This window comes from Planotetraspora kaengkrachanensis (assembly GCF_016862895.1).
GTDB classification, from domain to species: Bacteria; Actinomycetota; Actinomycetes; order Streptosporangiales; family Streptosporangiaceae; genus Planotetraspora; species Planotetraspora kaengkrachanensis.
In genome coordinates this window covers 1-115,343 of sequence record NZ_BONV01000024.1, presented here as the reverse complement: position 1 = coordinate 115,343, position 115,343 = coordinate 1, and the positions used below count along the sequence as shown (strand labels likewise).

At 70.2% G+C, this 115,343-nt stretch carries 99 protein-coding genes and 1 pseudogene (1 of these 100 running past the window's edge); 43 read left to right on the top strand and 57 right to left on the bottom strand.

Annotated features, from left to right (window positions below; genetic code table 11):
* On the top strand, positions 1 to 132 hold the 3' end of the coding sequence (locus Pka01_RS23815; RefSeq protein ID WP_239115243.1) for an NADH-quinone oxidoreductase subunit NuoF family protein. Its footprint begins 1,332 nt before the window's first position; the window shows 132 of its 1,464 coding nt (coding positions 1,333-1,464); its start codon lies off the left edge, out of view; it ends in the stop codon at positions 130 to 132.
* Positions 133 to 498: 366 nt separating this feature from the next.
* On the opposite strand, the gene Pka01_RS23810 is transcribed toward Pka01_RS23815, so the two are convergent.
* From Pka01_RS23810 to Pka01_RS23800, 3 genes are all read right to left on the bottom strand, one after another.
* Positions 499 to 2,454 (bottom strand): acetoacetate--CoA ligase, encoded by a 1,956-nt coding sequence (locus Pka01_RS23810; protein ID WP_203885068.1) that lies wholly within the window; start codon positions 2,452 to 2,454, stop codon positions 499 to 501.
* A gap of 64 nt (positions 2,455 to 2,518) precedes the next feature.
* Positions 2,519 to 3,394 carry a serine hydrolase gene (locus Pka01_RS23805; RefSeq protein ID WP_203885067.1) on the bottom strand — a complete coding sequence of 292 codons (876 nt, stop codon included), beginning with the start codon at positions 3,392 to 3,394 and terminating at the stop codon, positions 2,519 to 2,521.
* A complete protein-coding gene (locus tag Pka01_RS23800) occupies positions 3,391 to 4,338 on the bottom strand; it encodes a LysR family transcriptional regulator (protein WP_203885066.1) in 948 nt (315 codons plus the stop codon). Before Pka01_RS23800 ends, Pka01_RS23805 begins: the two co-directional genes overlap by 4 nt.
* 165 nt (positions 4,339 to 4,503) lie before the next feature.
* Between Pka01_RS23800 and Pka01_RS23795 the strand changes: the two genes are divergently transcribed.
* Complete coding sequence (locus Pka01_RS23795) at positions 4,504 to 6,015, top strand: penicillin-binding transpeptidase domain-containing protein (protein WP_239115242.1); 1,512 nt, start codon at positions 4,504 to 4,506, stop codon at positions 6,013 to 6,015.
* 6 nt (positions 6,016 to 6,021) lie between these two features.
* On the opposite strand, the gene Pka01_RS23790 is transcribed toward Pka01_RS23795, so the two are convergent.
* The 11 genes from Pka01_RS23790 to Pka01_RS23740 all read right to left on the bottom strand — a co-directional run bounded on the left by Pka01_RS23790 (position 6,022) and on the right by Pka01_RS23740 (position 14,743).
* Entirely contained in the window at positions 6,022 to 6,816 is a 795-nt protein-coding gene (locus Pka01_RS23790; protein WP_203885064.1) for an HAD family hydrolase, read from the bottom strand.
* A gap of 95 nt (positions 6,817 to 6,911) precedes the next feature.
* The gene (locus Pka01_RS23785) at positions 6,912 to 7,547 is read right to left on the bottom strand and encodes an HAD family hydrolase (RefSeq protein ID WP_203885063.1); all 636 of its coding nucleotides are present in this window, start codon (positions 7,545 to 7,547) and stop codon (positions 6,912 to 6,914) included.
* Positions 7,548 to 7,598: 51 nt separating this feature from the next.
* On the bottom strand, positions 7,599 to 8,105 hold the full coding sequence (locus tag Pka01_RS23780; RefSeq protein WP_203885142.1) for a DUF6912 family protein: 507 nt from the start codon (positions 8,103 to 8,105) through the stop codon (positions 7,599 to 7,601).
* 23 nt (positions 8,106 to 8,128) lie between these two features.
* Positions 8,129 to 8,794 (bottom strand): HAD family hydrolase, encoded by a 666-nt coding sequence (locus Pka01_RS23775; RefSeq protein ID WP_239115241.1) that lies wholly within the window; start codon positions 8,792 to 8,794, stop codon positions 8,129 to 8,131.
* Between the two features lie 41 nt (positions 8,795 to 8,835).
* Positions 8,836 to 10,140, bottom strand: coding sequence for a beta-N-acetylhexosaminidase (gene nagZ, locus Pka01_RS23770; RefSeq protein WP_203885062.1), 1,305 nt, complete (start codon positions 10,138 to 10,140; stop codon positions 8,836 to 8,838).
* An 87-nt stretch (positions 10,141 to 10,227) separates the two neighbouring features.
* Positions 10,228 to 11,961, bottom strand: coding sequence for a phosphoenolpyruvate--protein phosphotransferase (gene ptsP, locus Pka01_RS23765; RefSeq protein ID WP_203885061.1), 1,734 nt, complete (start codon positions 11,959 to 11,961; stop codon positions 10,228 to 10,230).
* A gap of 5 nt (positions 11,962 to 11,966) precedes the next feature.
* Entirely contained in the window at positions 11,967 to 12,224 is a 258-nt protein-coding gene (locus Pka01_RS23760) for an HPr family phosphocarrier protein (protein WP_203885060.1), read from the bottom strand.
* Positions 12,225 to 12,245: 21 nt separating this feature from the next.
* A complete protein-coding gene (locus Pka01_RS23755; protein ID WP_203885140.1) occupies positions 12,246 to 12,893 on the bottom strand; it encodes an HAD family hydrolase in 648 nt (215 codons plus the stop codon).
* The gene (locus tag Pka01_RS23750; RefSeq protein ID WP_203885059.1) at positions 12,893 to 13,339 is read right to left on the bottom strand and encodes a PTS sugar transporter subunit IIA; all 447 of its coding nucleotides are present in this window, start codon (positions 13,337 to 13,339) and stop codon (positions 12,893 to 12,895) included. The genes Pka01_RS23755 and Pka01_RS23750 overlap by 1 nt, the downstream gene beginning before the upstream one ends.
* Positions 13,340 to 13,458: 119 nt before the next feature.
* On the bottom strand, positions 13,459 to 13,695 hold the full coding sequence (locus Pka01_RS23745) for a PTS sugar transporter subunit IIB (RefSeq protein ID WP_203885058.1): 237 nt from the start codon (positions 13,693 to 13,695) through the stop codon (positions 13,459 to 13,461).
* Between the two features lie 13 nt (positions 13,696 to 13,708).
* On the bottom strand, positions 13,709 to 14,743 hold the full coding sequence (locus tag Pka01_RS23740) for an SIS domain-containing protein (protein WP_203885057.1): 1,035 nt from the start codon (positions 14,741 to 14,743) through the stop codon (positions 13,709 to 13,711).
* A 124-nt stretch (positions 14,744 to 14,867) separates the two neighbouring features.
* Between Pka01_RS23740 and Pka01_RS23735 the strand changes: the two genes are divergently transcribed.
* The 3 genes from Pka01_RS23735 (at position 14,868) to Pka01_RS23725 (ending at position 17,864) form a co-directional block, all read left to right on the top strand.
* Positions 14,868 to 15,635: a GntR family transcriptional regulator gene (locus tag Pka01_RS23735; RefSeq protein ID WP_203885056.1), complete on the top strand. Its 768-nt coding sequence runs from the start codon at positions 14,868 to 14,870 to the stop codon at positions 15,633 to 15,635.
* Positions 15,636 to 15,671: 36 nt separating this feature from the next.
* Complete coding sequence (locus Pka01_RS23730; protein WP_203885055.1) at positions 15,672 to 17,009, top strand: PTS transporter subunit EIIC; 1,338 nt, start codon at positions 15,672 to 15,674, stop codon at positions 17,007 to 17,009.
* Between the two features lie 339 nt (positions 17,010 to 17,348).
* The gene (locus Pka01_RS23725; RefSeq protein WP_203885054.1) at positions 17,349 to 17,864 is read left to right on the top strand and encodes an Rv3235 family protein; all 516 of its coding nucleotides are present in this window, start codon (positions 17,349 to 17,351) and stop codon (positions 17,862 to 17,864) included.
* 81 nt (positions 17,865 to 17,945) lie between these two features.
* Here Pka01_RS23725 and secA read toward each other — a convergent pair whose 3' ends face one another.
* Positions 17,946 to 20,747: a preprotein translocase subunit SecA gene (gene secA / locus Pka01_RS23720; RefSeq protein ID WP_203885053.1), complete on the bottom strand. Its 2,802-nt coding sequence runs from the start codon at positions 20,745 to 20,747 to the stop codon at positions 17,946 to 17,948.
* 213 nt (positions 20,748 to 20,960) lie between these two features.
* On the opposite strand from secA, the gene Pka01_RS23715 reads away from it, so the two are divergent.
* Together Pka01_RS23715 and Pka01_RS23710 are read left to right on the top strand one after the other, a co-directional pair.
* Positions 20,961 to 21,224, top strand: coding sequence for an HGxxPAAW family protein (locus tag Pka01_RS23715; protein ID WP_203885052.1), 264 nt, complete (start codon positions 20,961 to 20,963; stop codon positions 21,222 to 21,224).
* Positions 21,225 to 21,292: 68 nt separating this feature from the next.
* Positions 21,293 to 22,534, top strand: a complete 1,242-nt coding sequence (locus Pka01_RS23710) for a winged helix-turn-helix domain-containing protein (protein WP_239115240.1) — start codon at positions 21,293 to 21,295, stop codon at positions 22,532 to 22,534.
* Here Pka01_RS23710 and Pka01_RS23705 read toward each other — a convergent pair.
* From Pka01_RS23705 to mtrA, 6 genes are all read right to left on the bottom strand, one after another.
* On the bottom strand, positions 22,527 to 23,228 hold the full coding sequence (locus Pka01_RS23705) for a response regulator (RefSeq protein WP_203885051.1): 702 nt from the start codon (positions 23,226 to 23,228) through the stop codon (positions 22,527 to 22,529). The genes Pka01_RS23710 and Pka01_RS23705 overlap by 8 nt on opposite strands.
* Positions 23,229 to 23,356: 128 nt before the next feature.
* Complete coding sequence (hpf, locus tag Pka01_RS23700) at positions 23,357 to 24,016, bottom strand: ribosome hibernation-promoting factor, HPF/YfiA family (protein ID WP_203885050.1); 660 nt, start codon at positions 24,014 to 24,016, stop codon at positions 23,357 to 23,359.
* Positions 24,017 to 24,534: 518 nt separating this feature from the next.
* On the bottom strand, positions 24,535 to 25,305 hold the full coding sequence (locus Pka01_RS23695; RefSeq protein WP_203885049.1) for a ComF family protein: 771 nt from the start codon (positions 25,303 to 25,305) through the stop codon (positions 24,535 to 24,537).
* A 197-nt stretch (positions 25,306 to 25,502) separates the two neighbouring features.
* On the bottom strand, positions 25,503 to 27,323 hold the full coding sequence (locus Pka01_RS23690; RefSeq protein WP_203885048.1) for an LpqB family beta-propeller domain-containing protein: 1,821 nt from the start codon (positions 27,321 to 27,323) through the stop codon (positions 25,503 to 25,505).
* Positions 27,313 to 29,064, bottom strand: coding sequence for an MtrAB system histidine kinase MtrB (gene mtrB / locus Pka01_RS23685; RefSeq protein ID WP_203885047.1), 1,752 nt, complete (start codon positions 29,062 to 29,064; stop codon positions 27,313 to 27,315). Before mtrB ends, Pka01_RS23690 begins: the two co-directional genes overlap by 11 nt.
* Positions 29,065 to 29,080: 16 nt before the next feature.
* Positions 29,081 to 29,758: an MtrAB system response regulator MtrA gene (mtrA, locus tag Pka01_RS23680; RefSeq protein ID WP_203885046.1), complete on the bottom strand. Its 678-nt coding sequence runs from the start codon at positions 29,756 to 29,758 to the stop codon at positions 29,081 to 29,083.
* A 333-nt stretch (positions 29,759 to 30,091) separates the two neighbouring features.
* On the opposite strand from mtrA, the gene Pka01_RS23675 reads away from it, so the two are divergent.
* The 5 genes from Pka01_RS23675 (at position 30,092) to Pka01_RS23655 (ending at position 36,144) form a co-directional block, all read left to right on the top strand.
* A complete protein-coding gene (locus Pka01_RS23675) occupies positions 30,092 to 31,744 on the top strand; it encodes a DUF7847 domain-containing protein (protein ID WP_203885045.1) in 1,653 nt (550 codons plus the stop codon).
* Positions 31,741 to 32,388: a DUF4129 domain-containing protein gene (locus tag Pka01_RS23670; protein ID WP_203885044.1), complete on the top strand. Its 648-nt coding sequence runs from the start codon at positions 31,741 to 31,743 to the stop codon at positions 32,386 to 32,388. The genes Pka01_RS23675 and Pka01_RS23670 overlap by 4 nt, the downstream gene beginning before the upstream one ends.
* Positions 32,385 to 33,587 carry a DUF4350 domain-containing protein gene (locus Pka01_RS23665; RefSeq protein ID WP_203885043.1) on the top strand — a complete coding sequence of 401 codons (1,203 nt, stop codon included), beginning with the start codon at positions 32,385 to 32,387 and terminating at the stop codon, positions 33,585 to 33,587. The genes Pka01_RS23670 and Pka01_RS23665 overlap by 4 nt, the downstream gene beginning before the upstream one ends.
* Positions 33,584 to 34,588, top strand: a complete 1,005-nt coding sequence (locus Pka01_RS23660) for an AAA family ATPase (protein ID WP_203885042.1) — start codon at positions 33,584 to 33,586, stop codon at positions 34,586 to 34,588. Before Pka01_RS23665 ends, Pka01_RS23660 begins: the two co-directional genes overlap by 4 nt.
* A 179-nt stretch (positions 34,589 to 34,767) precedes the next feature.
* Positions 34,768 to 36,144, top strand: a complete 1,377-nt coding sequence (locus tag Pka01_RS23655; protein WP_203885041.1) for a DUF58 domain-containing protein — start codon at positions 34,768 to 34,770, stop codon at positions 36,142 to 36,144.
* 7 nt (positions 36,145 to 36,151) lie between these two features.
* On the opposite strand, the gene Pka01_RS23650 is transcribed toward Pka01_RS23655, so the two are convergent.
* Positions 36,152 to 37,144, bottom strand: a complete 993-nt coding sequence (locus Pka01_RS23650; protein WP_203885040.1) for a stage II sporulation protein M — start codon at positions 37,142 to 37,144, stop codon at positions 36,152 to 36,154.
* A 40-nt stretch (positions 37,145 to 37,184) separates the two neighbouring features.
* Here Pka01_RS23650 and Pka01_RS23645 point away from each other — a divergent pair, with 40 nt between their 5' ends.
* Entirely contained in the window at positions 37,185 to 38,174 is a 990-nt protein-coding gene (locus Pka01_RS23645) for an RDD family protein (RefSeq protein WP_239115239.1), read from the top strand.
* A 156-nt stretch (positions 38,175 to 38,330) separates the two neighbouring features.
* On the opposite strand, the gene Pka01_RS23640 is transcribed toward Pka01_RS23645, so the two are convergent.
* Both Pka01_RS23640 and ahcY read right to left on the bottom strand, forming a co-directional pair.
* On the bottom strand, positions 38,331 to 39,560 hold the full coding sequence (locus tag Pka01_RS23640; protein ID WP_203885138.1) for an adenosylhomocysteinase: 1,230 nt from the start codon (positions 39,558 to 39,560) through the stop codon (positions 38,331 to 38,333).
* Between the two features lie 342 nt (positions 39,561 to 39,902).
* Positions 39,903 to 41,330 (bottom strand): adenosylhomocysteinase, encoded by a 1,428-nt coding sequence (ahcY, locus tag Pka01_RS23635; protein WP_203885039.1) that lies wholly within the window; start codon positions 41,328 to 41,330, stop codon positions 39,903 to 39,905.
* A gap of 171 nt (positions 41,331 to 41,501) precedes the next feature.
* Between ahcY and Pka01_RS23630 the strand changes: the two genes are divergently transcribed.
* The 3 genes from Pka01_RS23630 (at position 41,502) to Pka01_RS23620 (ending at position 43,787) form a co-directional block, all read left to right on the top strand.
* Entirely contained in the window at positions 41,502 to 41,834 is a 333-nt protein-coding gene (locus Pka01_RS23630) for a MerR family transcriptional regulator (protein ID WP_203885038.1), read from the top strand.
* 118 nt (positions 41,835 to 41,952) lie between these two features.
* Complete coding sequence (locus tag Pka01_RS23625; RefSeq protein WP_203885037.1) at positions 41,953 to 43,143, top strand: sensor histidine kinase; 1,191 nt, start codon at positions 41,953 to 41,955, stop codon at positions 43,141 to 43,143.
* Positions 43,140 to 43,787: a response regulator gene (locus tag Pka01_RS23620; protein WP_203885036.1), complete on the top strand. Its 648-nt coding sequence runs from the start codon at positions 43,140 to 43,142 to the stop codon at positions 43,785 to 43,787. The genes Pka01_RS23625 and Pka01_RS23620 overlap by 4 nt, the downstream gene beginning before the upstream one ends.
* A 10-nt stretch (positions 43,788 to 43,797) precedes the next feature.
* Here the strand turns inward: Pka01_RS23620 and Pka01_RS23615 are convergent, their stop codons facing one another.
* From Pka01_RS23615 to Pka01_RS23585, 7 genes are all read right to left on the bottom strand, one after another.
* Positions 43,798 to 44,877, bottom strand: coding sequence for a DUF6114 domain-containing protein (locus tag Pka01_RS23615; RefSeq protein WP_203885035.1), 1,080 nt, complete (start codon positions 44,875 to 44,877; stop codon positions 43,798 to 43,800).
* A 55-nt stretch (positions 44,878 to 44,932) separates the two neighbouring features.
* Positions 44,933 to 45,535, bottom strand: coding sequence for a DUF6230 family protein (locus tag Pka01_RS23610; protein WP_203885034.1), 603 nt, complete (start codon positions 45,533 to 45,535; stop codon positions 44,933 to 44,935).
* Positions 45,536 to 45,704: 169 nt separating this feature from the next.
* Positions 45,705 to 46,643, bottom strand: coding sequence for a cation diffusion facilitator family transporter (locus tag Pka01_RS23605; RefSeq protein WP_203885033.1), 939 nt, complete (start codon positions 46,641 to 46,643; stop codon positions 45,705 to 45,707).
* A 43-nt stretch (positions 46,644 to 46,686) separates the two neighbouring features.
* Positions 46,687 to 47,829, bottom strand: a complete 1,143-nt coding sequence (locus Pka01_RS23600) for an SIS domain-containing protein (protein ID WP_203885032.1) — start codon at positions 47,827 to 47,829, stop codon at positions 46,687 to 46,689.
* Complete coding sequence (locus tag Pka01_RS23595; protein ID WP_203885031.1) at positions 47,826 to 47,999, bottom strand: Trm112 family protein; 174 nt, start codon at positions 47,997 to 47,999, stop codon at positions 47,826 to 47,828. Before Pka01_RS23595 ends, Pka01_RS23600 begins: the two co-directional genes overlap by 4 nt.
* A gap of 6 nt (positions 48,000 to 48,005) precedes the next feature.
* Positions 48,006 to 49,361 carry a phosphomannomutase/phosphoglucomutase gene (locus Pka01_RS23590; protein ID WP_203885030.1) on the bottom strand — a complete coding sequence of 452 codons (1,356 nt, stop codon included), beginning with the start codon at positions 49,359 to 49,361 and terminating at the stop codon, positions 48,006 to 48,008.
* Positions 49,362 to 49,454: 93 nt separating this feature from the next.
* The gene (locus tag Pka01_RS23585) at positions 49,455 to 49,820 is read right to left on the bottom strand and encodes a DUF3499 domain-containing protein (RefSeq protein WP_203885029.1); all 366 of its coding nucleotides are present in this window, start codon (positions 49,818 to 49,820) and stop codon (positions 49,455 to 49,457) included.
* Positions 49,821 to 49,975: 155 nt separating this feature from the next.
* Between Pka01_RS23585 and Pka01_RS23580 the strand changes: the two genes are divergently transcribed.
* The gene (locus Pka01_RS23580; RefSeq protein ID WP_203885137.1) at positions 49,976 to 50,422 is read left to right on the top strand and encodes a metallopeptidase family protein; all 447 of its coding nucleotides are present in this window, start codon (positions 49,976 to 49,978) and stop codon (positions 50,420 to 50,422) included.
* 32 nt (positions 50,423 to 50,454) lie between these two features.
* Here Pka01_RS23580 and Pka01_RS23575 read toward each other — a convergent pair whose 3' ends face one another.
* From Pka01_RS23575 to Pka01_RS23560, 4 genes are all read right to left on the bottom strand, one after another.
* Complete coding sequence (locus Pka01_RS23575; RefSeq protein ID WP_203885028.1) at positions 50,455 to 52,002, bottom strand: DUF5719 family protein; 1,548 nt, start codon at positions 52,000 to 52,002, stop codon at positions 50,455 to 50,457.
* A complete protein-coding gene (locus tag Pka01_RS23570; protein WP_203885027.1) occupies positions 51,999 to 54,848 on the bottom strand; it encodes a glycosyltransferase family 2 protein in 2,850 nt (949 codons plus the stop codon). The genes Pka01_RS23575 and Pka01_RS23570 overlap by 4 nt, the downstream gene beginning before the upstream one ends.
* Positions 54,849 to 55,070: 222 nt before the next feature.
* The gene (locus Pka01_RS23565; protein ID WP_203885026.1) at positions 55,071 to 55,328 is read right to left on the bottom strand and encodes a WhiB family transcriptional regulator; all 258 of its coding nucleotides are present in this window, start codon (positions 55,326 to 55,328) and stop codon (positions 55,071 to 55,073) included.
* Positions 55,329 to 55,519: 191 nt separating this feature from the next.
* On the bottom strand, positions 55,520 to 57,160 hold the full coding sequence (locus Pka01_RS23560) for a mediator complex subunit 15 domain-containing protein (RefSeq protein WP_203885025.1): 1,641 nt from the start codon (positions 57,158 to 57,160) through the stop codon (positions 55,520 to 55,522).
* Between the two features lie 161 nt (positions 57,161 to 57,321).
* On the opposite strand from Pka01_RS23560, the gene cofD reads away from it, so the two are divergent.
* Positions 57,322 to 58,260 carry a 2-phospho-L-lactate transferase gene (gene cofD, locus Pka01_RS23555; protein ID WP_203885024.1) on the top strand — a complete coding sequence of 313 codons (939 nt, stop codon included), beginning with the start codon at positions 57,322 to 57,324 and terminating at the stop codon, positions 58,258 to 58,260.
* A 153-nt stretch (positions 58,261 to 58,413) separates the two neighbouring features.
* Positions 58,414 to 59,694, top strand: coding sequence for a coenzyme F420-0:L-glutamate ligase (locus Pka01_RS23550; protein WP_203885023.1), 1,281 nt, complete (start codon positions 58,414 to 58,416; stop codon positions 59,692 to 59,694).
* A 38-nt stretch (positions 59,695 to 59,732) separates the two neighbouring features.
* On the opposite strand, the gene Pka01_RS23545 is transcribed toward Pka01_RS23550, so the two are convergent.
* The 7 genes from Pka01_RS23545 to Pka01_RS23515 all read right to left on the bottom strand — a co-directional run bounded on the left by Pka01_RS23545 (position 59,733) and on the right by Pka01_RS23515 (position 69,980).
* Entirely contained in the window at positions 59,733 to 61,499 is a 1,767-nt protein-coding gene (locus Pka01_RS23545; RefSeq protein WP_203885022.1) for a substrate-binding domain-containing protein, read from the bottom strand.
* 191 nt (positions 61,500 to 61,690) lie between these two features.
* The gene (locus Pka01_RS23540; RefSeq protein ID WP_239115238.1) at positions 61,691 to 64,330 is read right to left on the bottom strand and encodes a bifunctional FO biosynthesis protein CofGH; all 2,640 of its coding nucleotides are present in this window, start codon (positions 64,328 to 64,330) and stop codon (positions 61,691 to 61,693) included.
* A gap of 332 nt (positions 64,331 to 64,662) precedes the next feature.
* Positions 64,663 to 65,625 carry a DNA-3-methyladenine glycosylase family protein gene (locus tag Pka01_RS23535; protein WP_203885021.1) on the bottom strand — a complete coding sequence of 321 codons (963 nt, stop codon included), beginning with the start codon at positions 65,623 to 65,625 and terminating at the stop codon, positions 64,663 to 64,665.
* 80 nt (positions 65,626 to 65,705) lie between these two features.
* Positions 65,706 to 66,809, bottom strand: a complete 1,104-nt coding sequence (manB, locus tag Pka01_RS23530; protein WP_239115237.1) for a mannose-1-phosphate guanylyltransferase — start codon at positions 66,807 to 66,809, stop codon at positions 65,706 to 65,708.
* A 15-nt stretch (positions 66,810 to 66,824) separates the two neighbouring features.
* Positions 66,825 to 67,952: a glycosyltransferase family 4 protein gene (locus tag Pka01_RS23525; RefSeq protein WP_239115236.1), complete on the bottom strand. Its 1,128-nt coding sequence runs from the start codon at positions 67,950 to 67,952 to the stop codon at positions 66,825 to 66,827.
* Positions 67,953 to 68,193: 241 nt separating this feature from the next.
* Positions 68,194 to 69,123, bottom strand: a complete 930-nt coding sequence (locus Pka01_RS23520; protein WP_203885020.1) for a lysylphosphatidylglycerol synthase transmembrane domain-containing protein — start codon at positions 69,121 to 69,123, stop codon at positions 68,194 to 68,196.
* Positions 69,120 to 69,980: a class I SAM-dependent methyltransferase gene (locus Pka01_RS23515; protein WP_203885019.1), complete on the bottom strand. Its 861-nt coding sequence runs from the start codon at positions 69,978 to 69,980 to the stop codon at positions 69,120 to 69,122. Before Pka01_RS23515 ends, Pka01_RS23520 begins: the two co-directional genes overlap by 4 nt.
* Before the next feature lie 126 nt (positions 69,981 to 70,106).
* Between Pka01_RS23515 and Pka01_RS23510 the strand changes: the two genes are divergently transcribed.
* Positions 70,107 to 71,093: a lysylphosphatidylglycerol synthase transmembrane domain-containing protein gene (locus tag Pka01_RS23510; RefSeq protein ID WP_203885018.1), complete on the top strand. Its 987-nt coding sequence runs from the start codon at positions 70,107 to 70,109 to the stop codon at positions 71,091 to 71,093.
* Here the strand turns inward: Pka01_RS23510 and Pka01_RS23505 are convergent.
* The 3 genes from Pka01_RS23505 to Pka01_RS23495 form a co-directional block, all read right to left on the bottom strand.
* Positions 71,086 to 72,165, bottom strand: a complete 1,080-nt coding sequence (locus tag Pka01_RS23505; protein WP_203885017.1) for a glycosyltransferase family 4 protein — start codon at positions 72,163 to 72,165, stop codon at positions 71,086 to 71,088. The two genes, Pka01_RS23510 and Pka01_RS23505, sit on opposite strands and share 8 nt — an antisense overlap.
* Before the next feature lie 13 nt (positions 72,166 to 72,178).
* A complete protein-coding gene (locus Pka01_RS23500; protein WP_203885016.1) occupies positions 72,179 to 73,078 on the bottom strand; it encodes a glycosyltransferase family 2 protein in 900 nt (299 codons plus the stop codon).
* A gap of 108 nt (positions 73,079 to 73,186) precedes the next feature.
* Positions 73,187 to 75,406, bottom strand: a complete 2,220-nt coding sequence (locus Pka01_RS23495) for a hypothetical protein (RefSeq protein WP_239115234.1) — start codon at positions 75,404 to 75,406, stop codon at positions 73,187 to 73,189.
* Positions 75,407 to 75,497: 91 nt separating this feature from the next.
* Between Pka01_RS23495 and Pka01_RS23490 the strand changes: the two genes are divergently transcribed.
* The 5 genes from Pka01_RS23490 to Pka01_RS23470 all read left to right on the top strand — a co-directional run bounded on the left by Pka01_RS23490 (position 75,498) and on the right by Pka01_RS23470 (position 83,385).
* Positions 75,498 to 76,970, top strand: coding sequence for a phospholipid carrier-dependent glycosyltransferase (locus Pka01_RS23490; RefSeq protein ID WP_203885015.1), 1,473 nt, complete (start codon positions 75,498 to 75,500; stop codon positions 76,968 to 76,970).
* Between the two features lie 261 nt (positions 76,971 to 77,231).
* The gene (locus tag Pka01_RS23485) at positions 77,232 to 79,223 is read left to right on the top strand and encodes an LCP family protein (protein ID WP_239115233.1); all 1,992 of its coding nucleotides are present in this window, start codon (positions 77,232 to 77,234) and stop codon (positions 79,221 to 79,223) included.
* Positions 79,224 to 79,579: 356 nt separating this feature from the next.
* Positions 79,580 to 81,256 (top strand): acyltransferase family protein, encoded by a 1,677-nt coding sequence (locus Pka01_RS23480; protein WP_203885014.1) that lies wholly within the window; start codon positions 79,580 to 79,582, stop codon positions 81,254 to 81,256.
* A 119-nt stretch (positions 81,257 to 81,375) separates the two neighbouring features.
* The gene (locus Pka01_RS23475; protein ID WP_203885013.1) at positions 81,376 to 82,512 is read left to right on the top strand and encodes a glycosyltransferase family 4 protein; all 1,137 of its coding nucleotides are present in this window, start codon (positions 81,376 to 81,378) and stop codon (positions 82,510 to 82,512) included.
* Between the two features lie 102 nt (positions 82,513 to 82,614).
* Positions 82,615 to 83,385, top strand: coding sequence for an acetoacetate decarboxylase family protein (locus Pka01_RS23470; RefSeq protein WP_203885012.1), 771 nt, complete (start codon positions 82,615 to 82,617; stop codon positions 83,383 to 83,385).
* Between the two features lie 53 nt (positions 83,386 to 83,438).
* On the opposite strand, the gene Pka01_RS23465 is transcribed toward Pka01_RS23470, so the two are convergent.
* The 6 genes from Pka01_RS23465 to Pka01_RS41325 form a co-directional block, all read right to left on the bottom strand.
* A complete protein-coding gene (locus Pka01_RS23465; protein WP_203885011.1) occupies positions 83,439 to 84,329 on the bottom strand; it encodes a glycosyltransferase family 2 protein in 891 nt (296 codons plus the stop codon).
* Positions 84,330 to 84,519: 190 nt separating this feature from the next.
* A complete protein-coding gene (locus Pka01_RS23460; protein ID WP_203885010.1) occupies positions 84,520 to 85,278 on the bottom strand; it encodes a CDP-alcohol phosphatidyltransferase family protein in 759 nt (252 codons plus the stop codon).
* The gene (locus tag Pka01_RS23455; protein ID WP_203885131.1) at positions 85,256 to 86,296 is read right to left on the bottom strand and encodes an iron-containing alcohol dehydrogenase family protein; all 1,041 of its coding nucleotides are present in this window, start codon (positions 86,294 to 86,296) and stop codon (positions 85,256 to 85,258) included. Before Pka01_RS23455 ends, Pka01_RS23460 begins: the two co-directional genes overlap by 23 nt.
* Before the next feature lie 83 nt (positions 86,297 to 86,379).
* A complete protein-coding gene (locus Pka01_RS23450; RefSeq protein WP_203885009.1) occupies positions 86,380 to 87,111 on the bottom strand; it encodes a phosphocholine cytidylyltransferase family protein in 732 nt (243 codons plus the stop codon).
* Between the two features lie 133 nt (positions 87,112 to 87,244).
* Positions 87,245 to 87,850 carry a DUF5941 domain-containing protein gene (locus tag Pka01_RS41330; protein WP_275414500.1) on the bottom strand — a complete coding sequence of 202 codons (606 nt, stop codon included), beginning with the start codon at positions 87,848 to 87,850 and terminating at the stop codon, positions 87,245 to 87,247.
* Between the two features lie 28 nt (positions 87,851 to 87,878).
* On the bottom strand, positions 87,879 to 89,471 hold the full coding sequence (locus Pka01_RS41325) for a CDP-alcohol phosphatidyltransferase family protein (RefSeq protein ID WP_275414499.1): 1,593 nt from the start codon (positions 89,469 to 89,471) through the stop codon (positions 87,879 to 87,881).
* A 98-nt stretch (positions 89,472 to 89,569) separates the two neighbouring features.
* Between Pka01_RS41325 and Pka01_RS23435 the strand changes: the two genes are divergently transcribed.
* On the top strand, positions 89,570 to 90,979 hold the full coding sequence (locus Pka01_RS23435; protein ID WP_203885007.1) for a bifunctional cytidylyltransferase/SDR family oxidoreductase: 1,410 nt from the start codon (positions 89,570 to 89,572) through the stop codon (positions 90,977 to 90,979).
* 54 nt (positions 90,980 to 91,033) lie between these two features.
* On the opposite strand, the gene Pka01_RS23430 is transcribed toward Pka01_RS23435, so the two are convergent.
* Positions 91,034 to 92,092 carry a glycosyltransferase family 2 protein gene (locus Pka01_RS23430; RefSeq protein ID WP_203885006.1) on the bottom strand — a complete coding sequence of 353 codons (1,059 nt, stop codon included), beginning with the start codon at positions 92,090 to 92,092 and terminating at the stop codon, positions 91,034 to 91,036.
* A 59-nt stretch (positions 92,093 to 92,151) separates the two neighbouring features.
* Between Pka01_RS23430 and Pka01_RS23425 the strand changes: the two genes are divergently transcribed.
* The 5 genes from Pka01_RS23425 to Pka01_RS23405 all read left to right on the top strand — a co-directional run bounded on the left by Pka01_RS23425 (position 92,152) and on the right by Pka01_RS23405 (position 96,152).
* A complete protein-coding gene (locus tag Pka01_RS23425; RefSeq protein WP_203885005.1) occupies positions 92,152 to 93,678 on the top strand; it encodes an LCP family protein in 1,527 nt (508 codons plus the stop codon).
* Between the two features lie 100 nt (positions 93,679 to 93,778).
* Positions 93,779 to 94,603, top strand: a complete 825-nt coding sequence (locus Pka01_RS23420; RefSeq protein WP_203885004.1) for an ABC transporter ATP-binding protein — start codon at positions 93,779 to 93,781, stop codon at positions 94,601 to 94,603.
* A gap of 5 nt (positions 94,604 to 94,608) precedes the next feature.
* A complete protein-coding gene (locus Pka01_RS23415) occupies positions 94,609 to 95,379 on the top strand; it encodes an ABC transporter permease (protein ID WP_239115255.1) in 771 nt (256 codons plus the stop codon).
* 42 nt (positions 95,380 to 95,421) lie between these two features.
* Positions 95,422 to 95,619, top strand: a complete 198-nt coding sequence (locus Pka01_RS23410) for a helix-turn-helix transcriptional regulator (RefSeq protein ID WP_203885129.1) — start codon at positions 95,422 to 95,424, stop codon at positions 95,617 to 95,619.
* Positions 95,616 to 96,152: a hypothetical protein gene (locus Pka01_RS23405; RefSeq protein ID WP_203885002.1), complete on the top strand. Its 537-nt coding sequence runs from the start codon at positions 95,616 to 95,618 to the stop codon at positions 96,150 to 96,152. The genes Pka01_RS23410 and Pka01_RS23405 overlap by 4 nt, the downstream gene beginning before the upstream one ends.
* Positions 96,153 to 96,239: 87 nt before the next feature.
* Here Pka01_RS23405 and Pka01_RS23400 read toward each other — a convergent pair whose 3' ends face one another.
* Positions 96,240 to 96,761, bottom strand: a complete 522-nt coding sequence (locus tag Pka01_RS23400; protein WP_203885001.1) for a cupin domain-containing protein — start codon at positions 96,759 to 96,761, stop codon at positions 96,240 to 96,242.
* 306 nt (positions 96,762 to 97,067) lie between these two features.
* On the opposite strand from Pka01_RS23400, the gene Pka01_RS23395 reads away from it, so the two are divergent.
* From Pka01_RS23395 to Pka01_RS23380, 4 genes and pseudogenes are all read left to right on the top strand, one after another.
* Positions 97,068 to 97,457 carry a winged helix-turn-helix transcriptional regulator gene (locus Pka01_RS23395; RefSeq protein ID WP_203885000.1) on the top strand — a complete coding sequence of 130 codons (390 nt, stop codon included), beginning with the start codon at positions 97,068 to 97,070 and terminating at the stop codon, positions 97,455 to 97,457.
* Between the two features lie 103 nt (positions 97,458 to 97,560).
* Complete coding sequence (locus Pka01_RS23390) at positions 97,561 to 98,661, top strand: sensor histidine kinase (protein WP_203884999.1); 1,101 nt, start codon at positions 97,561 to 97,563, stop codon at positions 98,659 to 98,661.
* 5 nt (positions 98,662 to 98,666) lie between these two features.
* Complete coding sequence (locus Pka01_RS23385) at positions 98,667 to 99,353, top strand: response regulator (protein WP_203884998.1); 687 nt, start codon at positions 98,667 to 98,669, stop codon at positions 99,351 to 99,353.
* A gap of 36 nt (positions 99,354 to 99,389) precedes the next feature.
* Positions 99,390 to 100,556 (top strand): annotated as a pseudogene (locus Pka01_RS23380) (nitrilase-related carbon-nitrogen hydrolase); the annotation flags it as partial.
* A 29-nt stretch (positions 100,557 to 100,585) separates the two neighbouring features.
* Here the strand turns inward: Pka01_RS23380 and Pka01_RS40875 are convergent.
* Positions 100,586 to 101,923, bottom strand: coding sequence for an MFS transporter (locus Pka01_RS40875; RefSeq protein WP_239115231.1), 1,338 nt, complete (start codon positions 101,921 to 101,923; stop codon positions 100,586 to 100,588).
* 80 nt (positions 101,924 to 102,003) lie between these two features.
* On the opposite strand from Pka01_RS40875, the gene Pka01_RS23375 reads away from it, so the two are divergent.
* The gene (locus tag Pka01_RS23375) at positions 102,004 to 102,810 is read left to right on the top strand and encodes an AraC family transcriptional regulator (RefSeq protein ID WP_203884996.1); all 807 of its coding nucleotides are present in this window, start codon (positions 102,004 to 102,006) and stop codon (positions 102,808 to 102,810) included.
* Here the strand turns inward: Pka01_RS23375 and Pka01_RS23370 are convergent.
* Positions 102,779 to 103,321, bottom strand: coding sequence for a TIGR03086 family metal-binding protein (locus Pka01_RS23370; protein ID WP_203884995.1), 543 nt, complete (start codon positions 103,319 to 103,321; stop codon positions 102,779 to 102,781). The genes Pka01_RS23375 and Pka01_RS23370 overlap by 32 nt on opposite strands.
* On the opposite strand from Pka01_RS23370, the gene Pka01_RS23365 reads away from it, so the two are divergent.
* From Pka01_RS23365 to pdxR, 4 genes are all read left to right on the top strand, one after another.
* A complete protein-coding gene (locus Pka01_RS23365; RefSeq protein WP_203884994.1) occupies positions 103,320 to 104,147 on the top strand; it encodes a helix-turn-helix domain-containing protein in 828 nt (275 codons plus the stop codon). The genes Pka01_RS23370 and Pka01_RS23365 overlap by 2 nt on opposite strands.
* Positions 104,148 to 104,307: 160 nt before the next feature.
* Positions 104,308 to 104,889: a dihydrofolate reductase family protein gene (locus Pka01_RS23360; RefSeq protein WP_203884993.1), complete on the top strand. Its 582-nt coding sequence runs from the start codon at positions 104,308 to 104,310 to the stop codon at positions 104,887 to 104,889.
* Between the two features lie 991 nt (positions 104,890 to 105,880).
* A complete protein-coding gene (locus Pka01_RS23355) occupies positions 105,881 to 107,080 on the top strand; it encodes a PAS domain-containing sensor histidine kinase (RefSeq protein WP_203884992.1) in 1,200 nt (399 codons plus the stop codon).
* 1,008 nt (positions 107,081 to 108,088) lie between these two features.
* On the top strand, positions 108,089 to 109,513 hold the full coding sequence (gene pdxR / locus Pka01_RS23350) for a MocR-like pyridoxine biosynthesis transcription factor PdxR (protein ID WP_203884991.1): 1,425 nt from the start codon (positions 108,089 to 108,091) through the stop codon (positions 109,511 to 109,513).
* 32 nt (positions 109,514 to 109,545) lie between these two features.
* On the opposite strand, the gene Pka01_RS23345 is transcribed toward pdxR, so the two are convergent.
* Positions 109,546 to 109,707 carry a transposase gene (locus Pka01_RS23345; protein ID WP_203884990.1) on the bottom strand — a complete coding sequence of 54 codons (162 nt, stop codon included), beginning with the start codon at positions 109,705 to 109,707 and terminating at the stop codon, positions 109,546 to 109,548.
* A 540-nt stretch (positions 109,708 to 110,247) separates the two neighbouring features.
* Between Pka01_RS23345 and Pka01_RS23335 the strand changes: the two genes are divergently transcribed.
* A complete protein-coding gene (locus tag Pka01_RS23335; protein WP_203884988.1) occupies positions 110,248 to 110,901 on the top strand; it encodes a nitroreductase family protein in 654 nt (217 codons plus the stop codon).
* Positions 110,902 to 111,234: 333 nt separating this feature from the next.
* Positions 111,235 to 111,792: a GNAT family N-acetyltransferase gene (locus Pka01_RS23330; RefSeq protein WP_203884987.1), complete on the top strand. Its 558-nt coding sequence runs from the start codon at positions 111,235 to 111,237 to the stop codon at positions 111,790 to 111,792.
* 500 nt (positions 111,793 to 112,292) lie between these two features.
* Here Pka01_RS23330 and Pka01_RS23325 read toward each other — a convergent pair whose 3' ends face one another.
* A complete protein-coding gene (locus Pka01_RS23325) occupies positions 112,293 to 113,456 on the bottom strand; it encodes an acyl-CoA dehydrogenase family protein (protein ID WP_203884986.1) in 1,164 nt (387 codons plus the stop codon).
* A 231-nt stretch (positions 113,457 to 113,687) separates the two neighbouring features.
* Between Pka01_RS23325 and Pka01_RS23320 the strand changes: the two genes are divergently transcribed.
* Positions 113,688 to 115,001, top strand: coding sequence for a UDP-glucose dehydrogenase family protein (locus tag Pka01_RS23320; RefSeq protein ID WP_203884985.1), 1,314 nt, complete (start codon positions 113,688 to 113,690; stop codon positions 114,999 to 115,001).
* Positions 115,002 to 115,343: the final 342 nt, after the last annotated feature.

Genomic DNA, 115,343 nt, shown 5'->3' with positions numbered 1-115,343 from the left:
GTCAAGCTCGACCAGCACGGCTTCCCCGCCGTCGAGGAGGGCGGCGTCCCCCCATGGCTGCGCGCCGAGGCCCGCAGAGCCGTCGAGATGTGCCCCGCCCTCGCCCTCCGCTTCCCCCCCACCTCCGCGTGATCATGCACAGATTCGCGCCACCCCGCCCGACCTGCGCCCCTCCCCGGCGTGATCATGCACAGGTTCGGAGAATGCCCCTTCCACCTGCGGTCCTTCTGCTCGTGATCATGCACAGATTCGGCGCCACCCCGCCGGACCCGCGCACCTCCCCGGCGTGATCATGCACAGGTTCGGCGCGGCCAACTCCGACCTGTGCTTTTCTGCTGCGTGACCATGCACACTCGGACCTTCTGCATGATCACGGAGAGTGTTCACCCAGCTCGTACGGCAGGCAACCGAATCCGTGCATGATCACGAAATGGGTCGGCGCAGCTCAAGGCTTCCACGCACGAACCTGTGCATGATCACACACAAGGGGTGGGCAGCTCACGGGGTGTGATCACGAACTTCTGCATGATCACCCCCAGGGGTGGTGATGAAGTGGCGGAGGACCTCGGGGTTGGCCATGGCGTCGGGGTTGGCGGCCTGCTCGACGGGCGTGCCGAGGAGGATCTTCCGTACCGGGATCTCCAGCTTCTTGCCGGACAACGTCCTGGGGATGCCGGGGACCTCGTGGATCTCGTCGGGCACGTGCCTCGGGGACAGCTCGCTCCGCAGGGCCGTCCGGAGCCTGCCGACGAGATCGTCGGAGAACGTGCTCCCCTCGGCCAGCGTGACGTACAGCAGGAGCCGGCCCTCCTGGCCGAGTCTGCCGGTGTCGATCACCAGGCTGTCGGCGACCTCGTCGAACCGCTCGACGACGCGGTAGAACTCGCTGGTGCCCATCCGGACCCCGCCGCGGTTGAGGGTCGAGTCGGACCGGCCGTAGATCACGCAACTCCCGTCGGGGTTGAGCTTGATCCAGTCGCCGTGCCGCCAGACGCCCGGGTAGTCGGCGAAGTACGACTCGCGGTACCGGTCGCCCGACGGGTCGTTCCAGAACATGACCGGCATCGACGGCATGGGCTGGGTGACCACGAGCTCGCCCACCTCGCCGATGACGGACGCGCCCGACGGGTCGAACGACTCCACCTTCGCGCCGAGACACCGGCACGGGATCACGCCCGCCCTGACCGGCAACGACGGCACCCCGCCCACGAAACCCGTGCAGACATCCGTGCCACCGGAGAACGAACCGAGCTGGACGTCGGCCTTGACGTCGGAGTAGACCCAGGCGAACCCCTCCGGCGGCAGCGGAGATCCGGTCGAGCCGATCCCCCGCAGCCGCTCCAGGCCCGTGGGCCGCAGCCCCGCCTTCATCGAGGCGACGATGTACGGCGCGCCCGTGCCGAAGTAGGTGATCCCCTCCTCCGCCGCCAGCCGCCACAGGGCGTCCGGCCCGGGATGGGCCGCGCTGCCGTCGTACATGACGACGGTGGCTCCCACGAGGAGGCCGCCGATGAGGTAGTTCCACATCATCCAGCCGGTCGTGGTGTACCAGAAGAACACATCCTCCTCGCCGAGGTTCTGGTGGAAGGAGAGCGACTTCAGGTGTTCGAGCACGATCCCGCCGTGCCCGTGCACGATGGGCTTGGGCAGGCCGGTCGTCCCCGACGAGTACAGCACCCACAGCGGGTGCCCGAACGGGACCCGCTCGAACGTGAGCTCGCCGGCCTCGCCGCGGAGGTCGTCCCAGCTCAGGTCGCCCTCGGGCGCGGGCGACCCGGTGTCGAGGTAGGGGATCCACACGGTCGCGGAGAGGGTGGGCAGCTTGGCCGCGATCTCGCGGACGACGCCCGAGCGGTCGAAGGCCTTGCCGCCGTACCGGTACCCGTCCACCGCGATGAGTACCTTGGGCTCGATCTGGGTGAACCGGTCGATGACGCTCGGCGCACCGAAGTCCGGCGAGCACGAGGACCAGATCGCCCCCAGTGAGGCGGTGGCCAGGAAGGCGATCAGCGCCTCGGGGATGTTGGGGACGTACGCCGCCACCCGGTCGCCGCGCCCCACGCCGAGCCTCACCAGGCCGGCGCGCACCCGGCCGACCTCGTCGCGCAGTCGCCCGCGCGTGTACGTCCGCCTGTTTCCCGCTTCATCGCGAAAAATCACGGCGAGGCGGTCGGCGTCGCCGCGCAACGCGTTGGCGGCGTAATTCACGGTGGATCCGGCGAACCATTGGACGTCCGGCATCGTTCCACTGATGACGGGCCCGTCACCACGCTCCCCCACGACGCCGAAGTAGTCCCACACCGACGTCCAGAAATCAGCCGGACTGTCGACCGACCACTTCCACACGTCCTCGTAGGTCCCGGACCGGCCGAGCCGGTCGGCGAAACGAGTCACCCGAGCATCGCGGACGATCTCCGGCGTGGGTTCCCAGAGCAGAGCGCCTTCCTCAACCATGTGTCCATCCTTGCGAGGCGGACGGCCCATGTCACCGTCCCCGCCCACATAGAAACGGGCCCCCTCATGTGTGCGCCCTCAGATGGTCGATCGCGATGCGGGCGGCGGACCCGATCGCGGCGTCGGCGCGGGGCTGGTTCTGGGCCGTCCCGAGCGAGCGGGTGAAGACGGCCGCCGCGTAGCGGCCGCCGTCGGGATACTCGACGACGCCGATCTCGCTGCGGATCGTGGGCAGCGTTCCGGTCTTGCCGCTGACGGCCACGTCGTCGAAAGGGAACCCGGAGGCCAGCCGGTGCGGCCACACCTGCAGGCCCATCAGCCGCCGTACGGCGGCGCAGGACTCCGGCCGCGCCGCCTCGTCCCGCCACACCATGCCGAGGAGCCGCGTCATCTCACGCGGGGTGCCGCGGTTGGTGCGCCCGGGGACGAGCGCGCCGAGGCGGGCGACCACCGTGGGGTCGGCACACGCCTGGGTGAGCGCCGCCGTGTCGGCCACGCCCGCGTCCGCGAGCATGCCGGCGAACAGTTCGCGGCAGTCGTGCACCACCTGGGTGCCCGGCAGCCCCAACTCGGCGAGCAGGGTGTTGACCGCGTCGCGCCCGACCCTGCCGAGCAGCACGTCGGCGGCCGTGTTGTCGCTCACCGCCATCATCAGGTACGCGATGTCGCGCAGGGACATCGCCGCCTCGTCACTCATGGCGGAAAGCCCGGTGCCGCCCGGAGCCCTGCCGTCCGCGGGCACCCGAACCGGGTCGGACAGGTCGACGACGCCGCGCTCGGCCTGCCGGTACAGCTCGAGCAGCAGCGGAAGCTTGAAGACGGACGCGAGGACCACAGGCTCGTCGGCGCGGATCGCCACCTCGCTTCCCGAGTCGATGTCGGTCACGTGGATCCGACCCGTGACCCCCGCGGAACGGAAGACCTGCTCGATCGCGTTCATGCCAGGAATCCCGTCGCCGGGCGGGGAGCGACCCGGAGCGCGGGGACGGACCCCTCGTCCACGAGCCCGGCGTCCTCGCGGAGCACCCGCAGCGCCACCGCCGCGAACTCCTCGACGTGCGGAGCGGGTTTCCCGCGCCACGCGGTGGACAGCCGCCAGGCCAGCGGCGCCCCCGCGAGCGGTCGCCAGACGGTGCCCGGCGGAGCCGCCGGAGGGCCGAAGGAGACGGCCGTGCCCGAAAGGACGAGCCCGAGGGCGAACTCGGCGGTGCCCGCCGCGATGACGTCGGCGGGGACGAATCCGCTCCGTCTGCAGCAGGCCAGCGTCTCGTCGTACAGGCCGGGCTCGGCCTCGCGAGGGGACAGCACGAGCGCACGTCCGGCCAGGTCCGCGAGGTGGACGGTCGCCCAGGCTGCGAGTTCGTCGCTCTCCGCGAGCAGGACGCCCGGATGCTGGGTCAGGATCGCCCCGAACCCGAGCCCGGCCGCCGCGACCGGATGGCGGACCAGCCCCACGTCGAGTTCGCCCTCCACGAGCGCGGCGACCTGCGCCGCCGTCCCCATCTCCGCGGGCGACAGCCGCACCTCGGGCAGACGTGCCCGGTAGGCGGCGATCAGTGCGGCCAGCATGGTCCCGCCGAGGTCCGGGGGGACGCCGACCCGGACGGCCGTCCCGTCCTCCCCGTCCGATCCCGCCACCAGGTGGCGGAGCCGTTCCGCCCGGGCGACGAGGTCCTGCGCCTCCGGCACCAGGAGCCGCCCCGCCGCCGTCAGCGTCACCCGGCGGCTGGACCGCTCGAAGAGCTTGACTCCCAACTCGTCCTCCAGCCTCTTGATGCGCTGGCTGAGCGGCGGCTGTGCCAGCCCCAGCCGCGCGGCGGCATTGCCGAAGTGCAGCTCTTCAGCGAGGACCAGGAACTGGCTGAGATGCCTGATGAGGTCCATGAACAGCAATGATACGCAAAATGCTATTAATCGGAGAACGATATCGATATTGGACATATTCTGCTGACATCTGCTCCTCTGTTCGAGCACTCGAACACGTGGGGGGAACACATGCGCCGCACATCACAACCGCACAGAGCACGCAGAAGGCGCCGCTGGCCCTTCGTGACCGCTCTCCTGCTCGCCCCGGTCCTGGTCGCGGGCGGGACCATATGGGCGCTGCGGACCAAGGGCTCACCTGAGGAGACGGCGTCCGGCTTCCTGGCCGCGTGGTCGCGGTCGGACTATGCGGCGATGCGCGCGCTCACCGTCGATCCGCCCGCCGACTTCGACGACAGGTACCGCGCGTTCCACGACGACCTGAAGCTCACCGCGCAGCGGTTCCAGGTCTCCCGCGTCTCCGAGGGAACGGCCGGGTTCCACGCCACGCTGACCGGACCCGTCGGGTTCTCCTACGACGGATCCCTCCGGCTGGTGGAACGCGACCGCGAGTGGCGGGTCGCCTGGACGCCGGCCGCGATCCATCCGCTGCTCACCGATGGGCGCCGCTTCACGCTGACCACGCGGCGGGCCGACCCGGCCCCCGTCACCGCGGCCGACGGGACCAGGATCGACACGCCGGACGCGCCCGGTTCGGTCCAGCAGATCGTCGAGGAACTGCGCAAGCAGTACGGCTCACGTCTCGCGGGCGGGCCGTCGTCGCAGATCGACGTCGTCGACACCGCCACCGGCACGACGGTGTCGACCGTCGCCCGCGACGCGAAGCGCCCGGGCGAACCGCTGACCACCACACTCGATCTGAAGGTCCACGCCGCCGGCGCGCACGCGCTCGAGGGCGTCGGCAAGCCGGCCTCTCTCGTCGCGCTGCGGCCCTCGACCGGAGAGATCCTCGCCGTGGTCAACAAGCCCGGCGGATACAACCGGGCGCTTCTCGGGGCGTATCCCCCGGGGTCCACCTTCAAGGTCGTCACCGCGTCCGCGCTCGTGGCGGGTGGCGTGACCGCGGGGCAGACCGTGCGATGCCCCGCCGAGCAGACGATCGGCGGCTTCGCGTTCCACAACGCCGAGCACCACGACTACGGGACGCTGCGCTTCGTCGACGCCTTCGCCCACTCGTGCAACACGACGTTCGGCGCCATGGCGGTCGACCGGCTCGGCCCGAGCCGCCTGAGCAAGGTGGCCGCCGACTTCGGCTTCGGCGCGCGCATCAAGATCGGAGTGCCGGCCGTCGACGCCGCCTTCCCCGCGCCGCGCGACGCGACCGACCTCGCGTCCGCGGCAATCGGCCAGGGCCGGGTGCTGGCGAGCCCGCTCAACATGGCCGCCGTGGCCGGAGCCATCGCCGACGGCACGTGGCGGCAGCCGCGGCTCGTCCCCGCCGCCCTCGTACCCGCCGGAGCGTCCGCTCCTCGCAAACTCGAGCCCGGTGTGGTGACGGCACTGCGACGGCTCATGCCCGCCGTCGTCACCGAGGGCACAGCGAGCGGCGTCGCCTTCCCCTCGGGTACGGCAGGCAAGACGGGCACCGCGGAGTACGGCTCGGGCGCGGAGCCCCCCACGCATTCGTGGTTCATCGGCTATCGGAAGGATCTGGCGTTCGCCGTCATCGTCGAGGGCGGCGGCACCGGCGCGGCCGTCGCCGCGCCCGCGGCGGCGCGCTTCCTCGACGCGTTGTGACCCCGCTCAGCCGGCCTTGCGGTCGGCGGGGCTGGTGAGGCTCGCGACGGCGGCCACGACCTCCGAGGCGTTCGTCAGGTCGGGGAGCACGATGTCGGCGCCGGCCTCGTGCAACTCGGCCGTCATGGAGCGGCCCGAGGCGACGCCGATCACCGCGGCCCCGCCGATCCTGGCGGCCTGGACGTCGCGGGTCGAGTCGCCGATCAGGACGGTGTTCTGCGCGGTGAAGGGCGCGCCGTACTTGGCCTTGGCCCGTCCCTGCGCCACCTGGAGGAGGGTCGCCTTGGGATAGACCTCCTCGCCGTAGCCGCCCACCTCGAAGTCGACCCACTTGTGCAGGCCGAACGCGGTCAGCTTGTGTACGGCGTTGCCCTTGATGGTCCCTGTCAGCACAGACTGGACGGCCCCGCCGAGCCGGGAGACGGCGGCGAGCGCGTCCTTGGCCCCCGGCATCATCCGCCCCTCCTTCGCCACGCGCTTGTGCTTGGCGGCGAAGCTGGTGGCGAGCGCGTCGAGGAACGCGGGCAGGTGCCGGTCCTCGACCACGATGCCGTTGATGGCCAGCGTCTCGAAGATGATCTCGGAGTCCGGACGGCCCATGGCCGGAGCGAGCTTGACCAGCGGCCGGCCGGTCACCATCCGGAACGCGTCCGCGTAGGCCTCGCGGGTGACGATGGTCGCGTCGACGAGAGTGAGATCGACGTTCCAGAGGACGAGACGGTTGATAGCGGCCTCCGTGGGGGATTCGGCATGGCTCGTGCCCAAGGGTACGGCTATCACCCGGTCATGAGGACCTGTCATACCGAGGTTGTAGCCGCCCGGCCCGATCTCACACCCCTGGTCACGCGCGAGATCTCCCAGGGGTGCGAAGGAGGACGGCCGGCGGCCGTCCTCGGTCAGACGACCCTGCCGAGAGCGTCGGCGAGCGAGTCGACGACCGGGAAGCCCAGCGCCTCCAGCTCCGACCGCCTGGTCATGCCGCCGGTGTAGAGGATCGCCTGCGCGCCGACGTGCTGGGCCGCGTGCCCGTCGTCGACGCTGTCCCCGATGACCACCACGTTCTCCGGGTCGAGCTCGAGCGCACGCAGGTGGGCGACCATGTGCTCGGCCTTGGTGCCGCCCGACGCGGAGCGCAGCCCGTCGACCCTGGCGAAGTGCATGTCGATGCCGAACTCGCCGACCTTGAGAACCAGCCGTTCGTGGGCCCACATGGACAGCAGCGACTGCGTCCGGCCGGAGCCCTCCCATTCCCGGAGGCAGGCCTGCGCGTCCTTCGCCAGCTCACAGGCCAGCATGAGCTCGTGGTAGTGCTCGTGGAACGCGACGTCGAGCCGCTCCCACTCGCCCTCGTCGAGCGCGCGGCCGAGCATGCGCTCGTAGGCCACCCAGATCGGCCGGGTGTAGACCTCGCGGAAGGACTCCACGTCGAAGGGGGTCAGCCCGTAGGGGAGGAAGACCTCGTTCGTCGCTCCGACCACCGCGTCTATGTCGTGGAACAGCGTGCCGTTCCAGTCCCAAACTATGTGTCTCATATCGCTCTAGAGCTTAAGGGCGACCTGCGACAAGTCCGTGAACGTGCGTGGTCAACTCAGCAAGTCGGGGATTTCCTGCGTGGCGTACCACATCAGTTCGTGGTCCTCCGCGCCGTCCACGACGAACTGCGCGTCGTCGTCCCCGCGGTCGGCGGCGGGCAGGGCGGCGATGGCCGCCTCCACATCGGCGCCCGCGGACACGTCGTCGACGTGGATCGAGGCGAGTTCCGCCATCGGGACCGACTTCGCCAGGCGCACCCGCGCGCGTTCCTCCAGGTCGGTGCCCATCTTCACGGCGCCGTCCGGAATCTCGGCCGCGACGACGACCCGCCGCGGGGCCGCCTCGACGCCGTCTGCCCGGTCGGCCGCCAGCATGCGCAGCGACGCGCGGGCGGCCTCGGTCAACGCGACGTACTCGAGTTCCTCGGTGTCGCCGGACACGTACCACTCGACGAGCGCCGGGGTGACGGCGTAGCCGGTCAGCGGGGCCGGTCCCAGCTCTCCTGCGGCGACCACGCGGGCCAGCGCCGGGAGCGTGCACGGCAGGTACACGCGCATGTGTTCCTCGACTTCCTCCCGGCTCACGCCCGGAACGGCAGGCTGAAGAGCTGTTCCATCTCGCTGATCGTGGTGCCGGCCTCGCGGTGATGGATGCCGACGATGCCCAGGGTGCGGGCCGCGTCGATGTTGGCCTCGATGTCGTCGATGAACACGCACTGCTGCGGCTCGAGGGAGATCAGCCCGAGCGCGTGGTGGAAGATGCGGGGCTCGGGCTTGCGCATGCCGACCTCGCCGGAGATGACGATGGCGTCGAACAGCTCGTCCCAGCCGTCACGGGGGTAGTCGTTGGCCCACGAGTTCGACAGCAGGCAGGTGGCGAGCCCGGCGGCGCGGGCCCGGCGCAACAGCTCGTTCATCTCCTCGACCGGGCGGAACCCGGCGAACATGCGGGTGAGCAACCCGGCCGCCTCCGGGGGCACGCCGTCCACCGTCAGCAGCTGGGCGGCCAGGGCCCGCTCGAACTCGGCGGCGGAGACCTCTCCGCGCTCAAGCGCGTGGATCGGGTTCTCCCCCTCGCCGCCCGCGGCGTAGGCGTGCATGACGAGGTCGCTCATGACGCCTCGATAGTGCGTGGAGTCGATCCGGTCGGCTTCGAGCCACTGGACGATGGAGTCGCCCAGGCTCGTGGTGAGGACACCGCCCCAGTCGATCAGCACGCCCTTAAGCACGGCACCTCCCGTTGACACGCGTTACAGGATATGCCGGTCGCCACCGGGAGCGAACCCGTTCAGCGCGCGGCCGCCTTGAGCCGCTTGGCGACCCGGAGATGCTCGCCCGACTTCAGCGCGCCGGGATCGGTCGTGATCGGGCCGAAGATACCGCGTGACTTCTTCAGCCGCAGGATGCGCAGGACCGACTCGTCGAGCCGCTGCTCGGTGATGCGCCCCGTCTCGACGGCCTTGAGCAGCGCCTTGTACGCCCCGGGGAAGTCGGGCGGCATCAGCAGCACATCGGCCCCGGCGAGGATCGAGCGCACGGCCACCTCGGCGTCGCCGTACTTCTTCCTGACGCCCGCCATGTCGAGCGCGTCGGTGGTGACCACTCCGTCGAAGCCCAGCTTGTCCCGGAGAAGCCCGGTGAGGATCTTGTGCGAGAGGGTCGCGGGATCCCCGGACGGGTCGAGCTTCGGCATCACGACGTGGGCGGTCATGATCGCGTCGACGCCGCGCTCGATGGCCTCGCGGAACGGCGGCGCGTCCAGCTTCTCCCACTGCGCCAGGGAGTGCTTGATCACGGGAAGCCCGGTGTGGCTGTCGACCGAGGTGTCGCCGTGGCCCGGGAAGTGCTTGGCGACGGTGGCGACGCCCGCGTCGTGGAAGCCGTCGACGGCCGCTCCCACCATGGCCGCCACCTTGCGCGGATCGGACCCGTAGGCGCGCGGCCCGATCACCGGATTGTGCGGGTTGATGTTCACGTCGGCGACCGGGGCGAAGTCGACCGAGATGCCGAGCGCCTTGAGCTCCTCACCGGTCACCCTGGCGGCGTCGCGCGCGTTCGCGGGATCGCCGGTCGAGCCGATCTCGAGGGCTCCCGGCAGCTCGGTGATGAGCGGGGACAGCCGGGACACCACGCCGTTCTCCTGGTCGACCCCGATCATGAGCGGCGTCTCCGACGCCTCGCGGAGCCCTGTGGTGAGTGCGGCGACCTGTTTCGCGGTGGAGACGTTGTCCGCCCAGTTGAACAGGATCACGCCGCCCGGCCGGTACTTCCTGACGACCTCGGCGGGGGTGCCCACGCCGTACCTGGCCTGGTTCTCCTTGCTGGAGGCGTCGGCCCGCTGGCCGTACACGACGGCCACCAGCAGTTGCCCGACCTTGTCCTCGTCCGACATCGCCGCGACCGTCGCCTCGAGGTTCCCCGCCGACGGCGTGGGGCTCGCGGCCGGGGACGGCGGAAGCGAGGCCGAGGGAGCGGCCGGAGGTCCGGAGGGCGCGGCGGCCGGAGACGACGGCGCGGTGGCTCCCAGCCCGGCCGAGCACCCCGTCACCAGGAGAGCCGCCAGACCAACCGCACCAGACCGCAGCTTTAGCATGGCTTTACGTTATCGGCGCCCCGCGCCGGTCGTGCGCGAACGCACATCGGGGACCCCACACGGAGGTCCCCGGCGTGGATCCCCGGCTCACAGGGCCAGGGTCTCGAGCTCCGGAAGCCGCGCCCGTGCGGCGGTCCTGGCCTCGGCGGGCGACGTCGCCGCCCGTGCGGCCGCGGCGGCCTGCCGGCACTGCTCACGCGTGTGCCGCGCCAGGACGGCCCGCACCTGCGCCAGCGCGGGCGCCGCCATGGACAGCGACGTCACCCCCATGCCCACGAGCACACAGGCGAGGACCGGGTCGGCCGCCGCCTCGCCGCAGACCCCGCATCCCTTGCCCGCGGCCGAGGCCGCGGAAGCCGCCGCGCCGATGAGGTCGAGCACCGCGGGATGCCACGGGTCCTGGAGCTCGGCCACCTCGCTGACCTGCCGGTCGGCGGCGAGCGCGTACTGCGTGAGGTCGTTGGTCCCGATCGAGAAGAAGTCGACCCGCTGGATCAGGTCCGCCGCCCTGATCGCCGCCGACGGCACCTCGATCATGATCCCCGCGTTCTCCAGCCCCGCCGTACGGCAGGCCTGGGCGAACCACTCGGCCTCCTCGGCGGTCGCCACCATCGGGGCCATGATCTCCACCGTGGCCGACGTGCCCTCGGCGGCCCGCGCGAGAGCGCCGAGCTGGGCGGTCATCACGTCCGGATACCGGCGGAACAGGCGGATGCCGCGCTCGCCGAGCGCCGGGTTGGGCTCCTCGCCGGGAGGCGGCAGGAACGCCAGCGGCTTGTCCGCGCCGGCGTCGAGAGTTCTGACCACGACGCGCCCTGCGGGAAACGCGTCGAAGACGGCCCTGTACGCCGCCTCCTGCTCCTCGGGCGTGGGCGCGGCGTCGCGGTCAAGGAAGAGGAACTCGGTGCGGTAGAGGCCCACGCCCTCGGCGCCGGCCGCCAGCGCGGCGTCGAGGTCGCGCGGGCCGCCGATGTTGGCGAGCAGGGGTACGGCATGGCCGTCGGCGGTGGCGCCCGGCCCGGTGACCTCCGACAGCGCGGCCAGCCTCGCCTCGTCGGCGTTCCGCGCGGCGGCGACCTCGTCCTCGGCGGGCGAGAGCCGTACACGCCCGGACGCGCCGTCGACGAGCACGGCCGTGCCCTGCGCGACCGCGGTCGCACCGGCGCAGCCGACGACCGCCGGCACGCCCATCGAGCGGGCGAGGATCGCGGTGTGACTCGTCGGCCCGCCCTGCTCGGTCACGAACGCGGCGACGACGTCCTTGGACAGCAGAGCCGTGTCCGCGGGGGCGAGATCCCTGGCGATCAGCACGAACGGCTCGGCGGCGCTGGTGGGGACGCCGGGCAGCGGAAGGCCGGTGAGCAGGGCGATCGCCCGGTCGCGGATGTCGTCGAGGTCGGCGACCCGCTCACCGAGGTAGCCGCCCGCCGCCGACAGCAGCTCCCGGTACTTCCCGAAGGCCTCGAAGACGGCCCGGGGCGCGGCGACGCCCTCGCCGATCAGTTGGCCCACCTCTTCGGCGAGCCCGGGGTCACGGGCCATCATGGCCTGCGCGCCGAGCACCTCCTCGGCCTCGCCGCCAGCCCGTGCGCCTCTCGACTCAAGGTCGGCGGCCACGTCGTCCAGCGCCTGCTCGGCCCGGCTCCGCTCGGCCCGCGCGTCCCCGTCGTGCCGCGATCCAGGGGCGGGCTCGGGGATGTCTCCGACCACGAGGTAGGCGGGGCCGTATCCGGAGCCCGGGCTGACGCCCGTTCCCGTGAGCAGCCGGGGAGTCTGCTCCTGGGAGTCCGGGAGGGGGCGCCCCGTCTCGCGCCGGTCCATGGGGATCAGGAGGCCGCGGCGATCTCGGCGAGGCGGTCGAGCACCTCGTCGGCGCCCTCCCCCTCCGCCGAGATGACGATGGACTCGCCCTGCCTGACGTCCAGCGCCAGGACGGACAGGATGCTTTTCGCACTCACCGGGCTGCCCCCGGCCTTCGCCACGGTCACGTCGAACGGCGCCTTCGCCGCGGTCTGCACGAAAGTCGCAGCGGGACGGGCGTGCAGCCCCACCTCGGACACGACGCTGACCCTACGCTCAGCCACGATCTCCTCCTTCAAGCGAACTTAATAACGCGGTCTAGACCACCTTATTCCTGTCAAGGGCCAATCAATACCCGACAGATCGCTGATTACCAGATCCGCGTGCCCCAGTTCATCGGGACGATGTGTGGTGGCCACTCCCACGCACGCCATGCGTGCCGCCTCCGCGGCGGCGATCCCCGCCAGCGAGTCCTCGAACACGACGCACTCGTCAGGTTTGACGTCGAGCCGGGCGGCGGCCTCCAGGAAGCCGGCGGGGTCCGGCTTGCCCACCACGACGTCCTCGGCGGAGACGATGGTCTGGACCAGGTCGGCGACCCCCACCTGGGTGAGCCTCTCCCGGGCCCACGCGCGGCCCGCCGACGTGACGAGCCCGATCGCCGAGCCGTGGGCGGCCACCCGGCGCACCAGTTCCGCCGCTCCGGGCACGGGAACGATGTCCGGCAGGCCCGGACGGTCGTGGTAGGAGTGCACCTCGTCGAGCAGGGCGCGGACGTCTCCGTCCGGGAAGAACTCGGGGAGCACGTCGGCGCCCCTGCGGCCCATGAACCGCCGCAGCAGCGCCGGGTCGTGTTCCACACCGTGGTTGTCCAGCAACATCGCCCACATGGCGAGGCTGCGGCGCTCGGTGTTGATCAGCGTGCCGTCCAGGTCGAACAGGGCCGCCCGCATCACGACCACGTGAAGAGCTCGTCGCCGGCGTCGACCCTGCCGGAGGCCACATCGGTGATCGACTCGGCCGCGGCGTCCAGCGCGACGACGGGGCAGACGGGTGAGCGCCCGCCCGCCTCGACCACGGCCGGGTCCCAGCTCACGACGGGCTGCCCCGCCTCGACATGGTCGCCCTCCGCGGCGAGCAGGTGGAAGCCCGCGCCCTTGAGCTGCACCGTGTCGATGCCGAGATGGACGAGCACCCCGCGGCCGTCCGCGCCGACCACCACGTAGGCGTGCGGGTGCAGTTTGACGATCGTGCCGGTGATCGGAGCCACCGCCTGGCCAGGTGCCCGTTCGGGATCGATCGCGGTGCCCGGTCCCACCATCGCCTGGGAGAACACCGGGTCGGGGACGGCGGCGAGGCCGACGGCCGAGCCCGACATCGGCGCGAGAACAGTCGTCAACGTGAAGCGCCCTTCCTCCGGCGCGCGACGCTCGGCCCGCCATGAGCCCGATCGCCGCGACGCGGGGCCCGCCCGCGCACGAGCCCGGCGATCAGTCCGGGCTCGCGCGCACGGCGGACTCAGCCGATGATGTCCTCGATGTCGCTGGCGATGGTGTCGGCCTCGGGGCCCACCACGACCTGCACGATGTTGCCCGCTGCCATCACGCCGTGGGCTCCGGCCGCCTTGAGGGCCGCCTGGTCGACCTTGGAGGCGTCGTGCACCTCGGTGCGCAGCCGCGTGATGCACGGCTCGATCTCGATGATGTTGTCGGCGCCACCGAGTCCGGCGACGATCGCCTCGGCGTCTGCGGCCATGGGGGTTCTCCGTTCAGTCGGTCTGGGTGACCTTGTTCAGACCACGGGGTGCGTCCGGGTCGATACCGAGCCTGCGCGCAAGCGCCTCGGTCAGCAACTGTCCCGGAACGATGAGTCCCATCGGGGCCACCCATTCCGGCAGATCGGGGCCGTTCAACGCGGCGGTGGACGCGGAGGCGAGCGCGGTGCCGCCGCCGACGCCGAAGGCCGACGCCCCCGCGCCGGTGACGCGCTCGGCGAGGGCGACCGTGCCCGCGAGCGTCGGTCCCTCGCCCGCCGCCACCAGGATCGCGGGGGTGTCCTCGTCGACGACCGCGATCGGGCCGTGCAGCAGGTCGGCGTAGGACAGGCCCATGGCGTGCAGGTAGCACGCCTCCTTGAGCTTGAGGGCGAGCTCGAGTGCCGTCGAGAAGGCCAGGCCGCGGCCGGACACGACAACCCCGGGCTTGTCGGCAAGCCCGTCGACGAGCGCCTGCAGGTCGCCGGGGTCGGAGATCAGCTTCTCGACCGCGTCGGGCACCCGCCGCAGGTCACCCGGGTCGACGTCGGCGCCGAGGCCCAGGGCGAGCACGGCCAGGGCGGCGAGCTGGGTGGTGTAGGTCTTGGTGGCGGGAACCGCCTTCTCCTCGCCGGCGAGGGTGCACAGTGCCAGATCGGCGACCTGGGCCAGCGGCGAGTCCTCGCCGCCGTTGGTGACGGCGACGGTCTTCGCCCCGCACGCCTTGGCCCACTCCATGGTCTCGACGATCTCCTCGGTGCGTCCCGACTGGGACAGCCCGACGGCGAGCACGCCCTCGAGGTCGAGCTTGCGCCGGTAGGTCGTGGCGATGGAGGGAGCCCCCAGCGCCGACAGCCGCCCCGCCCTGGCCTCGATCAGGTACCGGCCGTACACCGCGGCGTTGTCCGAGGTGCCGCGGGCGACGAACAACGTCTGACGGGTGTCTCGCGCCAGCGCACGGATCTCGTCGGTGCGGGGCAGCAGGGCGTCGATCGTCGCCCGCAGTGCCGCCGGCTGCTCGGCGATCTCGCTGCGCATCTTCGTCGTCATCCGGTGCTCATCCTCGTTGGCGAATGGGGCCGTTATCGATCCGACGCCGGCCCGTTCATTGACACATATTTCCGGCCTATGGTCTAGTCCGGACTAGACCAGTAAGAACCTTAACTTATTTCACATGATCAGAACGAGAGGGGAGGGATCAGTGGCGCAGATCGATCCGGACAGCCCGGTGCCGAAGTACTTCCAGTTGAGGGAGATCGTGCTCGACCTCATCGAAAGCAACGAGCTGCCGATCGGCGCGGCGATCCCCTCGGAACGAGAGCTCTGCCAGCGTTTCGGCCTGTCCCGGATGACGGTACGGCAGGCCGTGGACCACCTGGTGTCGGAGGGACGCCTGCACCGGGTTCCCGGCAAGGGCACGTTCGTCGCACGTCCGAAGATCGAACTCGCACTACAGCTCACGTCCTTCAGCGATGACATGCGGGCACGCGGCATGGAGCCGGGATCCCGCGACCTGGACCGGCGTGTGGTCCGGGCCAGCGCGCATCTGGCACGGGAACTCGGCATCCAGCCGGGAGACCCCGTGCACTTCATCGAGCGGTTGCGCACGGCGGACGGGGAACCGCTGAGCATCGAGCGCGCCCACATCCCGGTCGTGCTCGCACCCGACCTCGATGACTACGACCTGTCCGGCCGATCCCTGTACGCCCTGCTCGAGTCCCGCTACGGGCTCGTGCTGGACGCCGGGGAGCTCACAATCGACGGCGGAATCGCCGATCCGAGTGACGCCGACCTGCTCAAACTGCCCCGCGGGGGGGCCGTGCTGCTCCTGCAGCGCAGGTCCTACTCCGGCGGGGTCTGCGCCGAACTCGGGGTCTCCACCTACCGTGCCGACCGCTACCAGCTCCGGACTCTCCTCGAGATCCCCACCCGACGCTCTTAGCGGTCTCCTCCCGCACCCCCATTCCTGGAGGACACCATGACATCCTCGTCCGCAGACGCAGGTCTGCCCGCCGCTCCAGCGCGCCAGTCCCCCGTGATGGCCGTGCTGTCCCGCATCGGCCGTTCGCTCATGCTCCCGATCGCGACCCTGGCGGCCGCGTCGCTGTTCCTGCGCGCCGGTCAGGGCGACCTGCTCGGCCGTACGGACAACAAGACGCTCGACACGATCGCCGATCTGGTGGGCGGCGCGGGCGGCGCGCTCTTCGACGCGCTGCCGCTGCTGTTCGCCGTCGGCGTGGCCGTCGGCTTCGCCCGCAGGTCCGACGGCTCGACCGCGGTCGCCGCCGTGGTCGGCTACCTCGTCTGGGACCGGGTCACGCACCTGATGTTCTTCGACGTCTCCTCGGCCGACTCCGCGGTCCACGGGAAGGTGGTCCAGAGCGTCGTCGGAGCGGACGGCCAGCCCACCGAGGCGTTGAACCTGGCGTCGGCCAATCCCACGGGAGTGCTGGGCGGCATCCTCATCGGCCTCACGGCGGCCATCCTGTGGCAGAGGTTCTACCGGATCAAGCTGCCGGCCTGGCTGGCCTTCTTCGGCGGCCGCCGGTTCGTGCCGATCATCACCGCGGCCGCCGCGCTCATCCTCGCCGTCATCTTCGGCCTGATCTGGCAGCCGATCGGCCAGGGGCTCAGCAGCTTCGGCGAGTGGCTGGCCGACAACTCCACCGCCGGCGCCGGCATCTACGGCGTGGTCAACCGGGCGCTGATCCCCTTCGGCCTGCACCACTTCGTCAACTCGATCGTCTGGTTCACCGTCCCCGAGTGCACCGTGGGCGCCACCCAGGCCGCGGGCGACCTGAACTGCTACTTCGCCGGCCAGGACGGCGCGGGCGCGTTCATGGCGGGCTTCTTCCCGGTCATGATGTTCGGCCTGCCCGCCGCGGCCCTCGCCATGTGGCGCACCGCCCTCCCCCACCGCCGTGCGGCGGTCGGCTCCATCATGATCTCGGCGGCGCTGATCTCCTTCGTCACCGGCATCACCGAGCCGATCGAGTTCGCGTTCATCTTCGTCGCACCCGTGCTGTTCGTGGTCCATGCCCTGCTCACCGGCATCTCGATGGCGGTGGTCGCGGCGCTCGACGGCCGGCTCGGGTTCGGCTTCTCGGCGGGCGCCATCGACGCCGGGCTGAACTCGACGAAGGACAACACGCACAACTTCCTGCTGATCATGGTGATCGGCGTCATCTACTTCTTCGTCTACTACGGGGTGTTCACCTTCTTGATCAAGAAGCTGAACCTCAAGACCCCCGGCCGCGAGCCGGAGCCCGACGTGGACGCGGGAGAGACCGCGGAGACGGCTCCCAGTCGCGCCTGATCCATCCTCACCGGACCCACGCGTCATCCTCCCAGACGCGTATCGGGGAAAGGGGCGCCCGGCGATCCCGGGCGCCCCTTGCGCTTTCCAGGGGCGGGCCGCGCCCGTCGCGTTCCGCAGGCGAGCCTCACCCCCGTGGCTTTTCCGGCCGACGGGAAACGCCCGGCCCTCACGTCCGTAACGGACGGGAGGCCCTGACCACGAGATCCAACCCGCGGGAATCTCTCCGGCGAACGACCTCGAAACGACCTCTTGATCGGCAAAGTTGGCGGCCGTTGTATCAGCCCGCCGGACCGGAACCTCTATTAGGGGTCAGGTCACGACGACAAGGGAGTCCCGATGCGCAAGCCGATCCCCCTGCCGAGGCTCGCCTCCGTCCCCCCGGCGGACCCTCCGTACGACGACGAGCGCGGCCCGTACGCCGGCCCCGCCGCCACGTACGGCTCGCTGGCCCTGGCCCGTGAGCCCGGAGAGCACCGTGCGGCCCGGGGCCTCGGCGAGGGGACGCCGGGGCCCCGCGGCGGGCTCATCCTCTCCCCGAGGGGATCGGTTCCGGACGAACGCCGCCTGCGCGGCCTGGGACAGGCGATGGCCGAGATCCTCACCGGCCGCCGGCCGCCGGAGTCGGTTCAGAACCGGCTGTCCGAGCGGGCCTACCGGGGGCTGGTCAGGGCCGGGAAGATGATCGACACCCAGCGGCCGCCGATGGTCGGGCTGCCCCACGTCCAGCAGCCCGTCGAGGGCGTCCTCGAGATGTGCGTGCTCGTCCACTGCGGCGACCGGAGCCGCGTGCTGGCCCTGCGCCTGGAGCGCTTCGGCGTGCAGTGGCTGGTCACCGACTTCGAGACCGCCTGAAGCCCCCTGAGCGCCGCGAAGGGTGTCCGGACAACGCGAACCCCCGCCGGGGCCTGCCCGGCGGGGGTTCGTCGCGCCATGTCACGCCTGCGCGTTGCGCGGGTCTCCGTGGCACCGCTTGAACTTCTTGCCCGATCCGCACGGGCAGGGCGCGTTGCGCTCGACGTTGCCGTACGCCGCGCGCTGCTCCGGCGTGGACCGGACCCGGCTGACCTCGACCTCGCCGCTCTCGCCGGGAGCGGAGTAGACCATCTCGGCCGGCCTGGCGGGGCCGCGGAGCGCCTGGGCGATGATGGCGCCGGCCTCGGCGACCGCCACGTCCTCCTCGGCGTTCTCCTCCACGATCGGGTTCGACTGGACCTGCACCTCGAGGTTGTACAGGAAGCCGACCGACTCCTCCTTGATGCCCTCGAGCATCGCGGAGAACATCTCGAAGCCCTCGCGCTGGTACTCGATCAGCGGGTCCTTCTGGGCATAGGCACGCATGCCGATGCCCTCCTGGAGGTAGTCCATCTCGTAGAGGTGCTCACGCCACTTGCGGTCGAGCACGTGGAGGATGATCTGCCGCTCCAGGTCGCGCAGCGGCTGGGAGCCGATCTCCTCCTCGCGCCGGTCGTAGGCCGCGAGCGCGTCCTCCTTGACCTTCTCCGCGATCAGGTCCGCGTCGACGTCCTCGCGGGCGCCGCCCGCCTCCTCGACGAGCTGGTCGACGGTCACCGAGATCGGGTAGAGCCGCCTGAAGGCCTCCCACAGCTTGTCGAGGTCCCACTCCTCGGCGAAGCCCTCGCCGGTCGCGCCCTTGACGTAGCCGTCGACCACGTCGGTGACGAACGTGCGCATCTGGTCGTGCAGGTCGGCGCCCTCGAGGACGCTGACGCGCTCGCCGTAGATCACCTTGCGCTGGCGGTTCATCACCTCGTCGTACTTGAGGAGGTTCTTGCGGATCTCGAAGTTCTGCTGCTCGACCTGGTGCTGGGCGGAGGCGATGGCCTTCGACACGATGCCGGACTCGATCGGCACGTCGTCCGGGATGTTGAGCCGCGTCATGATCATCTCGACTCGGGCCGAGTTGAACAGGCGCATCAGGTCGTCCTCGAGGGACAGGTAGAAGCGGGACTCACCCGGGTCGCCCTGACGGCCGGAACGGCCGCGCAACTGGTTGTCGATGCGGCGCGACTCGTGCCGCTCGGTGCCAAGGACGTAGAGGCCGCCGGCGCCGACGACCTCCTCGTGCTCGGCCTTGACGTCGTCCTTGGCCTTCTCCAGAGCCTCGGGCCAGGCCTTCTCGTACTCCTCCGGGGTCTCCGACGGAGACAGGCCGCGCTGCTGCAGCTCGAGGTCGGCGCGGAACTCCGGGTTGCCGCCGAGCATGATGTCGGTGCCGCGGCCCGCCATGTTGGTGGCCACCGTCACCGCGTGCTTGCGGCCCGCCTCGGCGATGATCGCGGCCTCACGCGCGTGGTTCTTCGCGTTGAGCACCTCGTGCGGCACGCCCTGGCGCTTGAGCATCCGGGAGAGCTTCTCGGACTTCTCCACGCTCGTCGTGCCGACCAGGACCGGCTGACCGTTGTCGTACCGCTCCTTGATGTCGTCCACGCAGGCCTGGAACTTGGCGTCCTCGGACTTGTAGACCACGTCGGCCTGGTCCTTGCGGATCATCGGCCGGTTGGTGGGGATCGGGACGACGCCCAGCTTGTACGTCTGGTGGAACTCGTTGGCCTCGGTCGCCGCCGTACCGGTCATGCCGGCGAGCTTGGAGTAGAGGCGGAAGTAGTTCTGCAGCGTGATCGTGGCGAGAGTCTGGTTCTCGTCCTTGATGTGCACGCCTTCCTTGGCCTCGATGGCCTGGTGCATGCCCTCGTTGTACCGGCGGCCGTGCAGCACGCGCCCGGTGAACTCGTCGACGATCAGTACTTCGCCGTCGACGACGATGTAGTCCTTGTCCCTCTTGAAGAGTTCCTTCGCCTTGATGGCGTTGTTGAGGAACTGCACGAGGTGGGTGTGCTCGGGCTTGTAGAGGTTGTCGATGCCGAGGACGTCCTCGACGCGGTCGACACCGGACTCCAGGACGCCGACCGTGCGCTTCTTCTCGTCGACGACGTAGTCGCCCGAGCCCTCCTCGCCGTCCTTGCCCTCGACGCCGCGGCGCAGCCTCGGGACGATCTTGGCGAACTCGGTGTACCACTTGCCCGACTGCTCACCGGGGCCCGAGATGATCAGCGGCGTCCGTGCCTCGTCGATGAGGATGGAGTCGACCTCGTCCACGATCGCGAAGTTGTGACCGCGCTGGACGCACTCCTCCTTCTGCTGGGCCATGTTGTCGCGGAGGTAGTCGAAGCCGAACTCGTTGTTCGTGCCGTAGGTGATGTCCGCGTTGTACTGCCTGCGCCGCTCTTCGGGAGTCATGTTGGCGAGGATCACGCCGACCTCGAGGCCCAGGAAGCGGTGGATGCGGCCCATGGTGTCCGCGTCGCGCTTGGCCAGGTAGTCGTTGACCGTGATGACGTGGACGCCCTTACCGGACAGGGCGTTCAGGTAGGCCGGCAGCGTACACGTGAGGGTCTTGCCCTCACCGGTGCGCATCTCGGCGATGTTGCCGAGATGCAGGTTGGCGCCGCCCATGAGCTGCACGTCGAAGTGCCGCTGGCCGAGAACCCGGCGGGCGGCCTCCCGCACCGTGGCGAAGGCCTCCGGCATGAGGTCGTCGAGCGACTCCCCGTCCGCGTGACGCTGCTTGTACTCGTCCGTGAGCGCCCGCAGCTCCGCGTCCGACATACTTGTGAAGTCGTCTTCGATGGAGTTGACCTGCTCGGCGATTCGCTTGAGCTTACGCAGAGTCTTGCCTTCGCCCGCGCGAAGGATCTTGTCAAGAATTGCAGGCACTTTCGTGAGCTCCTCGCAGGTCTACCTCGGCGGATCGGCCGGGGTCTGAGGACGAGATACTTCCCCACGGCCATCGTAGGCCGTTCCATCACCAGACACAGCCACCGGCAATCGGACGGAGCGGCGCGTCATCTCGCCTGTGTACAACGGGGGAACCGGTCCACGGGTTCCCCCAATGTGCGGACCGAGACGTTCATCGGGTAGAAATCGGGTATGGCAGAGAGCGCACATCAAGGCAGCCACGGCGGAAGCGCCAAATCCTGGCTGGCGGTCACCGTGATCCTGATCGGCTTCACGGTCGGCGGGGTCGCCCTCACCATCGGGCCCGACTGGTTCCTCTTCTGGGTCGGCGCGGGGATCGTCGCGATCGGCGGCCTGCTCGCCTTGGCGTTCGACATCTTCTCCGACGTGATCGTCGACGCCCCGCGCGACATCCCGGCTCTGGAGCACCACTCGCCCTTCGAGCAGCGGCACTGATCCACCCGCCTCCACAGGTGCAACCGCTCTAAGCGTTTTGTCGGTCACGCCATCTAGCATCTGCAGGTGTGACCGACCTGACCGCCGACGAGGCCCGCCGCATCATCCTGCGAGCCCAGGGATTCCTCGGCGCCGGCTCCCGGACGGGCGGCGTGCCCGCCATGCTCCGGCGGGTGGGCGCCGTCCAGCTCGACACCATCTCCGTGCTCGCCCGTTCGCACGAGCTGATCGCCTACGCGAGGCTCGGCGCCGTCGGCCGGACCGCCGTCGAGCGCGCCTACTGGCACGACCCGGCGCGCACCTTCGAATACTGGTGTCACGCCGCCTGCATCCTCCCGCTGGAGGACTGGCCCCTGTACGGCTTCCGCCGCCGGGCCTACCGCGATCGCCGCTACCGCTGGCACGAGGTGCCGCCCATCGTGGACAAGCTCCTCGACCAGGTCCGCGCCGACGGACCGCTCATGACCGGCGACATCGGCGGCGCCCGAGTCGACCTGCGCGCCTCCGGCACGACAGAGGCGGCCGGGTGGTGGGACTGGTCCGACTCCAAGATCGCTATTGAGTTCCTCCTGGACATCGGCGAGGTCGTCTGCACCAGGAGGATCGGCTGGCGGCGGGTCTACGACCTGGCCGAGCGGGTGATCCCCGAAGAGCTTTTCGCCGACGACCTCCCCGACGCGGTGGGTGTCACGGGCCTCACCCGGCTGGCCGGGCGCGCCCTCGGCGTGGCGACCCGGGCCGACCTGGTCGACTTCACCCGGGTGAAGGGCAAGCACGCCGAACTGCTGGACGACGCCCTCCTGAGCGGGGCCGCCGGTCTCGTGCCGGTGCACGTCGCCGGGTGGCCGTCTCCGCGGGCCAGGCGTGGCGAGAGCGTCGTCGCGGCGGCCAACGCGTGGGCCGACCCGGCCGCCCTGGAGTCGGAGCCCCGCGGCCGTCACCGCACGACGCTGCTGTCGCCCTTCGACTCGCTGATCTGGGAGCGGGCGCGTGCCGAGCGGATCTTCGGCCTGAACCACCGCCTGGAGGCCTACGTGCCGAAGGACAAGCGGATCCACGGCTACTTCGCCATGCCGGTGCTCGCCGGCGGAAGGATCATCGGCCGGGTCGACCCGGCGCGTGAGGGGACGACCCTGGTCGCCCGCCAGGTCGGATTCGAACCCGGCAACGGCGGCCCGGCCAAGGTGGCCGCCGCGATGCGCGACGCGCTCTGGGAGGCCGCGAGCTGGGTGGGCTGCACGGACGTCCGAGTCGAGCGGGTGACCTCACCCGCTCTCGAAGCGCCCCTGCGCGCCGAGCTCGCTAGGTGATCTCCAGGAGACGCTCGCGCACGGCGTAGACGACCGCCTCCATGCGGGAGTGGAGCTGGAGCTTCTCGAGGATGTTGCGGACGTGGTTCTTCACCGTGTTCTCGGAGATGAACAGGTCCTTGGCGATCTCCCGGTTGTTCATGCCCTTGGCGACCAGCCTGAGGACCTCCATCTCCCGGTCGGTCAGCCGGGGCACCGGCAGTTGCGGCGGCCGCTCCGCCTCCTTGCGGCTCATGTTGGCGAACTCGCTGATCAGCTTGGCCGCCATCGCCGGGTTGATGAGCGACTGGCCCTCGTGCACGCCGCGCACGGCGTCGGGCACCTCGTCGATCTGCACATCCTTGAGCAGATAGCCGGTGGCGCCGGCCTTGATCGCCTCGAAGAGGTCCTCCTCCTCGTCGCTGACCGTGAGCATGATGATCCGGGTGCTCGGCACGGATTCCTTGATGCTCCTGGTCGCCCCGATTCCGTCCTGCCGCGGCATCCGGACGTCCATCAGGACGACATCGGGCAGGAGGCGGTCGGCCAGGCCGACCGCCTCCTGCCCGTCGCTCGCCTCGCCGACCACCTCGATGTCCGGCTCCGCGGCCAGGGCGAGTTCCAGGCTGCGGCGAATCAGCGCATGATCATCGACGATCATCACGCGGATCGGCTCACGACCGGATGCTCGGGCCGCCTCGTCGGGTCGGGTCACGGAACCTCCTTGCGGGGGCCAAGGACGCTGGATCGCCATCATTACACGGGTTTCGCGCTCAGTGCTGATCTTCGTCTTGCCGAATGCGCAGATCCGTGGATTCCGCACGGGTGGTCTACGGGGGACGGCTAGCTCTCGATGAGCCTCAGCACACCGTAGTCGTAGCCTCGCCGCCGGTAGACGACGCTGGGCTGGCCGCCTTCCTTGTCGCGGAACAGATAGAAGTCATGGCCGACGAGTTCCATCTCCAGGAGCGCCTGCTCGATCGTCATGGGATCGGCCTCGTGGAATTTCTCGCGAACGACGAGCGGCCCGTCACCGTCCATCTCGATGGGAACGACGGCCTCGGCGGGGCCGCGCCGTTCCTGGGCGAACTCGACCGCGGTCGCGGGGATCGCCCGCCCGGTCTCCTCGATCGTCTCCAGGCCGCCCTCGCCCATGAAGGCCGTGATCTCGGCCACGGACGGCGGGCAGCTCTTGCCATGGTGGATCTTGCGCCGGTCTCCGAGCCGGCGCAGGCGCTCGACCAGCTTCCCGAGCGCGATGTCGAGTGCGGCGAATCGATCGTCCGCCGCCGCTTCCGCGCGAATGGCAGGACCACGCGAGTGGATGGTCAGCTCCACCCGTTCTCTTTGGCCGCTCACGCGGTTGCCGGCCTCCTTGGAGACCTCGACATCCACGCGAATGAGCTTGTTGTTCAGTCGTTCGATCCTGGCCAGCTTGGTAGTCGCATGATCGCGGAATCGGTCACTCACTCCGGTGTGCCGTCCCTTGACGATGATGTCCACACAAAGCCCCCCTTCGCATATCGACTGTGGTTCCGCGGCACCCGCCCGTCCGACCTGGTCTTCGTCCCCACATCCGCCTGCTGAGGGGTTCGCAGCTCAGTCGCCACTACTGCCCTTCTCTTCTTGCGGGGGACATCTGGACCCCCGGGAAGGCAGGACTTACCTCTAAGCCGCACCGTGATCGGTCGACCAAGAGTCGCCTTACGTGGACCGTTTTGCCTGCGGCTGGCATCGGCTAGCCAGGCCGATCCCCCGAGGGAGAGAGGCCCGGTGCAACCACGGACCCGGACGGGTGCCATGTCTGCACGCTAGTCCTTGCCGCGCCGAATGTCAGCCAGGAGATCCGCCAAACGATCACTGTCTGTGATGTTGCAACGATCCCGTACACCGCCGAGAACGATCACTCGACGATGGAATCCCCGCGCGCGGCGCACTCCTTCTTCCAGGTGAGCTGGAGGGATCTAGGGTGAAGGTCACACAGGTGTGTCCTGGCGGTCAGCATGAGAATTGGCCAACCTTTACTCTCCGTTACAAAGAGAGACTTGACGGCCCCGGCGTGTCGCCGTTCGATCCGGCTGTCGGTTCCGCGCCGGGCGTGCCGCACGCGGTGACGCCCGGCGAGGCGTCGCGGCGACGGTGATCGCCAGAGCGGCGGGGATCCCGGCGGCACCGAGCGCCCGCGCGGCCTCGGCCAGCGTCGCTCCGGTCGTGACGACGTCGTCGACCAGCACGACGCGTGCGTGCCCCACCAAATCGGGACCGCCGTCCACGACGCCGTACGCTCCCGACAGATTCCGGGCGCGCTCGGCGGATCCGAGCCCCGCCTGGTCTGCCACCCGTCTGCCCTGCCGCAGCACCGGCGCCGAGGTCGCGTGGAGTCCTAGCTCATGGAGCCGGACCGCCGCCGCCGAGGCGAGCGCCCGCACCGGGTCGTGCCCGCGCCTACGTGAGGCCGCACGGGCGCTGGGGACCGGCACCAGCACCAACGGGACCCTCCGGCCGCCGACGGCCTCCAGGGCCGCTACGGCCACGGCGGCGAGGCTCGCCCCCAGCACGGGGGCGAGAGCCGTACGGCCGCGCTCCTTGTAGGCGAGCACCATGCGGCGGGCGGCGCCGTCGTAGCCCGTCGCCGACCAGCACTCCGGCAGCCCGGGCGGCGCCGGTGAGGGAGGGCGGGCGGCGGGAGCCCTGACGAGCTCGGCGGCGCACGAACGGCACGCCATGGATCCGGCGGCGCCGCAGCCGGCGCAGCGGGCCGGGAGGATCAGGTCGAGGAGCGCCGCGAGCACGGGGAAACCCTGTCAGCCGCCACCGACAACCGGCACGCGGCCCGGTCGCACCGACAACCGGCACGCGGCCCGGCCGCACCGACAACCAGCACGCGGCCCGGCCGCACCGACAGCCGTCAGGCGGTCCCGGCGCGGACGACCGGCACGCGGTCCCGGCCCCACCGTCGACCCGCGGGCGGTCCCGGCCGGGTCCCTGCTCAGCCGAGGGGGTAGACCGGGTTGGTGGCGCCGTCCTTCGCGATGGCGATCCAGGCCTTCTTGTCGACGTTGTACGTGCGGACCTCGCCGTCGTCGTCCGCGCTGGCGAGCACGTGGTCGGGCGGCGCGGCGACGATGGAACCGATCTCGGCCTGCGCGTCCAGCTTGATCGCGGCGTCGGGGACCTCCATGCCCTCCATGACCGACCACGTGGACAACTCCTGGCCGGCGTTCCCCTTGGAGAGCACGAGGAGGCTGGCCGCGTCCTGCCAGGCGATGTCCACGATGCGCTGGTGGGTGCGCGGGTCGAGCCGCTGGACGTTGGTGATCGTGGCGTCCTGTCCGGTCCTGACGATCGTCCCGATCTCGACCGCCTCATCCGGGCCGTCCGCGGTGATCATGGCCACGCGGGCCCCGTCGCGGGACACCCGGAGCGCGAGGACGCGGCTTTCCGCCAGGTCCTTGTCGATGTTCACGCGGCGGGCCTGACCCGCCATCGCCCGCCAGACGCGCGTCTCGTGGTCGCCGACCCGCTCCGCCGTCCATACGGCGCCGTAACGATCCCACGAGGGCGCGGTCAGGTCCTTGGTCTTGCCTGCGATCCAGCGCTGCCACTGGCCGTCGAGCACGGTGGTCGTCACCCAGATCCCCTCGTCGCCGACGAGCGCGGCGACCCGGGGCGAGGGCTCGCCAGAGATCGCGGGGTCGGAGAACTTCGCGTCCGCGGTGCCTGCCGCCCCGTACACGAGTTCGCCGCCCTTCTCCTTCGTCCGGTACAGCTTGCCGCCCTGCATGTAATACGCCTGCGGCTGGGAGGGCAGCACGTTGGGATCGAACTGCAAGTAGTCCCGGGGGTTGAACCGCAGTTCCGTCCCCCGGAAGGGCTCCCCGTCGACCCGGATCTCGACGGTCCTGCCCGTCACCAGGTCACCCAGCGTCCACGAGAGCTGCGCCTTCATCGCCTCGATGCGGTCGGCGGAGACCGACTCCACCGGGGACGTGAAGTCGACCACGACCGTGTCCCCCTCCACGGTGATCTGGTTGAGATCCGTCCCGTCGGGGAACGCCGTGCTGACCGAGTTCCTGATCGAGGCCGTGGGGCCGGCGAGGAGCCTGCGGACCACCGTCTCCGGCACACCTGTGCTGGGGTTGATCGGCACCCACACGCGGTCGACGACGAGTCCCTCCGACTGGGTGGCCGGAGGGTAGTAGAGGTCGACCTGCCGGTAGTCCCGCTTGAGGTCGTCGGTCGACAGCAGACGGGCGTCGGGCGGCTCGTCGATCCGCCACTGCGCGCCGTCCGCTCTGGCCAGGCTGAACTGCTGGGCCACCGACCCGGAGGCCGGGGTGTACCGCCCCTCCGAATCGATGGTGGCGACCGCCGTGCCCTTGAGGGTGACCGTCGTGTCCTTGGCGTCCTGGAGGTTCTGGCCCGAAGGCCCCTCGGGCACGAGCTTGCTCTCGAAGACCGTCGTCTGCCGCCAGGGGTTCCACTTCTGCGCCGCCGCCGGGGTGAGGTACTGCCGCGCGACGGAGAGCGTCGGATCGTCGAAACTGGCCATCGCGGCCTGGAAGCCCTTGACGATCTCCTCCGGAGAGGCGTCCTTGATCGGCGGCGTCGCGATCATGCGGACGTACGGCTGGTTGAGCGAGTCCCTGCTGTTGTCCTCCTCCGCCGCGCGCGGGCTGCCCGTCGTGGGCACGACGGCGCAGGCGGCGGCCATGGCCGCAAGGGCGAGGCTCAGTGCCGCGAAGACCGTGGCGCGGCCGGCGACGAGACGGCCGCGCCGTCCTCCCGCTCCGGGGTTGTCAGTCCACATCGAAACCACCCGCGTCTGCGTTCTCCAGCGACCGCGCGCCGACCTCCGCGACGGCCGGGGCCATGACGGGGGTGGCGTGGCCGCGCCAGGCGCGCCGGATCTCGACCTCGGGCGGCACCAGCGGAAGCGGTGAGCCGCGCAGCTCGGAGCCGGCCAGCCGCGGCAGCGACAGCCGGAACTGCGTGCCCTCGCCCGGCGAGCCCCAGGCCTGGAGCCATCCGCCGTGCAGCATCGCGTCCTCGCGGGAGATCGCCAGGCCGAGCCCGGTACCGCCGATCGTGCGCGCGCGTGACGGGTCGCCTCGCCAGAAGCGGTCGAAGACCAGGTTCTCCTCCCCCGGTTTCAGCCCGACGCCGTGGTCGCGTACGGCCACGGCCACCGCGTCCCGGTCGGCGCCGAGGGTGACGACGATGTCTCTGCCCTCACCGTGCTCGATGGCGTTGAACAGGAGGTTGCGCAGGATTCGCTCGACCCTGCGGCTGTCCACCTCGGCCATGCAGTGCTCGCTGGGAAGCCTGAGCTCGAACCTGGTGGCCTGGCGCTCGGCGAGCGCCTCGGAGTCCCCGACCGCGCGCAGCACGACGTCGCGCATGTCGACGGACTCCACGTCGAGGGTGGCCGCGCCCGCGTCGTACCTGCTGATTTCGAGCAGGTCGGCGAGCATCGACTCGAACCGCTCGAGCTGGTTCTGCATGAGCTCGGCCGACCGGGCCGCGGCGGGATCGAAGTCCTCCCTGCTCTCGTAGAGCAGGTCGGCGGCCATCCGCACGGTGGTCAGCGGGGTGCGCAGCTCGTGGGACACGTCGGACACGAACTGCCGCTGCACCTGTGACAGCTCCTCGAGCTGATGGATCTTCAGCGCCAGGTTGGAGGCCATCTCGTTGAACGAGGTGGCCAGGCGTGCGAGGTCGTCCTCGCCCCGGACCTTCAGCCGCTCCTCCAGCCGTCCGGCCGCCAGCCGTTCCGCGGCCTGGCGCGCGAGCCGTACGGGGGTGACGACCTGCCGGGTGACCAGGTAGGCGATCGCGGCGAGGAGCAGGACGAGCGCGACGCCCACGCCGATCAGCACCCGCTGGACGGCGAGCAGCGTCGTCTCCTCCGAGTTGAGCGGGAACAGGTGGTAGATCTCGTAGGAGTCGTTGACCCGGCCGCCGATGGCGAGACCGCTCTCCGGCGCCTTGTTCCCCAGGTAGCGCAGGGTCACGGGCTGGGTGTAGAGCACACCCTCCTCGCTCGCCTTGACCTTGGCCCGCAACCGTTCGGGGATGCTGCTGTAGTCGATCTTCCCTGAGGCCCGGCCGTCGCCGATGCCGTCGTCGTTGAAGACGACCACGTCGTAGCGGCCGCCCGATCGCTCCGTGAGCGCGGAGACGGCGGAGTCGACGGGATTGGCGGCCAGCCCGCCCGACCCGCCCTCCGGTGACGCGTCGGCGACCTCGGCGGTCTGGGGTGCCAGATATCCGCTCGCCGTGGCGATGTTCGCCCGCGACTCCTCGACCGCCGCCAGCTCGCGGCTCTTGAGGACCGATGTCGCGATCGACTGCATGAGGAAGACGCCGAGCACCGCCACGACGGCCATCGAGATGACCAGCGTGCTGGTGACCACCCGCAGTTGGAGAGAGCGCCGCCAGATCCTCCGGACCATTCCGGCGGCGCGCCGAGCACGCCTGCGGACTCCCCGCGCGATCTGACGCGGGGTCCTGCGGCGAGGCTTCTTCTTCGCCGGAGCGGCAGCGGGCATCGTCGGCGCCCTTATGTCAGGCCGGCCCGGCCTTGTAGCCCACGCCGCGGACCGTCACCACGATCTCCGGGTGCTCGGGGTCCTTCTCGATCTTGGCGCGGAGCCGCTGGACGTGCACGTTGACCAGTCGCGTGTCGGCGGCGTGCCGGTAACCCCAGACCTGCTCGAGGAGCACCTCGCGGGTGAACACCTGGCGCGGCTTGCGGGCCAGGGCGACCAGGAGGTCGAACTCGAGCGGCGTGAGGTTGATCGTCTCGTCGGCACGCTTCACCGAGTGGCCGGCGACGTCGATGGTGATGTCGCCGATCTGGAGGATCTCGGGCGTCGGCTCGTCCGTGCGGCGAAGCCGCGCGCGAACCCGCGCGACGAGTTCCTTGGGCTTGAACGGCTTGACGATGTAGTCGTCCGCGCCCGACTCCAGGCCGAGCACCACGTCGATGGTGTCGCTCTTGGCGGTCAGCATGACGATCGGCACACCCGACTCCGCCCGAATCCTGCGGCACACGTCGATGCCGTCGGCGCCGGGCAGCATGAGATCGAGGAGCACCAGGTCGGGCCGAGTGTCGCGGAACGCGTCAAGCGCCTTGTCGCCGTCCGCGACGAACGACGGCTCGAACCCCTCCCCGCGCAAGACGATGCCGAGCATCTCGGCGAGAGCGGCGTCGTCGTCGACGACCAGCACACGACCTTTCATGGGCCCTCATTCGTTCTGCACAACCGGGAGATTTGGGCGTTTGTCACAGGTTCATCCGAAGGTTACCGGTGGCTGCCGCTTACGTGTTACACGACCATGACAAAGGATGCAGTTTAAAGGGCTGAGGAAGAACGCGCGATGATCTGACCAGATGCGGCCACAACGGTGGGGAACGCTTCAGACATGACACGTTCCAAGTCTGCGCCCGAGGAGGCCGTTTCTGCCATCCCCGTAACCGGCTGATCACCGACCGGCCACAGCCGTACCGCTCGGCCGGGGGTCACTCAGGCGATCACCGTGCCATGACTCCGTACATCATGCCAGGATTGGGACATGACAGACGGCCCTGGCCCCACCCCCGAAGTGCCACCAGGCTGGGCTGCCGAGCAGCCTCCCGCGTACGGACGAACCGACGGCGCCTGGACCGCTCCCGGATCCTCCGGCGGGCCCCAAGCCCAGGGACAGCCAGGGCAGGCCGCCCCGCCTCCCTCCCACCCGCAGTACGGCGGTCAGCCGTACGGGAGCGGCCAATACGGCGGGCAGCCCTACGGGGGGCAGCAATACGGCGGCCAGCCCTACGGAGGGCAGCCCACTGGACAGCAATACGGCGGGCAGCAGTACGGGCAACAGGGTTACGGGCAGTACCAGACGGGGCCCTACGGCGCCTATCCGCCGGCCCCGCACGGCTATCGCCCGCAGGCGCCGCGCCCGGGAATCATCCCGCTGCGCCCGCTCGGCGTCGGAGACATCCTCGACGGCGCCATCAAGCTGATCCGGTCGAACCCCCGGTCCACGCTCGGCCTGTCGGCCATCGTGGCGGCCATCGGCGCGATCCCGCTCACGATCACACAGGTGATCTCCAACCGCACCATGAGCCAGATGCTGAACAACCCGGAGTCCTTCGACAGCGACTTCCCGGTCGGCAACGTCGTGGCGCAGTACACCGGGCTGTTCCTGTCATCGATCATCGGCTTCATCGCCACGACCATCCTCACCGGCATTCTGATGCGGGTGCTCGGCCGGGCCGTCTTCGGCGGCCGCATCACGGCCGGGGAGGCCTGGAGGTCGGTGAAGTCCCGTTTCTGGGCCCTGTGCGGCCTGGTGCTCCTCCAGGGTCTGATCATCGCGGCACCACTGTTGATCATTGCGGCGGTGCTCGTCGTGCTTTTCGTCAGCCTTGCCTCCGGCAACGTGGACATGGCCCCGGAAACCGGCGTACTGATCGGCGGACTCACCGTCCTGTCGGTGATCGGGTGGTTCGTCTATTACGCGTTCTTCAACACGAAGTTCGCGCTGGCCGCGCCCAGCCTGGTGCTCGAGCGGCGTGGCCCCACCGACTCCCTGCGCCGTTCGTGGCGGCTGGTGAGAGGCGACTTCTGGCGGGTGTTCGGCATCCTGCTCCTCACGTCGATCCTCGTCTTCCTCCTCGGCGGCGTCCTGTCCGTGCCCTTCTCCCTGGTCTCCTCCTTCCTCGGCTTCAGCGGGACGTCGGTGGGCGTCACGGTCCTGGCCGCGTTTCTGGGCTTCCTCGGGAACGTGCTGACCCCGATGATCACCTATCCGATCACGGCGGGTGTTCACGGGCTGCTCTACGCCGACCGGCGGATGCGGGCCGAGGCGTTCGACCTCGTCCTCCAGACGGCGGCCGGGCGGAACCAGCAGCAGGGCTGGGTGCACGAGAGCGTCGACGACTACTGGCACCCCTCCTACGCGGCGGCCGAGCCCGGCGTCCGGTACGACACGGGCGCGTACGGGACGCCCGCCTACGACGCGGGCGGACAGCAGTACGGCACGGGAACCACGCACCCCTACGGCGCTCCGGCGACCACCCCCTACGCGGCCCCGGGCACACCCGCTCCTCCGGCCACGCCCTACGGGTCTCCGGGGTCACCGGCTCCGGGGAGCGCGGCCGAGCCCGCCCCCGGGGAGCCGGGAACGCCGCAGCAGGGCTCCACGGGGACGCCTCCACACGAGCCGCGGCCGTGACCCTTTTCTTGTCGCCGTCCCTCGCGCTGCTCGGGGCGCCCGTCGACATCGGGCGTGACCAGGCGCAGCAGGAGGCGGCGCGGGAACTGCTCAAGCCCGGCTACCAGCAGGAGGGCTTCTTCGACCGGATCTATCGGATCGTGAGCCAGTTCCTCGGCGACCTCGTGAGCATCGGCGGGGGCGGAGCGGGGAGCGTGGTCTCGCTCGTCGTCATCGTCGTGATCCTGGCGATCCTCGTGGCTCTCCTGTTCTGGGCGATGCGCCGCATGTCCCGTGGCCGCCGTACCGCCGCCGCGGTGTTCGGCGGCCAGGAGCGGACGGCCGAGCAACATCGGGCGGAAGCGGAGCGGCTCGCGTCGGAAGGCGACTGGACTGGAGCCGTCCAGGAACGTCTCCGGGCGATCGCCCGAGGGCTCGAAGAGCGCGCCATCGTCAGCCCGCTGCCCGGCCGTACCGCCCTCGAACTGGCCGAAAGCGCGGGGCGGTCCCTGCCGGCCCACGCGTCCGACCTGCGTACGGCCGCCCGGGTGTTCGACGACGTGACCTACGGCGAGGTGGCGGGGACCCCTGAGGCCTACGCCGTTCTCAAGGACCTCGACGAGAAGCTGGCGGCCGCCCGCGTCGTGCTGGAGGTCTCCGCATGACGCTCCAGACGGCCGAGCGGTCCTTCTCCGTCTCCCCCACGGCCCGCGGCGTCTGGCGGCGGGGGCGTGCGATCGTGCTGGTCGGCGCGATCGTCGTGATCGCGGCGGTCGTGCCGCTCCTGCTGCCGTCAGGGTCGCCCCAGGGTGGCACCCCGCTCGATCCCGGCGACTCCTCCCTCGTCGGCAGCAGGGCTCTGGCCCAGGTGCTCGGCGCGCACGGCGTAGAGGTCCGGCGAGTGGGCGACGTCGCGACGGCGCTCGCCGCCGCGGGCCCCGACAGCCAGCTCCTCATCACCGATTCGGTCTCGCTCACGCAGGGGGAGGCCGGCCGCATCGCCGCCGCACCCGCCGACAGGCTGATCGTCGGAGACGTCCCGCACCTGGACGTGCTGGCACGCGGCCTCACCGCCGAGATCGGCGGCACTCGCTCCCGGTCGCGGGCGCCGGAGTGCGGACTGCGCGAGGCGACCCAGGCGGGCGACGCGTACATGGGCGGCACGGCGTTCACCGCGCCCCCGGGATCGACCGGCTGCTACCCCTCGGACGGCAAGCCGACCCTCGTCCGCTACGTGGTCGACGGCCATACGGTGACCGTGGTGGGCGACGGCCAGTTCATGACGAACCTCAGGCTGGCCGAGGACGGCAACGCCGCACTGGCCACGAACCTGGCGGGCACGAAGCAGCGGCTCATCTGGCTGGTGCCGCCGGCCCAATCCGACCAGACCTCCCAGCCGTCAGGCCCGGACGGGTCCGACGGGTCGGGCTCCGAGCCGAAAAGCATCGGCGACCTGATCCCGGGAGGAGTGGGCTGGGCGGTCCTCGAACTCGTCATCGCGGTGGGCCTGGTCGCCCTGTGGCGCGGGCGGCGGCTCGGCCCGGTCGTCGCAGAACGCCTTCCTGTGGTGGTGCGGGCGGCCGAGACCGTGGAGGGCAGGGGTCGTCTGTACCGGGCCCGCCGGGCACGGGACCGGGCGGCCATCGCCCTGCGCGCGGCGACGACAGACCGCATCACCCCACGCCTGGGGCTTCCCCGCACGGCCACGCCCGACGAGATCGTCACGGCGGTCTCCGTGCGAACCGGAGTGGATCCGGGACAGGTACGGCAGGCGCTGTACGGCGGCGCTCCCGCCGACGACGCCGGGCTCGTCGCCCTGGCCGGATTCCTCGACACACTCGAAAGGCAGGTACAAGACTCGTGACGACACCTGGATCCGGGGCCTTCGGAGCCGGAGCCCCCCAGCCGGCCACGCCGGGGGCCGACGCGGCGCGGGAGGCGCTCGCCACGCTGCGGGCCGAGGTGGGCAAGGCCGTGGTGGGGCAGGACTCCATCGTCACCGGCCTCGTGATCGCCCTGTTGTGCCGCGGGCACGTGCTGCTCGAGGGCGTCCCCGGCGTCGCCAAGACGCTCATGGTCCGCGCTCTCGCCTCCACCCTTTCGCTCGATTTCAAGCGGGTGCAGTTCACCCCCGACCTGATGCCGGGCGACGTGACCGGCTCGCTGGTCTACGACGCCAAGTCATCGGAGTTCGAGTTCCGCGAGGGCCCGGTCTTCACGAACCTGCTGCTCGCCGACGAGATCAACCGCACGCCGCCGAAGACCCAGGCCGCTCTGCTCGAGGCCATGGAGGAGCGCCAGATCAGCGTCGAGGGCACGGCCCGCGCGCTCCCCGATCCGTTCATCGTGGCGGCGACCCAGAACCCCATCGAGTACGAGGGCACCTACCAGCTCCCAGAAGCCCAGCTGGACCGGTTCCTGCTCAAGCTGACCGTTCCGCTGCCTCCCCGGGAGCAGGAGATCGCGGTGCTCGAACGGCATGCGCTCGGCTTCGACCCCCGCGACCTGACCCACCTCAAGCCGGTGGCGACCACGGCCGACCTGGAGGCGGGACGCGAGGCAGTCAAGCAGGTGCACGTGGCCCCTGAGGTGCTCGGCTACATCGTCGACCTCGCCCGGGCGACGCGGCAGTCGCCGTCGCTGCAGCTCGGCGTCTCCCCTCGAGGCGCGACGGCCCTGCTCGCCGCCTCTCGGGCGTGGGGGTGGCTGTCGGGCCGTTCGTACGTCACTCCCGACGACGTCAAGGCCCTGGCCCGGCCGGCGCTGCGGCACCGCGTCCAGCTGCGTCCTGAGGCGGAGCTCGAGGGCGCCACTCCTGACGGCGTCCTGGACGGCATCCTGGCCTCGGTCCCCGTCCCCCGCTGAGGTTCTTGGAGTGGGTTCTTGGAGTGATCATGCACAGGCTCGCGGGCTGGCCGCCTGACCTGGCATTACTCCTGGCGTGATCATGCACAAGTTCGCGATCAAGTGGGCTGACCTGGGAAGATGGAGTTCGTGATCATGCACAGTGTGGCGGGAGCCGTACGAGAAGGAAGGGCGGCACCATGGCGCTGACGGGACGCGCGGGGCTGCTCGCGGCCCTCGGCGCCGTCGTGGTCCTCTTCGCACCGCGGCCGGGGCTCGCGGTGCTGGGCGTCGTGCTGCTCATCGCCTGCCTGATCGTGGTCGACCTGGCCTTCGCGGGCGGGGTGCGCCCCCTGCGCTTCAGCCGTGAAGGCGAGCGGCTGGTACGGCTCGGCCAGTCGGTCACCGTCGGGCTGATCGTGGAGAACCCCGGCCCGCGCCGGGTCCGCGGCGTGCTGCGCGACGCCTGGCCGCCCTCGGCGGGAGCCGCGCCCCGGCGACTCCACGTCGACGTGCCGCCGGGAGAGAGGCGACGCCTCACCGTCACCCTCACCCCCACCCGGAGGGGCGACCGCGAGGCGGTCACGGTGACGGTCCGCTCGCTGGGGCCGCTCGGTGTGGCCGGACGGCAGGGGACGCATCGGGTCCCCTGGTCGGTGCGGGTGTTGCCGCCGTTCCTGAGCCGCAAGCATCTCCCGGCCAAGCTGGCCCGCCTCAGGGAACTGGACGGCCAGCACCCCGCGCTGGTGCGCGGCCAGGGCACCGAGTTCGACTCGCTCAGGGAGTACGTCGTCGGCGACGACGTGCGGTCCATCGACTGGCGCGCCAGCGCGAGGCGCCGCGACGTCGTCGTGCGCACCTGGCGTCCGGAGCGTGACCGCCGGGTCCTCATCGTGCTGGACACCGGCCGCACCTCGGCGGGCCGCGTCGGCAAGGCCCCGATCCCCCTGGCGTCGGAGCCGCCCGAGGGCGACCGCCCGGACCCGGGCGACGACGGGCCTCGTCCGGCGCCCGGATGGCCCCGCCTGGACTGGTCGATGGACGCCGCGTTGCTGCTGGCCGCCCTCGCCGCCCGCGCCGGCGACCGCGTCGACTTCCTCGCCTACGACCGCGCGGTCCGCGCCTGGCTCGCGGGATCGTCTCGCACCGAGCTGCTGTCGTCCCTGGTCAACGTGATGGCGCCGATCGAGGCCGAACTCGTCGAGGCGGACTCGGCCGGAATGGTGGCGGCCGTCCTCGCCAGAGCGAAGCGCCGCTGCCTGGTGGTGCTGCTGACCGACCTCAACGCAACCGCGATGGAGGAGGGCCTCCTGCCCCTGCTCCCGCAGTTGTCCTCGCGGCACCTGGTGCTCGTGGCGGCGGTCGCCGACCCGCGCGTCGCGGCCATGGCCTCCGGACGCGGTACGGCGGAGCAGGTCTACGACGCGGCGGCGGCCGAGCAGTTGCGGGGCGAGAGACGGCGGATCACGTCTCTGCTGCGCCGCCACGGCGTCGAGGTCGTGGACGCCCTCCCTGAGGACGCCGCCTCCGCGCTGGCGGACGCCTACCTCGCGCTGAAGGCGGCCGGCCGTCTCTGACGCGCGGTCAGCTGGTCGGGGCCAGGTCGGGGGCGAACTCGATGTCTCCCGTCTCGTTCCGCCGCACGGCTCGGCGTCCGAAGAAGATCACATAGGTGAGGAAGAGGACCTCGGCGAGCACGCCGATGCCGATGCGCGCCCAGGTGGGCAGCCCTGACGGCGTGACGCCGGCCTCGATGAGCCCCGAGACGAACAGCACGGCGACGAGCCCCAGCGCGACGCTCATCACGGCCCGCCCCTGCTCGGCGAGGGCCTCTCCGCGCCGCCGCGGCCCGGGGTCGATGATCGTCCAGCCGAGGCGCATCCCGGCCCCGGCCGCGAGGAAGACGGCGGTGAGCTCCAGCAGCCCGTGAGGAAGGATCAGCCCCCAGAAGATGTCGGCCTTGCCGTTCGCCGACATGAGGCCGCCGAGGAGACCGACGTTCGCCGAGTTCTGGAACAGGATGTAGGGGATCGGCAGACCCAGCAGGACCGCGGACGCGATGACCTGCATGCTCAGGTACGCGTTGTTGATCCACACCTGCCCGGCGAACGACGCCGCCGGATTCTCGGAGTAGTAGTCGGCGAAGTCGTGTTCGACCAGCTGCCTGATGTCCTCGGGAGTCCCGATCGCGGCCTGGACGTCGGGGTTCTTGGCGATCCACACGCCGACGACCCACGCGAGGACCAGGGAGGCGAGGCCCGCCCCCAGCCACCACCTGCGCGCCCGGTAGGCGACCACGGGGAACGACACCGTGAAGAACCTGACGACCTCGCGCCAGGCCGGGGTGTGCGCCCCCGTGACGGCGGACCGGGCCCGGGCGACCAGCGCGGAAAGGCGGCCGACCAGGATGGCGTCCCTGGAACCCGACCGGACGATGGACAGGTGCGTCGCGGCCCGCTGATACAGCTCGACCAGCTCGTCGACCTCCGCGCCGTTCAGCGATCGACGCCGCCGGACGAGGTCTTCAAGCCGGTCCCAGCTCGGCTTTCCGGCCGCGACAAACGCATCGATGTCCACAGATCAAACCCTATCGACCGGCGCACAGTAGGGTGCGAGTGTGTCAGAAGTAGTGACGGGCGAGGCCGTCGTCGTCGAGGTCCGGATCGCCCAGTTGCCCAGTCGCGCGGCGGCCTTCTTCATCGACTGGCTCGTGCAGACGGCCGCCGTGATCGCGATCTCCCTGCTGCTGACCAATGCGTCCTTCATCACCGACGACGCGCTCACCGCTGGCCTGGCGATCCTGTTCTCCGCGCTGGTCGCCGTCGGCTATCCGGTGATCTTCGAGACGGTCAGCAGAGGACGTAGCCTGGGCAAGCTCGCGCTCGGGCTCAGGGTCGTGAGCGAGGACGGCGGGCCCGAGCGGTTCCGTCAGGCGCTGTTTCGCGGACTGGCAGGGCTGGTGGAGTTCTGGCCGCTGTTCGGCGCTCCCGCGATCATCACGTCACTGATCAACCAGAAGGGCAAGCGGCTCGGCGACATCTTCGCCGGCACGATCGTCATCGGCGAGCGCTCGCCCCGGCAGGCGCCGCCGCCCCCGATGCCGCCGCAGCTCGCCGGATGGGCCTCCACACTGGAGCTGTCCCAACTCCCCGACGAACTGGCCAACACCGCCAGGCAGTACCTCTCCCGCTGGCACCAATTGTCGCCGTACGCGCAGCACGACATGGGGATGCGGATCGCGGGCCTGGTCAGCGCATGCGTGGCGCCCCCGCCCCCGCCGGGCGTCCCGCCGCACGCCTACCTCGCCGCCGTGCTCGCCGAGCGCCGTCATCGCGCGCAGGTGCGGCTCGCGCAGGCCCGGGACTCCGCCTCGCCGTACGGCCAGGCTCCCCAGTGGGCCGCGCCACCATATGACGGCGCGCCGGGCTCGCCCTACGGCGGAACAGCCCCATACGGCGGAGCAGCCCCGTACGGCGGGCAGGCTGCCCCGTACGGCGGGGCGTCTGCGCGTCCCGGCGGGGAGGCGCCGGCTCCTGCCCCAAGCCCGCCGCAGGCCCCGGTGGAACCCTCCGGCCCCACCCCGGGTGGATTTGTCCCCCCCACGTGAGGTGTAGAGCCCGATTGGAGGGGCATGGGTTCCCCGTGCAGGTCATGGGGCCATGCCTGCTAATGGGGTTGAGGTGAGGCACGACCATGTGCGGAGGAGAGGCCGCACGGGTCGTGCCCACCGTCCTTTTACGGCCTTTCCCCGCCGTCCGGGAGTTCAGGAACCGACCCGCCAGGAGTGCAGGTAGTCCTCCTGCTCGGAGGTGAGGGCGTCGATCTCGATGCCCGCCGCTCCCAGTTTCAGCCTCGCCACCTGGACGTCGACCTCCGGCGGGACGTCGTAGACGCCGGGGGTGAGCCCGGCCGCCTCCTGCGCGAGCCACGCCACCGCGAGCGCCTGGGCGGAGAAGGACATGTCCATCACCGCCGCCGGGTGCCCCTCGGCGGCGCTCAGGTTCACCAGGCGGCCCTCCGCGAGGAGGAGCAGCCGTCTGCCGTTGTCCAGGACGTACTCGTCAGTGTTCGGGCGAATCCCGAAATGTACGGTCTGGGCCATCTCTTCCAGGGCCCTGACGTCTATCTCGACGTCGAAATGACCGGCGTTGGCGAGGACCGCGCCGTCCTTCATGACGGCCAGGTGCTCGGCCCGGATGACATCGCGGTTGCCGGTGACCGTCACGAACACGTCGCCGATCTCCGCGGCCCGCCCCATCGGCTGGACGTCGTACCCCTGGAGTGCCGCGTCGAGGGCCTTCACCGGGTCGATCTCGGTGACGACGACGCGCGCTCCCAGGCCCTTGGCCCGCTCCGCGACTCCGCGGCCGCAGAACCCGAAGCCGGCGACGACGACCGTGCGCCCGGCGAGCAGGAGGTTCGTGGCCCGCATGATGCCGTCGAGAGTGGACTGGCCCGTGCCGTACCTGTTGTCGAACATCCGCTTCGTACGGGTGTCGTTGACCGCGACCATGGGAAACCTGAGCGCGTTCTCTGCGGCCATCTGACGGAGCCTGATGATGCCCGTCGTGGTCTCCTCGCAGCCGCCGACGACCTCGTCGAGCAGTTCGACCCGTTCGGTGTGCAGGATGTTGACCAGGTCGCAGCCGTCGTCGAGCACGATGTTCGGCGCGATGTCCAGCGCCTGGTGGATGTGCCGATAGTAGGTGTCCCGGTCCACGCCCGCCCGAGCGTGTACGGCGATGCCGTACGTGGACAGCGCCGCGGCGACGTCGTCCTGGGTGGACAGCGGGTTGGAGGCGGCAAGGGCGATCTCGGCGCCTCCCGCCTTGAGCGCGCCCATGACGACCGCCGTCTCCGCGGTCACGTGCAGGCAGGCGGCGATGCGCAACCCGTCCAACGGCCGGTCCTGGGCGAACCTCGCCCCGATGGCCTCGAGCACGGGCATGGACCGAGCGGCCCAGCCGATCCGCCGCTCCCCCGCCTCCGCCATCCCGCCGTGATCATGCACAGATTCCTCGATTCCCGCCGCCGCCTCCGCCGACAACCCGCGTGATCATGCACGCATTCGGCGTTATCCGCAATGACCTGGCCATCCCCCCAGCGTGATCATGCACAGATTCGGCAACGACCACTCTGAGCTGCGGTGGGATGGTTCGTGATCATGCACCGTTTCGGCCGCACCGGGCACGGCCGTACGGCATTGCATGATCACGAACCTCATGACCCCAGCTCACGCACCATTTCCACGAAAGTGTGCATGATCACGATCGGTGATGTGGCAGCTCAGCGAGCATTCACCCGAGGTGGTGCATGATCACACCCAGGGGGTTGATCAGTAGCGGTAGTGGTCGGGCTTGTAGGGGCCCTCGACGTGCACGCCGATGTACTCCGCCTGCTTCTTCGTCAGCTTGGTCAGCTTGACGCCGAGCGCGTCGAGGTGGAGACGGGCGACCTTCTCGTCCAGGTGCTTGGGCAGCACGTAGACGCCCACCGGGTACTCGTCGGTCTTGGTGAAGAGCTCGATCTGGGCGATCACCTGGTTGGTGAAGGAGTTCGACATCACGAACGAGGGGTGGCCGGTGGCGCAGCCCAGGTTCATCAGACGGCCCTCGGCCAGCACGAGGATGGAGTGCCCGTCAGGGAAGATCCACTCGTCGACCTGCGGCTTGATGTTGTTCTTCACGATGCCGGGGATGCGGGTCAGGCCCGCCATGTCGATCTCGTTGTCGAAGTGCCCGATGTTGGACACGATCGCCTGGTGCTTCATCTGCGACATGTGCTCGGCCGTGATGATGCCGAAGTTGCCGGTCGTGGTGACGAAGATGTCCGCGATGCCGACGACGTCCTCCAGGGTGGTGACCTGGAAGCCGTCCATCGCCGCCTGCAGGGCGCAGATCGGGTCGATCTCGGTCACGATCACGCGGGCGCCCTGGCCGCGCAGCGCGTCGGCGCAGCCCTTGCCCACGTCGCCGTAGCCGCAGATCACCGCGACCTTGCCGCCGATCAGCACGTCGGTGGCCCGGTTCAAGCCGTCGATCACCGAGTGGCGGCAGCCGTACTTGTTGTCGAACTTCGACTTCGTCACCGAGTCGTTGACGTTGATCGCCGGGAAGAGCAACTGGCCCGACTTGTGCATCTCGTAGAGCCGGTGCACGCCGGTGGTGGTCTCCTCGGTGACGCCCTTGATCTCCTGGGCGATGGCGCTCCAGCGCTTCTCGTCGGTGACCGTGCGGCGGAGCGTGTCGAGGATGATCGCCCACTCCTCCGGGTCGTCCTCGCCGGCGACCGGGACGGCCCCCGCCTTCTCGAACTCGGCGCCCTTGTGGACGAGGAGCGTGGCGTCGCCGCCGTCGTCGAGGATCATGTTCGGGCCGGTGCCGTCAGGCCACGCGAGCGCCTGCTCGGTGCACCACCAGTACTCCTCCAGCGTCTCGCCCTTCCACGCGAAGACCGGCACGCCGGAGGGGTTGTCGGCGGTGCCCTCGGGGCCGACGACGACCGCGGCCGCGGCGTGGTCCTGCGTGGAGAAGATGTTGCAGCTCACCCAGCGGACATCGGCTCCGAGCGCGACCAGCGTCTCGATCAGCACGGCCGTCTGGATCGTCATGTGCAGCGAGCCCATGATCTTCGCGCCCCTGAGCGGCTGCGAGGCGGCGTACTCCTTACGGGTCGCCATCAGGCCCGGCATCTCGTGCTCGGCGAGGCGGATCTCCTTGCGGCCGAACTCCGCAAGTGCAAGGTCGGCGACCTTGAAGTCCATTTTTCGTGTCCCTCCATTGTCCGTCTCAGCGAGTCTAGGCCGCTCGTACGGCACGGCGCACGCCCGGAAGGCCGAACTTGACACGAGAATGTGAGAATCGGCCGCAAGGGGCTGCCAAAGGGCCTTCTGACTGTCTAGCGTGAGCGCAGACGGGGCGTGAAAGGGGCAGGGATGCGGATAACGGAAGCCGCGCGACGACTGGGTGTGTCGCCGCGGATGCTGCGCTATCGCGAGTCCCTCGGCCTCCTCCCTCCGGTGCGCGACCAGGGCTCGCACCGCAGGTTCGGCCCCGACGAGCTCGCCGCGGTCAGCCAGGCCATGGAGCTGGAGCGCCGCTTCGACATCTCCCCCGCCGAGCTGGCGTTCGCGCTGCGGGCGATGTCCGAGCCGGCCGTGGCCCAGGCCGTACGCGATCTGGGCGTCAGGATCGGCCGCATCCAGGCGCCGCGCCGGGCGCTCGACTTCGAGAAGGAGAAGGCCCTGCGCCTCCTGCGGCCCCGGTGACCAACGTGCCCCGATGGTCAGCGCGCTCCGGCGGTCAGCGCGCCCGGCGGCCCGGGCATCCAGACGTCGCTCTCGGGAGTGACGACACGTCACCGGCGGTCGGCGGACAATTCTCGGCGTGAACCTGACGACAGGAATCGACCAGGTCGAGCGGAGCCTGGGCTCCTTCGACCTCCGCAGGGCTCTGAGCTCCCGCGTGGACCTCCTGCTCGGCGCCGTGCTCGCGGTCCTCGCGCTTCTCGGCACCGCCGGCGCGACCTCGGCGCCGCTGGATCTGGCGGGCGTGCTCCTGGCCACCGTGCCACATGTGATGCGCCGCGCCTATCCGTGGCTGACCGTGACACTCACCCTCGTCGGCGCGGCGCTCATCGTGATGTCCCCGCCGCGGCCCGGCGCCTGGGCGATTCCGGTGATCGCGTCGGCGGCGCTGTCGTTCTACACCGTCCAGCGCCTGCTCGAGCGCCGGGCGGCCTGGATCTTCACGGGAGGCATCGGCGCGCTGCTCACGGGCGTCGCAGTCCTCGCCTATCTGGCTTCGGGACCGATCAGGTTGTCCCTGGTCGCGGTGGTATGCACAGTCGTGGGTGCCCTCGTGGTGGGGATCACCATGGTGGCCGACGTCCGGCGGAGCCGTACGGAGATCAAGGAGGTGCGGGCGGACAACTTGGAGACCCTGCGGGAGCAGGCGGCCATGGCCGAGCGCGCCAGGATCGCCAGGGAGATGCACGACGTCGTGGCCCACTCCATCTCGATGGTCGCGGTTCAGGCCGAGACGGCGCCGTACACCATCAAGGACCTGAACGACGAGGCCCGGCGGGAGTTCGCGGAGATCGCCACGGCTGCCCGGGGGACGCTGACCGAGATGCGGCGGCTGCTCGGCGTGCTCCGTGCGGACGTCCCCCCGGAGACGGCACCGCAGCCGGGGCTGAGACAACTGCCCGAACTGCTCGAACATCACGGCGGCGAGGTCGACCTCGACATCGTCGGGGAGGAGAAGGAGCTTCCGCAGGCCGTCGACATGTCGGCCTACCGGATCATCCAGGAGTCCCTGACCAACGCCAGGACGCACGCCCCGGGGGCCCGGGTCTCCATCGAGATCGCCTACCGGCCCACGCTCCTCGCTCTCCGGATCGCCGACGACGGCCCGGGGCCGGCCGCGCCGGAGAACACCCAGGCCGGACCTGGTGAGGGTCCGGGGCACGGGCTGATCGGCATGCGCGAGCGGGCGGTCGCGCTGGGGGGCTGGTTCGTCGCCGGTCCCGGCCCGGCCGGAGGGTTCCTCGTCCAGGCGGGACTCCCCCTCGAATGATCAAGGTTCTCGTGGCCGACGACCAGCCGGTGGTGCTCAGGGGCTTCACCGCCGTGCTCGCCGCCCAACCGGACATCACCGTCGTGGGAGCCGCCTCCGACGGCGGGGAGGCGGTACGGCTCGCGCACGCCGAGCGGCCGGACGTCGCCCTGCTCGACATCCGCATGCCGGTCATGAACGGCATCGAGGTCGCCCGTGCCGTCACCGGGCTGGGCGCGAAGGCACTCATGATCACGACCTTCGACCTGGACGAGTACGTCTACGAAGCGCTCCTCGCGGGGGCGAGCGGCTTCCTGCTGAAGGACATCCGGGCCGAGGAGCTGGCGGAGTCGGTGCGAATCGTCGCGCGCGGGGACGCGCTGCTCGCACCGAAGGTGACCAGGCGGCTGATCGCCGAGTTCACCGGGCGACAGCGAGCCGCGGCCGCCACACTGCTCACGCCACGGGAGTCGGAGGTCCTTCAGCTGATCGCCCGGGGGTTGTCCAACTCCGAGATCGCGGCGGAACTGGTCGTGACCGAGCACACGGTGAAGACCCATGTGGCCCGCCTGTTGTCGAAGCTCGGCCTGCGCGACCGCACGCAGGCTGTGATCCACGCCTACGAGACCGGCCTCGTCCGGGCCGGCGGCCGCGATCCGGCCTGACCGCCGGCGGTCAGGACGCGACGACCAGCCGCAGGCCCTCTGCCTGGAGGGAGTCGGCCGTGACGTACGGCCGCTCGCTCACGATGTCGGTCATGGTCAGCGGAAGATCGAGTCTCGGCACCAGCTTCAACGCCCTGACCAGGACGTTCGGGTGCTCCGCCGTGAACTCCTGGCGCAGGCCGAGGAGCGTGCCGGTCATCTTGGTCGTGTAGATGTCGACGTTCCCGGTGAACGTGAAGGTACTCCCGGTCAGGGTGGCGCGCCCCATCGTCTGCCGCGGCCCGGACAGCACGGCCCTGTCCATGGTGAACCACAACATCTTGACCGTTCCGGTCGCCGTGGGCAGTTCCACGACGCCGTGGAACTTCATGCCCGTCATGGTCAGCGAGGGAGCGCTCACGGACGCCGCCTCGGTCGCCACCATCGGGGCCGAAGGCGCGCCGGCCTCGTGCAGGGCGGCTCCCGACATGAGGATCACGGGCAGGACGGCGATCGCAAGCACCTTCCCGCCGGGGCCCGCCTTGTCGTCGGGCCCGGCGCCCGGGTCACGGGGGTCGGCCCCGGCTTCCCCGTCGCGGGCGGGCCCGTCCTTGACCCGCCCGATCCAGACCCCGGACGCGCCGCCCCTCGGCTCGTCCGGCGAGGCGGGAGGGGTGTTCGCCAGCTCGTCGCCGCTGAGGACGCGCCGCCGCGTGAACGTCAGGCCCGTCGGGGATCGCAGGTCCTGCGCGTCGTCCGGGTCGTCGGTGCCCGCCTCTGGCGTCCAGGCGGCGGCGAGGGCCCCTCCGACGAGGCCCAGCATCATGCCGAGGACGAATCCGCCCAGGTTCGCGTAGACGAAGGACGCGAGCGACACGAGCACGGCCACCACGCCCAGGAAGATCCGCTGACCGGGCTGCCACCACAGCAGCAGGCCGACGGCGATCAGCACCAGCGCGATCAGATAGCTCGCGCCGACCGTGCCGGACTGGACGACCAGGGGCAGCGCCTGTGACGCGAACGGGATGCTCAGCAGCTCCGCACCGGCGAGCAGGACCAGCAGGCCGCCCCAGAAGGGCCGGGTCCTGCGCCACGACGTCGTGTCACTCACGGACGTCCTCCAGACGGGGCCGGAGGCGTCCGGGGCGCCGGGGTGGAGGACGGCATCAGAAGCACTCGTGCTTGCCGGGCTCGACGGTCAGCTTGAGGCCGGGCAGCTTGAAGGTCGCCGCGTTGACGGCCCAGGAGACCTGCTTGAAGCCGGTGATCGAGACGGCACTGGCCTGCTGGCCGAACATCCCCGAGGCTCCCGCCCCGCCGGAGACCGGTACCGCGTTGAGGGTCCCGGCGTCCCTGCCCACCTGGATGCGCGTGAAGACCGCGTTGCCCTGAAGCTGGGACGCGTCGACGATCATGTTCTCCGCGACCACCGGGTTCTTGCCCGTTCCGGCGGTCAGCTTGATGGTCACCGCGCCGACCGGCGAGTCGACCAGCACGGTCTGGCACATGTTCGTGAGCGTGGCGTGCCGGATGCCCGACACCGCGACGGGGATCTTCTGCCCCTTCTTGTTCTGGACCAGGCTGCCGTACTGGACGAACCCCTGCCCCGTGAGCTTGTCGGCGGAGACCTTGAACGTGTCACCCGAGACCACGAACGACGCCCCGATCGCACCTTCAGCCGTGGCTCCGACGAGTACGGCGGCGACCGCGAGCGCGGGCACGAAGACCAGCGCGAAGCGCTTCCACCGCACGTGTCCCTGCTTGACCATGGGCACCTCCCGCGAGGTCAAATGGGTAAAGCCCAAGTTACCCACGAGTACAAGGAGGTAAAGGGAACACGCATCACATTTTCGTCACGCCGTCACCCGCGGCGGAGTGCGTCCCCTCGCGTACGGAGCGGAGATCAGGCGAAACCAGGCAGAAGGCCCCGGCGGCTCGTCACCGCGGCTGCGGCGAGGACGCCTGCTCGGCCCGGTCGAGGTCGGGCTCCAGGTAGATCACCCGGGCGATCGGCACCGCGGCCCTGATGCGCTGCTCGGCCTCGTCGATGCCCCGGGCGACCTCGGTCGCCGTGTCGTCGTGCGCGACCGCGATCTTCGCTGCGACGAGAAGCTCCTCCGGGCCCAGATGCAGCGTGCGCAGGTGGATCACCTTGGTGACCTCGGGGGCGCCCTCGAGCGCCGCGCAGATCTGGTTCTCGACCTCCGGCGCCGCGCTCTCCCCGATCAAAAGCGACTTGGTCTCCAGCGCGAGAACGATCGCGATGACGGCGAGCAGCACGCCGATCATGATCGTCCCGATGCCGTCCCAGACGGCGTCACCGGTGACCACGGCCATCGTCACGCCGAACAGGGCGAAAACAAGGCCCAGCAGCGCCCCGAGGTCCTCCAGCAGCACGACGGGCAGTTCGGGAGCCTTGGCCCGGCGGATGAACCTCACCCACGACGCGTTGCCCTTGTGTGGCAGCGACTCCTTGATGGCGGTCCTGAACGAGACGCTCTCGGCGATGATCGCGAAGATCAGCACGCTGAAGGCCCAGATCGGCGATTCGACGGGGTGCGGGTCGGCGATCTTGTGCCAGCCCTCGTAGATGGAGAAGAGCGCGCCGATGCTGAACAGCACCAAGGCCACGACGAAGGCGTAGAAGTACCGCTCGCGGCCGTACCCGAACGGGTGGGTGCGGGTCCGTGCCCGCTCCGCCCGCTTGCCGCCCACGAGCAGCAGGGCCTGGTTCCCGGAGTCGGCCACCGAGTGGACGGACTCCGCGAGCATCGACGACGATCCCGTGAAGAGGAACGCCACGAATTTCGCCACCGCGATCGCCAAGTTGGCGCTCAGCGCCGCGATGATCGCCTTGGATCCGCCACTCGCACTCACAAGAACTCCTCAGGAATCGGCCAAAAAGATCCTAGAGCGAAATTCAGGACCTGAGTTCCGTGACGTCCGAAAACGACTCCGGGTCAATGCCGTAGCCCAGCGCGGCGTAGACGGCCGCGTAGTCGCCGAGACCCGTCAGCGTCGCGAGCCGCTCCAGCGGATGAACGCCCTCGGCCACGACCTCGGAGACGGGGACACCCCTGTCCTCCGCCAGTCCGACGGCCGCCGTACGGTGCCTGGCGACCTGCTCGTCCTCTTCCGCGTCGCGCAGCAGGACGAGCCGCAGCCTGGCGCCCTCGCCTCCGGGCTCGTCCGCGAAGGGGTCGGCGAAGATGTCCCGGCCGGCGAGAGGCCCGGTGAACGCGGCGAGCTGGTGGCGGCTCTCCGGGAGCTCGCCCCACACGGCCGGATATCTGGCGATCTCGTTGAGCCGGAACGCCAGCCATCTGGCCGCGGCCCCGGCCAGGGGCGAGGTGCCCCAGATCACCGGGATGCTGCCCGCGAGCTCGGCCGCGAGGGTCTTCCCCGGGTTGATGAACGACTCACTGGACGGCCGGCACCGGTGGGCGATGTCCTCCAGCCGCACCGCGGCGGCCTCGAAGACGTCCTCACGTGCCTCCACCAGGCCGAGGGACGAGGCGGCGACGACCAGCGGGACGATGATCTCCCACAACGTCCCTCCCTGCCGCCCGACCTCGTTTCCGTACGGCACGTACGGCCCGCCCGCCCGCGTCACGACAGGCTCGAGCGGCGACCGCGCGGGTCCGACACCCATGATCGAGGAGCCGCGCCGAGCCGCCTCCGCGGCCGGGGCGAAGGTCTCCTCCCCGTCGCCGGGCCGCGAGACCGCCATGACGATGTCGGCGGCGCCGACCCAGCCCGGCAGCCGGTGGCCGCGGACGGTGACGATCGGCAACGGCGCGCCGTACCCGATGACGGCGTCGAGCACGTCGCCGGCCACGGCGGAACCGCCCGAGCCCACCACCACGATCGCCCGGGGACGGCCGAACCGAGCCAGAGAGCCGACCTCCGCCTCTGCGGAGGCCCGATACGCGGTGCGCACCCGAGCCGCGGAGGACGCCACGGCCCGCAGAACCCCGGAAGGGTCGCCCCCCACCAGATGTTCCTGGTCGTCGAGGCGATCCGGATCGAACACCGTGCCGGGAGCCCCTCCGGCATCGGTCATGCCTTGCGAGCCTCGTCGACCAGGAGGACCGGGATGTCGTCGCGGACCGGGTAGACCAGCCCGCACTCCGAGGACGTGCAGGCGAGCTCGTCCGTGTCGCCCTCCGCGCGCAGGGGGGACTTGCACGCCGGACAGGCCAGAATGTCCAGCAGCCAGTCGTCGATCTTCAACTCGGGTCAGCTCCTTACCACTGCGAGCACTTCGTCGCGCACGGTGGCCATCGTGTTCTCGTCGGTCGCCTCGGCGTTGAGCCGCAGCAGCGGCTCGGTGTTGGACGGGCGCAGGTTGAACCACCAGCCGGGGCCGGTCACGGTGAGACCGTCCAGCTCGTCGAACCTAACACCCTCTCGTCCCGAGAACGTCGCCCGAACCCTGTCGACCGCCGCGCCCTGGTCGGAGACCGTGCTGTTCAGCTCGCCGGACGCCGTGTACCGCGCGTAACTCGACAACATCGCCGACAGCGGCCTGTCCTGCTCGCCGAGGGCGGCCAGCACGTGCAGCGCGGCCAGCATGCCGGAGTCGGCGAACCAGAAGTCGCGGAAGTAGTAGTGGGCCGAGTGCTCGCCCCCGAAGACGGCGCCGGTGCGGGCCATCTCGGCCTTGATGAACGAGTGCCCCACCCGCGTGCGCACGGGGACGCCGCCGTGCTCGGCGACGATCTCCGGCACGCCCAGGGAGGTGATCAGATTGTGGATGATCGTGGCGCCGGGGTGCCTGGCCAGCTCCCGCACCGCGACCAGCGAGGTGATCGCGGACGGGGAGACCGACTCACCGTTCTCGTCGATCACCCAGCACCGGTCGGCGTCGCCGTCGAAGGCGAGGCCGATGTCGGCGCCCAGGTCGACCACGGCCTTCTGCAGGTCGCGCAGGTTGGCCGGCTCGAGCGGGTTCGCCTCGTGGTTGGGGAAGGTCCCGTCGAGCTCGAAGTAGAGCGCGGTCAGCTCGATCGGCAGCCCCTGGAAGACCGAGGGGACCGTGTGCCCGCCCATGCCGTTGCCGGCGTCGACCACGACCTTGAGCGGCCGGATGCGCGACAGGTCGACCAGCGACCTGAGGTGCCCGGCGTAGTCGGCCAGCAGATCCCGCCGCGTCACCTCGCCCTTGCCCGGCATGCCGCCGAGGCCCGCGGTCAGCAGCCCGGCCGCGCGGTCGCGGATCTCGACCAGGCCCGTGTCCGCGCCCACCGGCACCGCGCCGGCCCGGCACATCTTCATGCCGTTGTACCCCGCGGGATTGTGGCTGGCGGTGAACATGACGCCGGGCAGCCCGAGGGCGCCGCTGGCGTAGTAGAGGAGGTCCGTGGAGCCCAGGCCGGCGTTCACGACGTCGGCGCCGCGTGAGGTCGCCCCCCGCGCGAATGCCGCGGCCAGCGGGACGGACGAGGGCCGCATGTCGTAGGCGATCACCAGCGACGAGGCGTCCGTCACCTCGGCGAACGCCGCTCCGACGGCCTCCGCGGCCTCCTCGTCGAGCTCGTCGGGCACGACGCCACGCACGTCGTACGCCTTGAAAATCCTGCTGAGATCGGCCACGGCAGTCCCCGGACTCCTTGATGTCTCGCACATGAGCCTATAGCGCCTGATCGTTGCGTACGGCGGGCGAGATCGCGGTGCCGTACGAGGAGGTCACCGCTCCCGGTTGGGCTGGGCCGACTTCAGGACCCGCAGATGCCCCCGTCTGCCCACTTCCACCGCCTGGCCGATGGGCTCCCCCGCGGCGGGTGCGGGGCGGGCGGCCTCGCGGACCGCGTTGGCGAGCGCCTCGAGATCGTCACCACTGGGCGACCCGGCCTCGGAGGGAAGGCGGACGACCTCCCATCCCCGCGGCGCGGTGAGCCTCTCCGCATGCTCCGCGCACAGGTCGTAACAGTGCGGCTCGACGTACGTCGCCAGGGGCCCGAGGACGGCGGTCGAGTCGGCGTAGACATACGTGAGTGTGAAGACGGCAGGCTGCCTGCAGGCGGTACGGGAACAGCTGCGGACGGGGCTCACGGAGGGACCGTATCCGGTCCGCGTGCACATTGCCACCACCCCGGAGCTCTTATCGAGCGTGTCGCCACAATTCGGACAGCAGCGATACGGCCCGCCGCTCGTCACGGGCGGCGCTTTAAGCTGACTCCGTGACAGAGCCGAGCGAAGGCGGCGACATGCCGCAGCCGAAGCGACACGTGCGCCGACGTGATCGGCACGGCCGCGGGATGCGCGGCCCACTGGCCCCGTCGCACGTCCCCATCGCGAAATCCCGCGGGGAGCGCTTCGACGATCTCGTGCTCGAGGCGGTCGAACGGCTCAAACCGCGCTGGGGCGCCCAACTGGCCGCCGTCGAGTTCGCCGTCGAGGAGGTCCCTCCGGTGAACGAGCTGGTCGACGGACCGGCGAGGTTGTCCTCCGACCCCATCCCCTTCGGCAGGGCCGATCCCGCGGGGGGCGGAGCCCCGGCCGCGGTGGTGGTCTACCGCCGTCCCCTCGAGGCGCGTGCCCGCGACCGGGACAGCCTCGGCACGCTCGTCTTCGACGTCGTCGTGGAGCAGGTCGCCAGCCTCCTGGGGCAGACCCCCGAGACGATCGACCCCGGGTACGACGATCGTCACTAGGGAGTCTCAGGCGTGGGCCGGCGCCCCTGGCGTCACGGCAGGACGGCGCTGGGCGAGTCCGCGGTGGGCGGGACCAGCGCCCAGATGCTCGCGGGCGCGAGCGGCTGGACCGTGATCAGCTGACCACCGGGGGTGTCCTCGACGAGCGCCCGGCCGCCGTACACGGGACCGGACCCGGGCTGCGGCTGGAGTACGACGCTGAACCCCGACTCGCTCCCGGGCGGGGCGGTCAGCTTGATCTCCTTGGTCCGGGCCGCGGGCACCTTGACCTCGACCGGCTCCGGCGCGGCGCCCTTCTTGGGCACCAGCTGGAGTTTGAGCGTGGCCTCCGCGAACGGGGCCGACAGGACCAGGCGCGACGCCAACTTGCGCGCGACCCGGTTGTCCGCCACGACGCTGCCCAGGTCGATGGGCGACGCCCCCGCGGTGAAGGCCACGTCCTGGCTCAGGCCCGTTCCGGTGATCTTCATACCCGCGACGATCGGGACGTCGGCGGTCAGAACGAGGGCGGCGGGCTGGCCGCCGATTCCCGTGGACAGGTCGAAGGTGCTCGTCGACCCGGCCAGGACGTCCACGGTCTCCTTGTTCTTCAGGGCGTAAGAGCCGTCCTTGAGCACGGCCTTCACCTGGACGACAGTGTCCTGCTCACCGGGAGCCGTGACATAGAGCTCCCTGAGCCCGGCCACGCCGGGGACGCCGGGGATCACGACCTGCTTGGCCGGGGGCGCGGCGGCCGGCAGCCAGTCGACGCCCTTGTCCCTGCCGAACACCGCCTTGATCCCCGCGGCCACGCGACCACCGCTCGTACTGACGTTCACGGCCATCACCAGCGGCGAGGGGGCGAGGTCGCTCAGCTTGACCGTCCGGTGCTCGCCCGGCTGGAGGACCATGCCGCTCCCCCGGTCGCTGAGCACCGGCCCCTCACCGGCGTAGATCATGACCTCGACGTTGGCGGGGGCGGAGTCGGCGTTGGTGAGGTACAGCGTCATCGCGGCCGCGGCGGGGCCGGGACCGATGAACCAGGCGTCGGAGCCCGGCTCGACGCAGCGGACGGACGCCAGGCCCCGCTGGGTCCCCGCGTCCAACCGGGCCGTCTGCGTTGCCTCCAGCCCGGCCGCCATCGAACCGGAGCCCGCGACGGCCAGCGGAGCGGTGCCCGTCTTCATGTCCCGCTGCCACAGCACACCCGGCTGGTCGAGCCGCTCGGGCTCGGCCGCCTTGCCGGGCTTCGCGGCCTCGTCGTTTCCTTCCGCGGCGCCCTTCTTGGCGTCCTTCTTCTGTGCGTCCTTCTTCGCCGCGTCCCCGTCTGATCCGTCCTCGCCGGCGGCCGGGACGCGCGTGACCTCTCCCACGGTGGCGCTCCCCTGCCCCTGGGCGCCAGGGGGCGTCACGACGCTCACCCTGCTGCCGCCGGGAGACGGGCAGACGGTCGTCAGCGACTCCATGAGGGCCCGGACGGGCTTGGGTGGCGTGTGGGCCGCGGGCGCGGGCCTGCTCGCGTAGGCGACGCCGTACAGGGCGCCAAGGGCCACCAGCACCAGAACGAGCAGGCCGAAGCGGTTCTCGATCAGACTTTTCACACCCGCACCCGATCCTCACCAGCCCGGCGGCGTCCCCGGGGTTCCTCCAGGGGGACGTCGGCGTACTGCTCCTCGGCCTCGGCCGCGCGGGCGCCCGGCGAGGCCAGGATCACCACGACGAGCAGGAGAGTCGCCTGAGCCCACAACCAGATCCTGTGCGCGGAGTCGCCGCCCGGTGGAGGCGGCGGCGCCGGAGCGGGCTGGGCCAGCTTCCACAGCCCGCCGCCCGCCGACAGGCTCATCCGCACCAGGGCGGGCTCGGAGTCGAGCGTGCGGTGCAGAGTGGCGTCGACGGGGCCCGGCACGCTGACGAACTGCACGCCGTACTGGGCGAGCGTCCGGGCGTAGGTGCCGCCGCGGCCGGAGGCGAGGCCGGCCACGGCCGTGCCGAACCGCTGGGAGGCGTCCTCGGCCGCCGCGAGATCGGACTCCCCGATCAGGGGGGCGCTGCCGCGCAGGACGGTGTAGGTGACGACGCCGTCTCTCGGTCGCAGCACCAGGGTGCCCTGCCCCTTCGCCGATCCGACGGCGGCGAGCAGGGGCATGGGATCGCGCACGCCCCGGCGGAGCGGGTCCTCGGCGCCCGACTTGATCCACATCGCCGCCGCCGCGAGAGGCGTGGCGAAGGCGACGACGACGATCAGCGCGGCCGCGGCGCGACGGAGCATCCCGCCGGCGGCGAACTCCCCGATCCAGCGGGCCGGGCGGGCGGCCGCGACGAGCAGTCCTGTGGCGGCGAAGGCCAGGGGGACTCCCGGCCAGGCGGGGACGCCGTGAACCGTGAGGCGGCCGACGACGATCGCCACCAGGACGCCGAAGACCATGACGCCCCAGCCGATCGCCACCACCATCTGGTGGCGGCGCACGAGCAGGGCGGCCAGCGCGACGGCGACCAGGCCCGCGGTCACCCAGACCGGCGGCGCGCCGGGGCCGCCGGGGCTCAGCATCAGCAGGTTCTCCCCGCCAAGGCCGGGGTCGGAGAGTGCGATGTCGTGCAGGCCCGACTCGAGCAGGATCCGCCCTGGATCCCGGACGAGCCCGGCGAGCCAGGGGAACAGCAGGACGAGCGGGGTGCCGAGGCCGATCGCGAGCGCCACGCCCACTCCCCTGCGCACCCCGGCGAAGGACACCGCCGCGAGCCCGCCGAGTACGGCGACCAGCACGTACAGGAGCGGGACGAAGGCCGTGCCGACCGCGAGGAGCAGGCCGAACCCCCATGCCGCGCGACGCGAGCCCGCGACGATGCGGGTCGCGAGGGACGCGTAGACGGGAAGCAGCACGAACACGATCGCGGTGCCCAGCCGCCCGCTCGCGATCGCCCCCGTCGCGACCGGCAGCAGCGCGTAGGTGGCGGCCAGCCACACCCTCGCGGGCGTGTACGAGATCATCTTCTTGGTCGCCACGTACGCGGAGATGCCGGCCAGCGGCACGCAGCCGAGGAGCAGGACGGAGACCGCCAGCCACGTCTTGCCCAGGAAGACCGTGGAGACCAGGGCCAGCAGCGCGACGTACGGCGGGGCCCAGGTGTCCGAGCCGAGGCCCGTCACGTGGTGGCTCTCGGTGTAGAGCCGCCACAGGTCGGAGGCGCCACCGGTGATCGGCACCAGCGAGCCGCCCCCGAGGAGGCCGCCGTAGACCAGGGACCGCTCGGCCGCGACGGTGACGGCCAGGAGAGCGAGGCAGAGCAGCACGCCGGGGCTCGTGAACAGCCGCTGCATCAGCCCGGAGTCGCTGAGCAGATCCTCGCCGTCGTCCTCGTCCGTCTCCGCGGCGGCGTGGTGCCGGCCGGCCGAGTCGACCGGCCCGGCGCCCGCGACGAAGCTCTGCACCATGTCGGCCAGCCGCCGGAACGCCGCTCCTGGGGGGGTGAGCAGACGCGCGACGGCGGGATATCCCTGTTTGCGGCCCTGTCTGCGCCGCCTGCGCGCTCGCCTCAGCCGTCCGGGACGGCCGATGATCGAGCCCAGCGCGACGACCTCGTCGAGGGCGTTCGCGGGTTGCTTGGCCACGAGGAACAGGACGGTCCGCAGCAGCGATCCCAGGATGTTCCTGAAGACCGACCGGATCAGCGCCCCGAACGGCAGGTTGGCCATGATGACCAGCAGCGCGTTGCGCCGGTCGAGCCTGCGAGGGTGCTCGTCGCTCACCGCGAGGCGTCTGCGGCGGCGGGCCGCGGCCTCGGCGTGCCAGGCCACGGCCTCCGGCACGTTGAGCACGCGATGCCCCATGGCCCGCGCGCGCCAGCACAGGTCGAGATCGTCGCGGAACAACGGGAGTTCCGGGTCGAGTCCGGACAGCTGGTCCCAGACGTCCCGGCGGATCAGCATGCCCGCCGTGGAGACCGACAGCACGTCGAGGAGCCCCTCGCCGTCGTGCTGGCCCTGGTCGTACTCCCTCGGTTCGAGGCCCGTCTCCCGCATGCCCGATCGGCTGACGGTGACGCCCATCTCCAGCAGCACGCGCCTGTCGAGCCAGTCGAGGAGCTTGGGCCCGAGGATCGCGGCTTCGGGAGCGTGCTCGGCGGCCCACAGCAGGGTCTGCAGCGCCCGGGCGTCCGGGGCGCAGTCGTCATGGAGCAGCCAGACCCACTCGTCGGCGCGCGGATCGTGGGGAAGCCTGCCGAGCACTTCGTGCACGGCCTCGCCGAAGCCGGTGGACCTCGGCATGGTCAGCACGTTGGCGCCGCCGAAGGCCTCGGCCAGCAGTTGACCGCTGCCGTCGCGGCTGCCGTTGTCGACGCCGACGACGCGGTCAAGCGGCCGGGTCTGGCGGCGGAGGGCCGCCAGTGTCTCCTTGAGCCAGCGTGCGCCGTCGTGAGCGACGACGATCGCGGTGACCGATTGCACGTCAGGTCCTTGGGGGTCGTCAAGCTGAGCGCCGACCACGATACGGCAACCCCAGGACGGCCGATCACACGTGCGCCGAACCGTTAGATCAGCGCGACCCCGTCGCGAACCGGCTGATGACCCACGTGACGCACTGGGCGGGGGTCACGCGTTCCTGTTACGGAACGTGTGGCCCCCGCCCAGTGTCCACAACGTGGTTCTCAAGATGGTTCTCGAGATGGTTCAAACAGCCTGACGCTTGATCCTGCGCCTTTCCCGCTCCGAGAGCCCACCCCAGATGCCGAAGCGCTCATCGTGCTCGAGCGCGTATTCCAGGCACTCCGCCCGTACCTCGCACGAACGGCACACCTTCTTGGCTTCTCTGGTGGAGCCACCCTTCTCGGGAAAGAACGCCTCGGGGTCGGTCTGAGCGCACAAGGCGCGCTCCTGCCACCCGAGATCCTCACCATCGAGCGCCTGTGCCATGACCGGATCGGCCATTGCACACCTCCCTGTCGCTCGCCCGCCCACTATGGAGCCCCCCAAGAACGCCTCCCCCGTACCCACCCTCGGGGAGGCGTAACAACACGTCTGTAATTACACGCGCGTGCCGCGTGTGGCGTCAAGCGGCATAACGATACCCGGGGAAAGACGCGCTTGCCCCGGTTCGTACGCCCAGTTGTTCGGTCCTATCAGCGTTCGGAACCATACCAATGGGGGTTGGTGTCGGCTCTGTGCCCTGCCTGATCAGTGCCGGAACCTTCCTCATACTTTGCCTGGGACCGTTCGGGGGCGTAGATGGCCGTCGGGTCGAGAGGCTCCTCCCTCCTGCCGGGGCCGCTGAGCGCGTCTCCCTGGTAGGCGGGCGGGTCGAGGCGGGTGGTCTGCTGGTCGGAGGGCGCGGTGTACGACTCCTGCTGAGGGTGGCCCAGCGGGTTGCCGTAGTAGTCCGCCGCCGGGGGTGCGGCGGGCGTGGGGGGATAGTCGGTGGGCGTCCCGAGCTGCTGGTAGCTCTGCGCCTGCTGGTAGGCCTGGGCGAGCTGCTGCTCCCGGGGGTCGGCGGTCTGCTCGTAGGGGGACTGGGACGGCGCGTCCGCGCCGGCCGCGAACTGCGGGCCCGAGTAGCCGGAGAACGGCGACCCGCCCTGCTGGCCGTACTGCTGGGCGGGGTCGCCCTGGGTGGGGGCGGCGTGGGAGCCGGACTGGCCGAAGCCGGGGTCCTGGTAGGAGCCCTGGGCGAACCCCTGCCCCTCCGTTCCCTGAGCCTGTGCGAACCCGACGCCGTCCTGCTGGCCGCCGGTCGGCTGCTGCGGGTAGCCGCCGGCCTGCGGCTGCTGGGCGCCGTAGCCGTACTGGTCGTATCCCGGGTTCTGGGGGTAGTTCTCGTACGCCTGGCCGGGGGTCGTGGAGTCGGCCTGCTGACCGGGCTGCTGACCGTACGGCGCGGCGCCGGTCGCGTTCGCGCCGTATCCCTGGTTGGCGCCGGACGCCTGCCCGCCGGACTGGTCCTGCTGGTAGCCCGCTACGTACGGGTCCGTGAAGAGCACGCCCGTCTGGAAGTCCTGTTGCTGCGGCTGCGCGGGCGTTCCCTGCGCGGCCTGCTGCGGATACGCCGCCTGCGCGCCGTACGCGTCCGCCTGCGACCTGTCGGCGTACAGCGAGCCATAGGGGTCCTGGGCGGCGTACTGACCGTCGACCGGAGCGGCCAGCTGACCGTACGCCGCCGCGCCGTCGGAGGCGGCCGGCTGTCCCTGGGGCGCCTGCCCGTATCCCTGGGCATAGCCCTGGGAGGCGTACGGATCCTGGGGGTAACCGTTGCCGGCGCGCTGGGCGTCGTAACCGGCCTCCCCGCCGCTCGTACCCGACCAGGCGGCCGCCGGGATCCCCTTGGCCGAATTGATCACGAAGGCCAGGCCGAGGAACACCAGGCCGGCCGACGGGAGGCCGACGATCAGGCTCTCGAACTTGTCCCGGAAGTCGAGGGCGTCGCCGCCGAACAGCACGCCGAGCGTGGTGATCACGCTGAACAGGAGGGAGAGACCGAGCGTGCCCGCGGCGAGGCGGTCGACCAGCTGGGCCCGTGCCGTCCGCTCGCCGAACCTGCTGACGAGCAGGACCGCGACCACGATGAGGATGACGTACAGGGGCGACGTGAAGGTCCTCAGAGCGGTGGCTGAGCGCAACGCGAACGAGTTCGCCGCCGCCCCGGATCCGGAGGGCGCGAGCAGCCGCACGAGGCCGACGAGGACGTTCGTGGCCACGACCGCGAGCATGACCAGCGCGGCCGGCTCACGCAACCGTCTGATATCGACCTTGAGCACAACTACCCCCATCGGTCCAGAAGACACCAGGGCAGTTTCCCACATGCCAGACATTAGTGTCGGCTGACCCAAGAACCTCATTCTGCTCGTAAGACGATATAGCCCCGTTTGACGCACAAATCGGGGGGTGGGTGTTCGCAGTCCGCTGAACCGCCGGTGGAAGACTGTCGTCCATGCGCATCGTGTCCCTGGCAGGAGGAATCGGCGGCGCCCGCTTCCTCCGCGGCCTCAAGGCTGCGGCCCCCGGCTCCGACATCACCGTCATCGGGAACACCGGTGACGACATCACCCTCTTCGGCCTCCGGGTCTGCCCTGACCTGGACACCGTCATGTACACCCTCGGCGGCGGGATCGACGAGGAGCAGGGCTGGGGCAGGGTGGGCGAGAGCCACGTCGTCAAGGAGGAACTGGCGGCCTACGGCATGGAGCCGCAGTGGTTCGGCCTCGGCGACCGTGACTTCGCGACCCACATCGTGCGGAGCCAGATGCTCGCGGCCGGCTATCCGCTCTCCCAGGTGACCCAGGCGTTGTGCGACCGCTGGCAGCCGGGCGTGCGGCTTCTTCCGATGTCCGACGACCGGACCGAGACCCATGTGGTCATCTCCGACGAGAACGGCCGGCGGGCCGTCCACTTCCAGGAGTGGTGGGTCAGGCTGCGGGCGTCGGTCCCGGCCGAGCAGATCAGCCTGGTGGGCGCGGACGAGGCCGTCCCCGCCCCCGGCGTCCTCGAGGCGATCGGGGCGGCGGACGTGGTGATCCTGCCCCCGTCGAACCCCGTCGTCAGCATCGGCACCATCCTCCAGATCCCGGGCATCCGGGCGGCGGTGGAGGACAAGACGGTCGTCGGCGTCTCGCCGATCATCGGCGGCGCGCCGGTGCGGGGCATGGCCGACGCCTGCCTGACCGCGATCGGCGTCGAGACCAGCGCCCAGGCGGTGCTCGAGCTGTACGGCTCCCGCCTCGTCGACGGGTGGCTCGTGGCCGAGGAGGACAAGGGCGTCGCCCTGGACGGCGTGACCGTCGAGGCCAGGCCCCTGCTCATGAACTCCCCCGAGGCGACGAGGGACATCGCCGCCGCGGCCCTCGCCCTCGCCCACACCCTCCGCGCGTGATCATGCACAGGTTCGGGGATCGGCCTCGCCACCTGCGAAAACCTCGGACATGATCATGCACACTTTCGGTGGCGGTCGCACCCACCAGCGAAAAGGCATTTTGTGATCATGCAGAGAAGACCCTCTGCCGAGAACACGCTCTGAGAGGAACCCGTGGCCATCACCATCACCGGCATCGCCGGACTGCCCGAGGTCCAGGCCGGGGACGACATCGCACGTCTCGTGGCGCGAGCCGTCCCCGCTCTCGAGGACGGCGACATCCTCGTCGTCACCTCGAAGATCGTGAGCAAGGCCGAGGGCCGCGTCCGCGCGGGCGACAGCCGTACCGCCGCGATCGAGGAGGAGTCCGTCCGCGTCGTGGCGCGACGCGGAGAGACCGTCATCGCGCAGACCCGGCATGGTTTCGTCATGGCCGCGGCGGGCGTCGACGCCTCCAACACCGCGCCGGGGACGATCCTGCTGCTGCCCGAGGACCCCGACGGCTCCGCCCGGCGGATCAGGGACGGGCTGCGCGAGACGCTGGGCGTCGAGGTCGGCGTGATCGTCTCGGACACCTTCGGGCGGCCCTGGCGGCACGGCCTGACCGATGTGGCGATCGGCGCCGCGGGCGTGCGCCCCCTCGACGACCTCCGCGGCAAGACGGACGCCTACGGCAACCCGCTCAACGCCACGGTCACCGCGCTGGCCGACGAGATCGCCGCGGCGGGCGAACTGGTGAAGGGCAAGCTCGGCGGCGTCCCCGTCGCGATCGTGCGGGGCCTCGCTGAGCTGGTCACCGCCGACGAGGGGCCCGGCGCCCGCGTGCTCATCCGGCCCGCGGACGAGGACATGTTCCGGTACGGCTCGGCCGACGTCGTCTTCGCCCGCCGGACGATCCGCGAGTTCTCCGACGAGGCGGTCGACCCCGCCGCCGTACGGCGGGCGGTCGCCGCCGCCGTGGCCGCGCCCGCCCCTCATCACACGACGCCGTGGCGGTTCGTGCTGCTGGAGACCCCGGAGGCCCGTACGGAGTTGCTCGACGCGATGAGGGCGGCCTGGATCGACGACCTGCGCTCCGACGGCTTCAGCGAGGAGTCGATCGCCCGGCGGGTCAAGCGGGGAGACGTGCTGAGGAACGCGCCCTACCTCGTGGTCCCCTGCCTGGTCATGGATGGTTCGCACACCTATCGCGACGAGCGGAGGAACGCGTCCGAGCGGGAGATGTTCGTGGTGGCCACCGGGGCGGGCGTGCAGAACCTGCTCGTACAGCTCGCGGTCGAGGGGCTCGGGTCCGCCTGGGTGTCGTCCACGATGTTCTGCCGCGACGTCGTGCGCAAGGTGCTCGATCTGCCGCAGAACTGGGATCCGATGGGCGCGGTGGCCGTCGGCCACGCGGCGGGCCCGGCGCGCCAGCGGGCACACAGAGATGCGGGCGACTTCATTGTCACCCGCTGAATCATCCTAAACCACGACAAATAGTACTAAAGCACCCATCAGCTGTTCGGCGACTCGCAGATGGGATGACACAGACGCCGGGCCAGAGCGGACAGGAACACGTCGATGATCTGGCCCGGCTCCCGTGCGACGTAGAGCTGGCCGTTGGTCACGGAGACGATCTCGTTCAGCGCCCCCTGGTCGGCCCCCTCGCCGAACGCGACCACGATGACCTGGACGGGCCGGTCCGGGTTCCACTCCTCACGCAACGCCTCGACGAGCCGCTCCCGGGAGACGCCCCTGCCGTCGTCGTGGCCCGCGGTCAGCAGAAGCAGCGAGTTGTTCATCAGGGGGTCGTAACCCTCGGACACCGAGCGGAAGCCGCGGAGGATCGCGTCGTAGAGCGAACTCGACCTGTGGGCCGAGACCGTGGTCGCCTGGATCCTTCGCAGCAGTTCGGTCCGCCGGATCTCCTGCCCGCCGGCCGGCTCCGTGATGGGGCCGAGACTGACGAGTTCGCGCTCGTCCGCGTCGCCGTCGAGGTCCCTGGCGAACTCCCACAGCCCGAGATCTGTCCCGTCGGGGAACAGTTGCAGCCCGACCGTGGCGGCCTCCACCGCGACCTCGTGCCGTGTGCCGCCGCCGTCCCGGACGGGCGCCGCCGTCTCCTTCGACGCGTCGGCGAGGACGAGGATGCGGCTCGGCGGGGCCAGGCGGCTCCAGGCGTCCAGCGCCTCGTCGATCACCTCGGGAGTGATTGACGGCCGGGGCTTGGGCTGCTCGACCGGGATGTCGGTGCCCGGCCAGTACGGAGGTTCCTGCCCGTCCGCGGTCCGGAAGCCGTCGTGGCGCATCTCCTCCTGGACGGCGGGCCTGCGCAACCACTGCGCGAACAGCCGCGAACCCTCGGCCTTGTCGTCGTCTGCCGCCGTCACCACGTACGGATAGTCGAGGTCGATCGTCCCCTCTGTGGGCTGGAGGGCGGCCACGGGCTCGATCGTGACGTCGCGGTTGTGCGCCCAGACCGTCTGCTCGGGGACGATGGCGACCGGACGGCTCCACAACCCCGACTCGCCCACGGCGGCCAGGGTGCTCCTGTAGTCCGGAGCCGATCCTGCCTGGGCCATCCGGACGAAGGCGGTGAGGTCCTTGTCCGCCTGCTCCCCCGTCCCCACGAGGTCGCGGGCGGCGGCGACGGTCGCGATGCCCGCTCCGGACGTCGAAGGATCGGGGATCCGCACGATGTCCGGCTCGTCCTCGGTCGGCTGCAACCGCCCGTGGACGGTGGCGGGGAAGACCATGTTCCAGCTCATCGCCGTACGGCCGGCCGCGAACTTCCTGGCGAGCGCCCGCGTGGTGGCGAACACCAGCGGCGAGGTCGCGACGACGGTCTCCCCGTCCGCGACGTGCTCGGCCCCCTGCTTGCGGGCGAGCCGCACCCAGGCGGTCGAGTCGGCGACCCAGCCGTCAGGCCTGCCGGGAAGCACCCCCGCGCGCTCGCCGATGAGCGTACGCAGGACCGGCGCGGGAGGCTGTTCGGCCACCTGGACCAGCACGCAGCGGCCGTCCACCCCGGCGTTCGACGCGTTGAACCCATCAGCCGCCTCCATCACGGGGGGTGCCACGTCCACCGCCGACGCCACGCTGACGACGATCGGATCCCGTGCGGAGCACGCTCCACCCGCCTTGTCCACGACGGCGTAGACCGCTGCCGCCAGGACGGCCACGACGGCGACACTCGACACGGCGCCCCGCCACATGGCCTGCCGGCGGCGCCGTTCGGCGGTGAAACCGGTGCGGTGACGACCGGATCGCACGGTGACCATCCCTCACAACGTCGGTCAAGTTTCCTTACTCGAAGCCATGATTGTGTCAAGCACGACCACACGGGGCGCAAGACCATCGGCCGGAAACATAGAACTTGTTATAACCCAGTTGTGAGGGGCGTGACGTCGTTCTGGACCGAGGAGTGACGAAGCGGGGAACGAGCTTCAGAACGACGACCGAAGACGACGCCTCAAGGGCGCCCCGAGCCGGTCTCGTGCAGCGAGACGAGGGTGATCGTCCGCCGGACGCTCCCGCACACCCCGTCGCTCCGCCCGGCCGCCTCGACCCGCTCGGCGCTCGGCGTGCCGTACGAGGTGGTGCGCTGCCGCAGCGGCCGCCCGGTCGGGGCCACCATCTCGGCGATCTGGCTGATCGTGCGGTAGGACCCGTTCTCCGATCCCGCCATCCGGCTGATCGTCTCCTCCATCAGCGTCCCGCCGAGATCGTTGACGCCGCCGTCCAGCACCGACCGGCACAGGTCGTCCCGCAGCTTGACCCACGAGCACTGGATGTTCCCGATCGCGCCGTGCAGCATGATCCTCGCCAGCGCGTGGACGGCCCGGTTCTCGCGGGCGGTCGGGCCCGGCCGCGCGATCCCGGCGAGGTAGATCGGGGCGCTGGTGTGCACGAACGGCAACAGGACGAACTCGCTGAAGCCCCCGGTCTCCTCCTGGATCGACCGGATCAGCCTGATGTGCCGCACCCAGTGATCATGGGTGTCCACATGGCCGTACATCATGGTCGACGTCGTCGGGATGCCCACCTTGTGCGCGGTGGTGATGACGTCCACCCACTCGCGCGTCGGGAGCTTGCCCTTGGTGAGCACCCATCGCACGTCGTCGTCGAGGATCTCGGCGGCGGTTCCCGGCAGGGAGTCGACTCCGGCCTCCTTCGCCGCGTGCAGCCACTCGGCGATCGAAAGGTTCGTACGGCTCGCGCCGTTGATGACCTCCATCGGCGAGAACGCGTGGACGTGCATCTCCGGCGTGCGCTCCTTGACCGCGCGGGCGATGTCGAAATACGCGGTGCCCGGCAGGTCGGGGTGGATGCCGCCCTGCATGCAGACCTCGGTCGCGCCGGCCTCCCACGCCTCCTGTGCCCGGTCGGCGACCTCGCTCAGCGACAGCGTGTAGGCGTCCGCGTCGGTGCGCCGCTGCGCGAACGCGCAGAACCGGCAACCGGTGTAGCAGACGTTCGTGAAGTTGATGTTGCGGTTGACGACGTAGGTCACGTCGTCCCCCACGGCCTCCCGTCGCAGGCCGTCCGCGATCCGGCACAACTCGTCCAGGCCCGCGTCGTCGGCTCCCGCCCCCGACGGATCGCCGGCCAGGTCGAGCAGCGCGAGCGCCTGCTCGTCGGTGAGCCCGGCGGGGTCGCTCTCCGCCTGCCGGAGGGCCGTCCGCACGGTCCCGTCCACCCGTCCCGTACGGCTCTCGCGCGGCAGGCGCTCGCGCAGCGCGTCCCAGTCGCCGTAGACGTCGTCGAAGTCGTCACGGCGGTCGTTCGTCCGCCCCTCGGAGTCGATGGCCGTGTGCAGGTCGGACCGGCCCGACGTCCGCAGACCGCCCTCGAAGCCGCCGTCGGGCTCCTGCCACGGGCGGCCTTCAAGGACGGCGTCGGGCCTCGCGAGGCCCGTTTCCGGGTCGGCCAACGCAGCGACGTGGGCGAACAGGCGTGGGTCGAGCCAGGGCTCACCCGCCAGCACGTACTCCGGGTAGATCGTCAGGCGTTCGCGCAACTCGAACCCGGCGTCGGCGGTCCGGGCGGCGAGGTCGTCGATCTGCGGCCAGGGACGCTCCGGGTTGACGTGGTCGGGCGTCAGCGGGGAGACGCCGCCCCAGTCGTCGATGCCCGCCCGCACCATCAGCGTGAACTCGTCGCCGATCAGGTTGGGCGGGGCCTGGATGCGGACCTTCGGCCCGAGCACGAGGCGGGCGACGGCGATCGTCGCGGCCAGTTCCTGCAGGTCGGCGTCCGGCATGCCGCGCATCGCCGTGTCGGGCTTGGCGCGGAAGTTCTGGACGATGACCTCCTGTATGCCGCCGTACTCACGGGCCACCCTGCGGATCGCGAAGATCGACTCTGCCCGGTCCTCGATGGTCTCCCCGATGCCGATGAGGATGCCCGTGGTGAACGGCACGTTGGACCGCCCGGCGTCCTCGAGCACGCGCAGCCGTACGGCCGGGTCCTTGTCCGGTGAGCCGTAATGCGGCTGACCCTTCTCCGCGAACAGCCGTTCCGACGTGGTCTCGAGCATCATCCCCATCGAGGGGGCGACCGGCTTCAGCCGCTGGAGGTCGCGCCAGGTCATCACGCCGGGGTTGAGGTGCGGGAGCAGCCCGGTCTCCTCGAGCACGCGGATCGCCATCGCGCGGACGTAGGACAGGGTGTCGTCGTAACCGTGCGCGTCGAGCCACTCGCGCGCCTGGTGCCACCGGTCCTCCGGGCGGTCGCCCAGCGTGAAGAGGGCCTCCTTGCAGCCCATGGCCGCGCCCTGCCGGGCGATCTCCAGGACCTCGTCGGGCGACAGGAAGGCACTGTCGAGTTTGTGCGGCGCGGTGGCGAACGTGCAGTAGCCGCAGCGGTCCCGGCACAGCCGCGTCAGCGGGATGAACACCTTCCGGCTGTAGGTCACGATCCCCGGCCGTCCCACCGCCGCCAGCCCGGCGTCCCTGACCCGCGAGGCGTGGTCGAGCAGAACCTCGAGGTCCTCGCCACGAGCCTGAAGCAGGATGACGGCCTCGGCGACGTCGAGCGTCTTGCCGTCACGCGCACGCGCGAGCGCGCGCCGAGTCCCGCTGTCACCGTGCATGGCCTTGTGTCCCGTCATACGCGCACCCTACGGCCCCCTGAGTACGCCGCCTTTACTCAGCCCCCCACCCCCGCCCCCCACCCCCCGGGCGTGATCATGCACAGATTCGCGGAAACGCCCCGCAGCCTGCGCCCCTTCCAGTCGTGATCATGCACAGGTTCGGCGCGATCGCCACTGACCTGCGCCTTTGGGCTGCGTGATCATGCACACACAGACGTTTTGCATGATCACGGATGGCGTTTCCCCAGCTCGTACGGCAGGCAGCCGAGTCCGTGCATGATCACGAAATGAGTTCTTGCAGCTCAAGACTCATACACACGAACCTGTGCATGATCACGCGGAAGAGGAGACTAGAAGGAGCGGTAGTCGCGGGCGGGCATGCGGGGGCCGCGGGCGGGCGGGCGCAGGCCGCTGAGCTCGATCAGCTTCACGACCCGATGGCGGTGGCCGCGGAAGGGCTCGAGCAACTCGAGCATGCCGGCGTCGTCGGTCTTCTGGCCGGTGAACGCCCATCCGACCATGCCCGGCAGGTGGAAGTCCCCCACGCTCGGCGCGTCGGGGTCGCCGTGGCCGCGCTGGCGCACCTCGGCGGACGTCCACACGCCGATCCCCGGCAACGCCCGCAGCAGCCGGTCGGCCTCGGCGGAATCGGGACCGCCGAGCGCCGTCGCCTCCAGCTTGTCCGCATGGCGAGCGGCGTTGATGATCGTCCTGGCGCGCACGGCCTCCACCCCGGCACGGTGCCAGTCCCAGGACGGGATCGTGCGCCACACCTGGGGCGGCGGCATGACCGCCATCCCCTCGGGCGCCGGCCCGGGAGCCGGCTCGCCGTACTTGCGCATGAGCCAGCGCCACGCGCGCCAGGCCTCCCTGCCGACGACCTTCTGCTCGAGCACGGCCGGCACGAGCGCCTCGAACACCCGCAGCGTCCGCCCGATCCGCAGCCCGGGATGCCGGGCGGCCAAGTCGGCGACCAACGCGGCGGCGCCCGCCTGCCGCGGGCCGTCGAGCGCCCCGGCGAAACCGGCGACGTCGTCGTCCGCGCCCAAGGCCTGCGGAAGCGTCTCCAGCAACCACTCGGCCCCGGGCCCCCAGGCCTGGCCGTGCACCTCTCCCATGCGGCTGGTGACCCGCAGCGTGCCGGGCCCCTCGGGTGTGCGGGACGTCCGCCAGATCGCCCGGTCAGGAGTACGCCGCCAGGCGGGATCTCCGCTCCCCCGCCGGTGCGGCGACAGCGTGAGCTCCACATCCACCGGCGCGGACGGAGTCCACCTGCGTTCTCTGACGCCGGTCGCGGCGCCGGCTGACGACATCGGCCTCGCCTCCCCCGTCCCAGCATGCCGCCGCACGGCGGCCGGGGGAAACCGGGCGGTCCCGTCACCGATCGGCATGCTCAGACGTCGCTCGAGAACCGCACCGAGCACTCGGGCAGGGACACGCCCGGCCAGATGCGCACGCCCGCCATGAGTTCGTTGCCCTCGCCGATCCGCGCGCCGTCGCCCACGACCGCCCCGCGCAGGACTGCCCCGGGCGCGACGTGAGCGCCCGCGCCGACCACCGAGTCGACGACGACGGCCCCGCAGGCCACGCGGCAGTCGTCGGCCAGGACGCTGCCGCGGACGCTGGCTCCGGCCTCGACCTTGGCGCGGGCGCCGACCACCGTGCCGCCCGTGACCTTCGCCTCGGGCGACACCTCGGCCCCGTCCAGTAGGAGGCGCTCGCCGGCCGCGCCGGGCAGGGCGGGGGACGCGAGCCTGCCCTGGACGAGGTCGGCCGAGCCCTGCACGAAGGCGGCCGGCGTGCCGACGTCGAGCCAGTAGGACGCGTCGGCGTAGCCGAGCACCATCTGGCCCGCCTCGATGAGGCCCGGGAAGGTCTCGCGTTCCACCGACACGACCTCGCCCTGGGGGATCATGTCGATGACCGATCGCTGGAACACGTAACAGCCCGCGTTGATCCGGTTGGTCACCGGGTTGGGTGTCTTCTCCAGGAACGCGGTCACCACACCGTCCGGGGTGGTCGGCACGCAGCCGAACCGCGAGGGGTCCTCGACCTCCGTGAGGTGCAACGTCAACGCGGCGCCGCGAGAGCGGTGGAATTCCACCTGGGCCGAGATGTCGTGTCCCGAGAGGATGTCACCGTTCAGGACCAGCACGGGGGCGTCCATCGGGCAGGTGAGCGCCTCGGCGGCGTTTCGGATCGCTCCACCGGTGCCCAGGGGCGTCTCCTCGGTCATGTACTCGATCTCGAGCCCGAACGCCGCCCCGTCACCGAAGGCGTCGGCGAACATCGAAGCGCGATAGGAGGTGGCGAACACGACCCGCCGGACTCCGTGCGCGTGCGCCTTGGCGAGCTGGTGCGCGAGGAAGGGGACACCGGCGGTGGGCAGCAGCGGTTTGGGCGTGTGCAACGTCAGTGGCCGCAGGCGGGTTCCCTGACCCCCCACGAGCAGGATCGCCTCGAGGGGCTCCGGCGACCGCAAAGAACTCTCGCTCACAGCCGCGAGGTTAGCCTAGCTCTCGATCGCCCGCTGGTATGACACGAGATGGGCATCCGCGGACAGCCGCCAGGTGAATTCTTGGGATCGGGCGAACCCCGCCGAGGACAACGCCTCCCGTCGTTCCGGTTGCTCCATGAGTGCCCGCAGCGCGTCGCCGATGGCGTCCGCGTCCGGCTCGGTGTAGGCCACCGCGTCGCCTCCGACCTCGGGCAGCGAGGTCCTGTGGGTCGTGAGCACCGGCGCCCCGCAGGCCATCGCCTCCAGCACCGGCAGCCCGAACCCCTCGCCCCGGGACGGGAACGCGACGACGAGCGCGCCGCCGAGGAAACCCGGCAGGTCGGCGAAGGGCAGATACCCCGGCCGGACGACCCGGATCTTCTGCGGCAGCTCCGCGATGGCGGCGTCCACCTCGTCGTCCCAGCTCGGACCGCCCGCAAGCACCAGCGCGGGCGGCTCCTCCAGATGCCGTACGGCCCTGGCGAAGCCCCTGACCAGGTTGGGGACGTTCTTGCGGGGTTCGACGGCGCCGAGGTAGGCGACGTACGGATGTCCGTGGATGCCGAACCGGTAGGTCACCCGCTTGGTCTCGAGCTCGGTGGGCCGGTGGAACAGCGCCGGGTCGACGCCGTGGTAGGCGACGTCGATCCGCGTGGGGTCGGCGGCGAGCACCCTGACCAGTTCGTCTCTCGTGGCCTTGGACGGCACGATCATCCGGGTGGCGTGGCGGACCGCCGTACGGGTGGCGGAGCGGAAGAACGAGGCGTCGACGGTGCCGTGCTGCTCGGCGTCGGTGAAACAGGTGGCGTCGTGGACGGTCGCCACGGTCGGCAGGCCGGACCTGAGCGGTATCGAGTAGAAGGGGGCGTGGATCACGTCGGCGCCCACCTGGCGGGCCAGGACGGGCACGCTGGTCTGCTCCCACACGAGCCGCGCACCGCGGTTGGTGATGGCGGGCGGCCCCGGGAGGATCCGCGCGGAGGGGGCCAGCTTTCCGTACCTCTCGGCGTCGGACCGCTGGCAGACGACGGCGAGATCGGCTCCGGCCTGGTGGAGGGCGGCGAGCAACCCGTCGACGTACCGGATCAGAGCGCCTCGATCGGTGGGAACGGCCGCCGCGTCGACGACCACACGGGGTTTCAAGAAGATCGCTCCCCTCAGCGCGGCTCGCGATCAGGAGTCTCCTGATCGCCTGCCTCTCAGCCAGGTGTCACCCCGGAGAGAAAGGCGGGAACTCCCGTCAGCCAACGGGTGCCTCCTTCCCCCCGGCCACCCTTCAGCGTTCACTCTATGGCTGGCTTCCCCGCAACCGTGAGGGATATCACACGCCCATCCGGGTGACTCTGGGGAAATTCGCACCTGTTACACGAATTGCCAGTGATGATCAGTGCTTTTCGGCAGGTTGACCGGTTTGGGGGACCGAACCTCGCGCCGCCGCACCGGCGATGGCCGCGCACACCAGATCGCCCACCGAGACGATCAGGCGCGAGCACAGGGCCGCCGCGATGGCGGAGCCGCGGTCGAGCACCGGAGCGAGCGCGGCCACCATGGCGACCTCCCGCACGCCGGCCCCGGCGGGGAAGACGATCGCCAGGGTGCCCAGGCACCAGGCCAGCGCGAAGGCGCCGAAGCTGAGGATCACCGCGTCGGCCCCCGTGGCGCCGAGCCCGTGGACGATCAGTGCGAGGTGCACGCCGTACGCCGCCCACCCGGTGAGCGCCCAGCCGACGGCGACCAGGATGCCGCGGCGGGTCAGCGGCCGTTCGAGCGGCGGCCTGCGCAGCTTCCTGAGACCGAAGGCGATCACCGGGTTCACGATCGCCGGATGGAGGGCCACGGCGAGCACGGGGACGAGGAGCAGGAGCCAGGCGTAGCGCGCGACCGAGTCGCCGCCGATCACGGGGAGCGTGACCACCCCCACGAGCAGGCCACTGGCCAGATAGATCGGATACGTCAGGAAGAAGGCGGCGGCGCTGCGGGACCTCGGAATGCCGTGGTCACGGCCCATCTCCATCTGGGCGAGCATCACGTGCACCGCCGAGCCGGGGATGTACTTGCCGAGCTGCCCGAGAAAGAAGATCTTGGCCGCGGCGGTGAGGGACAGCGGCGAGCCGAACTCGGAGAGCAGCGAGCGCCACATCATCATCCCCGCGGCCAGCGCCCCGAGGACGGCGATCAGCGACCCGGCGAGCTCCGGCCACGACAGCCGCGTGAAGCCCTCCGACACCGCCCCCCACTGGCCCGCGATGCTCCAGGCGCCGAAGCCGAGCGCGAGGAGAAGGAAAACCAGCCGTACGGCCTTGCGGCGGTTCATCCCACGCCTGAGGTGCGTACGGGCTCGGGCGACTGTGGGAGGGCGGCGCCGAGCGGCCGGCCCGGCGTCTTGGTCGCGATCCAGAGGTAGGTGGGCACCACCGGCCGAAGCGCGGTCAGCGCGGGTCGCGGCGTCCGCTCGAGCACGCCCTTGGCCGCGCGGCCAACGGCGCCGGGGAACAGCTCGCCGCCGGCGAACCGGTCGGGCGAGGCGAGCACCGGGAAGGTGTAGTCCCACACGTGGAACGCGGAGAGCATCCGGCGCAGCCCCGCCCGCGTGCGGAAGCGCTCGTAGTAGTGGTCGGCCCGGCCGAACGCCCGCACGTACCGGTCGGCGGCGGCGGCCGGCAGGTAGGACAGGAACGGCAGCTTGTAGTGCGGCTCCATGACGCCGAGCCGGTTGCCGAGCCCGAGGTAGAGCACGCCGTCGTCCGACAGCACGCGGTGCATGTCCGCGATCACCGCGTCGGGGTCGACCACGTGCTCGTAGATGTGGTTGAAGACGAGCACGTCCACCGATCCGTCGGGGAACGGCAGCGCCTCGCCGTTCGCGCAGACGAACTCGACCCGCTCGCCGAACCGCTCCGCGGCCTTCTTCAGGCCGGGGACGTCGATATCGACGCCGAAGGTTCTGGCGGCTCCCGCGCCCGCGAGCTCGTCGGCGATGAAGCCGGCCGAGCAGCCGATGTCGGCCACGGTCAGCCCCGACAGCACGCTGCCGGGCTCGGCCGCGTCCCTGCCGAGGTAGTGCGCGAGCACGGCGAGGATCTTCGCGGCCTTGCGGCGCCTCTTGTCCTCGTCGAGCATCGCGCCCTGGAACTCGGAGTACTCCAGCTGGGCGGCGCGCTCTCCGCTCACCGGTCGATCACCGCCATCTCCGTCCGTGCCACGGTGCCCAACAGTACCGCCGACGGGCCGCGGCGCCGGTCCCCGTGACCGAGATGGGCCTACCAGCGGGTAGCTTCCACGCCCTACCATCGGCGGATGCCGAGCCACCCCCCGGTAGCCGAGACCGGCTCACCCCCCGCCACCCGGCTGGAGCGGCTGCGGGCCGCGCGCACGCCGAGAGTCCTGCTGGTCCTGGTCGCGCTGGGCTTCCTCGTGCGCGGGGTGGCGGGGAACTGGTCGGAGACCTCCGCCGCCCTGTCCCGGCTGTCCTGGTGGACGCCGGCCCTGAGCTTCGCCGCCGTCATGGCCGGCCTGGGGTTCATGCTCCTGGCCTGGCGCGAGATCCTGAAGGGCCTCGGGTCACCGCTGCCGCATGGGGTGGCGGCCCGGGTGATGTTCGTCGGCCAGCTCGGCAAGTACGTCCCCGGAGGAGTCTGGGCGTTCGCCGCGATGATCGAGCTGGCCCGCGACCACGGCGCCCCGCCCCGGCGCACGTTCAGCGCGACAGCGCTCGGTCTGGTGACCTCGCTCGGCTGCGCGCTCGCGCTCGCCGCCGCCACGCTCTCGGGCCAGATCATCAGGGACGGCTGGTACCTGTTGGCCCTCATCCCTCTCATCGTGGTCGGGCTTCACCCGCGGGTGATGACCTGGGGACTGAACCTGGCGCTGCGGATCGCCAGGAAGGAGCCACTCGACCAGACGCTGCGCGGGGCGCACATGGTCAGGGCCGCCGGCTGGACCCTGATCGGCTGGCTCGTGTACGGCGTGCACCTGTGGGTCCTGGTGGCCGGCATGCGGCCGGGCGGCGCGTCCCTCTACGCGGTCGCCGCCGGGGCGTACGCGCTCGCCTGGGCGACGGGCATCCTGACGGTCGTCGTGCCCGCGGGCATCGGCGTGCGCGAGGGCGCGATGGTCATCGCGCTGGCGCCGGTCCTCGACGCGCCGAGGGCCCTGGTCGTGGCCGTGGCCTCCCGGGTGGCGTTCACTCTGGCCGACGTCGCATGGGCGGCCCTCGGCGTGATCCTGCACCGGGTCGCCCGCTCCTCGTCCGGCGTCGCCGCCGGTCAGGCACCCGTCAGATGACGGCGGCGAGCAGGGTGCCGAGATAGACCGCCCAGAACGGGTCGGGGTCGACCGCCTTGACGCCGCTGCGCAGCCGCGCGGGCGTGCCCGGCTCGTAGAAGCGCTTGAGCGCCTCGGCCAGCGCGCCCGCGGAGCCCGGCTCGACGAGCAGCCCGTCGACCCCGTCGTTCACGTTGTCCGCCAGCGCCCCCACCCGGGTGGCGATCACCGGGACCCCGTGCTCGTGGCCCAGCCACACGTTCTGGCTCGCGGTCGCGGAGCGGTACGGCAGCACGAGGGCGTCCGCGTCGGCGAACAGTCGCGCGACGTCCTGCGCCGCGACATACCCCGGGCGCAGGTCGACGCGGTCGGTCAACCCCAGCTCGGCGATCAGCGCCTTGGTCTCCTCGAGCCCTCCCCAGAACTCGCCCGCGACCGTGAGGGTGACGCCCGGAGTCTGCGCCATGGCCCGGAGCAGCAGGTCGAGCCCCTTGTACGGCCGGACGATGCCGAAGAACAGCAGCCTGCCGTACGGCTCGGGCCCGGCGGCGGCCCCGGCCGCGCGGGTGGGCAGGTGCGGAGCGAGGGCCGCCACCCGCACCGGGGCGGGGGTCAGCCCGCGGGCCATGCCTGCCTGCTCCTCGGAGTGGACGAGGACTTCGTCCACCCTGCCGAGCAGGGCCTTCATCAGCGGCCGGTCGTACGGCTTGCGCTCGTGCGGCAACACGTTGTGGCACAGCGCGACGACCCTGGCCTTGCGGCGCAGGCCGTACAGGATGCCGAGATAGGCGGGCACCTGCACCGGGCTGAGGACGGCGAGGACGACGAGGTCGAAGCCCCGCAGCCGCCTGCCGCAGCCGACCCATCCGTCGGGCCTGCGCCAGTCGAGCTCGCGCCGGGTGTCCGGATACGGCTCACCCTCGGGCGCGTCGATCGTCTGCTGCCCCGGATAGAGGAAGCCCGGATACTGCGCCCTCCACGACTCGATCACGACGTCGTGGCCCTCGGCGCGCAGCCGCCTGGCCAGCTCGGTCGTGTGATGGGCGCCGCCGCCCTTGTACGGATACGTCGGGCCGACGATGGCGATCCTCATCGACGCGGGCCGCCTACTCGCCCCGGGACCGGACGATGAGGTCGGCCAGGAGCGCCAGCGACCCGATCAGCAGGCCGGACAGGAAGATCACGATGGTGTTGCTGGTCAGGTAGAAGCCGTACCGCACGACGTCGTACACGCCCTTGACCAGCCCGATGCCGACCAGCCAGAGCGCCGGGGGCATGAGCACCTTGAGCGGGTTGAAGTACATGACCATCCGCAGCACCTGCAGGATGTAGCGGTAGGCGTCGGAGACGAAGCTGAACTTCGACTTCCCCGCCCGCTTCGAGTACTCGATCGGCAGGTAGTGCACGTCGTGCTGGTTCGACATGAACGCCAGCGTGATCGTCGTGACGCAGGAGAACCCGGGGGGCAGCAGCCGCAGGTACGGCTTGGCGACCGACTTGCGGAACGCCCGCAGACCCGAGTTGAGGTCGGGGATCCGCTGCCCGGCGAGCCGCTCGGCGACCTTGCGGATGAACCACTTGGCGGGCACCCGCAGGAACTTGTGCGACCCCTCCTCCGTGGTCCTGGCGCCGACCACCTGGTCGACGGTGTGGTCCTTCTCGAGGATCTCGACCAGCTCGGGGATCCGCTCGTTGGGGTAGCTCATGTCCGCGTCGGTCCACACGACGATCTCGCCACGGGCCTCCTGGGTGCCGATCCTGCGGACCGTGCCCGAGCCGCCGTTGCGGTGGAACGCCTTGATCCGCATGTTCGGATAGCGCGGGGCCGCCTCCTGGAGGCGGGCGAGGGTCTGGTCGCTCGAGCAGTCGTCCACGGCCACGAGCTCATAGGTGTAACCGCTCGCGTCCATGGCCGCGCAGATGCGCTCGACCTCGTCGACCACGTGATCCTGCTCGTTGTAGCACGGCAGGACGATCGTCACGTAAGGGTTCTCCGCGGCAGTCACAGCGCTTCCAAGGTCTCGGGCGTGGTCACGTCCGGTCAGGGTACTCTGCCCAGCCGAATCGCGGCCCAACATCTCCGACTCGTACGGCCCGCGGAGGGCCCCTCCGGATCAGGCCGGCATGGTCATCCAGACGTCGATCGTGAGCGACCAGGTGCCGTCGGGCGGGTCCACGAGGGAGCGCTCGTCCTGGCGGCTGCGCAGTTTGAGCACCTGTGTCGGCGGGCCGTACGGCCAGAGCTGGCCGGGCTCGGCGGCGAGCAGCACGGGCAGGCGGCCCGTCCCCCTGACCTTTTCCACCAGGCGCTCGATGTCGGAGTGCAGGGGCACGTCGCTGCCCTTGGGGTAGGCCACCCGGGCGGTCGGCACGCCGCACTCGCCCCGGACGAGCTGGGTGATGCGGTCGCCCGTCGCCCGTTCGACGATCAGCACGGACGCGTTCCGCGGGATCGCCGCGCACAATCCCTTCACGGCGGCGGCCTCTCCCCTGTCCACCGGGGTGAACGCGGTCCCGATCGAGGTGATCGCCGCCGGCACGACCAGCAGCGCCGCCCCCGTGGCGATCAGCAGGCGTGAGCCGTACCCCCAGCGATGCGCCCGTCGGCGGATCCAGCGCAGCCCCCACACCGCGAGCAGGATCATCCCCGGGATCACGATCGGCACCAGCCGCCGGGACGCCCACGGGTGGTCGGGCGTGATCGCCGGCCGCCAGAGCGTCGTCACCGTCGTCCAGCCGATGATCGCCAGAGGCAGGAGCCAGCCGAACTCCTTCCCCTTGGCCATCCGCCGCGCGAGCACGGCCGCGGCGAGCGTGGCGAGCACGACGACGGGGACGCCGACGTACCAGATCACCCACCACAGCGAGTCCTCGTAGTAGAGCCGGGTCTGGTCGATCGGCAGGTGGTTGACCTGCTGCGTCTTCCCGATGAAGTTGGCCGTCAGCTGGTCCTCCGGCGTCACCGCGACGCGGCGCACGGTCTGCAGCCACGGCCGTACGGCCAGGCCCGCGACGACGAGCACGACGAGACCCGCGGCGACGTCGGGCAGCCGGCGGGCGAGCCGTCCCCCGGAGAGCGTGCCCACGCGTCCCGCGATCCACGGCGCCACCGCCGCCGCCACGGCGGTGAGCACGAGCACCGCCGCGCAGATGGCGAGCAGGGGCTTGAGCGAGCCGGACAGGTAGCCGAGATAGGGGCGGGCGATCGTGAGGCAGGCGGCGAAGCCCAGCGCCGCGCCCGCCACGAGCCCCAGGAGCAGAGGCGGCCCGAGTCTCCCTTCGGGGGCGCGCTCCTTCATGGCGTCGCGGGCGCGCGACAGCCTGGCCAGGGCGATGAGCAGCCCGGCGTAGGCCAGCACAGGCAGCACGTCCCTGAGCCCGTCGACGCGGACGAGCACCGTCAGCCCGAACGCCAGGCCCGCGAGCCCCGCCATCAGGCGCGCGCCGCCGGGCTGCGCCCGCCGCGCGGTCTCCGCGGGCGTGGCCGGCCCCAGGAAACCGAGGCCGAGCAGGCCCGCGCGCAGGCGGAAGCGGGCGTCGAGCAGCAGGCTCATGGCCCCGAACACCAGGATCAGCGACGGGATCTCGCTGAACGTGGTCCGGGACGTGTACAGCACCGGCATGCTCACGGCGAAGGCCAGCGCGGCCAGGGGCGCCCAGCGGGCGCCGACGAGACGGGCCGCGGTCCCGCCGACGGTCAGCACGGCGAGGGCGCCGAGGACCGGCGGCACGAGCACGAGCCCGGAGACGCCGCCGAGCCAGTAGCCGATCGCGTGGATCATCGGCGGCCCGGCCATGAACTGCGGGACGATGCCGCCGTCCCACTCGTAGAAGCCCATGCTCACGAACCGCAGGGCGGGATCGGAGCCGCCGAAGTCGCCGAGGGGGATCGGCAGTGAGCCGTGCCCGGCCAGCCAGACGGCGTACTGGGCGTAGGTGGCGGGATCACGCCGGACGATCAGCTGCTCCCCGTGGAGGAGCCCGTTGAAGATCCCCGAGGCGGCGGCGATCCCGAGGACGGCGACCGTGGGCCACGCCGACGACTCCACCACCTCGGGCAGGCGGCGCAGGCCGTACCAGCAGAAGACGAGGGCGAGCCCGCCGCCGGCGAGCACCATGGGCAGCGGCCTGAACCAGCCGAGCAGCAGCAGCGGCAGCCCCGCCACCAGCCATCCGCTGATGGCGAGCGCGGGCATGGCGGAGGCGACGGCGAGCGTCCGGCCCGCCGACGGCCATGTCGTCCGCCAACGGGCGAGATCGATAGCGTTCTTCGGAATGAGGCGAGCGTAGCCGCCCCGCCCGGCGGTCGCCCTCCGCCGCGGAAATCCGATCATGCGGCGCCGCCCGGGCGCAGGTCACGACCGGCCCCTGGGAGCCGGTAGCGTACGCGGGAGACCTCCGGCAGCGGGAGTGAGCGTGGCGCAGATGGGGCGCATCGCGGCGTGGACCCGGCGACACGGGTGGTTTCTCGCGGTGTTCGCGCTGGGGGCGGCGCTCCGGATCGTGACGATGGCCGGCTACCGGCCCGCGCTCTGGTTCCCCGACTCCTACACCTACGTCGTGACGGCCATGCGGCCGCGGCCCGACCTGGTCCGCCCGGCCGGCTACTCGATGTTCCTGCGGCTGCTCGAGCCGTTCCACAGCTTCGCCGTCGTCACCCTCGTGCAGCACCTGTCCGGGCTGCTCGTCGGCGTCCTGATCTACGTGACCGTGCGGCGTGCCGGCGGGCGCGCCTGGGTGGCGGCCCTGGCCTCGGTCCCCGTCCTCCTCGACGCCTACCAGATCCAGCTGGAACATCTGCTGGTCTCCGACTCCCTGTTCACCCTGCTCGTCGTCGCGGCCTGCTGCCTCGTGGCACGCGGCCGCGCCGTCTCCCCGCGTACGGCTCTCGCGCTGGGCCTGCTCCTGGCCGCCTCGACGCTGACCAGAACCGTCGGTCTTCCGCTGATCGCCGTGTTCGGGCTCTACGTGGTGTGGCGCGGAATCCGGGAAGGGAGCCGGCGGCGGCTCGCGCGGGCGCTCGGCGCGTTCCTCCTCGCGGCCCTGGTCCCCCTCGGCGCGTACGGCGGCTGGTTCTACGCCACGTATCACCGAATCGGCCTCGTGGGGTCGAACGGCGTGTTCCTCTACTCCCGGACGATGATGTTCGCCGACTGCGCCGCGATGAAGCCTCCCGCGGACCTGGCGGTCCTGTGCGATCCGCGCCCGCCGTCGGCGCGCCCGTCACCGCCCGACTACATCTGGAACACGGCGTCTCCCCTGGTCAGGCAGCCCGGCATCACCTTCTCCCAGGCGAACGACGCGCTGGCGAACCGGTTCGGCATGCTGGCGATCCGGAGCCGGCCCCTGGACTTCGCGGAATCCGTGCTGACCGAGTTCGCCCGCTCCTTCACCTTCGGACGGCCCGTCTACCCGGACGAGGCGACCTACGAGGCCTACCAGTTCCCCGTCACGGCGCCGCCCCCGCCGGACAGGGCGCCCGCGGTGACGGGAGCGGCGCTCGCCGAGCGATACGAACGGGGGCCGCTCACGGTGACGGTCGCAGAGCCGTACGCCGGATGGATGCGGGCCTACCAGGACGTGGCGTTCCTTCCCGGGGCTGCGCTGCTCGTCCTGCTGCTCGTGCCGCCCGCGGCGGCCCTGGCGCGGCTGCGCGCGCGCGGACGGCGGGAGGCCGCTCTCGGCGGCGGGACCCTCGCGGCCTGGACGGTCTGGCTGACCGCGGTGGCCCTGTTGGCGGCGCCCGCCGCCACGGCGGCGTTCGACTACCGGTACGTCCTGCCCGCGGCGCCGCTCGCCTGCCTGGCCGCCGCTCTGGCCGTCACCCGGGGCCGTCGAGACGCCGGTGAAAGGACCCCCGAGCCCGTCGAGATGCGCAGTGATCAGGCTGTTTTGTGAAATCCCAGTAAACCCGGAGTTTGCTGCATACCCTGAAATGTCCTGGTTTTAGTATGCTCGGCGCTCACACCATTCCGGTGCGGAGCACCGCGATCAGGGACAACGACTCACCCGATCGGGGCGCCTTGTGTGCTTCCGTGACCTAATCTCGGAGCGCGGCAAAGTGATCGCCTTACAAGGAGGACACGTGTGCAGGCGAAGCAGTAGTCCCTCCCGCTGTTCGCCCGCCGGTCCGATGGTCGACCCGACGAAGGAGGCCCTGTGAGCGACCGCCGTCGCGTCTCCCCGGGCGACCCGACGCCCCCCTCAGGCGACCAGAGGGTCTGGGGTGATCCCCGCGGTGGCCAGGACCACTTCGGCCAGGATTCCTACGGCTTCGGTGCCGACCCGTTCGGGGCCGACGACCGCGGGTCGGGCTTCTTCGGGTCCGACTCCTACGGGGACGACTCGTTCGGCGCCGACTCCTACGAGAAGGCGCCCCGCGGCCGGCGCTCCGGCGACGTGCCCCCCGCCAGGGACGCCTACGACGACCTCTACGAGGACGACGCGCCCAAGCGGAGCCGTCGGCGCGGCCGCGTGGAAGAGGACGAGTTCGCGTCCGCCGGCGTCGGCGCCCGCTCCGGCCGCGCACGCGGCAAGGGGCGCGGCGGCGATTCCGCGGAGCCCGAGCTCGCGACCGGATACGGGAACGGCTTGGACGGCTACGACCCGTCGGACGGCAAGTCCGGCGACGGCGCGAAGCGCCGCCTCGGCGTGGTCGGCTGGGTCAGCATCGTGCTCACGAGCCTGCTGGTCCTCGGCACGCTGACCGCGTACAAGGTCTACCGGGACACGTTCGGCCTCATCAAGCGCGGAGCCTCCACCGACGACCTGGACAAGAACCGCCCCGTCAACCAGACCGGCGCGATCAACGTGCTCCTGGTGGGCTCGGACACCCGGGCCGGGGACAACGCGAAGTACGGCAAGGGCCTCGTCAACGATGGTGAGCGCACGGACACGATCATGCTGCTGCACGTCGCGCCCAACCGCGACGGCGCGACACTGATCAGCTTCCCCCGCGACTCCATGGTGCAGATCCCCGAGTGCCACAGCACCCAGAACAAGGGCACCACCACGCCGGCCCACCTCGGCATGATCAACTCCGCGTTCTCCGACGGAGGGATGATCTGCACACGGCGGACCGTCGAGACCCTCACCGGGATTCCCGTCGACCACTACGTGAAGGTCGACTTCACCGGCTTCAAGAACATCGTGAACGCCTTGGGCGGCATCGAGATCTGTGTCCCCAAGAACGTGGACGACGACGACGCCAAGCTCCACCTCAAGGCCGGCACGCAGACGGTGAAGGGTGAGACCGCACTGGCCTACGTCCGGGCCCGGCACTCACTCGGCAACGGCAGCGACATCGACCGGATCAAGCGCCAGCAGATCTTCATCTCGCAGGTCGTGAAGAAGGCGACGAGCAGTTCGATGCTCACCGACGTCGGCAAGCTCAACGGCTTCATCAAGGCCGCCGCCGAATCGGTGACCACGGACGACGCGCTCAACGCGGGAGAGATCCTGCAGATCGCGCAGAGCGCGCAGAAGCTGAAGGCGAGCGGTTTCAAGGCCACCACGGTGCCGTGGGAGCCGTACACCCCCGACCCCAACCGGGTGCAGTGGAAGCAGCCTGACGCGAACAACCTGTTCAACGCGATCAAGGGCGACACCGTGGTCGCCAGCGCCACGCCGAGCCCCGCCAAGGCGACCGCGCCCGCAGGCGGCACGAGCACCGGTACGACCGGCGGCACGGGCGGAGACACAGGCGGCACATCGGCGACCGAACCGATCACCAAGCCCCAGCAGGTGAGGATCGCCGTGTACAACGGCACCAACACCGGCGGCAAGGGCAAGGAGGTCGCGGACGAACTCACCGCGCAGGGCTTCAAGGTCGTGAGCGTCGGCAACGCCACGAAGGCGGGCGGCGCGGACCAGCCGAAGACCCTGGTCCGCTACGAGGGCGCGGGCGCCGCCTCCTCCAAGATCCTCACTGGGAAACTGCTCAACGAGGTGGCCCCGGAGATCGGCAAGGTCACGGCCAGCGCCCCGTCGACCAAGTACACCCCGTCCAAGCCTCCGCCCGGCCCGAAGGCCAAGGCGAGCGGCCCGACGATCTCATTGGTCGTCGGCGCCGACTGGAAGGGCATCCGCATCCCGCTCAAGGTGGGCGGCGCCGACGCGGTGACGTCCAAGACCAACATCTGCGCCGGCTGACGTGAACCCGCCGGGCGGGACACCACCCGCCCGGCGAGTTTCCTTGACCACTCCAGTCAACCGGTGTCAGATGGATCACGTTTCAGCTCGTGCGCGACATCCGATCCGGGGGACGTTAAGGTAAAGAACCGGTGAACGCGCCCTGTTCACCCATTCGGCTGATCCGTGAGGGCGCCTTCGCTAATGTCCGATACGGGCCGCGCGCCGCAGATCTCCAGGATCCGCCCCGCATGAGCAACCGCCGATCCCCCGACAGATAGCAGAGCGTTTCTCTCGTGAGTGACTCCCGCCACCAATCTCCGCTTCAGCCCCCGGGATCAGGCGTCACCCCCGATGCCGAAGACGGACCCACCGGCGTGATCAGCCGCATCACGGGCGACCGGCCGCCACGAGGCGACAGACTCGATGCGCAGGACGGCCGCCGGCCCGGCACGGCCCCCGCTCGCGACGCCTCCGCTCCGATCGACAAACCCCCGCTGCCCGTACGGCAGCCGCGCAAGCGTGGAGCCGCGGCGGCCGGCCCGGCGAATCAGGAGACGCCCGCTCAGGGGTTCGACTACTTCGCCGCCTCCGCCCGGGACGGCGGGCCGGACACACGCTCGGCGGAGACATCGGGAGCGTGGGCCCTCCAGGGCACCGGACCGCACGCCTTCCCCGCCCAGTCGCGGCCCCCGGCCCGGGATCCACGTGGCCTGCGGTTGCCGGAGACCACCGAGGGCGGCGCGCCCGGCGGACAGTGGGACCCGTGGAGCAGGACTGCTCAGGAGGGAAACGGAGGCGCCGTCCGGCCGGCGGCCGACGCCGGCACCGCGGCCCCGGAAAGGCCCGCCCGGCCGATGCGGGACAGGCCCATGCGCGACCTGCCCGCCGAGGACCCCTCCCTGCCGCCGTGGCCGTCGGCGCCGGCCCAGACGGCCACGGGGACGGGACCGCTCCCCCAGGAGTTCGCCCAGCGCACCCGCCCGGCCCCGCCGGCCGGATGGGACGGGCAGGAGACCGAGCAGGAGCCCGCGCCCGCGCCTCAGGGCAAGCGGCCGCGTGAGCCCTTCCTCGACAACGTCAAGTTCATCCTGATCGCGCTCGTGGCCACCGGCCACTCGCTCGTCCCGACCCTGGCGGCCGACTCGTCCCGCGCGGCCTACCTGTTCATCTACGTCTTCCACATGCCGCTGTTCGTCATCGTCAGCGGCTACCTGTCCAGGAATTTCTGGAACTCCAGCACCAAGACCACCAAGCTCATCGACAACTTCCTGATCCCGTACGTCGTCGTCGAGATCGGCTACGCCGCGCTCCGCACGGCGTTCGGCCACAAGTTCAGCATCTCGATCACCGATCCCGCCTGGCTGAACTGGTACCTGCTCGCCCTGCTGCTGTGGCGGCTGTCGACGCCCGTCTGGCAGCGTGTGCGATTCCCCCTGTTCATCGCCGTGATCATCTACGTCGTCGCGGGCATGACCGACCTGTCGGGCGACTTCAGCATCGACCGGTTCTTCGGGCTCCTGCCCTTCTTCGTGCTGGGACTGGTGATCAAGCCCGGTCTGTTCGAGTTCCTCGCCCGCACGTGGGTCAGGGTCCTTTCCGTCCTCGTGATCGCGGGCGCGGCCGCCGTGGCCGTCTACCTGGTCAAGAACTACTCGATCAAGCTCGGCCCGATCTACTACAGCCAAAGCTACGTGGACCTCCACCTCGTCTGGTGGAAGGGCATGGTGCTGCGGATGGCGCTCCTCGTCGCCGCGCTCACGATGTCGGCCGCCGTGCTCTCGCTGATCCCCCGGTCCGATACGTGGTTCTCCGACCTCGGCACGCGCACGCTGTACTGCTACCTCCTGCACGGCATCCCCGTGATGATCGCGAAGGAGATGGGCTGGCTGAGCGCCCCGTGGCTGTTCGGCCCGCTCGGAGTGGCCGCGATCGCGAGCGCCTGCTTCGCGCTGGCGATCGTGCTGTGCATGCCGATCACGCGCACGTTCTTCAAGTGGCTGCTCGAGCCGCGCGTCAGCTGGCTCTATCGGAGGTCTGAGCAGTCGGCGTGATCCTCCGCTGCCGCCCGCGGGCGGCAGCGGCAAATTGAGCAGCAGAAATTAAGCAGCAGTTCGGCGGCCATTCACCCGGCGCATTCAGACACTTCGGACCGGACGGCAAGCCTCCCCTTATGAGGGTATGTGTCGGCACGATCGTCCATCATCCGGAGGACGCACGGATCACCCATCGGCAGATCCGTGCGCTGCTCGACGCAGGCCACCAGGTCACCTTCATCGCGCCGTTCACCCACTGCAACGTGACTCCGCCTCCGGAGATCCGGCCCATCGACGTCCCTCGTGCCGTGGGCCTGCACCGGAGGAAGGCGATCCGAGCCGCCCGCTCGGCGCTGAAAAGAGGAGTGAAGGACGCCGACATCCTTCTCATCCACGACATCGAGCTGCTGCTGGCGCTGCCCCGTAAGAGGCCGCCGACCGTCTGGGACGTCCACGAGGACACCGCGGCGGCGATGGAGGCCAAGACGTATCTCCCCGACCCCGTGCGGAACATCCTTCCTCCGCTGGTCAGGGGAATGGAGGGCCGCGCCGAGCGCCGGATGCACCTGTTCCTCGCCGAGGAGTCGTACCGGGAACGCTTCGTGGGCGACCATCCGGTGATCCCCAACCTCACGTACGTGCCGGACACCCCTCCCCCGCCCCCGGGCGACAACCGGATCGTCTACATCGGCCAGCTCGCCCAGGCCCGCGGCGCGATCGAGATGATCGAGATCGCGCGCCGGCTCCGCGGCCACGGGGTACGGCTGGACCTGATCGGTCCCGCCGACGCCGACATCAGGCCCCTGCTGCGGGACGCCCAGCGGGAAGGCGTCCTCGACTGGTTCGGCCACGTGCCCAACCAGCACGCGCTCAGGATGGCAGAGGGCGCGCTCGCGGGCCTGTCCCTCCTGCACGACCTGCCGAACTACCGGGGTTCGACGCCCACGAAGGTCATCGAATACATGGCGCGCGGCATCCCGGTGATCACGACGCCGCTGACCAGGGCCGCCTCGCTCGTCGGACGCGTCGACTGCGGCACCATCGTCCCGTTCGGCGACGTGGAGTCCGTGGTGTCCTCGGTCACGCAGGCCGTGCTCCGGCTCCGCGACAACGCCGAGCGGCGCAACGCGATGGGAGCGCGCGGGTATTTCGAGGCGCTGCACCACTACCACTGGCCTCTGGTGTCCGGCGAGTTCGTCGGCCACCTGGAGCGCTGGGCCGACGCTCCGGATGCGTCGCAGGCGCGGCAGCCCGGCCGCATCCTGCCGGTCTGACCGCGCGGGGCCGCCTGATCGAGCCGGTTCAGGCCGCCTGACAGCATGACCTGGCAGCATGGCGGCTACCCTCAGGTCACTCCCGCTTGCTGTACTGGAAGCATGGCAAGCCATCTCATCCTGGGCCGCCGGGTCGACATCCCGCTGGAGATCCGCGATGCCACGGTGTGCAGCGCGACCTATCTCGTACGGGCCGACGCCGCCCGGGCCGTCCTCGCGTACTCGGGGATGGACGTCACGGAGCTCATGCCGGGAAAGGCGGCCTGCACGCTGGTTTTCGCGGCGTACCGGGACTCGGCTCTGGAGGCCTACCACGAGTTCGGCGTGGTCTTCCTGGTACGGCCACCGGAGGCGCACGCTCCGCCGCCACGCGGCCCCCTGGCGGGCGTCAGGGACATGCGCGGGGCCGGCTTCGGTACCTTCGTCCACTGGCTTCCCGTCGACCGGAGGTTGACGCTGGAGGCCGGGCGGTCCATCTGGGGCTTCCCCAAGGAACTCGCCGACATCGACGTCCGGCTCGACACGCCGTACAAGCGGTGCATCCTCCGCAAGGACGGGCGGCTGGTCATCGATCTGCTGATCCGGCCGGGCACACCGCTTCCGGGGACGGGCCCGCTCGCGCTTGAGGCCTACGCGCATCTCGACGGGGTCACCCGATGCGTGCCGTGGTCCATGCGGCCCAGGGGAATCCGTGCCCGGCCCGGCGGTGCGCTGATCCGGCTGGGCAACCATCCCGTCGCCAAGGAGCTGAGCGAGCTCGGGCTGCCCAAGCGGGCCCTGATGACGAGTTCGATCAGCAATCTGTCGATGTCGGTCGGCGAGGCCCGTCCCCTGCCGTCTCCACTGCCGTCTCCGCGGCCGCCGGGCGACTGACCGTGCGGTCCGCCGCCGCGGATCTCAACGGATCTAGACGGATCTAGACCGATCTAGACGATCGGCGGACGGCCGAGACGCAGCATGCGCCAGGCCGTGCGCCAGGCCATCGGCCGGCGTTCGCCCGCCGGCTGGCGCAGCCCTTCCCCGAACCCGCGGAACCAGGCCTTGAGCGCGCTCGTCGCCCGCACCCGGGCGACGGTCAATGCGATCCAGTTGAACAGGTACAGGGCGGCCAGTGGCCACGGCAGGTTCCGCCGGGCCAGCCAGACCCTGTTGCGGGCGTTCATCCGGTAGAACTCGGCGTGCCGACTCGGCGCCACGAGAGGGTGGTACATGACCGGCACGGCGTCGTATTCGATGCGGTAACCCTCGCCGAGCAGCCGCCAGGCCAGGTCGGTCTCCTCGTGCGCGTAGAAGAAGCTCTCCGGCAAGCCGCCGACCTGCAGATAGGCGGACTTCCTGATCGCGCACGCGCCGCCGAGGAACGTGGTGACGGGCGAGGACCGTTCCGGGTCGCCCGCGCGCAGCCGCGGGACGTGCCGCCGCTGCACCGAGCCTCCTTCCGGCTCCATGACCCGGAAGGAGATGACGGCCAGATCGTGCTCGTGGGTGAACCTCTCGCGCACGTGCGCGGCGACCTTGGAGTCGGCGTACCAGCCGTCGTCGTCGAGGAACAGGACGACGTCCCCCGAGCACTCCTGGACGCCTCGGTTACGCCCTTCGGGGATGCCGACGTTGTAGGGGAGCCGCACCGTCTTGACCACGGCCGCCGATCCCGGCAGGACCTCGGCGGCCAGTTCCGGCACGTCGGCGCCGTTGCCGACGATCACCACTTCGACGTCGCCGTCGGTCTGGGTCAGCGCGGACTCGACCGCCCGGTCGAGCTCGGCGACCCTGTTGCCCATGGTGAGGATGACGCATGAAAGCTTCACCGGCGTCATCGCCTCAGCATCGGGACGGCTACATACGATTTCATGATCACCGAGTCTGTATGGCCGGGCAATCCGGAATCCGCCTTATTTACTGCAAAATAAGAGTATCGGAACTCCCGGGAAACCCCTACCGAACCACGCATGTACGGACGACCGGTTTTCCCCCGGCCGCCGGTCCGATACGTACAGGTGGGACTGATCACGTGAGCCGCCTCGAGGCGAGGATGCTCACCAGATGCAGGATCAGCTGGAGGGCGGCGATGATCGCGCACGCGACGACCAGGATCCGCGTGGCGGGGAACCAGAAGTCCAGCACCGCGGCGATCACGACGATGATCGACAGCTCGATGGCCTGGATCACCCGGTGGAATTTGAGCGCCCCGACCACCTTTCTGGCCAGGCCCAGGCGGCTCGACGTGAACTCCCCCGCCGACGTCTCGGTCGCCGCCACGAGGCCCGAGCGGGCCCTGGCGACGTCCACGAGGTCGGTCTCCGACTTGATCAGGATCGCGCCCAGCGCGGCGGCGAAACCGAGGATGGTGTACCAGTCGGGCACGGTCTCCGAGGCCCGGAAACCCAGTCCGATGAGCAGCGCGGCCTCGGCGAAATAGTGGCCGACCCGGTCGAGGTACACGCCGGTGATCGACGTGCGGCGCGTCCACCGGGCGAGCTCGCCGTCCGAGCAGTCGAGCAGGAGGTAGAGCTGGATCAGCACGGCCGCCGCCAGCGCCGCCCACAGGCCCGGCAGGGCGAGGACGGCTCCCGCCGCCACCCCGGCCACGATCATCAGGCCGGTGACCTGGTTGGGCGTGATGGGCGTCTTGGCCAGCAGCCAGGTGGCGTAGATGGACAGGTGCCTCATGTAGAGCAGGCCCGCCCAGTGTTCGCCGCTGCGGCGGTCCATCGTGGTCTGCGGTTGGGCGACCGCGCGGAGCTCAGCGACCGACGGCGTGGACATATCCCTCAACTTTCGCGCGGACCTCGGTCTCAGAAAGCCGAAGGTGCTCGAGGATGGTGTAGCGGCCGGGCCGCGTGCTCGGAGCCAGCATCACCGCGTCGGTGAACTGCTCGAGGGTCAGGCCGACATCCCCCGGAACGACGGGCAGGTCGTGGCTCCTGAGGCACCCGGCGACCTCGCCGAGACGGCGGGCGTCCTCGCGGAGGTAGAAGCAGAACGCCGCGCCGATCCCGGCAAGCTCGCCGTGATTGGACGTTCCGGGGTAAAGCTGATCCACAGCATGCAGGATCTCATGATCACCGCCGCTGCTCGGGCGGCTTGACCCGGCGATGACCATAGACATGCCGGAGAGAATCAAAGCCTCGGCGAGCACGGTCAGGAAGGCGTCGGATTCGATCGAGTCCGACCGCCCGAGCACCGCCTCAGCCGCGGTGCGCGCCATGGAGATCGCCAGCCCGTCTATGGGCTCGCCGCGTTCGGCCGCGCCGAGGTGCCAGTCCTCGATGGCCGACAGGTTGCTCACCACGTCGCCGACGCCGCTTCTGACCAGGGCGGCCGGCGCGTCGTGCACGAAGTCGAGATCGACCATGATCGCCAGCGGCATGGGCACGCCGAACGAGCCCTTCCCGCCCTCGTGGATCAGGGAGGCGACCGGCGAGCAGATGCCGTCGTGCGAGAGGTTGGTCGCCACCGCGACCATCGGGATGCCGGCCAGCGAGGCGGCGTACTTGGTCGCGTCGATGGTCTTGCCGCCGCCGACTCCTACGACGGCCTCGTAGGCGCCCTTGCGCAGGTCGGCGCCCAGTGAGACGGCAGCGTCGACGGTGCCGTCCGGCACCCGGAAGACCCGCGCCTCACCCAGCGAGGGGGCGATGACCTCCGCGATCCTGTCGCCCTGGCTCGCGCCCACGGCGACCGCGACCCGGCCGGAGGTGGCGACCCGGCTGTCGGCGAGCAACGCGCCCAGTTGCGCTATCGCGCCCCGCCGGACCTCCATCGTGAGGGGGGCGGGGAGCATCCTTGCCAGAATCGGCATGAGAACTCCTCAGGCGGCGAGAGTGTCGTGCGCGCGGGGTCGGGGAGCCGGGCGGCCCGGCGTTCCTAGTAGCGGCATGCGATCTCACGGGCCTTCGCCAGGTCGTCGTGGTTGTCCACCTCGACCCAGTCGACCTTGCCTATCGGCGCGACCGCGATCTTCTCCCCACGGGCGACCATCTCCTGGTAGCCGTCCTCGTAGTAGAGCTGCGGGTCACGCTCGAACGTCGTCTTGAGCGCGTCGGCCAGCCGGTCCGCCGCACCGGGCCTGATCAGCGTCGCGCCGATGTACTCGCCGTACGCCTCGGCGGGCTCCATCAGCTTGGTGATCCTCTTGAGGCGGCCGTCCTCGAGGGTCACCTTCATCTCCTCGTCGCCGAGGGACTTCACGTCGTCGACCGCGAGCAGGATGTCCCCGCCGTCGTCCGCCGACAACAGCGTCTGCTCGACGGACACCGGATGGACGGTGTCCCCGTTGACCAGCAACGCGCCCTGCCCGAAGTAGTCGCGCGCGCACCACAACGAGTACGCGTTGTTCCACTCCTCGGCCTTGTCGTTGTGGACGAGCGTCAGCGTGACCCCGTGACGCCGCTCGAGGTCGGCCTTGCGCTCGTGCACGGCCTGCGCCTGGTAGCCCACGATGACCACCACGTCGCGGAGGTCGACCTGCGCGAGGTTGCGCAGGGCGATGTCGAGGATCGTGGTCTCACCGTCGACCGGCACCAATGCCTTGGGCAGGGTGTCGGTGTACGGCCGCAGGCGGCGTCCAGCCCCTGCTGCCAGCACCATTCCGAGCAATTTCCGCACTCCTCGAGGTCGACCGTCAGACAGTAACCTCAAAGGTTAGTTGGCTTTTGGTCCTGATTGTGTAAGCCAGAGTTGGCTTGTAGTTAACCACGCGTGCCGCACCGGTGTGTGCGCGCAACACGGCTCAGCCGGGCTCCATCGCGCCCGCCACCTCCGCCCGCCGGGGTGCGGCGAGCCAGGACGTGAGGCTCTCCCACAGGAACAGCCCCCACAAATAGACGGCGAGGATCCAGAAGTCCGGGGTCACCACGCCGAACAGGCCTCCGGCGGCGATGACCAGCATGCGGCCGTCCCAGCCCAGTCCCGCCGGGGCGAGCCAGTGCGGCGGATACACGTGCTGCCGCACCCGGTAGACGATGTCGTAGTGGTGGAAGGCCATGGCGCCGAGCACCGCCATGATGAGCAGCGGCGGCACGGACCGGGCGAAGCCGATCGAGGCGACGAAGCCGTACTCGGTGAGCCGCAGGATCGGCGGCACGAGCCAGTCGAGCCGCCCGTCGTGCCGGTGGGAGCTGCCCGCGCCGGCCAGCAGCAGCGTCGCCGCGGGGGCGAACACGGCGACGTCGTCGACGCTTGCCACCCCCATGACCAGCAGGACCCCGGTCACGAAGGCCCCCACGACCGCCGGGAAGAGCGGGGGCAGTTGGCCGACGACCAGCAGGCCCATGCCCCGGGCGAGCAGCCCGTCGTCGCGGTAGGCCACCACGGCGCTGCGCGGGACGCGCGTCATCTGTACGGAGATCATGAATTGCCTCGCATCATGCGAAGGACCTCGCGATCCGGCCGGCGAGCGTGTAGAGGAGTGCCCCACCGCCCCAGACGAGCAGGGCGAGGAACGTCACCCGGGCGTCGAACAGGCCCGCCGTGACGGCTATCAGCGCCATCCGCTCCCCGATGGGCAGCACGACGATCTTCTTGAGCCAGTAGGCGACGCCCGAGTCGAGCCGCCGGGACAGCGCGAGAACGGACGCGGCCCCGGCGGACGGGGGACGTGTTCCCGGCGCCCCGTCCCAGGGGACGGCGAGCGAACGTTCCGGTTTCGTGTCGTCCGCCGCCCTGGCCGCGTCCGCCACCGACCCGGCGTAGGAGAAGTCGACCAGGTGCCGGATCGTCTGGAGGATCATCACCGCGACCGCCATCGCCCAGATGCCGCGCGGCCCTTCGGGAGCGGCGGCGTAGCCGACGGCGAGGGCGGCGTACACGACGTACTCCTTCACCCGGTCGGAGATCGCGTCGAGCCAGTTCCCCAACGGCGAGAACGTCCGGGTGTAGCGCGCGAGCTGGCCGTCGACGCAGTCGAGCACGAAGGACAGGTAGAGGGCGAGGGCGCCGATGAGCATGGCGACCCGCTGGCCCTCGGAGAACCAGAGGGCGGCGATGGCCGCCAGGCCGATGGAGATGCCCGTGACCGCGTTGGGCGTGAGGCTCAGCCGCGCGGCCGGCCGTACGAGGTGCCGCGACCACGAACTGACGCAGTAGGTCGCGAAGAAGCCGTCGCCGGTCTTGACCGCCGCGTCCAGCCGGGCGGCCTGTTCGTCGACCTCTGCGAGCCGCTGAACGGCGTCGTCCGCCGCGATCTGGCCGGCGACCCTCTCACAGTGCAGCGGGCCGATGGCGGCGGCGCGTACGGGCACTCCCGCGCGCACGAGCCCGGTCAGCAGCAGCTCGGCCACCTCGGTGTCACCGGCGCGACCGAGCCGCCGGCTCTGCGCGAGTTCCGCGAGCTCGTCGGCCACGTCGGCCAGGCTCGCGAGATGCGCCTCCCCCACCTGGAGGACTCCGCGGAAGGTGCCGTTGGGCCACTCGACCTGATGGAAGGAGTTGCCCGCGGACACCACCGTGCTCCACTCGGTCCTGACGGGCGGGCGGAGCGGTCCCGCCTCCCCGTCGCCGACGATGGCGCCGGTGCCCCTCGACGGATGCTCCAGGAGGACGGCCAGCGCCTCGGTGTGGGCGACCACGTCTCCGGAGAGAACCGCCACAGCGCTCGTGGACGACCTGGCCACTTTCGCCACGATCCGCAGGTCCTCGGCGAGCCCGTCGCTCGCGACGACGGTGTGCCGGAACTCGCCCGCGCCCTTCAGCCCTGTCATGCCGTCCAGGCCGGCGAAGCTGTCGTCGCCCCGCGTCACCACGTGGACGTCCCGGACCGGCAGCAGGATCAGCTGGCGGGTCAGCCGGCTGAGGAGGCTGCCCCCCGCGCAGGCCAGTCCGGCGAGAGGTGTGGTGGCCAGGACCACCGCCACACTCCGGGCGGCCTCCGCACGAGACACGATATTGCCGGAATCGCCCGAGACACCGTGCCTGGTCAGATCTGCGCCCATCACGTTCCCGCTTCCCAGCTCGACCACCCCCCCGAGAGTCACATCGCAACGTAACCGAGTGATCACGACGTGGCAATCGCCTTGCCCTTCTCCTGACGCGGGTATGGTCAGGTGGGGAGGAGATCATGATCGCGGAGTCACGCCTTCGGACGGTCGGAGTGGTGCTTGCCGGAGGTATCGGGCAGCGGATGGGCCTGAACACGCCGAAGCAGCTGCTGAAGATCGCCGGTAGGACGATCATCGAGCACACGCTCGACACGTTCGACGGCCATCCGGAGGTCGACGAGGTCGTGGTGCTGATGGCCCCCGGCTTCGTCGACGAGGCCGCCGACCTGGTGCGCAGGAACGGTTACGCCAAGGTGACCAAGATCCTCGAAGGCGGCGCGAGCCGCAGCGAGTCGACATGGCGCGCCCTGCAGGCGCTGGGCGACGAGGAGTGCGACGTGCTGCTGCACGACGCCGTCCGGCCGTTCGTCGAGCCGCGGGTGATCAGCGAGTGCGTCGCCGCGCTCCGCCACCACGAGGCCGTGGACGTGGTGATCCCGTCGTCCGACACCGTCCTGGTCGCCGCCCCCGGCCCGCACGGCGAGACCGTCAGGGAGATCCCCGACCGCTCACTGCTCCGGCGAGGGCAGACGCCTCAGTGCTTCCGGTTGTCCGTCGTCCGGGAGGCCTATCGGCGGGCCTTCGCCGACCCGGGCTTCGCCGAGCGGCCCGCGACCGACGACTGCGGCGTCGTCCTGCGTTATCTGCCGGACGTGCCGATCCACCTGGTCACGGGCAGCGAGCAGAACATGAAGGTCACCCATCCGGTCGACGCGTACATCGCGGACGGGCTCTTCCGGCTGCGCGGGCGGGCGGCGCCCGCCCTCACCGACGACGAGTGCCGCCGCGGCCTCGACGGCCGGACGCTGGTGGTCTTCGGCGGCGGGCACGGCCTCGGGACCGAGTTCGCCGAGTTCGCCGACCTCGCCAAGGGCTACGGCGCGACGGTCCGCTCGTTCTCACGCGGCCGCGGCGGCGTGCGCGTGGAGGACGCCCGCGCCGTGGAGGAGACGCTCGCGCGCGTGCACGCCGAGACCGGCCGCATCGACCACGTCGTGAACGTCGCGTCGGCCACGCACACCGGCATGCTGGCCGACGTCGGCCAGTCCGCGCTCGCCGAGATCGTGGCGGTCGACTATTTCGGCCCGGTCACCGTCGCCAGGGCCGCGCTCCCCTATCTGGCCGAGTCCCGCGGGCACCTGCTGCTCTGCGTTTCGTCCGCGCACACCCACGGGCGGGCAGGCCACAGCCTCCAGGCGTCCGCGACGGCCGCGGTCGTGAACCTCGCCGAGGCGCTCGCCGACGAATGGGCCGCCCAGGGCGTGCGGGTGAACTGCCTGAACTACGACCGGGCGGGCTCCGCCGTCCCTGTCGCGCCCTCGCCGGACTCCGCGGGACAGATCGCGCCTGAGGCGGTCGCCCGCACCGGCCTCGACGTCCTGCTGTCGGACCGCACGGGACAGGTGGTGGACGTCCGCCTCACGCGATGATCGGCTTCCCTGCGTCCTCGCCTGCCTGCCGGACGGCGAGGACGCCGTGGGGGGTCAGTCCTCGAACAGGTCCTGCAGGCGCGCCCGCTCGGCCTCGGGCCGGACCTTGCTGAGCCGGGACGGGCTGGTCAGGAACCCGCTGCCCCAGGACAGGTGCATGGTGGCGTAGACGAGGGGCAGCCGCAGGAGAGCGGCCGGAGGCAGGCTCCGTCCGGTGAGCACCGATCCGGCGAGGATCGCCACGATGTAGGCGGCGGGGATCAGCAGTCCGGGCCAGAAGAACGGGGAGACGACCAGCCCGAGGACGACGCCGAGCACCGCGGCGGGCGGGGCGAGGTAGCGCAGGTTGATCGTGCCCTTGTGGGTGCGCGAGACGACCCGCCGCCATCGGCCGTAGTGGAAGTACTGCTTGGCCAGCGCCTTGACGTTCGGACGGGGCCGGTAGGAGACCCGCATGCGGGGCTGGAACCACACCAGGCCGCCGGTCTCCCGGATGCGGTGGTTCATCTCCCAGTCCTGGGCCCGCTGGAAGTGCTCGTCGTAGCCGCCGACGCGGTCGAGCGCCGCACGCCGGAAGACGCCGAGATAGACGGTGTCCGCCGGGCCCTGCTCACCACCGGTGTGGAACCGCGCGTTGCCGACGCCGATCCTGGACGTCATCGCGCACGCCACGGCCTGCTCGAACGGGCTGATCCCCTCGGCGGCCATGATGCCGCCGACGTTGTCGGCGCCGGTCTCCTCCAGGGTCTCCACGGCTTCGCGCAGATAGTCGGACGGGAGCATCGCGTGCCCGTCGACCCTGGCGATGATCGGATTGCTCGACGCGGCGATCGCCACGTTCAAGCCGTTGGGGGTGCGGCCGGTCGGGTTGGCCACGACGACGACGCGGGGGTCCTCGGCGGCGATCGCGTCGGCCACCTCCTGCGTGCGGTCGCGGGACGGGCCGACGCTGATGACGACTTCGATGGGGCCGTCGTACTTCTGGTCGAGGACCTGCAAGACGGCATCGCGCAGGTGCCGTTCCTCGTTGAGCACCGGCATGATCACCGATATGGGGGGCCAGTCGCGCGGGGGGGCCTGGCCGGTTTGGCGCGAGTCGGGAAAGGGCTTCATGGCTGCGCTCACGCTACTGTACGGAGGGGTGGAGACGGCAACCGAAAGGGTGACCGCGAATGCCTGGCGACGACGATGAGATCGGCGACTCCGGCGTCCACGTAGGGGGGGACGCCTACGGCGGGATCAGGATCGCGGCCCGTCGCGCCCGTCGAAGCCGGACGAACCTCCGCTCTCTTCTCATCTCGGGCTCATTGTCCAGCGTCGTCCTGCTCGGGTCCGGCGTGATGTGGCTGGTGCCGAACTACGCGGCGAGCCGCATCCAGTCCGTCGACGCCGGCACGACCGACGCCCCCGCCACGGGTGCGATGAACATCCTCCTCGTCGGCGTCGACAAGCGCGACGACCTCAGCCGCCGCCAGCAGGTCCAGCTCCATCTCGGGCGTGAGTCCGGCGAGCGCAGCGACACGATGATGGTCGTCCACCTTTCCGAGGACCACAAGAAGGTCACCGTCGTCAGCCTGCCGAGGGACACCTGGACCGAGATCCCCGGCCAGGGCACCCACAAGATCAACTCGGCGTACCAGTTCGGCGGGGCCAAGCTGGCGGTGAAGACGGTCGAGCAGGCCACCGGGCTGCGCATCAACCACTACGTCGAGGTCAACGTGCTCGGCTTCATCGACGTCGTCGAATCGCTCGGCGGCGTCACCGTCTGCACGCCCATCGCCATCGACGACCCGAAGACCCGGCTGTCGCTGCAGGCGGGCACCTACAACCTCAACGGGGTGGACGCGCTCGCGTACGCGCGGACGCGAGCCACCGCCCGGGCCGACCTCGACCGCATCGACAGGCAGCAGCAGGTCATCTCGGCGCTTCTCGGCAAGGCGCTCAGCGGCGACACGCTCACCGACCCGATCAAGCTGGCCGGGCTCGTCAACTCGACGCTCAAGACGCTGACCGTGGACAAGGCGCTGTCGGAGGACCTGCTCGGGCTGGCCAACCAGCTCAAGGACGTCTCCACCGACGACGTCTCGTTCGCGACCGTGCCGCTGTCCGACGTGAACTACAAGGCGCCGACGGGCGAGTCCGCCGTGTTGTGGGACAAGCCCGCGGCCCGGGAACTGTTCCGCCGGATCGCCGCGGACGAACTGCAGGCCGGGCCGGTCAAGCGCCGCTCCCCCGCGCCGTCCGCCTCGGCCTCCTCACCTGCGGGCGCGTCCGCGGGCGCGACGCCGTCCGCTTCGCCGACCGCACTGACCATTCCCCCGGGGCGCATCGCGGTCCGCGTCCTCAACGGCACCCTGATCACCGGGCTGGGCGCCAAAACCAGGTCGAGCCTGCTGGCGGCCGGCTTCATGGTCCCGTCGAGCCCCGGCGACGTGCCCGAGCGGGACTTCACCAACACCGTGATCCGCTATCCGGCCGGCCGGGAGGACTCCGCCCGGACCGTGGCCGCCGCGTTCCCCGGAGCAGAGCTGCGGGAGAGGGACGACGTCAAGAGCATCGAGGTCGTCCTCGGCCAGAAGAACAACACGGTCAAGCGGGTGAAGGTCCAGGCCGGCGGCGGGACGACCCCCAAGCCGGCGGCGACCCCCTCGGCCCGTACGGCCACGCAGAACATCTGCAAGAACCAGGCGGCCAACTGACGATCGTCCACTGACGACCGTGGCTGCCGCATGCCCGAAAACTACTCACTTCCGTCCTAGGTATTGTCGAAGATGTAGCAGAAGTACTACATTCCCTCGCATGGATACTGTGATCAGCGCCCGCGGGTTGCGGATGTCGTACGGCGAACGACAGGTCCTGCGCGGGCTGGACCTGGACCTGCGACGCGGCGAGACCGTCGCCCTGCTGGGCCCGAACGGCGCCGGCAAGACGACCACGATCGAGATCCTTCAGGGACTGCGGATCAGGGCCGCCGGCGACGTCGAGGTGCTCGGCGAGGACCCGGCCCGCGGCGCCGACGCCTGGCGGGCGAGACTCGGCACGGTGCTGCAGAACTGGCACGACCACCCGCGGTGGCAGGTGCGGACCCTGCTCGACCATGTCGCCGCCCACTACCCCGATCCGTGGGACACCGACGAGCTGCTGCGGACGCTGGGGCTCGACGGCCACGCGACCTCCAGGGTCCGGGAGCTGTCCGGCGGACAGCGCAGACGGCTCGATGTCGCGCTGGGCATCGTCGGCCGGCCCGAACTGCTCTTCCTCGACGAGCCGACCACCGGTTTCGACCCGGAGGCCCGCAGGGAGTTCCACGAGCTCATCGAGAGCCTGGACATCACGATCCTGCTCACCACGCACGACCTCGCCGAGGCCGAGCGACTCGCCGACCGCGTCGCCGTGCTCCTCGACGGCGGCATCGCGGTCCACGGCACCCCGCAGGAGGTGGCGGCGACCGTACAGGCGCCCTCCCTGGTGCGGTGGCGGGACGGAAGCGAGCGGACGGACGACCCGTCCGAACTGGCCTGGCGGCTGCACCAGCGATACGGCGGACCGGTCCCCGGGCTGGAGATCCGGCGGCCCTCCCTCGAAGAGAGCTACCTCAACCTGGTGGAAAGGAGCGCGGCGTGAACACGATGGCACTCGGGATCAGGCGCGGCCTGATCGAGCAGAACTCCATCCTGCGCGATCGCAAGGAACTCGGCACCAACATCGCCGGCCTGGTCATGTACCTGATGCTCATCCTCTGGATCGGCCGCAACCCCGCCGGCGGGGGCGTCGACATGACCGCGTTCATGACGGTCGGATTCGTCGCGTTCACGGTGTTCTCCGCCGGGATCATGACGCTGCCCATGCTGATCGCGGCCGACCGGGAGGAGGGCGCGCTGCTCCGGCTGCGCCTGCTCCCGCGCGGTGTGCCCGTCTACATCACCGGCCGGGCGGTGTCGCTGATCCTCCACATCGCCGTGCACTCGGCGCTGATGCTGGCGATCGGCGGCGCCATCGGCGGCGTCGCGCTGCCCTCCACCCTGTACGGCTGGGCGACGCTGATCTGGGTCCTGGGCCTTGGCGCCCTCTCGGTCATCCCGCTCGGCGCGATGATCGGGGCGATGTTGCCCACGGCGAAGGCGGCCGCCGCGGTCGTCGGCCTGCCCACCATGCTGCTGATGATCGCTTCGGGGGTGATGATTCCCATGACGATGATGCCCGCGCCCGTGCAGTGGATCGCGCAGGTCTTCCCGCTCTACTGGCAGGGGCACGGACTGCGGGCGGCGTTCTTCGACTCCCCCGGCGGTGAGCTGCACAAGGCGTGGGAGCTCGGAACGGCCGCGATGGTGATGGGGGCCTGGGCGGTCGCCGGTATGGTGCTGGCACCGTGGCTGCTGCGCAGGGTCACACGCAAGTGAGGATTCACGGTGTCCAACGAGATCGTCTACAACAGGATCCCGATGCTCAGGGCGGAGCGGGGCATCTCCCGCAAGGACCTGGCGACGGCTCTGGGGGTGCACTACCAGACGGTGGGCTACCTGGAGCGGGGCGAGTACAGCCCCTCGCTGTTCCTCGCCCTGAAGATCGCCGAATACTTCGAGGTCCCGGTGGAGGTCATCTTCTCCCTCCGCCCGTTCGCCAGACTGGGGTCGTCATGAGCAGCACGTGGGAGAAGCGGCGGGACCGCCTGGAGAACCTCCCGGCCAACCGGCTCTGGGCCACGCGGGCCGCCCGGCGGCGTCTGGTGGTGGCGGGCGTGGCCGCGCTGGTCATCCTCTGGGCCGGGCTCGTGGTGATCGCCCAGTACGCGCCCAGCGACCTGGCGCGCAACGTCTACCTGTCGATGTTCGGCATCAGCCTGGTCGTCGGGCTTCCGGTGACCAGCTGGCTGCACGCGGCCACGCGAGGCGCCATGTACCTCCCCGAGCAGTACCTCGACGAGCGGCAGCGGACCGAACGGCACCGGGCCTACACGTCGGCGCACGGTGCGACCACCGCCGTCCTCGCCCTGCTGTTCATCCTGGCGAACTTCGTGAGCTGGCAGAACGGGCCTCTGTCGATCACCATCCCGCTCGCGCTGATCGGACCGACCGCCCTGACACTGGCCGCGACCCACTACACGACGCCGCTGCTCATCGCGGGCTGGCGACTGCCCGACCCGCCGCCCGACGACGAGGACGCGGACGAGTAGAGACGGACCGACGGTGTCACGAGGCCGCGCCGGCGGCGAAATCGCCGGCACGGCCTCGTGGCACATCGGCGCCGGGCACCTACGGCATCACTGGGGAAGATCGGGGAGGAGGTCGGTGTTGGTCCGCGCCCCCATCGTCATCATGCGCTCGATCTGCTCCGCGGTCGGCGGCCCAGGCAGCTCGCCGGGCACGGCCTTGGGGAAGAGATCGATGAATCCCTCATCGGGGCCGCCGGGGGTGAACAGGAAAATCATCTTCACGGTGTGCAGTCCGTTGTTCTTGAACCGATGACGGGTCCCCCGGGGCACATGGATGAAGTCCCCCGCGCGCGCGGTGAACGTCTCGCCGCCGTCGAGGAACTCGAGTTCCCCGGACATGAGGAAGAACGTCTCGTCGTGGTCGTTGTGGACATGCGCCTCGGGGCCTCCGCCCGGGGGCACCGACGCGTCGATGAAGCCGAGGCGTCCACCGGTCTGCGAGGCCGTGGCCTTGATCGTGTAAACGTCGCCGGCCGCCCAGATGGCGGGGCCCTCACCGGCGGGCACGTAGAGCGCTCCGCGCTTGGTGTATCTCGGGTCGTCGCCGGGTGTCGGAAGGGGGAAACTCATCATGCACTCCTCGTATGCTTCACGTCACTTTTCGTGTTCGTCTCGGGCCGCGATCTTCCGGCATGCCGTGGTGACACGTCGGCTTAGGGGAAATCGCGCGCACCTCTGACCCGGGTCTCCGACACGGATCTCGGACATGGAGACGAGTCCGGACGGCTGCGCGCGTCGATGTCCGTGATGCCACTTTTTATGACGTCTTTGATGCCGCCTTTGATACGGTCCGAGAACCAGGAATCAGGTTCTCGGCACGCCTACTCAGCTGCAAGAAGGCAGTTGAAAGTGCCCTGGTATCCCGAAGGGAACCCCATGGCCGATGCGCGAAAAGGCGCGGCGTCGCCGACGGCGGAGGAACTGGACCCGTGCGACGTCGTCCGCAGCATCCTGGGCCGCGTGGGGGACAAATGGTCGGCCGTCGTGATGGACGAACTTGCGGCCGGACCTCGGCGGTTCAACGAGTTGCGGCGGCTGGTCAGCCCCATCACCCAGCGCGTGCTGACCTCGACCCTGCGCGCCCTGGAGGGGGACGGCCTGGTGACGAGGACGGTCCACCCCACCATCCCGCCGCAGGTCGAATACGCGCTCACGGATTCCGGGCGGGCGTTGCACGCCATCATCAAGAACGTCGCGGCCTGGACCGACGCCTATCTGGGCACCGTCCATGCCGCTCGGTCGGCACGCAAGGACTCCGCCGGCTGAGCGACGCCTGAGTCGTCCCGCGGACGGTCGCTCCCTGGAATGACAGGGACGTTCACTCTGGAGGGTGAGGGCGGAGGGGGCGACACGTCCTGATAATGGACGGATGATCGCAGCGGGCCGGGTCGGCAGGGCGATAGACGGGGCGCTCGCGGTGTGCGTGGTCCTCGCCACGGTCGGCCCGCTCGTCCTGCCCGATCCCAAACCATGGTGGATCATCGGGCTGGGGCTGCTGGCGTCGGTGCCGGTGTGGTGGCGCAGGCGGGCGCCGATGGTCGTGGCGGTGGTGGTCGGCGCGGCGATGTCCGTGATGGTGATGTGGGAGAAACCGTTCCTGCCCTTCGGGCCGCTGCTGGCCGTCTACACGATCGCCGATCTGAGCCCCATGTGGAAGAGATTCGCGGCGATTCCGGCGATCGTGGCTGCTGTGGGCGTCTCGCTGGTGCTGCCGGGAGAGGACGACGAGACCTTCCGGCTGATGGGTACCGCCTTCGTGGCCGCCTACGCGCTGGGCACCAGTGCCAGGGCGAGCCGCTCGCGCGCGGCCGAACTGGCCGAGCGGGCACGGCGGCAGGAGCAGGAGCACGTCGCGGCGGCGGCCGAGGAACGCACCCGGATCGCGCGCGACATGCATGACATCGTCACCCATTCCGTCGGGCTGATGGTGGTTCAGGCCGAGGCCGGGCCGGTGGTGGTGCGCAGCGACCCGGGCAGGGCCGAGGCGGTCTTCGATGCGATCGCGAACACGGGAAGAAGCGCGCTGACCGAGCTTCGGGGTGTGCTCGCCGCACTGCGGAACCCGGCCGACGGCGGTCAGGCGTGGGGCCGTGCCGGCGAGGCACTGCTCCAGCCCCGCCTGGCCAACCTTCCCGCGCTGAGCGAGCGCAGCGGCCTCGATGTGGTGAGCAGGACCGTCGGCACCTCGCGTCCGGTCGCGGAGAGCGTCGAGGCGGCCGTCTACCGCATCGTTCAGGAGGCGCTCACCAACGTGCGCAAACACGCCGGCACGCGTGCCGTACGCCTCTCTCTGACCTGGGGGGAGAACCTGACGGTGGAGGTCGCCGACGACGGGCGGGGGCCGGGCGATGGCGGCGGCTACGGGCTGGCCGGGATGCGGGAACGGGCGGCGGCATGCGGCGGCACGCTCACGGCCGGGGCAGGACGGAACGGGGGGTTCGTGGTGAACGCTGAATTTCCGCTTGAATGACCCGCATGTTGCGGGTGATGATCGCCGACGACCAGGACCTCTTTCGCGCGGGGTTCGGGCTGATCCTGGGCGCGCAGCCGGACATGGAGGTGGTCGGCGAGGCCGCCGACGGCGCGGAGGCGATCGCCGAGGCCAGGCGGCTCCAGCCGGACGTGGTCCTGATGGACGTGCGCATGCCGGGCGTGAACGGCATCGAGGCGACCAGGGAGATCTGCGCCGCCACCGCCGCGAAGGTGCTCGTGCTGACCATGTTCGACCTCGACGAGTACGTCTACGACGCGGTCCGGGCGGGAGCGAGCGGGTTCCTGCTCAAGGACATCCGGCGCGACGAACTGGCCCACGCCGTGCGCATCGTCGCCTCGGGCGAGGCCCTGCTCGCCCCGGCGGCCACCAGGCGACTGCTCGAGGACCTGGTGCGAAGGCCCGCCCACGACGTCGCGCCCCGGCTGGCGGCCAGGCTGGACGCGCTGACCGACCGTGAGCGGGAGACACTGAGGCTGGTCGCGCGCGGCCTGTCGAACGCGGAGATCGCCGCCGCGCTCGTGGTCACCGAGCACACGGTCAAGACGCACGTCAGCCGCATGCTCACCAAGCTGGACCTGCGGGACCGGGTCCAGGCCGTGGTGCTGGCCTACGAATCCGGGCTGGTGGTCGCCGGTGAGAGTGACAACGGAGATCGCACCCGCGACTGACGCGCCGGCAGGGTGGGGAAAAGCACGATCGTCGGCATGGAACGCATCCTCCTCATCCTCGCCTCCGCCGTCCTGATGCACTTCGGCACCGGTCTCCACCCCGTCTGGTGGCTCACCTGGCTCGCGCCGCTGCCCGTCCTGTTCCTGGCTCGCCGGGCGGGCAGGGGTACGGCATTCGCCGCCGGGACGCTCGTCTGGATCGCCGGCCAGGTGCAGATGTGGCCGTACTTCACCCGGACCCTCGAGATGCCGCCCGCACTGACCGCCGCCCTCATCATCGGCCCGGCGCTCTGCTACGGCCTGGGCGTGCTGCTCTTCCGCACCCTGCTCGTGCGCGGCAGGCCGCTCCTGGCGGCGGCAGCCGTACCGGCCGTCTGGGTCTCCACCGAGTACGTCATGAACCTCGCCGGACCGCACGGGGCCTGGTGGAGTCTGGCGTACACGCAGGCCGACTTCCTGCCCATGCTGCAGACCGCCTCCGTCACCGGGGTCTGGGGCATCACCTTCCTCCTGCTGTTCGTGCCCGCCTCGATCGCGGTCCTGCGGCCACGTACGGCGGTCCTCTCCGGTGTCCTGGTCACGCTGACGCTCGGCCACGGGTTCGTACGGCTCGCGACGCCCGCCGACACCGGAGGACGGAAGGTCGCACTGGTCGCGACGGACGACTCCGAGGATCTCGTCCGCCGGTACGGCGAGGCCATTGACACCGCGGTGGCCCGCGGTGCGGAGATCGTGGTGCTGCCCGAGAAGGTCTTCACGACCACCGACCTGCCGTTCACCCGCCCGGGCGTGGAGGTGGTCGCGGGAATCGCCATGGAGACCAACAGCGCGGTGAGCTACCCCTCCGGCGCGCGCTACGACAAGCACCACATGATCCCCGGGGTGGAGCGCAAATTCCGGCCCGGCACCAGCCTGGCCTTCCTCGACGGCAACCGACTCGGCCTCATCATCTGCAAGGACCTCGATTACCCGGGCCTGGTCAGGGACTACCGCAAGGCCGGCGCCGCCGCCCTGCTCGCGCCCGCCTGGGATTTCGACGAGGACGCGTGGCTGCACAGCCGCATGGCGGTGGTGCGCGGCGTGGAGAGCGGCGTGGCGGTGGCCCGTGCCGCACGCCAGGGATGGCTGACGGTCAGCGACGACCGCGGCCGGATCGTGGCCGAGCGCTACAGCGACAAGTCAGGCATGACCACGGTCACGGCGACCCTGCCCCGGGAGGGCTCGGCGACGCTCTACACCGTGCTGGGCGACTGGGCCGCGTGGGCCTCGGCCGGGTTGCTGCTGCTCGCACTCGGTGCGGCGGTCCATCCGGTGGTGGGGAGGAGGCAGACTAGCAGCCCGGCCAGAGCGGCGACGACGCCGGTGGTCACCACGGCGGGCCATGCGCCGCCCGCCCACGCCAGTGAGCCGAGCAGCGACCCGAGCGCGATGCCCAGGAACCGCAGAGTGAAGTAGACGGTGTTGAGGCGGTTGTGGGTGGCGGGATCGAGCGTGAACAGGACCGTCTGGCAGACCGCCTGACTGCCCCAGACGCCGACGTCGAGGACGAGCACGCCCGCGATCAGCCACCAGAGGCCCGTGGCACCCGGCAGCAGGATCAGCCATCCCGCGATGACCAGGCCGATGAGCACCGCCAGCGCCCTACGCCTCCCGAGGCGCTCGGTCATCCTCCCGGCGTACGGCGAGGCGAGGGCGCTGGCCGCGGCGACCAGCCCGAACAGCCCGATCGTCGACGAGCCGAAGTGGTACTGCCGCTCGAGCAGGAACGTCAGCGTCGTCCAGAAGGCACCGAACGCGATGCCGACCAGCGCCCCCGAAATGGTGATCCGCCGGATCAGCGGCCGGGACACGAACAACTTCGGGAGCGATGCCAGCGTGGCGCGGTAAGAGATGCGGGCGGCCGCCGGGACATGGGGCAGCGCCCGCCGCAGAACGATCACGAGCACGAGGGTGAGCGCGCAGGAACAGCCGTACACGGCACGCCACCCGGCCACCTCGGCGAACGCCCCGGAGTAGGCGCGGGAGGCGAGCACGCCGACCAACAGGCCACCCTGCACGACGCCGACGATCCTGCCCCTGGCCCGTCCCCCGTCTCCCTTGTCTCCTCCGGTGTCTCCTGCGGTGTCTCCTGCGGTGTCTCGTCCGGTGTCTCCTCCGGCCAGGGCGACGGCGAGGGGGGTGACCAACTGCGGGACCGGGGACAGCAGGCCGACGGCGAAGCTCGACACGATCAGGAACCACGCCGAAGGAGACAGGGCGCAGGCGGCGAGCGCGAACGCGGACGCCGTACCGAGGCCGAGGATCAGCCGGCGCCGGTCGTGGCCGTCGCCTGCCGGAACGAGCAGGAGGATGCCTGCCGCATAGCCCAGCTGCGTCGCGGTCGGGACGGCGCCGAGGGTGTCGCGGCCGACGCCAAGCGAGGCGGCCACCGCTCCGAGCAGAGGCTGGTTGAGGTAGACGTTGGCCGCCGTTACGGCGCTGGTGGCGGCCAGGAGCGCGATCAGCCGCCGGTCCGGTCGGCGGCCGTCACGGCCGAGATCGAGGGCTGCGGCGGGGTGGGGTCGGATCACATGAGCCGACGGTAGGCCGACCTCCCACTGGCATACTTTCGTGGCCACGCCATCATTCATCGAGATTGCGCCATGTAGCCATGTACGGCAAGAGCGAACACCGCGACGACTACCAGCACGTTCCCAGGCCGCTCGCGGCGATGGCACGTGACCTTCCCGACGGCCATCACATCCCCGCCCACCACCACCGGCGCGCTCAACTGATCTACGGCACGACGGGCGCCATCACCGTCGCCACCGGTCACGGCGTCTGGGTGGTTCCCGCCACCCGGGGAGTCTGGGTCCCGGCCGGACTCACCCATGCGATGACCTGCGCTGGACAGGTGGCCATGCGCACTCTCTACATCGAGCCGCAGTCGGCCTGGCACCTGCCCGCGACCCCCACCGTCGTCTCGGTCTCCCCGCTGCTACGCGAACTCATCGACGAAGCGACCCGGCTCCCGATCGAGTACGAGCGCGAAGGCCGCGACGGCAAGGTCATCGAACTGCTGCTCCTGGAGCTCGCACCACTGCCCGTCCCGGCGCTGCACCTCCCCGCTCCCGCCGACGCCCAACTCGGCGAACTCTGCGCGGCGATCCAGCGAGAGCCCGGCGGCCGGTGGACGACCTCGGACGCCGCCTCCTACGCGCACATGAGTCCGCGCAGCCTGCAGCGCAGATTCACCGCCGCGACCGGCATGAGCCTCGCGCGCTGGGTGCAGCAGGCCAGACTCATACACGCGGTCGCCCAGCTCGCCAGGTGCACACCGGTCACCGCCGTCGCCACCGGCCTCGGCTACGCCACGCCCAGCGCCTTCACCGCGATGTTCAGCCGTACGCTCGGCACGACCCCCACGGCCTACTTCGCCGACCGGCTCACACTGTCCAGACCGGATCCCGACCGATGATGCCGAGCAGGCGGTCGAACTGTGGGGCGTCGTCCGGCACCGCCACCGGCGCACCGAAGACACCGCGTCGCCTGCCCATCTCCACCATCTGCTCAGTGAAGTGCAGCGCCCGCGAGACGGCATCGAGGTCCGGCTCGTACTCCTGACCGGTGGCTCTGGCCAGGTCCCAGCCGTGCACGACCATGTCGACGAGGTACATGTGGGCCAGGGCGGTCATCGGCAGGCCTCTGTCGGGGCTGGTCCCCTCCCACGCCTCGGGTCGCGACCAGGCGGCCAGCGTGCCCTCCGCTCGCTTGGGGAAGTCGCCCGCGTAAGGTCCTTGCTCGACGCTCGGCCCCTTGCGACCCAGCGACTCGAACATCTCCGCCACCCACTCGAGGTGGTTGATCAGGTCCTTGACGTCGAACTTCGCGCATGGTGTCGCGAGCCCGAACTGCTCCTGCCGCACCGCCCGCACCAATCTCCCGGTCCGTTCGGTGGCGCGCGTCATCAGCGGCATCATGTCTTCCATGGCAACCAGCGTGCCTCGCCTGCCCGAAGGGCGGCTTGTAGAAACGCGACAGCGCGGCTGGGTCAACCCGTATGCCGGGCTCAACGCCTTCGATTTCTTCCGGCAGGCGCCGTCGCCCGAGCTCGCGGCGTATGTGGAGCACTTCTGGGTCGTCACGTGGACCGATCTCGCCGAGCCGTACGAACAGCGCATCGTCTCTCACCCCACCGTGAACATGACGATCACTCAGGACTTCCACCGGATCGCGGGAGTGATCAGGGGAGGGTTCTCCTACACGATGCGGGACAGCGGCCGCGTGCTCGGCACACGCTTTCGCCCCGGTGGCTTCCGGCCGTTCCTCGGCGGTCCGGTGTCCCAGCTGACCGGCCGGTTCGTGGAGATCAGCGAGATGTACGGCGCGGCGGGCGCGGCCCTGGTCGAGCAGGTCCTGGCCGAGCCCGACGCTCGGGCCGCCATCGCGCTCATCGAGAGGTTCCTACGGAGTCTGGGGCCGAATCAGGATCCGACAGCGGAAGAGGTCGCGGCACTGGTGGCGATGGTGGAGAGCGACATGTCCATGACCAGGGTCGACGAACTGGCCGCCAGATCGGGGCGGTCCGTGCGCTCGCTGCAACGGCTGTTCCGGGACTATGTAGGCGTCGGCCCCAAGTGGGTGATCCGCCGCTTCAGGCTGCACGAAGCCGCGGAGCGGGTCCACCGGGGCATCGACCTCGCCACGCTGGCCGCCGAGCTCGGCTACACCGATCAGGCCCATTTGACCCGCGACTTCACCGCCGCGGTGGGCATGCCCCCCGCGGCCTACGCCCGGCTCGGAAGCCAGGCCTGATCCCGACGTTCGCCAGGCCGTGGATCAAGTGGTTTCGGGGTTGGCGGGAGAGCTTGAAGCGTGCCGAGTTCTGAGATCAGATGATGAGCATTGATCATTGCCGCGCGCGTGACGCCACCGCAGGATAGAGATCTCCACCTGACGACGGAAAGGACATCGAATGCGTTTGCTGATCTACACCGCCTTCGTCTCGCTGGACGGGGTCGTCGACTCTCCCGGCGGCGGACTCCCCTCCGAGACCCACCGCAGCGGCGGCTGGACCTACAAGGACATCGAGTTCCTGCCCGAGGCATACGAGATCAAGGGTCGGGAGATCGGGGAGTCCGCCGCGCTGATGTTCGGCCGGACCAGCTATGAGGCCTTCGCGCCGCTATGGCCGGACATGGAGGACTTCGCCGCCCTCAAGGACCTGCCGAAGTACGTCGTCTCGACCACCCTCGGCGAGGACGCCCTCGTCGACAACTGGGGGGACATCACGATTCTTCGTTCCCTCGAGGACGTCGCGAAGGTCAAGGAGACCGACGGCGGCCCCATCGTCATCCACGGCAGCGCCACCCTCGCTCGCAACCTCTCCGACGCCGGTCTGATCGACCGCTACCACCTGCTGGTGTTCCCGGTGCTGCTGGGAGCCGGCAAGCGGATGTTCAGCGACACCGACAAGGAGAAGCAGATGCTGAAGGTGGTCGAGTCCGAGACGTACGCCAACGGCATCACCAAGCTGGTCTATGACGTCGCCCGCTGAGATGGCCACCATGCCTCGCGAACCGATGAGGGAAGGGCTGTCCGCAGCGCACGAGTGACCGCCGTGCAGTGCGAAAAGGGCGCCCGCCCGGTCCGTGGACCGGGCGGGCGCCCAGATATGACGAACCCCGCCGCCCACACTGGGGAAGCGGGGTTTTCGCATGTCAGCGGCCTACTTGAGCTACTTGAGGAGCTGGCGGGCCATGACCATGCGCTGGATCTGGTTGGTGCCCTCGTAGATCTGCGTGTTCTACGTCGCGTCCCTAAGCCGCCTGCGATTACCCCTGGATCTTGTCGTTGACCAGGACATACGCTTGCCGAGATCTTCCATAGGTTGCTGCCGATTTCAACGTTCTCACGGAACAGCCACGGAACAGACCATGATCAGAAGGGGGCTCATGACGCTCCCCAAGAAGGGCTCCCGCCTCATCACCGTAAGTGACACGACGTACCGCTGGCGCGTCCGCCACAAACCGACCTACTGCGAAGGAGTCGGCTGGTCCCCCCTGACCTTCGCGGTTGAACTGGCAGAGGGGCCATACAACGTCCTACTCGTCACCCTCCCCTACGCAAGGCCTGACAACTGGGTTCTCGAACAATCGATGCTCAGAGATCGTGGCGATGGCGTTACTCACTTGGTCGCTCAGGCTGTCTCGCCAGTTGCCGGTCCTCGCGGCCGGACGAGCTCTGAGCCAGGCCGTTTCGGATCATCGTCTCGGAGGGTCTTGACAATTGACAATGTTCACACATAAGAACAAACTGGACGAAATGGTCCATCTACCCGGCGCACGGGTGTCTTCGTGCCAGCACTCCGGGTGGAAGCCGGTCGCGACCTGAATTGGCCCGAGAGGTCACATCGCTAGAGGCACGCCCTGGCAAGCCTGTACGGACATTTCCACCAGGTCAACCGCCTGTTCGTGTCTCCAGGCAACCCGAATTACGCGGAACGCAGGTGAGGTGTTGTGATGGATTCAAGGGTTGACTGCAGGGCGGTGTTCAAGGCCATCGTGTCCCCGTTGCTAGTCATGACACCGCACTTCGTCGTAGTGGCGGCCAACGACTCCTTCCTGAAGTTGGTCGGGCGGAGTCAGGCGGACCTGCTCGGCCGGGACTTCTTCGCCGTCTTCCCCGGCAATCCCAACGCTCCTAACGATCCTGACGTGCAGGGGGTGATGCGTCTGCATGCTTCGCTGGTACGCGTTGTCGCCACTGGCCAACGGGACACCATGGCGCTGCAACGGTACGACATCGAGGCGAGCGGCATACCGGGCGTGTTCGAGGAGCGGTACTGGAGCACGATCAACATGCCCGTCCTGGACCCGGACGGTGAGGTGGAATTAATCGTTCTCCGGACTGAGGACGTCACTGAGTTCCTCCAGCAGCTGAGGTTGTCCGGCGAGCGCGACGTCACGAGGGCTCGGTCTGAGCTTGAGGCGATGAGAACCGACCTCTACGCTCGCGCATGCGAGCTCCAGGAGCTCAACGAAGAACTCAAGCAGGCGCACAGGCAACAACGCCAGACCACGTCGATGTTACGAGAGGCCATCGAACGGCAGCGGCGGTTCGTCTTCGACGCCTCCCACGACTTGCGCAACCCGATCACTGGGCTCCTGGCCGAGCTTGAGGTCGCGATCGCAGAACCTGACAGCGACCTGCACCAGCTCCTGCGCAAACTGCTGCTGGACGCCGAGCGACTCAACGACATCGTGAACGATCTGCTCGAACTCGCCCGTCTGGACGCCGCGCCGCCCGCCCCAACCGAACCAGTCGACCTGACCCAGCTGGTGATAGATGAACTGAAACGCCGCACTCTGACCGTAGCCGTCGTTACCCGGCTCGAGAGGCAGGTGGTGGTGAACGCCTCCCGGATCCGGCTGGCGCGGCTCCTGGGCAACCTGGTCAACAACGCCGAACGGCACACCTCTACGGTGATCGAGATCAGCGTCACCGGCGACCCACCGGACGCGGTCCTGGAAGTCATCGACGATGGCCCCGGCATTGCTCCGGCTGACCGCGAAAGAATCTTCGAGCGCCTCTTCCGCCTGGACGATGCCTGTCGCCGGGATCCCGGTGGCTCCGGGCTCGGTCTGCCCATCGCCCGCGAGATCGCCCACGCCTACGGCGGGCGCCTGTACGCCGCCGATCACCCCACCGGCGCCCGCTTCGTCCTCCGCCTCCCCCTCGCGGCCTAGGGTTTGTTGGACGAAGGTGAATCTTTGCGACGGAGGGGCAGGCCGGCATCGCGTGTACCTGCCTCAAGCACTCCAGTGCCGCTCAACCACCCGGCCGATGGTGGCTGTGATGACCGCCGCAGAGAAGAGATCCGCCCCCATCCCGTTTGCCGTCGACCCACCGCGGAGCGGCAGCGGGCCGGCGACAGAGGTGCAAGCCCGGCTTGACGTGTCCCTGCGCCTGTGCGCCTTCCACGGTGATGGGATGCCAACGGTCACAGCCGGGCTTGCGGCGGAGGAGACGGGCTGCTGGGCTCGCCTGGGTCGATGGCGGGCGGGATGGCAACCCTACCCCAGCCACCCCACAACCTGTACGTGTGTTCGAATGCCATCCCGGAGCCGGAGCGCCCCCGCCGGAGGCATCACCACATACGGTCGGCACCTGGCGGCTGTTCCAGCTCAGCTCATCGGTCCTGTGATCAGAGATGTACTGTCGCCTGGCGGCCCATCGACTCGTCCGCGCCAGCCGTCCGGCGTTCTTTGTGCGCTGTCCGCCGGGAGCGCCAGCGGGAGGCGGCGTGCGCCGTGACGGCGGCGCGTGCGGCCCGGTTAGGGCCGCCTTGAAGCAAGGCCGCGTAGTTAGCGGTTTTGGTGTCGCGTCAAGCGGGTTGGGTTGATCATCTGGGGAGATCGCCGAGTTCGCAGGACATGGGACGGGGCCGGCCCGAGGGCAGGTCGAAGACGGTGCCGTCCACCGCCATCAGCCGCAGGCCCCGCCAGAACGCATCCGGCATCCGCTCATCCGCGACCGGGGCGGCGACCTCCTCGGGTGCGTGATCCGGTAGGCCAGTCGGTGGCCGAGACCAATCACGAGGTTTGTCGAGAAAGACTTTGCCGCCCGAGAACTCCGCTCCGTCGAATGGTCATTGGCTCTGAGGTGGTCTCCATCATTGTGCCTTCGTCTCACACGTAGGCTAGCTCGAATTATTCCGCATTGTGCGCCCGTTGGCGCTAGGCGACCCTTGAATCATGTCCCGCGGCGTCTCGTCTGGGGTGGAGCTCCTCCTCCCGATCGAACCACCGCAGCCCGGACGACCTCGCCGGGTTCAGCTTGAGAGCGCCCTGCGCGACGCGGTGCGTACCGGTCGGCTCGCGGCCGGTCAGCGGTTGCCGGCCAGCCGTGTTTTGGCTGGCGACCTGGGAGTCTCTCGTCGCCTGGTCGTCGAGGTCTATACGCAGCTGACCGCCGAGGGCTATCTGGTCAGCCGGCCCGGCTCTGGCACCTGCGTCTCTGACCTGGCCCTGCCGCCGGCCGCCAATGCGCCTGCTGCTCTCCGGTCGCCGGAACGCTCAGCCCGATGGGACATGCGCCCAGGCATTCCGACGCTATCGGCGTTCCCCCGCCACCTGTGGCGGCGGGCATGGACGGCCGCGCTGCGTGCTGCCGCGGACTCCGATCTGGCGTACCCCGACTCCGCCGGGCATCCCCGGCTGCGTCAGGTGCTAGCCGCCTACCTCGGTCGGGTCCGCGGCGTGTACGCCGACCCGCAGCGGCTGCTGATCTGTGCCGGTTTCACCCAGGGCCTTCACCTGCTCGCCCATACCCTGCGTGCCCGAGGCGCACGGACCGTCGCGCTCGAGGACCTGGGGATGCCTCACCGCGCACCGATCCTGCAACAGGCCGGTCTCGCTGTCATGCCCGTCTCGGTCGACGGCGACGGCATCCTCGTCGACCAACTACCCGAGCAAGGCGTTGACGCAGTACTGACCACCCCAGCTCACCAGTTCCCTACCGGCGCGGTCATGGCACCCGCCCGCCGGGAGGCACTGCTGGCCTGGGCCGGGCGCTGCGGCGCGATCGTCGTCGAGGACGACTACGATGGGGAGTTCCGCTTCGACCGACGCGCTGTGGGCTGTCTGCAAGGCCGTGCGCCTGACCGTGTCGTCTACCTTGGATCCACCAGCAAGACGCTCGCCCCGGCGCTACGTCTGGGCTGGATGGTCAGCCCGGCCGAACTGCACAGCGAGCTGCTGCTCCCCAAGTTCCTCGCCGACCATGGCAGCCCGACCCTCGATCAACTCGCTCTGGCTCACCTCATCGAAGCCGGCGACTACGACCGGCACATCCGCGCCGCCCGGACCCGCTACCGAACCGCTCGGCAAGCCCTCGAGCAGGCCATCACCCGTCATGACGTGCCCCTACGACTTGCAGGGACACCCGCCGGCGTCCAGGCCCTCGCGACCCAGCTCGACGGCACCCACCCCGACCAGCTGACCGCGCGCGCCCAGGCCGTCGGGATCGCGTTCGACTCCATCACCCGCTACCAGCTCACCCCTGACCCGGACCCCCTCGGCGTCGTCATCGGCTACGGCAACATCACCCCCCACGCCATCGACGAGGCCATCGCCCTGCTCGCCACCATCACCAACGGACAGCACGGATCAGCCCGATGAAATGCACGTCGACCGGCGAGCTAGAGCCTGTTTCAAAGGCAGGTCAGCCAGTCGTTGATGACGGCGATGTGGATGGTGGCTTCGTGGCGGACGGCGAGTTTTTCGTATCTGGTGGCCACGGCACGGTGTCGTTTGAGCCGGTTGATGCCGCACTCAACGGCGTGGCGTTGGCGGTAGTCAAGCGCGCAGAACACTGGTGGCCGGCCTCCGCGGCTGCCGTGGTTCTTGCGGTGGCGGATCTGGTCGGTCTTTTTTCAGGATCGTGCAACGGATACCTCGTCTACGCAGGTAGGCGCGGTTGGCGCGTGAGCCATAGGCCCTGTCGGCCCGGCCCCTGTCCGGCCGTTTACGGGGACGACCCGCACCCATCCTGGGCACGCTAATCACCTCCAGCACGGGCTGGAACTGCGGCGAGTCTCCCCGTTGACCGGCAGTGACCAGCAGGGACGTGACCTTCTGCTCACACGACAGATGGATCTTCGTGGTCAACCCGCCACGCGAACGTCCCAAGCATTACCAGCAGGTGAGGAGCGGTGGTTCGTCGAGTTTGGGCTAGTTCTTGCCACGGGCAAGTAGTTCGCCAAGGCGCTCGAAAGTGATGCCTGTCGTCGCCGAGGCGAGGTCGCCCGCGACAGTGGTACCCATATCTGGCATGGATTTGGATCCTGCTACGGGTCCGACTGTTGGCTAGCGTCGTCGCATGGAAGCAGCCAACAAGAAGAAGACAGATTGATATGAATCTCGACAAGCTCATGAGCAAGCACCTCAGCAGGTATTTGGACCCCAGCAAGGCCATTCCTGAGGAAACCCTTCAGCAGCTGCTGAGGTTCCTGCGCTCGGCGCCCACGTCGACGAACATCCAGCCCAACCACTTCTACGTCCTCGCCACACCCGAAGGCAAAGAGCGGCTTGCCAACAACCTGGGCGATTTCGACAACGGCGAGAAGATCCTGCGCGCGTCGCACGCCATCATCCTCACCACCCGGGTAGATCTGCCCGAGAGCCACGTCGAGGCGGTGTTCTCGAAGGAGAGGGCCGATGGCCGGTTCCCGGACCTGGCACAGCAGGAGCTGCGGGAGTCAATGAACAGTGACTTCCTCGGCTTCCTCGGCCTGCCGCGCATGTACGGCGACGAGAACATGAACCACTGGATGGAAAAGCAGACCTACATGGTGCTGGGCATGACCCTGATGGCGGCCGCTGAGCTCGGCGTCGAGGCCATGCCACTCGAAGGGTTCGACCCGGTCTGCGTCGACGAGGCGTTCAAGATCCGCGAAACCGGATACACCGCGACAGTGCTGATGCTCCTCGGCTACCCCGACCCCGCGAAGGTGTACAGCAACCCGATTTCGCGCTTCGAATCCGACCAGCTGTTCACTTTCCGCTAAACAACCACGGCATCGGGAAGGACCGTGGCTGGAGTACGCCGGCCTCGGACACCTCGGTCCTCGATGTCGGCACACTCCGGACGGCCAGACCGGCGGCAGGCGCCGCCGGTCGTCACGGCCTGCGCGATGTCGGTCGCGGACCGCCGAAGCGTACACGCTGACGCTGACCTTCTCCGATGGGAGCGCTACCGCAAAGTTTTGGAGCACGACGTTCGAAGTTCCATGCTCACCACTCGTCGACTCAAGATGGCACCTGACCGCGCCCTTCAGCCACTCGTTGACGCCGGCAGCCCTCCCTCTTCACACCCCGTGACACCAGCTGGGCTCGGCGCGATGCCCGTTCAGCTGTTCATCAAGACGAGTGGTCCCGTCAAGCCCTGGCCGGGCAGCTTTACGCTCGCTCGTGCCGCGCACAACTGTGAACCCATCGCCGTCGCTCTCAACGTTGCGTTGGAACACGTTCGCACTTGCGCCACCGGAAACGACGACCTCACCCCAAGCAGCGAAGACCACGCTACTCAAGGAAATATCAGGAGAAACCCAGTGAACCCCGAGATGAATGTGCAGAAGAACGGCGACAGCGGATCATACGAAGCCGTGGTCGAGGGACAGGTTGTCGGCATGATCGTCTACCACGCACCGCGTGGCAATCAACGCGTGACGTTCAGCCACACGATCGTTGAGCCTGAGTACCGCGGCCGAGGGATCGCAACCCGGCTTGTCAAACACGCTCTGGACGATCTACGAGCGCAAGACCTGAAGCTCACCAACTACTGCCCCTTCGTGGCGGACTACATTGCCGACCACCCTGAATACAAGGAACTCGTCGACAGTCGCTTCCCGGGCCGCGCGACGGTACCCGACCGCGCACCGCGCGAACGCGCCAACTGACGCACCTCCGAAACGGCCCGAACGTACGCAATCAAATACCGGCCTTGCATCAGGGTTGCTAGCCGGATGACGTGCCCGTGGCATGCGTCTTCGGCCTGCCGTGTCGACCTGGAGGGCGGTGACCCTATTGAGCCCGTTCTCGGAACGGGTACCGCGATTTCGCGCCCGGGTCTCGGTCTCCGCACGGGTGCCGCCTGCCGGTCATCTCCTCGTCGGGCAGGCGTAGCCATGCCGGGCCGGACGCCTGGGGTCAAGCCGTCGTTCGCGTGTACATGCCTCCCGGTGACCTTCCGCGCGATGTTGGAGAGCAGGGATACAAAGCTGTGACGCAGCTCGCGAGGTGACCAAACGCATATGAACGGGCGTTCACGACCAGCGCCAGACGCGCCCTGCGACTCTCACGGAACAGTGACGGAACAAGATCCTTTAGGTGCTCCGAATCGGACATGAACGAACCCCGCCGCCCACACTAGGGAAGCGGGGTTTTCGCATGTCAGGGGCTACTTCAGCAGCTGGCGGGCCATGACCATGCGCTGGATCTGGTTGGTGCCCTCGTAGATCTGCGTGATCTTCGCGTCGCGCATCATGCGCTCGACCGGGAAATCGCGCGTGTAGCCGTACCCGCCGAGGAGCTGGACGGCGTCGGTGGTGATCTCCATGGCGGCGTCGGAAGCGGCGGTCTTGGCCGCGCTCGAGAAGAACGTCAGGTCCTTGACGCGCGTGCCGTGCATGGCGAGCTCCGACTTCGCGGCCGCGGCATAAGTGAGCTGACGGGCGGCCTCGAGCTTCATCGCCATGTCCGCGATCATGAACTGCAGGCCCTGGAACTCGGCGATCGCCTTGCCGAACTGCTTGCGCTCCTTGACGTAGCCGATCGCGAAATCGAGCGCGCCCTGCGCGATGCCGAGCGCCTGCGCGGCGATCGTGATCCGCGTGTGGTCGAGCGTGGCCAACGCGGTCTTGAAGCCGGAGCCGGGCTCGCCGATCATCCGCGACTCGGGGATGCGGACGTTCTCGAGGATCACCTGACGGGTCGGCGACCCCTTGATGCCGAGCTTCTTCTCCTTGGGACCGAACCCGACCCCTTCGTCGCTCTTCTCGACGACGAAGGCGGAGATCCCGCGGGCGCCGGCCGACGGGTCGGTCACCGCCATGACCGTGTAGTACTCCGAGACGCCCGCGTTGGTGATCCACATCTTGGTGCCGTTGAGCACGTAGTGGTCGCCGTCCTTGACCGCACGGGTCTTCATGGCGGCCGCGTCCGACCCGGCCTCTGCCTCGCTCAACGCGTAGGAGAACATCGCGTCGCCGCCCGCCACGGGCGTCAGGTAGCGCCGCTTGACCTCGTCCGACGCCGACAACAGCAGCGGGACCGTCCCCAGCTTGTTGACCGCGGGGATGAGCGAGGACGACGCGCACGCGCGGGCGACCTCCTCGATCACGATGACGGTGGCGAGCGCGTCGGCGCCGGCTCCGCCGTACTCCTCGGGGATGTGCACGGCGTGCAGGTCGGCCGCGACGAGGTCCTTGTAGACCTCCCACGGGAACTCCTCGTTCTCGTCCGCCGCGGCGGCACGGGGAGCGATCTTTTCGTCGGCGAGGGCCCGGACCGTCTCGCGGAGCATCTCATGCTCCTCAGCGGGCGCGTACAGAGGGAAGCTCATAGCGCGATACTAGGTCGGCCGATCAGATAGTTACCAACCAGTACGACTCTGCGCGGCGCACCGCCCCTGACGCGCATCCGGCCAGCGCACTCTGGGTGGGGGGTGACAAAGCCTTGATCCTCGGCACCCCCTACGGTTGGGCCAGAACTGTTTGCCTGCCCGATGCCTGGGGCAGTCGAGAGCCCCAGTACTATGCCAGATCACAAAGAGTGGGTAAGAGGGGAGCATGCTGTGCCTTACCGTCTCACCGTGCTCGGTACCGGATATTTGGGTGCCACACATGCGGCATGCATGGCCGAACTGGGCTTCGAGGTTCTCGGTCTCGACGTCGACCAGAGCAAGATCGACATGCTCGAGCGCGGCCATCTCCCGATCCATGAGCCTGGTCTAGAGGACCTCCTGCGGCGCAACCTGGAGGCGGGGCGCCTGCGGTTCACGACCTCCTACGAGGAGGCCGCCGCCTTCGGCGACGTCCATTTCGTCTGTGTGGGAACTCCGCAGAAGAAGGGCGAGTACGCCGCGGACGTCTCCTACCTTGACGCCGTCGTGGAATCCCTCGCCCCCTACCTCGACCGTGAGTGCCTCGTCGTCGGCAAGTCGACCGTCCCCGTCGGCACCGCCGAGCGCCTCGCCGAGAAGCTCGTACGGCTGGCACCCGCCGGCACCCAGGCCGAGCTGGCCTGGAACCCGGAGTTCCTCCGCGAGGGCTTCGCCGTGAAGGACACCCTGCACCCGGATCGGATCGTGCTGGGGGTCGCCTCCGAGCGCGCCGAGAAGGTGTTGCGGGACGTCTACGCGCCGCTGGGCGAGGTTCCGATCGTGGTGACGGACTTCCCCACCGCGGAACTGGTCAAGTCGGCCGCCAACGCCTTCCTCGCCACCAAGATCTCCTTCATCAACGCCATGGCCGAGGTGTGCGAGGTCGCCCACGCGGACGTCAAGCAGTTGTCGCTCGCGCTGTCGTTCGACGACCGCATCGGCGGCAGGTTCCTCAACCCCGGACTCGGCTTCGGCGGCGGCTGCCTGCCCAAGGACATCCGGGCGTTCATGGCCCGCGCGGGCGAGCTCGGAGCCGACCAGGCGCTGACGTTCCTGCGCGAGGTCGACGCGATCAACATGCGTCGCCGCGCCCGGATGGTCGACCTCGCGCGCGGACTGGTCGGAGGCTCGTTCACCGGCTGCACGGTCGGCGTGCTCGGCGCGGCCTTCAAGCCCAACTCCGACGACATCCGTGACTCGCCGGCTCTGGACGTGGCCGCGACCATCGGCCAGGAAGGCGGCAAGGTCACCATCTACGACCCGGTCGCCCTGGACAACGCCCGCCGCGCCCAGCCGCATCTCGGATACGCCGACTCGGCTCTCGAGGCCGCCCGGGGAGCCGACGTCATGCTGCTGCTCACCGAATGGCAGGAGTTCATCGACCTCGACCCGGAGACGCTCGGCTCCGTCGTCTCCGTACGGAACATCGTCGACGGCCGCAACGCCCTCGACGCCGAGACCTGGCGCTCCGCCGGATGGCACTACCGCGCCCTCGGCCGCCCCTGACGCCCTACTAGGACCTCGTGACGTCAGCGGATCTGCTCGACGTCACGGTGTCCTGGTGCGTGGCCGTCTTCGTGTGAGCGGGGTCCGGTACCACCGTTTGGAGTGACCGGTCCCGATGCGGTCGGTTTAATGCGACCGGTCCCGATGCGACACTTTGCCTGAAGCCGGTTTCCTGAAGCCGGTTTCCTGAGGCCGGTTTCCGTGTGGCCTCCGGCGCGGCGGTTTCCTTGTAACCGGGTCCAGCGCGGTGGTTTTCCGTGCGGCCGGTTCCGGCGCGGCGGTTTCCGTGCGGCCGGTTCCGGCGCGGCGGTTTCCGTGCGGCCGGTTCCGGCGCCGCGGTTT

Excerpts from the sequence above, each read along its gene's own strand:
- Pka01_RS23810 (WP_203885068.1), bottom strand. The coding sequence starts at position 2,454 with ATGGTTGAGGAAGGCGCTCTGCTCTGGGAACCCACGCCGGAGATCGTC.
- Pka01_RS23805 (WP_203885067.1), bottom strand. The coding sequence starts at position 3,394 with ATGAACGCGATCGAGCAGGTCTTCCGTTCCGCGGGGGTCACGGGTCGG.
- Pka01_RS23800 (WP_203885066.1), bottom strand. The coding sequence starts at position 4,338 with ATGGACCTCATCAGGCATCTCAGCCAGTTCCTGGTCCTCGCTGAAGAG.
- Pka01_RS23790 (WP_203885064.1), bottom strand. The coding sequence starts at position 6,816 with ATGACAGGTCCTCATGACCGGGTGATAGCCGTACCCTTGGGCACGAGC.
- Pka01_RS23785 (WP_203885063.1), bottom strand. The coding sequence starts at position 7,547 with ATGAGACACATAGTTTGGGACTGGAACGGCACGCTGTTCCACGACATA.
- Pka01_RS23780 (WP_203885142.1), bottom strand. The coding sequence starts at position 8,105 with ATGCGCGTGTACCTGCCGTGCACGCTCCCGGCGCTGGCCCGCGTGGTC.
- nagZ (WP_203885062.1), bottom strand. The coding sequence starts at position 10,140 with ATGCTAAAGCTGCGGTCTGGTGCGGTTGGTCTGGCGGCTCTCCTGGTG.
- ptsP (WP_203885061.1), bottom strand. The coding sequence starts at position 11,961 with ATGGACCGGCGCGAGACGGGGCGCCCCCTCCCGGACTCCCAGGAGCAG.
- Pka01_RS23755 (WP_203885140.1), bottom strand. The coding sequence starts at position 12,893 with ATGCGGGCGGCCCTGTTCGACCTGGACGGCACGCTGATCAACACCGAG.
- Pka01_RS23745 (WP_203885058.1), bottom strand. The coding sequence starts at position 13,695 with ATGGCCGCAGACGCCGAGGCGATCGTCGCCGGACTCGGTGGCGCCGAC.
- Pka01_RS23740 (WP_203885057.1), bottom strand. The coding sequence starts at position 14,743 with ATGACGACGAAGATGCGCAGCGAGATCGCCGAGCAGCCGGCGGCACTG.
- Pka01_RS23735 (WP_203885056.1), top strand. The coding sequence starts at position 14,868 with ATGATCAGAACGAGAGGGGAGGGATCAGTGGCGCAGATCGATCCGGAC.
- Pka01_RS23730 (WP_203885055.1), top strand. The coding sequence starts at position 15,672 with ATGACATCCTCGTCCGCAGACGCAGGTCTGCCCGCCGCTCCAGCGCGC.
- Pka01_RS23725 (WP_203885054.1), top strand. The coding sequence starts at position 17,349 with ATGCGCAAGCCGATCCCCCTGCCGAGGCTCGCCTCCGTCCCCCCGGCG.
- Pka01_RS23715 (WP_203885052.1), top strand. The coding sequence starts at position 20,961 with ATGGCAGAGAGCGCACATCAAGGCAGCCACGGCGGAAGCGCCAAATCC.
- Pka01_RS23690 (WP_203885048.1), bottom strand. The coding sequence starts at position 27,323 with ATGTGGACTGACAACCCCGGAGCGGGAGGACGGCGCGGCCGTCTCGTC.
- mtrB (WP_203885047.1), bottom strand. The coding sequence starts at position 29,064 with ATGCCCGCTGCCGCTCCGGCGAAGAAGAAGCCTCGCCGCAGGACCCCG.
- mtrA (WP_203885046.1), bottom strand. The coding sequence starts at position 29,758 with ATGAAAGGTCGTGTGCTGGTCGTCGACGACGACGCCGCTCTCGCCGAG.
- Pka01_RS23675 (WP_203885045.1), top strand. The coding sequence starts at position 30,092 with ATGACAGACGGCCCTGGCCCCACCCCCGAAGTGCCACCAGGCTGGGCT.
- Pka01_RS23665 (WP_203885043.1), top strand. The coding sequence starts at position 32,385 with ATGACGCTCCAGACGGCCGAGCGGTCCTTCTCCGTCTCCCCCACGGCC.
- Pka01_RS23655 (WP_203885041.1), top strand. The coding sequence starts at position 34,768 with ATGGCGCTGACGGGACGCGCGGGGCTGCTCGCGGCCCTCGGCGCCGTC.
- Pka01_RS23640 (WP_203885138.1), bottom strand. The coding sequence starts at position 39,560 with ATGGCGGAGGCGGGGGAGCGGCGGATCGGCTGGGCCGCTCGGTCCATG.
- ahcY (WP_203885039.1), bottom strand. The coding sequence starts at position 41,330 with ATGGACTTCAAGGTCGCCGACCTTGCACTTGCGGAGTTCGGCCGCAAG.
- Pka01_RS23630 (WP_203885038.1), top strand. The coding sequence starts at position 41,502 with ATGCGGATAACGGAAGCCGCGCGACGACTGGGTGTGTCGCCGCGGATG.
- Pka01_RS23620 (WP_203885036.1), top strand. The coding sequence starts at position 43,140 with ATGATCAAGGTTCTCGTGGCCGACGACCAGCCGGTGGTGCTCAGGGGC.
- Pka01_RS23610 (WP_203885034.1), bottom strand. The coding sequence starts at position 45,535 with ATGGTCAAGCAGGGACACGTGCGGTGGAAGCGCTTCGCGCTGGTCTTC.
- Pka01_RS23600 (WP_203885032.1), bottom strand. The coding sequence starts at position 47,829 with ATGACCGATGCCGGAGGGGCTCCCGGCACGGTGTTCGATCCGGATCGC.
- Pka01_RS23580 (WP_203885137.1), top strand. The coding sequence starts at position 49,976 with ATGCCGCAGCCGAAGCGACACGTGCGCCGACGTGATCGGCACGGCCGC.
- Pka01_RS23565 (WP_203885026.1), bottom strand. The coding sequence starts at position 55,328 with ATGGCCGATCCGGTCATGGCACAGGCGCTCGATGGTGAGGATCTCGGG.
- Pka01_RS23560 (WP_203885025.1), bottom strand. The coding sequence starts at position 57,160 with ATGGGGGTAGTTGTGCTCAAGGTCGATATCAGACGGTTGCGTGAGCCG.
- cofD (WP_203885024.1), top strand. The coding sequence starts at position 57,322 with ATGCGCATCGTGTCCCTGGCAGGAGGAATCGGCGGCGCCCGCTTCCTC.
- Pka01_RS23545 (WP_203885022.1), bottom strand. The coding sequence starts at position 61,499 with ATGGTCACCGTGCGATCCGGTCGTCACCGCACCGGTTTCACCGCCGAA.
- Pka01_RS23540 (WP_239115238.1), bottom strand. The coding sequence starts at position 64,330 with ATGACGGGACACAAGGCCATGCACGGTGACAGCGGGACTCGGCGCGCG.
- Pka01_RS23535 (WP_203885021.1), bottom strand. The coding sequence starts at position 65,625 with ATGTCGTCAGCCGGCGCCGCGACCGGCGTCAGAGAACGCAGGTGGACT.
- Pka01_RS23520 (WP_203885020.1), bottom strand. The coding sequence starts at position 69,123 with ATGAACCGCCGCAAGGCCGTACGGCTGGTTTTCCTTCTCCTCGCGCTC.
- Pka01_RS23510 (WP_203885018.1), top strand. The coding sequence starts at position 70,107 with ATGCCGAGCCACCCCCCGGTAGCCGAGACCGGCTCACCCCCCGCCACC.
- Pka01_RS23505 (WP_203885017.1), bottom strand. The coding sequence starts at position 72,165 with ATGAGGATCGCCATCGTCGGCCCGACGTATCCGTACAAGGGCGGCGGC.
- Pka01_RS23495 (WP_239115234.1), bottom strand. The coding sequence starts at position 75,406 with ATGATCGGATTTCCGCGGCGGAGGGCGACCGCCGGGCGGGGCGGCTAC.
- Pka01_RS23490 (WP_203885015.1), top strand. The coding sequence starts at position 75,498 with ATGGGGCGCATCGCGGCGTGGACCCGGCGACACGGGTGGTTTCTCGCG.
- Pka01_RS23475 (WP_203885013.1), top strand. The coding sequence starts at position 81,376 with ATGAGGGTATGTGTCGGCACGATCGTCCATCATCCGGAGGACGCACGG.
- Pka01_RS23470 (WP_203885012.1), top strand. The coding sequence starts at position 82,615 with ATGGCAAGCCATCTCATCCTGGGCCGCCGGGTCGACATCCCGCTGGAG.
- Pka01_RS23465 (WP_203885011.1), bottom strand. The coding sequence starts at position 84,329 with ATGACGCCGGTGAAGCTTTCATGCGTCATCCTCACCATGGGCAACAGG.
- Pka01_RS23460 (WP_203885010.1), bottom strand. The coding sequence starts at position 85,278 with ATGTCCACGCCGTCGGTCGCTGAGCTCCGCGCGGTCGCCCAACCGCAG.
- Pka01_RS23455 (WP_203885131.1), bottom strand. The coding sequence starts at position 86,296 with ATGCTCCCCGCCCCCCTCACGATGGAGGTCCGGCGGGGCGCGATAGCG.
- Pka01_RS41330 (WP_275414500.1), bottom strand. The coding sequence starts at position 87,850 with ATGACGCGCGTCCCGCGCAGCGCCGTGGTGGCCTACCGCGACGACGGG.
- Pka01_RS23435 (WP_203885007.1), top strand. The coding sequence starts at position 89,570 with ATGATCGCGGAGTCACGCCTTCGGACGGTCGGAGTGGTGCTTGCCGGA.
- Pka01_RS23430 (WP_203885006.1), bottom strand. The coding sequence starts at position 92,092 with ATGAAGCCCTTTCCCGACTCGCGCCAAACCGGCCAGGCCCCCCCGCGC.
- Pka01_RS23425 (WP_203885005.1), top strand. The coding sequence starts at position 92,152 with ATGCCTGGCGACGACGATGAGATCGGCGACTCCGGCGTCCACGTAGGG.
- Pka01_RS23420 (WP_203885004.1), top strand. The coding sequence starts at position 93,779 with ATGGATACTGTGATCAGCGCCCGCGGGTTGCGGATGTCGTACGGCGAA.
- Pka01_RS23415 (WP_239115255.1), top strand. The coding sequence starts at position 94,609 with ATGGCACTCGGGATCAGGCGCGGCCTGATCGAGCAGAACTCCATCCTG.
- Pka01_RS23410 (WP_203885129.1), top strand. The coding sequence starts at position 95,422 with ATGCTCAGGGCGGAGCGGGGCATCTCCCGCAAGGACCTGGCGACGGCT.
- Pka01_RS23405 (WP_203885002.1), top strand. The coding sequence starts at position 95,616 with ATGAGCAGCACGTGGGAGAAGCGGCGGGACCGCCTGGAGAACCTCCCG.
- Pka01_RS23400 (WP_203885001.1), bottom strand. The coding sequence starts at position 96,761 with ATGAGTTTCCCCCTTCCGACACCCGGCGACGACCCGAGATACACCAAG.
- Pka01_RS23395 (WP_203885000.1), top strand. The coding sequence starts at position 97,068 with ATGGCCGATGCGCGAAAAGGCGCGGCGTCGCCGACGGCGGAGGAACTG.
- Pka01_RS23390 (WP_203884999.1), top strand. The coding sequence starts at position 97,561 with ATGATCGCAGCGGGCCGGGTCGGCAGGGCGATAGACGGGGCGCTCGCG.
- Pka01_RS23385 (WP_203884998.1), top strand. The coding sequence starts at position 98,667 with ATGTTGCGGGTGATGATCGCCGACGACCAGGACCTCTTTCGCGCGGGG.
- Pka01_RS23375 (WP_203884996.1), top strand. The coding sequence starts at position 102,004 with ATGTACGGCAAGAGCGAACACCGCGACGACTACCAGCACGTTCCCAGG.
- Pka01_RS23365 (WP_203884994.1), top strand. The coding sequence starts at position 103,320 with ATGGCAACCAGCGTGCCTCGCCTGCCCGAAGGGCGGCTTGTAGAAACG.
- Pka01_RS23370 (WP_203884995.1), bottom strand. The coding sequence starts at position 103,321 with ATGGAAGACATGATGCCGCTGATGACGCGCGCCACCGAACGGACCGGG.
- Pka01_RS23360 (WP_203884993.1), top strand. The coding sequence starts at position 104,308 with ATGCGTTTGCTGATCTACACCGCCTTCGTCTCGCTGGACGGGGTCGTC.
- pdxR (WP_203884991.1), top strand. The coding sequence starts at position 108,089 with ATGTCCCGCGGCGTCTCGTCTGGGGTGGAGCTCCTCCTCCCGATCGAA.
- Pka01_RS23335 (WP_203884988.1), top strand. The coding sequence starts at position 110,248 with ATGAATCTCGACAAGCTCATGAGCAAGCACCTCAGCAGGTATTTGGAC.
- Pka01_RS23330 (WP_203884987.1), top strand. The coding sequence starts at position 111,235 with ATGCCCGTTCAGCTGTTCATCAAGACGAGTGGTCCCGTCAAGCCCTGG.
- Pka01_RS23325 (WP_203884986.1), bottom strand. The coding sequence starts at position 113,456 with ATGAGCTTCCCTCTGTACGCGCCCGCTGAGGAGCATGAGATGCTCCGC.